Origin of the sequence: Acinetobacter sp. CWB-G5, from assembly GCF_019209785.1 — a bacterium.
In the GTDB taxonomy this organism is placed as follows: domain Bacteria; phylum Pseudomonadota; class Gammaproteobacteria; order Pseudomonadales; family Moraxellaceae; genus Acinetobacter; species Acinetobacter johnsonii.
In genome coordinates this window covers 115,344-229,643 of sequence record NZ_JAHUTF010000001.1, presented here as the reverse complement: position 1 = coordinate 229,643, position 114,300 = coordinate 115,344, and the positions used below count along the sequence as shown (strand labels likewise).

General features: G+C 37.8%; 128 protein-coding genes and 6 pseudogenes (2 of these 134 running past the window's edge). 88 read left to right on the top strand and 46 right to left on the bottom strand.

Translation table 11 applies throughout. The annotated features are described in order from the left end of the window. The 4 genes in view from KVY11_RS01160 to KVY11_RS01145 are tightly spaced (at most 54 nt apart) and all read left to right on the top strand, a layout consistent with a single transcriptional unit that may run on beyond the window. Positions 1-249: the end of a LamG domain-containing protein gene (locus tag KVY11_RS01160; RefSeq protein ID WP_218287805.1), read on the top strand. 648 nt of this gene lie to the left of the window's left edge; only the last 249 of its 897 coding nucleotides appear in the window; its start codon lies off the left edge, out of view; it ends in the stop codon at positions 247-249. A gap of 54 nt (positions 250-303) precedes the next feature. Then, positions 304-585, top strand: a complete 282-nt coding sequence (locus KVY11_RS01155) for a holin (RefSeq protein ID WP_058869409.1) — start codon at positions 304-306, stop codon at positions 583-585. Beyond that, positions 575-1,081 (top strand): glycoside hydrolase family protein, encoded by a 507-nt coding sequence (locus KVY11_RS01150; protein WP_218287802.1) that lies wholly within the window; start codon positions 575-577, stop codon positions 1,079-1,081. The genes KVY11_RS01155 and KVY11_RS01150 overlap by 11 nt, the downstream gene beginning before the upstream one ends. Beyond that, on the top strand, positions 1,082-1,498 hold the full coding sequence (locus KVY11_RS01145) for a hypothetical protein (RefSeq protein ID WP_218287801.1): 417 nt from the start codon (positions 1,082-1,084) through the stop codon (positions 1,496-1,498). 157 nt (positions 1,499-1,655) lie between these two features. On the opposite strand, the gene KVY11_RS01140 is transcribed toward KVY11_RS01145, so the two are convergent. The 4 genes from KVY11_RS01140 to KVY11_RS01125 all read right to left on the bottom strand — a co-directional run bounded on the left by KVY11_RS01140 (position 1,656) and on the right by KVY11_RS01125 (position 4,741). Next, positions 1,656-2,033, bottom strand: a complete 378-nt coding sequence (locus KVY11_RS01140) for a hypothetical protein (protein ID WP_218287799.1) — start codon at positions 2,031-2,033, stop codon at positions 1,656-1,658. 320 nt (positions 2,034-2,353) lie between these two features. Next, positions 2,354-4,126, bottom strand: a complete 1,773-nt coding sequence (locus tag KVY11_RS01135) for an AIPR family protein (RefSeq protein ID WP_218287798.1) — start codon at positions 4,124-4,126, stop codon at positions 2,354-2,356. 71 nt (positions 4,127-4,197) lie between these two features. Then, complete coding sequence (locus KVY11_RS01130) at positions 4,198-4,425, bottom strand: hypothetical protein (protein WP_218287796.1); 228 nt, start codon at positions 4,423-4,425, stop codon at positions 4,198-4,200. Positions 4,426-4,471: 46 nt separating this feature from the next. Beyond that, entirely contained in the window at positions 4,472-4,741 is a 270-nt protein-coding gene (locus tag KVY11_RS01125) for a hypothetical protein (protein ID WP_218287795.1), read from the bottom strand. A gap of 484 nt (positions 4,742-5,225) precedes the next feature. Between KVY11_RS01125 and KVY11_RS01120 the strand changes: the two genes are divergently transcribed. Together KVY11_RS01120 and KVY11_RS01115 are read left to right on the top strand one after the other, a co-directional pair. Further along, positions 5,226-5,720, top strand: a complete 495-nt coding sequence (locus KVY11_RS01120; RefSeq protein ID WP_218287794.1) for a hypothetical protein — start codon at positions 5,226-5,228, stop codon at positions 5,718-5,720. A 113-nt stretch (positions 5,721-5,833) separates the two neighbouring features. Beyond that, entirely contained in the window at positions 5,834-6,262 is a 429-nt protein-coding gene (locus KVY11_RS01115; RefSeq protein WP_218287792.1) for a hypothetical protein, read from the top strand. Between the two features lie 91 nt (positions 6,263-6,353). Here the strand turns inward: KVY11_RS01115 and KVY11_RS01110 are convergent, their stop codons facing one another. The 4 genes from KVY11_RS01110 to KVY11_RS01095 are packed head-to-tail and all read right to left on the bottom strand — an operon-like array spanning position 6,354 to position 8,267. Beyond that, positions 6,354-7,496: a tyrosine-type recombinase/integrase gene (locus KVY11_RS01110; RefSeq protein ID WP_218287791.1), complete on the bottom strand. Its 1,143-nt coding sequence runs from the start codon at positions 7,494-7,496 to the stop codon at positions 6,354-6,356. A 1-nt stretch (position 7,497) separates the two neighbouring features. After that, entirely contained in the window at positions 7,498-7,764 is a 267-nt protein-coding gene (locus tag KVY11_RS01105; protein WP_110974749.1) for a hypothetical protein, read from the bottom strand. Continuing rightward, the gene (locus KVY11_RS01100; RefSeq protein ID WP_218287789.1) at positions 7,754-8,077 is read right to left on the bottom strand and encodes a hypothetical protein; all 324 of its coding nucleotides are present in this window, start codon (positions 8,075-8,077) and stop codon (positions 7,754-7,756) included. The genes KVY11_RS01105 and KVY11_RS01100 overlap by 11 nt, the downstream gene beginning before the upstream one ends. Positions 8,078-8,081: 4 nt before the next feature. Continuing rightward, on the bottom strand, positions 8,082-8,267 hold the full coding sequence (locus KVY11_RS01095) for a hypothetical protein (protein WP_218287787.1): 186 nt from the start codon (positions 8,265-8,267) through the stop codon (positions 8,082-8,084). Positions 8,268-8,498: 231 nt separating this feature from the next. Here KVY11_RS01095 and KVY11_RS01090 point away from each other — a divergent pair, with 231 nt between their 5' ends. Next, complete coding sequence (locus KVY11_RS01090) at positions 8,499-9,206, top strand: hypothetical protein (protein ID WP_218287786.1); 708 nt, start codon at positions 8,499-8,501, stop codon at positions 9,204-9,206. A 31-nt stretch (positions 9,207-9,237) separates the two neighbouring features. On the opposite strand, the gene KVY11_RS01085 is transcribed toward KVY11_RS01090, so the two are convergent. The 3 genes from KVY11_RS01085 to KVY11_RS01075 form a co-directional block, all read right to left on the bottom strand. Further along, positions 9,238-10,221 carry a GTP pyrophosphokinase family protein gene (locus KVY11_RS01085; protein ID WP_218287784.1) on the bottom strand — a complete coding sequence of 328 codons (984 nt, stop codon included), beginning with the start codon at positions 10,219-10,221 and terminating at the stop codon, positions 9,238-9,240. Beyond that, complete coding sequence (locus KVY11_RS01080; RefSeq protein WP_218287782.1) at positions 10,218-11,315, bottom strand: nucleoid-associated protein; 1,098 nt, start codon at positions 11,313-11,315, stop codon at positions 10,218-10,220. Before KVY11_RS01080 ends, KVY11_RS01085 begins: the two co-directional genes overlap by 4 nt. A gap of 105 nt (positions 11,316-11,420) precedes the next feature. Further along, positions 11,421-12,086, bottom strand: coding sequence for a LexA family transcriptional regulator (locus tag KVY11_RS01075; RefSeq protein WP_218287780.1), 666 nt, complete (start codon positions 12,084-12,086; stop codon positions 11,421-11,423). A 134-nt stretch (positions 12,087-12,220) separates the two neighbouring features. Here KVY11_RS01075 and KVY11_RS01070 point away from each other — a divergent pair, with 134 nt between their 5' ends. From KVY11_RS01070 to KVY11_RS00915, 32 genes are all read left to right on the top strand, one after another. Then, positions 12,221-12,472: a hypothetical protein gene (locus KVY11_RS01070; RefSeq protein WP_218287778.1), complete on the top strand. Its 252-nt coding sequence runs from the start codon at positions 12,221-12,223 to the stop codon at positions 12,470-12,472. Positions 12,473-12,496: 24 nt separating this feature from the next. Further along, a complete protein-coding gene (locus KVY11_RS01065) occupies positions 12,497-12,946 on the top strand; it encodes a phage regulatory CII family protein (protein ID WP_087011036.1) in 450 nt (149 codons plus the stop codon). Between the two features lie 11 nt (positions 12,947-12,957). After that, positions 12,958-13,881 (top strand): helix-turn-helix domain-containing protein, encoded by a 924-nt coding sequence (locus tag KVY11_RS01060; RefSeq protein WP_218287777.1) that lies wholly within the window; start codon positions 12,958-12,960, stop codon positions 13,879-13,881. A gap of 160 nt (positions 13,882-14,041) precedes the next feature. Further along, positions 14,042-14,473 (top strand): hypothetical protein, encoded by a 432-nt coding sequence (locus tag KVY11_RS01055; RefSeq protein WP_218288198.1) that lies wholly within the window; start codon positions 14,042-14,044, stop codon positions 14,471-14,473. Positions 14,474-14,483: 10 nt separating this feature from the next. After that, complete coding sequence (locus KVY11_RS01050; protein WP_218287776.1) at positions 14,484-14,879, top strand: antiterminator Q family protein; 396 nt, start codon at positions 14,484-14,486, stop codon at positions 14,877-14,879. A gap of 7 nt (positions 14,880-14,886) precedes the next feature. Beyond that, positions 14,887-15,768: a DUF2971 domain-containing protein gene (locus KVY11_RS01045; RefSeq protein ID WP_218287774.1), complete on the top strand. Its 882-nt coding sequence runs from the start codon at positions 14,887-14,889 to the stop codon at positions 15,766-15,768. Between the two features lie 807 nt (positions 15,769-16,575). After that, on the top strand, positions 16,576-16,959 hold the full coding sequence (locus tag KVY11_RS01040) for a hypothetical protein (RefSeq protein ID WP_218287772.1): 384 nt from the start codon (positions 16,576-16,578) through the stop codon (positions 16,957-16,959). A 104-nt stretch (positions 16,960-17,063) separates the two neighbouring features. Next, positions 17,064-17,240 carry a hypothetical protein gene (locus KVY11_RS01035; protein WP_218287771.1) on the top strand — a complete coding sequence of 59 codons (177 nt, stop codon included), beginning with the start codon at positions 17,064-17,066 and terminating at the stop codon, positions 17,238-17,240. 2 nt (positions 17,241-17,242) lie between these two features. Continuing rightward, on the top strand, positions 17,243-17,533 hold the full coding sequence (locus KVY11_RS01030; protein ID WP_218287770.1) for an HNH endonuclease: 291 nt from the start codon (positions 17,243-17,245) through the stop codon (positions 17,531-17,533). Between the two features lie 112 nt (positions 17,534-17,645). Beyond that, a complete protein-coding gene (locus KVY11_RS01025) occupies positions 17,646-18,107 on the top strand; it encodes a terminase small subunit (RefSeq protein ID WP_218287769.1) in 462 nt (153 codons plus the stop codon). An 8-nt stretch (positions 18,108-18,115) separates the two neighbouring features. Then, complete coding sequence (locus tag KVY11_RS01020) at positions 18,116-19,786, top strand: terminase large subunit (protein ID WP_218287763.1); 1,671 nt, start codon at positions 18,116-18,118, stop codon at positions 19,784-19,786. Positions 19,787-19,823: 37 nt separating this feature from the next. Continuing rightward, positions 19,824-20,417, top strand: a complete 594-nt coding sequence (locus KVY11_RS01015) for an HK97 family phage prohead protease (RefSeq protein WP_218287761.1) — start codon at positions 19,824-19,826, stop codon at positions 20,415-20,417. Then, positions 20,414-21,748, top strand: a complete 1,335-nt coding sequence (locus KVY11_RS01010; RefSeq protein WP_218287759.1) for a phage major capsid protein — start codon at positions 20,414-20,416, stop codon at positions 21,746-21,748. Before KVY11_RS01015 ends, KVY11_RS01010 begins: the two co-directional genes overlap by 4 nt. Positions 21,749-21,835: 87 nt before the next feature. Continuing rightward, positions 21,836-22,126, top strand: coding sequence for a hypothetical protein (locus KVY11_RS01005; protein ID WP_218287757.1), 291 nt, complete (start codon positions 21,836-21,838; stop codon positions 22,124-22,126). Between the two features lie 11 nt (positions 22,127-22,137). Beyond that, positions 22,138-23,586, top strand: a complete 1,449-nt coding sequence (locus KVY11_RS01000) for a phage portal protein (RefSeq protein ID WP_218287755.1) — start codon at positions 22,138-22,140, stop codon at positions 23,584-23,586. Beyond that, entirely contained in the window at positions 23,583-23,873 is a 291-nt protein-coding gene (locus KVY11_RS00995) for a head-tail connector protein (RefSeq protein ID WP_218287754.1), read from the top strand. The genes KVY11_RS01000 and KVY11_RS00995 overlap by 4 nt, the downstream gene beginning before the upstream one ends. Positions 23,874-23,880: 7 nt before the next feature. After that, positions 23,881-24,219: a phage head closure protein gene (locus tag KVY11_RS00990; RefSeq protein ID WP_218287752.1), complete on the top strand. Its 339-nt coding sequence runs from the start codon at positions 23,881-23,883 to the stop codon at positions 24,217-24,219. Between the two features lie 10 nt (positions 24,220-24,229). After that, positions 24,230-24,748: an HK97-gp10 family putative phage morphogenesis protein gene (locus KVY11_RS00985; RefSeq protein ID WP_218287750.1), complete on the top strand. Its 519-nt coding sequence runs from the start codon at positions 24,230-24,232 to the stop codon at positions 24,746-24,748. Further along, positions 24,745-25,098 (top strand): DUF3168 domain-containing protein, encoded by a 354-nt coding sequence (locus KVY11_RS00980; RefSeq protein ID WP_218287749.1) that lies wholly within the window; start codon positions 24,745-24,747, stop codon positions 25,096-25,098. Before KVY11_RS00985 ends, KVY11_RS00980 begins: the two co-directional genes overlap by 4 nt. Positions 25,099-25,170: 72 nt before the next feature. Next, positions 25,171-25,653 carry a phage tail tube protein gene (locus tag KVY11_RS00975; protein ID WP_218287748.1) on the top strand — a complete coding sequence of 161 codons (483 nt, stop codon included), beginning with the start codon at positions 25,171-25,173 and terminating at the stop codon, positions 25,651-25,653. Further along, positions 25,653-26,147: a phage tail assembly chaperone family protein, TAC gene (locus KVY11_RS16685; RefSeq protein ID WP_218287747.1), complete on the top strand. Its 495-nt coding sequence runs from the start codon at positions 25,653-25,655 to the stop codon at positions 26,145-26,147. Before KVY11_RS00975 ends, KVY11_RS16685 begins: the two co-directional genes overlap by 1 nt. Positions 26,148-26,179: 32 nt before the next feature. After that, entirely contained in the window at positions 26,180-26,314 is a 135-nt protein-coding gene (locus KVY11_RS16680) for a hypothetical protein (protein ID WP_371315907.1), read from the top strand. 81 nt (positions 26,315-26,395) lie between these two features. Further along, positions 26,396-28,909: a hypothetical protein gene (locus KVY11_RS00960; protein ID WP_218287745.1), complete on the top strand. Its 2,514-nt coding sequence runs from the start codon at positions 26,396-26,398 to the stop codon at positions 28,907-28,909. Continuing rightward, complete coding sequence (locus KVY11_RS00955; protein WP_218287744.1) at positions 28,910-30,055, top strand: hypothetical protein; 1,146 nt, start codon at positions 28,910-28,912, stop codon at positions 30,053-30,055. Then, positions 30,052-31,110, top strand: coding sequence for a phage BR0599 family protein (locus KVY11_RS00950; RefSeq protein ID WP_218287739.1), 1,059 nt, complete (start codon positions 30,052-30,054; stop codon positions 31,108-31,110). Before KVY11_RS00955 ends, KVY11_RS00950 begins: the two co-directional genes overlap by 4 nt. Before the next feature lies 1 nt (position 31,111). Then, positions 31,112-31,330, top strand: coding sequence for a hypothetical protein (locus KVY11_RS00945; RefSeq protein ID WP_094148325.1), 219 nt, complete (start codon positions 31,112-31,114; stop codon positions 31,328-31,330). Beyond that, positions 31,327-31,548: a hypothetical protein gene (locus KVY11_RS00940; RefSeq protein WP_218287738.1), complete on the top strand. Its 222-nt coding sequence runs from the start codon at positions 31,327-31,329 to the stop codon at positions 31,546-31,548. Before KVY11_RS00945 ends, KVY11_RS00940 begins: the two co-directional genes overlap by 4 nt. After that, on the top strand, positions 31,514-34,294 hold the full coding sequence (locus KVY11_RS00935) for a hypothetical protein (RefSeq protein ID WP_218287736.1): 2,781 nt from the start codon (positions 31,514-31,516) through the stop codon (positions 34,292-34,294). Before KVY11_RS00940 ends, KVY11_RS00935 begins: the two co-directional genes overlap by 35 nt. 3 nt (positions 34,295-34,297) lie before the next feature. Beyond that, positions 34,298-35,203 carry a hypothetical protein gene (locus KVY11_RS00930; RefSeq protein ID WP_218287735.1) on the top strand — a complete coding sequence of 302 codons (906 nt, stop codon included), beginning with the start codon at positions 34,298-34,300 and terminating at the stop codon, positions 35,201-35,203. A 48-nt stretch (positions 35,204-35,251) separates the two neighbouring features. Next, the gene (locus KVY11_RS00925; RefSeq protein ID WP_218287734.1) at positions 35,252-35,623 is read left to right on the top strand and encodes a hypothetical protein; all 372 of its coding nucleotides are present in this window, start codon (positions 35,252-35,254) and stop codon (positions 35,621-35,623) included. Positions 35,624-35,634: 11 nt separating this feature from the next. Further along, entirely contained in the window at positions 35,635-36,213 is a 579-nt protein-coding gene (locus KVY11_RS00920; RefSeq protein ID WP_218287733.1) for a lysozyme, read from the top strand. A 221-nt stretch (positions 36,214-36,434) separates the two neighbouring features. After that, positions 36,435-36,680 carry a hypothetical protein gene (locus KVY11_RS00915; RefSeq protein ID WP_218287731.1) on the top strand — a complete coding sequence of 82 codons (246 nt, stop codon included), beginning with the start codon at positions 36,435-36,437 and terminating at the stop codon, positions 36,678-36,680. 147 nt (positions 36,681-36,827) lie between these two features. On the opposite strand, the gene KVY11_RS00910 is transcribed toward KVY11_RS00915, so the two are convergent. Further along, positions 36,828-37,229, bottom strand: coding sequence for a hypothetical protein (locus tag KVY11_RS00910; protein ID WP_218287730.1), 402 nt, complete (start codon positions 37,227-37,229; stop codon positions 36,828-36,830). 52 nt (positions 37,230-37,281) lie between these two features. Continuing rightward, positions 37,282-37,578, bottom strand: a complete 297-nt coding sequence (locus KVY11_RS00905; RefSeq protein WP_218287728.1) for a hypothetical protein — start codon at positions 37,576-37,578, stop codon at positions 37,282-37,284. A gap of 258 nt (positions 37,579-37,836) precedes the next feature. Between KVY11_RS00905 and KVY11_RS00900 the strand changes: the two genes are divergently transcribed. After that, positions 37,837-39,177, top strand: coding sequence for a hypothetical protein (locus KVY11_RS00900; RefSeq protein WP_218287726.1), 1,341 nt, complete (start codon positions 37,837-37,839; stop codon positions 39,175-39,177). 74 nt (positions 39,178-39,251) lie between these two features. Here KVY11_RS00900 and KVY11_RS00895 read toward each other — a convergent pair whose 3' ends face one another. From KVY11_RS00895 to KVY11_RS00880, 4 genes are all read right to left on the bottom strand, one after another. Further along, complete coding sequence (locus KVY11_RS00895) at positions 39,252-39,746, bottom strand: hypothetical protein (protein ID WP_218287725.1); 495 nt, start codon at positions 39,744-39,746, stop codon at positions 39,252-39,254. Between the two features lie 636 nt (positions 39,747-40,382). After that, positions 40,383-40,868 carry a hypothetical protein gene (locus KVY11_RS00890; RefSeq protein ID WP_218287724.1) on the bottom strand — a complete coding sequence of 162 codons (486 nt, stop codon included), beginning with the start codon at positions 40,866-40,868 and terminating at the stop codon, positions 40,383-40,385. After that, positions 40,837-41,484 (bottom strand): hypothetical protein, encoded by a 648-nt coding sequence (locus KVY11_RS00885; protein WP_218287723.1) that lies wholly within the window; start codon positions 41,482-41,484, stop codon positions 40,837-40,839. Before KVY11_RS00885 ends, KVY11_RS00890 begins: the two co-directional genes overlap by 32 nt. A gap of 140 nt (positions 41,485-41,624) precedes the next feature. Then, positions 41,625-41,846: an excalibur calcium-binding domain-containing protein gene (locus KVY11_RS00880; protein WP_067666639.1), complete on the bottom strand. Its 222-nt coding sequence runs from the start codon at positions 41,844-41,846 to the stop codon at positions 41,625-41,627. Between the two features lie 201 nt (positions 41,847-42,047). Here KVY11_RS00880 and KVY11_RS00875 point away from each other — a divergent pair, with 201 nt between their 5' ends. Further along, entirely contained in the window at positions 42,048-42,659 is a 612-nt protein-coding gene (locus KVY11_RS00875; RefSeq protein WP_218287721.1) for a hypothetical protein, read from the top strand. 17 nt (positions 42,660-42,676) lie between these two features. Continuing rightward, positions 42,677-43,780, top strand: coding sequence for an XRE family transcriptional regulator (locus tag KVY11_RS00870; RefSeq protein ID WP_218287720.1), 1,104 nt, complete (start codon positions 42,677-42,679; stop codon positions 43,778-43,780). Positions 43,781-43,790: 10 nt separating this feature from the next. Here the strand turns inward: KVY11_RS00870 and KVY11_RS00865 are convergent, their stop codons facing one another. Then, the gene (locus KVY11_RS00865) at positions 43,791-45,569 is read right to left on the bottom strand and encodes a DUF4209 domain-containing protein (protein WP_218287719.1); all 1,779 of its coding nucleotides are present in this window, start codon (positions 45,567-45,569) and stop codon (positions 43,791-43,793) included. Between the two features lie 97 nt (positions 45,570-45,666). Further along, complete coding sequence (locus tag KVY11_RS00860) at positions 45,667-46,149, bottom strand: Arc family DNA-binding protein (RefSeq protein ID WP_218287717.1); 483 nt, start codon at positions 46,147-46,149, stop codon at positions 45,667-45,669. A 180-nt stretch (positions 46,150-46,329) separates the two neighbouring features. Here KVY11_RS00860 and KVY11_RS00855 point away from each other — a divergent pair, with 180 nt between their 5' ends. From KVY11_RS00855 to KVY11_RS00845, 3 genes are all read left to right on the top strand, one after another. Beyond that, positions 46,330-47,142: a BRO family protein gene (locus KVY11_RS00855; protein WP_218287715.1), complete on the top strand. Its 813-nt coding sequence runs from the start codon at positions 46,330-46,332 to the stop codon at positions 47,140-47,142. Positions 47,143-47,645: 503 nt separating this feature from the next. Then, positions 47,646-48,662 (top strand): site-specific integrase, encoded by a 1,017-nt coding sequence (locus tag KVY11_RS00850; protein WP_218287714.1) that lies wholly within the window; start codon positions 47,646-47,648, stop codon positions 48,660-48,662. Positions 48,663-48,692: 30 nt separating this feature from the next. Then, positions 48,693-49,499, top strand: a complete 807-nt coding sequence (locus KVY11_RS00845) for a phospholipase D-like domain-containing protein (RefSeq protein WP_218287713.1) — start codon at positions 48,693-48,695, stop codon at positions 49,497-49,499. 22 nt (positions 49,500-49,521) lie between these two features. On the opposite strand, the gene KVY11_RS00840 is transcribed toward KVY11_RS00845, so the two are convergent. Both KVY11_RS00840 and KVY11_RS00835 read right to left on the bottom strand, forming a co-directional pair. Beyond that, entirely contained in the window at positions 49,522-49,818 is a 297-nt protein-coding gene (locus KVY11_RS00840; RefSeq protein ID WP_110974796.1) for a hypothetical protein, read from the bottom strand. A gap of 371 nt (positions 49,819-50,189) precedes the next feature. Next, positions 50,190-50,888, bottom strand: a complete 699-nt coding sequence (locus KVY11_RS00835) for a hypothetical protein (protein ID WP_218287712.1) — start codon at positions 50,886-50,888, stop codon at positions 50,190-50,192. 584 nt (positions 50,889-51,472) lie between these two features. On the opposite strand from KVY11_RS00835, the gene KVY11_RS00830 reads away from it, so the two are divergent. Further along, positions 51,473-52,423 carry a MobA/MobL family protein gene (locus KVY11_RS00830; RefSeq protein WP_218287710.1) on the top strand — a complete coding sequence of 317 codons (951 nt, stop codon included), beginning with the start codon at positions 51,473-51,475 and terminating at the stop codon, positions 52,421-52,423. A gap of 59 nt (positions 52,424-52,482) precedes the next feature. On the opposite strand, the gene KVY11_RS00825 is transcribed toward KVY11_RS00830, so the two are convergent. Beyond that, a complete protein-coding gene (locus tag KVY11_RS00825) occupies positions 52,483-53,328 on the bottom strand; it encodes a hypothetical protein (RefSeq protein WP_087014602.1) in 846 nt (281 codons plus the stop codon). Beyond that, positions 53,318-53,656 (bottom strand): hypothetical protein, encoded by a 339-nt coding sequence (locus KVY11_RS00820; RefSeq protein WP_010326922.1) that lies wholly within the window; start codon positions 53,654-53,656, stop codon positions 53,318-53,320. Before KVY11_RS00820 ends, KVY11_RS00825 begins: the two co-directional genes overlap by 11 nt. A gap of 1,114 nt (positions 53,657-54,770) precedes the next feature. On the opposite strand from KVY11_RS00820, the gene KVY11_RS00815 reads away from it, so the two are divergent. From KVY11_RS00815 to KVY11_RS00770, 10 genes are all read left to right on the top strand, one after another. Next, entirely contained in the window at positions 54,771-55,379 is a 609-nt protein-coding gene (locus KVY11_RS00815) for a hypothetical protein (RefSeq protein ID WP_151732045.1), read from the top strand. A gap of 27 nt (positions 55,380-55,406) precedes the next feature. Next, positions 55,407-56,780, top strand: coding sequence for a CAP domain-containing protein (locus KVY11_RS00810; RefSeq protein WP_218287708.1), 1,374 nt, complete (start codon positions 55,407-55,409; stop codon positions 56,778-56,780). Further along, complete coding sequence (locus KVY11_RS00805) at positions 56,770-57,516, top strand: hypothetical protein (protein WP_151732043.1); 747 nt, start codon at positions 56,770-56,772, stop codon at positions 57,514-57,516. Before KVY11_RS00810 ends, KVY11_RS00805 begins: the two co-directional genes overlap by 11 nt. A 33-nt stretch (positions 57,517-57,549) precedes the next feature. Continuing rightward, on the top strand, positions 57,550-57,933 hold the full coding sequence (locus KVY11_RS00800; protein WP_218287707.1) for a hypothetical protein: 384 nt from the start codon (positions 57,550-57,552) through the stop codon (positions 57,931-57,933). A 96-nt stretch (positions 57,934-58,029) separates the two neighbouring features. Further along, entirely contained in the window at positions 58,030-58,275 is a 246-nt protein-coding gene (locus tag KVY11_RS00795; protein WP_151732041.1) for a type II toxin-antitoxin system HicB family antitoxin, read from the top strand. 33 nt (positions 58,276-58,308) lie between these two features. Continuing rightward, positions 58,309-58,590 carry a hypothetical protein gene (locus KVY11_RS00790; protein WP_218287706.1) on the top strand — a complete coding sequence of 94 codons (282 nt, stop codon included), beginning with the start codon at positions 58,309-58,311 and terminating at the stop codon, positions 58,588-58,590. Between the two features lie 26 nt (positions 58,591-58,616). Further along, on the top strand, positions 58,617-59,192 hold the full coding sequence (locus KVY11_RS00785) for a DUF6088 family protein (protein WP_218287703.1): 576 nt from the start codon (positions 58,617-58,619) through the stop codon (positions 59,190-59,192). A 177-nt stretch (positions 59,193-59,369) separates the two neighbouring features. Continuing rightward, a complete protein-coding gene (locus tag KVY11_RS00780; protein WP_218287702.1) occupies positions 59,370-59,684 on the top strand; it encodes a type II toxin-antitoxin system Phd/YefM family antitoxin in 315 nt (104 codons plus the stop codon). A gap of 387 nt (positions 59,685-60,071) precedes the next feature. After that, positions 60,072-60,377 carry a hypothetical protein gene (locus KVY11_RS00775; protein ID WP_010326913.1) on the top strand — a complete coding sequence of 102 codons (306 nt, stop codon included), beginning with the start codon at positions 60,072-60,074 and terminating at the stop codon, positions 60,375-60,377. A 648-nt stretch (positions 60,378-61,025) separates the two neighbouring features. After that, positions 61,026-61,514 (top strand): pyridoxamine 5'-phosphate oxidase family protein, encoded by a 489-nt coding sequence (locus KVY11_RS00770; protein ID WP_218287700.1) that lies wholly within the window; start codon positions 61,026-61,028, stop codon positions 61,512-61,514. Between the two features lie 38 nt (positions 61,515-61,552). On the opposite strand, the gene KVY11_RS00765 is transcribed toward KVY11_RS00770, so the two are convergent. Next, positions 61,553-62,020: a BLUF domain-containing protein gene (locus KVY11_RS00765; RefSeq protein ID WP_218287699.1), complete on the bottom strand. Its 468-nt coding sequence runs from the start codon at positions 62,018-62,020 to the stop codon at positions 61,553-61,555. A gap of 39 nt (positions 62,021-62,059) precedes the next feature. Next, complete coding sequence (locus KVY11_RS00760; RefSeq protein WP_218287698.1) at positions 62,060-62,509, bottom strand: BLUF domain-containing protein; 450 nt, start codon at positions 62,507-62,509, stop codon at positions 62,060-62,062. Positions 62,510-63,550: 1,041 nt separating this feature from the next. Between KVY11_RS00760 and KVY11_RS00755 the strand changes: the two are divergent. The 5 genes and pseudogenes from KVY11_RS00755 to KVY11_RS00735 all read left to right on the top strand — a co-directional run bounded on the left by KVY11_RS00755 (position 63,551) and on the right by KVY11_RS00735 (position 68,534). Continuing rightward, a pseudogene (locus tag KVY11_RS00755) lies at positions 63,551-64,197 on the top strand (transposase). A 240-nt stretch (positions 64,198-64,437) separates the two neighbouring features. Further along, positions 64,438-65,199 carry a thermostable hemolysin gene (locus KVY11_RS00750; RefSeq protein ID WP_234303688.1) on the top strand — a complete coding sequence of 254 codons (762 nt, stop codon included), beginning with the start codon at positions 64,438-64,440 and terminating at the stop codon, positions 65,197-65,199. Continuing rightward, entirely contained in the window at positions 65,196-66,698 is a 1,503-nt protein-coding gene (locus tag KVY11_RS00745) for an AMP-binding protein (RefSeq protein WP_218287694.1), read from the top strand. Before KVY11_RS00750 ends, KVY11_RS00745 begins: the two co-directional genes overlap by 4 nt. A 96-nt stretch (positions 66,699-66,794) precedes the next feature. Further along, positions 66,795-67,673 carry a TauD/TfdA family dioxygenase gene (locus KVY11_RS00740; RefSeq protein ID WP_218287693.1) on the top strand — a complete coding sequence of 293 codons (879 nt, stop codon included), beginning with the start codon at positions 66,795-66,797 and terminating at the stop codon, positions 67,671-67,673. Positions 67,674-67,709: 36 nt separating this feature from the next. Further along, complete coding sequence (locus KVY11_RS00735) at positions 67,710-68,534, top strand: SDR family oxidoreductase (protein ID WP_218287692.1); 825 nt, start codon at positions 67,710-67,712, stop codon at positions 68,532-68,534. Between the two features lie 85 nt (positions 68,535-68,619). Here the strand turns inward: KVY11_RS00735 and KVY11_RS00730 are convergent, their stop codons facing one another. From KVY11_RS00730 to KVY11_RS00715, 4 genes are all read right to left on the bottom strand, one after another. After that, a complete protein-coding gene (locus KVY11_RS00730; RefSeq protein ID WP_218287691.1) occupies positions 68,620-68,877 on the bottom strand; it encodes a DNA-binding transcriptional regulator in 258 nt (85 codons plus the stop codon). Between the two features lie 143 nt (positions 68,878-69,020). After that, positions 69,021-70,025, bottom strand: coding sequence for a cytochrome d ubiquinol oxidase subunit II (gene cydB / locus KVY11_RS00725; RefSeq protein ID WP_218287683.1), 1,005 nt, complete (start codon positions 70,023-70,025; stop codon positions 69,021-69,023). Next, positions 70,022-71,455 (bottom strand): cytochrome ubiquinol oxidase subunit I, encoded by a 1,434-nt coding sequence (locus tag KVY11_RS00720; protein WP_218287681.1) that lies wholly within the window; start codon positions 71,453-71,455, stop codon positions 70,022-70,024. Before KVY11_RS00720 ends, cydB begins: the two co-directional genes overlap by 4 nt. Positions 71,456-71,607: 152 nt before the next feature. Then, a complete protein-coding gene (locus tag KVY11_RS00715; protein WP_058952317.1) occupies positions 71,608-72,075 on the bottom strand; it encodes a DUF2946 domain-containing protein in 468 nt (155 codons plus the stop codon). Between the two features lie 460 nt (positions 72,076-72,535). Here KVY11_RS00715 and KVY11_RS00710 point away from each other — a divergent pair, with 460 nt between their 5' ends. From KVY11_RS00710 to KVY11_RS00695, 4 genes are all read left to right on the top strand, one after another. Next, positions 72,536-72,919 carry a DUF2946 family protein gene (locus KVY11_RS00710; protein ID WP_058952316.1) on the top strand — a complete coding sequence of 128 codons (384 nt, stop codon included), beginning with the start codon at positions 72,536-72,538 and terminating at the stop codon, positions 72,917-72,919. A gap of 72 nt (positions 72,920-72,991) precedes the next feature. Next, complete coding sequence (locus KVY11_RS00705) at positions 72,992-75,274, top strand: TonB-dependent siderophore receptor (protein WP_218287680.1); 2,283 nt, start codon at positions 72,992-72,994, stop codon at positions 75,272-75,274. A gap of 50 nt (positions 75,275-75,324) precedes the next feature. Continuing rightward, positions 75,325-77,430: a TonB-dependent siderophore receptor gene (locus tag KVY11_RS00700; protein WP_218287678.1), complete on the top strand. Its 2,106-nt coding sequence runs from the start codon at positions 75,325-75,327 to the stop codon at positions 77,428-77,430. A gap of 70 nt (positions 77,431-77,500) precedes the next feature. Beyond that, on the top strand, positions 77,501-77,956 hold the full coding sequence (locus KVY11_RS00695; protein WP_218287676.1) for a copper resistance protein NlpE N-terminal domain-containing protein: 456 nt from the start codon (positions 77,501-77,503) through the stop codon (positions 77,954-77,956). A gap of 48 nt (positions 77,957-78,004) precedes the next feature. Here KVY11_RS00695 and KVY11_RS00690 read toward each other — a convergent pair whose 3' ends face one another. Together KVY11_RS00690 and KVY11_RS00685 are read right to left on the bottom strand one after the other, a co-directional pair. Then, complete coding sequence (locus KVY11_RS00690; RefSeq protein WP_218287674.1) at positions 78,005-79,342, bottom strand: PepSY domain-containing protein; 1,338 nt, start codon at positions 79,340-79,342, stop codon at positions 78,005-78,007. 304 nt (positions 79,343-79,646) lie between these two features. Next, a pseudogene (locus tag KVY11_RS00685) lies at positions 79,647-80,214 on the bottom strand (IS5 family transposase); the annotation flags it as partial. Between the two features lie 219 nt (positions 80,215-80,433). Between KVY11_RS00685 and KVY11_RS00680 the strand changes: the two are divergent. After that, positions 80,434-80,610 carry a hypothetical protein gene (locus tag KVY11_RS00680; protein ID WP_218287673.1) on the top strand — a complete coding sequence of 59 codons (177 nt, stop codon included), beginning with the start codon at positions 80,434-80,436 and terminating at the stop codon, positions 80,608-80,610. Between the two features lie 67 nt (positions 80,611-80,677). On the opposite strand, the gene KVY11_RS00675 is transcribed toward KVY11_RS00680, so the two are convergent. The 3 genes and pseudogenes from KVY11_RS00675 to KVY11_RS00665 form a co-directional block, all read right to left on the bottom strand. After that, a complete protein-coding gene (locus KVY11_RS00675; protein WP_218287671.1) occupies positions 80,678-82,756 on the bottom strand; it encodes a catalase in 2,079 nt (692 codons plus the stop codon). 290 nt (positions 82,757-83,046) lie between these two features. After that, positions 83,047-83,516 (bottom strand): annotated as a pseudogene (locus KVY11_RS00670) (DUF421 domain-containing protein); the annotation flags it as partial. Beyond that, positions 83,507-83,731: pseudogene (locus KVY11_RS00665) on the bottom strand (exodeoxyribonuclease VII large subunit); the annotation flags it as partial. The pseudogenes KVY11_RS00670 and KVY11_RS00665, both read right to left, overlap by 10 nt. 588 nt (positions 83,732-84,319) lie before the next feature. On the opposite strand from KVY11_RS00665, the gene KVY11_RS00660 reads away from it, so the two are divergent. The 3 genes from KVY11_RS00660 to KVY11_RS00650 all read left to right on the top strand — a co-directional run bounded on the left by KVY11_RS00660 (position 84,320) and on the right by KVY11_RS00650 (position 85,623). Continuing rightward, entirely contained in the window at positions 84,320-84,547 is a 228-nt protein-coding gene (locus KVY11_RS00660; RefSeq protein WP_087014564.1) for a hypothetical protein, read from the top strand. Positions 84,548-84,642: 95 nt separating this feature from the next. Beyond that, positions 84,643-84,912 carry a hypothetical protein gene (locus KVY11_RS00655; protein ID WP_087014563.1) on the top strand — a complete coding sequence of 90 codons (270 nt, stop codon included), beginning with the start codon at positions 84,643-84,645 and terminating at the stop codon, positions 84,910-84,912. Positions 84,913-85,413: 501 nt separating this feature from the next. Then, the gene (locus KVY11_RS00650; protein ID WP_087014561.1) at positions 85,414-85,623 is read left to right on the top strand and encodes an acyl-CoA thioesterase; all 210 of its coding nucleotides are present in this window, start codon (positions 85,414-85,416) and stop codon (positions 85,621-85,623) included. Positions 85,624-86,159: 536 nt separating this feature from the next. Here the strand turns inward: KVY11_RS00650 and KVY11_RS16675 are convergent. The 4 genes and pseudogenes from KVY11_RS16675 to KVY11_RS00635 form a co-directional block, all read right to left on the bottom strand. After that, positions 86,160-86,342: pseudogene (locus tag KVY11_RS16675) on the bottom strand (type II toxin-antitoxin system RelE/ParE family toxin); the annotation flags it as partial. Between the two features lie 13 nt (positions 86,343-86,355). Further along, a complete protein-coding gene (locus tag KVY11_RS00645) occupies positions 86,356-87,915 on the bottom strand; it encodes a DUF4394 domain-containing protein (protein WP_256350510.1) in 1,560 nt (519 codons plus the stop codon). A gap of 538 nt (positions 87,916-88,453) precedes the next feature. Beyond that, positions 88,454-89,385: pseudogene (locus KVY11_RS00640) on the bottom strand (IS5 family transposase). Positions 89,386-89,405: 20 nt separating this feature from the next. Beyond that, positions 89,406-90,050 (bottom strand): DoxX family protein, encoded by a 645-nt coding sequence (locus KVY11_RS00635; RefSeq protein ID WP_218287669.1) that lies wholly within the window; start codon positions 90,048-90,050, stop codon positions 89,406-89,408. A 158-nt stretch (positions 90,051-90,208) separates the two neighbouring features. Between KVY11_RS00635 and KVY11_RS00630 the strand changes: the two genes are divergently transcribed. The 6 genes from KVY11_RS00630 (at position 90,209) to KVY11_RS00605 (ending at position 93,397) form a co-directional block, all read left to right on the top strand. Further along, positions 90,209-90,517 carry a hypothetical protein gene (locus tag KVY11_RS00630; RefSeq protein WP_218287667.1) on the top strand — a complete coding sequence of 103 codons (309 nt, stop codon included), beginning with the start codon at positions 90,209-90,211 and terminating at the stop codon, positions 90,515-90,517. Between the two features lie 70 nt (positions 90,518-90,587). Beyond that, complete coding sequence (locus KVY11_RS00625; protein WP_218287665.1) at positions 90,588-91,448, top strand: DUF692 domain-containing protein; 861 nt, start codon at positions 90,588-90,590, stop codon at positions 91,446-91,448. Further along, positions 91,399-92,157 carry a DUF2063 domain-containing protein gene (locus tag KVY11_RS00620; RefSeq protein WP_218287663.1) on the top strand — a complete coding sequence of 253 codons (759 nt, stop codon included), beginning with the start codon at positions 91,399-91,401 and terminating at the stop codon, positions 92,155-92,157. Before KVY11_RS00625 ends, KVY11_RS00620 begins: the two co-directional genes overlap by 50 nt. Continuing rightward, entirely contained in the window at positions 92,154-92,774 is a 621-nt protein-coding gene (locus KVY11_RS00615; RefSeq protein WP_218287662.1) for an RNA polymerase factor sigma-70, read from the top strand. Before KVY11_RS00620 ends, KVY11_RS00615 begins: the two co-directional genes overlap by 4 nt. Next, on the top strand, positions 92,768-92,953 hold the full coding sequence (locus KVY11_RS00610; protein WP_218287661.1) for a zf-HC2 domain-containing protein: 186 nt from the start codon (positions 92,768-92,770) through the stop codon (positions 92,951-92,953). Before KVY11_RS00615 ends, KVY11_RS00610 begins: the two co-directional genes overlap by 7 nt. Positions 92,954-93,169: 216 nt before the next feature. Further along, positions 93,170-93,397, top strand: coding sequence for a hypothetical protein (locus tag KVY11_RS00605; RefSeq protein WP_004981635.1), 228 nt, complete (start codon positions 93,170-93,172; stop codon positions 93,395-93,397). Between the two features lie 766 nt (positions 93,398-94,163). On the opposite strand, the gene KVY11_RS00600 is transcribed toward KVY11_RS00605, so the two are convergent. After that, positions 94,164-96,734 carry an EAL domain-containing protein gene (locus KVY11_RS00600; protein WP_218287660.1) on the bottom strand — a complete coding sequence of 857 codons (2,571 nt, stop codon included), beginning with the start codon at positions 96,732-96,734 and terminating at the stop codon, positions 94,164-94,166. A gap of 246 nt (positions 96,735-96,980) precedes the next feature. On the opposite strand from KVY11_RS00600, the gene KVY11_RS00595 reads away from it, so the two are divergent. Beyond that, a complete protein-coding gene (locus KVY11_RS00595) occupies positions 96,981-97,928 on the top strand; it encodes a sensor domain-containing diguanylate cyclase (RefSeq protein ID WP_218287658.1) in 948 nt (315 codons plus the stop codon). Positions 97,929-97,983: 55 nt separating this feature from the next. Here KVY11_RS00595 and KVY11_RS00590 read toward each other — a convergent pair whose 3' ends face one another. Further along, positions 97,984-99,360 (bottom strand): heavy metal sensor histidine kinase, encoded by a 1,377-nt coding sequence (locus KVY11_RS00590; RefSeq protein ID WP_218287657.1) that lies wholly within the window; start codon positions 99,358-99,360, stop codon positions 97,984-97,986. Continuing rightward, complete coding sequence (locus KVY11_RS00585; protein WP_218288195.1) at positions 99,360-100,031, bottom strand: heavy metal response regulator transcription factor; 672 nt, start codon at positions 100,029-100,031, stop codon at positions 99,360-99,362. The genes KVY11_RS00590 and KVY11_RS00585 overlap by 1 nt, the downstream gene beginning before the upstream one ends. Positions 100,032-100,136: 105 nt before the next feature. Between KVY11_RS00585 and KVY11_RS00580 the strand changes: the two genes are divergently transcribed. From KVY11_RS00580 to KVY11_RS00570, 3 genes are all read left to right on the top strand, one after another. Then, the gene (locus tag KVY11_RS00580; protein WP_218287656.1) at positions 100,137-100,625 is read left to right on the top strand and encodes a heme-binding protein; all 489 of its coding nucleotides are present in this window, start codon (positions 100,137-100,139) and stop codon (positions 100,623-100,625) included. Between the two features lie 10 nt (positions 100,626-100,635). After that, positions 100,636-101,037, top strand: coding sequence for a hydroxyisourate hydrolase (gene uraH, locus KVY11_RS00575; RefSeq protein WP_004981585.1), 402 nt, complete (start codon positions 100,636-100,638; stop codon positions 101,035-101,037). Between the two features lie 179 nt (positions 101,038-101,216). After that, positions 101,217-101,471 carry a TIGR03643 family protein gene (locus KVY11_RS00570; RefSeq protein ID WP_058952279.1) on the top strand — a complete coding sequence of 85 codons (255 nt, stop codon included), beginning with the start codon at positions 101,217-101,219 and terminating at the stop codon, positions 101,469-101,471. Between the two features lie 14 nt (positions 101,472-101,485). Here KVY11_RS00570 and KVY11_RS00565 read toward each other — a convergent pair whose 3' ends face one another. Both KVY11_RS00565 and KVY11_RS00560 read right to left on the bottom strand, forming a co-directional pair. After that, the gene (locus KVY11_RS00565; RefSeq protein WP_080632296.1) at positions 101,486-101,620 is read right to left on the bottom strand and encodes a DUF2256 domain-containing protein; all 135 of its coding nucleotides are present in this window, start codon (positions 101,618-101,620) and stop codon (positions 101,486-101,488) included. Between the two features lie 3 nt (positions 101,621-101,623). After that, positions 101,624-103,147: a cryptochrome/photolyase family protein gene (locus KVY11_RS00560; protein WP_218288194.1), complete on the bottom strand. Its 1,524-nt coding sequence runs from the start codon at positions 103,145-103,147 to the stop codon at positions 101,624-101,626. Positions 103,148-103,529: 382 nt separating this feature from the next. Here KVY11_RS00560 and nudC point away from each other — a divergent pair, with 382 nt between their 5' ends. From nudC to KVY11_RS00515, 9 genes are all read left to right on the top strand, one after another. After that, positions 103,530-104,303: an NAD(+) diphosphatase gene (gene nudC / locus KVY11_RS00555; RefSeq protein ID WP_218287655.1), complete on the top strand. Its 774-nt coding sequence runs from the start codon at positions 103,530-103,532 to the stop codon at positions 104,301-104,303. A gap of 169 nt (positions 104,304-104,472) precedes the next feature. Then, entirely contained in the window at positions 104,473-105,021 is a 549-nt protein-coding gene (locus tag KVY11_RS00550) for a lipocalin family protein (RefSeq protein ID WP_004981577.1), read from the top strand. Positions 105,022-105,155: 134 nt separating this feature from the next. Further along, positions 105,156-106,142 (top strand): acyl-CoA desaturase, encoded by a 987-nt coding sequence (locus KVY11_RS00545; RefSeq protein ID WP_168158503.1) that lies wholly within the window; start codon positions 105,156-105,158, stop codon positions 106,140-106,142. Continuing rightward, positions 106,139-107,422, top strand: coding sequence for an NAD(P)/FAD-dependent oxidoreductase (locus tag KVY11_RS00540; RefSeq protein WP_218287650.1), 1,284 nt, complete (start codon positions 106,139-106,141; stop codon positions 107,420-107,422). Before KVY11_RS00545 ends, KVY11_RS00540 begins: the two co-directional genes overlap by 4 nt. Before the next feature lie 9 nt (positions 107,423-107,431). Beyond that, complete coding sequence (locus tag KVY11_RS00535) at positions 107,432-108,220, top strand: DUF1365 domain-containing protein (protein WP_218287649.1); 789 nt, start codon at positions 107,432-107,434, stop codon at positions 108,218-108,220. Next, positions 108,217-109,422: a cyclopropane-fatty-acyl-phospholipid synthase family protein gene (locus tag KVY11_RS00530; protein ID WP_004981573.1), complete on the top strand. Its 1,206-nt coding sequence runs from the start codon at positions 108,217-108,219 to the stop codon at positions 109,420-109,422. The genes KVY11_RS00535 and KVY11_RS00530 overlap by 4 nt, the downstream gene beginning before the upstream one ends. A gap of 24 nt (positions 109,423-109,446) precedes the next feature. After that, positions 109,447-110,226: a DUF1295 domain-containing protein gene (locus KVY11_RS00525; protein WP_218287648.1), complete on the top strand. Its 780-nt coding sequence runs from the start codon at positions 109,447-109,449 to the stop codon at positions 110,224-110,226. A gap of 8 nt (positions 110,227-110,234) precedes the next feature. Next, complete coding sequence (locus tag KVY11_RS00520; RefSeq protein ID WP_218287646.1) at positions 110,235-111,284, top strand: cyclopropane-fatty-acyl-phospholipid synthase family protein; 1,050 nt, start codon at positions 110,235-110,237, stop codon at positions 111,282-111,284. Between the two features lie 35 nt (positions 111,285-111,319). Further along, the gene (locus KVY11_RS00515; RefSeq protein WP_218288193.1) at positions 111,320-112,642 is read left to right on the top strand and encodes a HAMP domain-containing sensor histidine kinase; all 1,323 of its coding nucleotides are present in this window, start codon (positions 111,320-111,322) and stop codon (positions 112,640-112,642) included. 17 nt (positions 112,643-112,659) lie between these two features. Here the strand turns inward: KVY11_RS00515 and KVY11_RS00510 are convergent, their stop codons facing one another. The 3 genes in view from KVY11_RS00510 to KVY11_RS00500 are tightly spaced (at most 11 nt apart) and all read right to left on the bottom strand, a layout consistent with a single transcriptional unit that may run on beyond the window. Continuing rightward, the gene (locus KVY11_RS00510; protein WP_004981566.1) at positions 112,660-113,346 is read right to left on the bottom strand and encodes a response regulator transcription factor; all 687 of its coding nucleotides are present in this window, start codon (positions 113,344-113,346) and stop codon (positions 112,660-112,662) included. 11 nt (positions 113,347-113,357) lie between these two features. Beyond that, on the bottom strand, positions 113,358-113,855 hold the full coding sequence (locus tag KVY11_RS00505; RefSeq protein WP_218287645.1) for a chalcone isomerase family protein: 498 nt from the start codon (positions 113,853-113,855) through the stop codon (positions 113,358-113,360). Further along, positions 113,831-114,300, bottom strand: the 3' portion of a protein-coding gene (locus KVY11_RS00500) for a nuclear transport factor 2 family protein (protein WP_218287644.1). Its footprint extends 103 nt past the window's final position; the window shows 470 of its 573 coding nt (coding positions 104-573); the start codon falls outside the window, past its right edge — the gene reads right to left on this strand; it ends in the stop codon at positions 113,831-113,833. The genes KVY11_RS00505 and KVY11_RS00500 overlap by 25 nt, the downstream gene beginning before the upstream one ends.

The window sequence follows — 114,300 nt, the reverse complement described above, 5'->3', positions numbered from 1 at the left end:
TGGCATCACTTAGCTGTGTCCAAAGACAGTAATAATATGATACGTGTTTTTGTTGATGGTGTTTCAATAGCTTCCGCGATGAGGGTCGAGCCTGTTTTCAATAGTACAAGAGAGGTCTGGCTCGGTGGGGCGAGGGACTTCCCATCTTTAGATTTGAATGGCTATATTGATGAGTTTAGGTATACGAAAGGGATAGGTCGTTATCAAGCAGAATTTATACCACCATCAATGCCTTTTTCAGACAAATAAATATCTTCATGGCACTTTAGGGTGCTTTTTTATTACCAAAAATTAGGGGGCGAAATGTCTGAAACAACAGGGCAAGCAATTGCTGAAGCGAGTGCTGCAGTTACATCAATTTCAACCAAAACAGCAGTAGGGGGATCAATTGCTGGCTTGTCGGGGAAGTTATTGGGTTTAGATCCAATCACAGCGATTGGCTTGCTGGTGGCGATTGCAGGCCTATTAGTGAGCTTTATGAGCTTCTTGATTAACTGGTACTACAAGCGTCAAGAAAACAAACGTGCCGAGCAACTACATCAAATTGCGCTGAGTAAAGCGAAGGGTGAATGCAATGTCGAATAAAACGAAATACTGGGCAATGGGATTAGCAGCTTCGGCTGCTTTTTTTTGGAATTTAGAAAGTAAAGAGGGAAATATGCCTGTTCCCTACAAAGATACTGGTGGCATTGTGACTCAAGGTATCGGATCAACAACCAAGCCTGATGGCACCAAGATTAAAATGACCGATCCTCCAATTTCACGTAAAACCGCATTGGAATGGGCAAAAGCACATGTGGCCAAAGATGAAATTCCATTTCGTAAATCTCTCCAGGGCGTGAAGCTGTCTCAAGTCGAGTATGACGTATATCTCGACTTCACCTATAACTTTGGTCAAGCCAATTGGAATCAGTCCTCCATGCTTCGCAATTTGAAAGCAGGGAAGTATAAGCAGGCTTGTGATGCATTACTCAAGTGGAAGTACGTGGCCAAACGTGATTGCTCGGTTCGATCCAACAACTGTTATGGGGTTTGGACACGTCAGGTTGAGCGTCACTCGAAATGCATGGGAGCGCAGTAGATGCAAACCTTTTTAGCAAAATTTTATGAAGCCGTCATATTTACTTTGGCGGCTTTTTTATTGGTGGTATTGATTGGCCTTGGTGTGCAGACGTTACGTGTAGGCCATTACAAAACCCAATTTGAAAATGCTGAACTGACATGCAATCAGCAAAAAGCAGATATTCATGCGGATTATAAAGACCAAGCGGATCTAGCTGCCCAGAGATATCAAGAAGCACTGGCCCAGCGGCAATCAACAATCAATCAATTGAGTTCAGACTATGAAACTGAAAAAGCCAAATACAAAGTTAAAGTTGAAACTGTCACAAAGTTTGTCGATAAAGTTGTTGAGCGCGACGTTTATCGTAATGTTTGCTCAGATGATGACGGCATGCAGTCCATTAACTCGCTTATCAAAAGTCGAAATACCAGCTAATTTGATGCAGCCATGTCCGCAGCTCAATGAAATTCAGGGTAACACTGGAAAGGACTGGATGATCTGGGGTGTGGATACGGTGGCAAAGCATAACGAATGTGCATTGCAAAATGATGCTTGGATTAAGATTGGAAAAGCCCTCAAGTGAGGGCTTTTTTTAATTTATTATGTTTAGTGAAGCACCATCTAGTATCCCTTTAGTTGAAAGGCAAATTTCCAATTCTTTGAATAGTCCAAAAAATTCCGAAATGGATATTTCACCTGTAACTTTTTTTACATCGATGGTTTCAAAATTTTCAACTTTTTCTTTTAAATTTGAATCATTATTTAAATAAACAATTACAGAAATAGATTCAATTTCAGTAGTTCTCAATTTATAGTTTGCTTGAAATGTGTATCCAACGATATGTTCTTTTTCAGCAATATTGAGTTTGGCTCTCATAGCGAATAATAATGTTGAGAGATCTGCATCATCGGCAGTAATAGTACCTTTATAATCACCATAATGTGTTCCAGCTTTAAATGTTTCTTGCATGATACGTACCATATTTAAAATAAAAATTTATAATCAATATATACTTTTAAAGCCAAGAACGACTAAAAGTTAGGTTATTTAAACACAACATTTGCACCTTTCCAAAATTTTCCGAATCGGCTTGCAAAAAAGTGATTGCAATACATTCAGTATGAAAAACTTAGGCATTATCAGCATTGGGTAAAGTTCTAATTGATTATGAAAAGAGTGTTTGAGGTAATATTGTTGTGCATCCTTTTTATAGGATGCACAACTTATTCAATTTCTATAAGACTCCATACTACTGTATTCGTCTAAAGTATTTGAATTACACAAGTTAATTAACCAAATAGTCCTTTTGTGTTTAGCACGAAATGTAGCCTAGAGATTAGCTCTTCTCTCATTTTTTGAGCTTTCGCAGCTTTGTTATTCCCACCATTTCCTAAGTATAAAGAAGATGTTATACCAATTGCATCTGGTAAATATTCATCAATTGATGACTCATTTAAAAGACGAATTGCTTGATTCGTTGGTCGTGTACTTTTGCAAGCTAAAGCTATACTTGCATATAAAACGTGAAATTTAATATCAGTACTCTGATTGCTTTCAAGATTCGGAATATTGCGAGTATGCTCTTCAACTTTTTTTCCAAAATAACTAATAAGATAATAAACCTCTAGAGGAGTATTTTCTGAATATAGTCTGTTGTAAGAATCATCATCATCTAAAAGTGTAGAAGGTCTAGCTCGTGCATAGTCTGGGCGTTGCATAAGTACAGATATTAAACATTGAGACATAAAAGATATACTTACTATCTCTTTAGGTTTTTTCCCTTCATTTTTATAAAAGTTTTTTCGTCGATCATAAAAAAGTCCCTTAGGCTTCAAGAATGACTCAATTTGCCGATGAATTGGATCTGTTGCTCTCAACGATGCTTTTGGAATTTGAGTTTGGCTATTTGTTGCCTTAATGATTTTGTCTCGAACTTCTTCACTTGTTGGAACAATAACCCTTATTAAGACATTTCTAGATTCTGCTTCTTTTCGATGAGGGTGATTTTTAAAGAAAAGATTTATTACAGAACTAGTCTGTAGACCATTTACAATTTCAGGGTTTTGAATAGATAGTAGTTTATTTGTCTTTTGGGTTACATTAGAACTAAGTATGGTAATACCATTATTTAACCACCAAAAATCTTCTCCACTATCATGTAGTAATGTATTTTCAATCTCTGAGTTCACATTATTTTTGCCTTGATAGTCTCGGACATTTGACTCAAATATGTGCTTAATTAACTTGTCGTCTGTATCAGTTATAAATTTGTATAATTCAACTATATTGGTTAAACCAATATAGGAGCTAGTATTGTTAGAAATACAGTTCTCGACCAGATTCAAATCAAAATCAGTGTCAGCTACTTTTTGATAAAGCTCTGTGAGCTTTTGGGCACCATAAAAGTTAAAATTAACTGTAGAATTTGCGATTTTAGTTTTGATAAGTGTTTTTAATTCCTCAGACTGAGCTCTTACATTGTCATGTACATCACTTCCTTTTGACGTGTAATAAATATTTATTTTTACGTTTCCTCTTCGAGAAACTAATGCAAGGTATATTTGCTGAAAAACATGAAATGAATTTAATACATCGGCTTTGTATCTATGAGAAAATTGACTAAAGTCTGCCTCAAAATCCAATAAGTTTGCTAAACTTGATTTTAGAGTTGTAATTGGTGTTTCAGCAAAAGAGTTAGTTAGTTTTGATTGTATAATAACAACTTCAATTTCAATATTTTTCTTATATTTTTCCTTTATATTCTTAACGGTTAATAAATTTTCATTTTCCGTATCTTCTAATTCACTTTCTTCTTCTTGAGTTATAAAGCATCTCCAATCAATCAAATCACCATTAATGAATAAGTAAAAGTTATCAATACCACCATCTAAAGAACCATCTACATTTCCAGAAGTGATTTCATCATAAGTTAACTCATTATTTTTTAGGATTTGCAAAGCAGAAAAGGTACCAAAAAAAGTGTTTGCATCGGTATCTATTCCCAATTCCGTGATTTGATCATCTAGAATTTGTTGAAGGATAACGTGAGCGTTTGTTGTCATTGAAAACTACTCTGAGTATATTTATAAAAAGTAATATACTTAAAAATAATTTAAATTCAATATTTTAATTTTTATCTATTGGCTACTTTTGCACCTTTCCAAAATTCACCACGTCGACGAATTAGAAATGAACTAGCAATACTTTCAGCATGAAACTCTTTTGCATCATCTTTGTTATCGACCCAAAACCATTCAGGTTGATAAACCTGTTGGACATCTGAAAAATCATCATATTCCAGTATTTCTTGTGTTGCATCTCGATAGGCAAGCCACTTGCCGTCTTTGGTTATATAAGCCATTTTTTGTTCACCTCAGCTTGATTAAAGAAGCTATCAATTAGCTTATTTAGTCATTTGTTGAACCAAAATTTTTGATGGAATTTGATTGGTAACTCCAGGATTCTAATTTTTCATGGTATTGGAGTGTAATTTGATGTGTGTTTTTACCATCTGTGCGCACGATTGGCTCAGCAGTAATATTATCGTTTTCATCTTTATAAAATTGGGTGTCGATAATTTCAACATACTTCCATTTTTCAAAAAAATCAGAAGTTTCTTTATTGAGATTATCTAATGCTGTTATCGAAAAATAATTTTTATAAATTTGATGTTTCATAATTTAAGTACTCCTATAAAAATTTCACTTCATGAAATTATCATAGGCATAAAAATAAAGTTTTACGACATTTTTTAACATTTGCGACAGAACTGCGTCTGTTTATTAATAAATATCTGATTTAAATTGGTATATGCTTCCTTTGACATCGTAGAGGTCTCCAGTTCGAGTCTGGATATACCTACCAAAATTCGTTGATATTTCAACTCATTAAAGCCCACTTCAAAAGTGGGCTTTTTGTTTTCGGGGAACTTTCGGGGTATTTTCGGGGAATGGCGTAATTCCCCAATGTGGAAAACTTGCCCATTTAAACTTAAAACCAATTATTAACGGTAGCTAAATCAATAACTACTTGGACAGCTATTCTTATTTCATCGGGACATTTTTTCTGTTTTCGGGTTAAATGAGACTAAACAAAGCCGTGTAACATTTAAGGTGTATTGTGTTAGTTTTAGAGAAAATAATGAATCATCTGGATTAATCAATGACATTAAAAAAATTATACGTAGAGCTTTATTATGGAGAATATTCTTACTCGGAAAGGATAAAAAAATTAATTGAATATGTTGAGAAAAATGAAAAAATTCCAATTGAGTTACTAGAGTTATATCCTAATTATGAATCGCTCTTACTAAATGTAATACAGACCAAAGATTCTGAATTTTCATCCAATTGTTTAGAAGCTGAAATATTGGCAGCGACATTCTTTCTAGGTGTTTTAGCTGACTATAAGAATGGTAATTTAAGCCCTCTTAAACTATGTAGAATTTTTAGTAATTTAGAGTGTGGGTTCCTTGATGCTCCAAGAGGACTTAAAAATAACTTAGCTTACTATCCAGAATGGATAGGTGGCCTCTATGATGCTTGTGACTGGTGCGATGAAACATGGACAATCGAAAATTCACCTCATTTAATTGATGCAATACAACATCAAACTAATGTTATCCATGAGTGGCTTTTGAAGCCCCATTTAGTATAATGGCGTTATACGAAATTTTAAAAAATATAGTAAAAATAGTTACTTACATCTATAATTTTTGACTTATTATAAGGTGTATTATGTTAATTTTAAAAATATAAAAGGTAATTAATATGGAAATTGATTTCAATGTTAAATCCGTTTCAGGTTTAATTGGATCTTTAAATATTCAAATTATTCCTAGTGATCTAAATAAAAATGGAAGTTGTCTAAATTCGATAGTAATTAATGAAGTTGCATTTTCGTTGGTTGAACACTTTTTTAATAGGAATAAGGTGGAATATTTTCATTGGGGAAATACCTATATTGGTTCTGAAATCATTGGAGATATTGTTAAAGATTTATACTATTTTCATAGTTTTATAGCTAAAAGTAATAAATCTGACAAAAAATTGAAACTTATCTTCAGAGAGGAAACAAAGTTTTTTGAGGAAAATTTTTTAATTTTTAAACCTAAAGTCTTAAATATGATCAGTGAAATAATTAATTTTTTAAAAGATAATGAAAATCAAAAAGATGGAATTACAGTTATTGGTATTTAAGAAGATTTTTGAGCCTATTTAACATACTGGCGATTATATGAAATCAAAAGCTGATGATCCATGTAATGAAAGCATCAGCTTATTGGCAAGACTAACGGTAGCTAATCCGCTCAGGTTTAGGTGCTTCGTGACCCTCTAAATAGTGATCCGTCATCTTCACAGTTGCGTGGCCAGCCAGTGCCTGCGCGTACTTCTTTCCATACTTCTGTGTGATGTTATAAATACCTAAGGCACGTAAGTCATGCAGCGATGGTCTTTGGTTTAGTTCTAAATGATCATACGCACCAGACAGGTCCCGATACTTTTTAAACTGCTTGGTAATGTGATCCTCTGTCACAGCAAAAGGATGCAGTTTCGCATTACGGATTTGTTCGTTAATGCGGTCTGGTCGAGTTGCAATGAGGTAGGGGCAGCGTAGTCGCATAGAATGCTCTATACACTGCAATACGACTTCTCGTAGCTCAGGATGCATATCCACTTCAATAAACACAGGCTTGTCGTAATTCAGCGATTTATGCTGCAGTACGGTCATGGTGTTGTCTTTGATGTTAATGCTTGAACGTTCCATCACCACCAGATCGGCACGCCGTTGAATAGAATGCAATGCCAGATCAATCGCCAGTTTTAACCAAGGCGGACAAACAGCTTTTACAATTTCCAGAGATTCGTTGGAATGTCGCGTTCTGACTTTTTCTGGCCGTATTGGCTTTAAGGTTTTCTCTGCAATATTTTCAGGTGCCCAGCCGTTGGCCACAAAGTATTTCCAAATGTCGATAAGCTGTGAACGGTGCTTTTCTGCCTGAAAGTCGGTCTGCTGTTTCAGGTATTCAGAAATCATAAGTAGGGTAATGTCGGTGCAATAGAACTGCCCCCACATATCCTGATATTTACCAATGTTCGCCGTGACATTGACCAAGGTATTTTTGGCAAGTTTCTTCTTGGGTAAGTGCAGCTTTTCATATTCATCCAATGCTTGGCCAAAGTTTGGAATATTACTTTGCTTATGTGCTTTTTCTACTGAAGATAGAATTTTAGACACAATGTCTGGGTTACGCTCAAGCACGGTGTTGAGTGCCTGAGCTGCCTTAATGGCTTCATTACGGTCTTTACCAAGTGACTTACGCTGTCCGTTTGGTAGGAGGTAGCGAAAGTACATAGTGCCATTGGGCTTTTTGTCGACTTCGACATGGGGAGGTAAGTCCAAGTTCCCCGACTTGCGACCTCGAGGAGCCATATTAAATCTCCGCTAAAATTCGGTCTGCAATGGAGTTTCCCGTTTTAGGTGGAGACTTTAGCTCGACCTTAGGCACTTCATCTGTATAGAACAACGGCGCACCCCAACTGGTACATTCGACATACCATTGTTTACCAATTTTTTTACCACTGAGCCAACCACGTTTTATATGGCTGACCAGTGTGTCACGGCATGGGCGGGATTCTTCGTCTTGCCAATAGCGTTCAGCAAATACGCTGAGCTTGAGGCGTTGGATATTAGCAGCCATTTGGAGTTTCCTCCGTTTCTATATTAATAAGATATTTACGAATAGATTCTAGAATTTGCCTTAACCACTTTTTTTCACGTGGGCTTTGAGTTCTTGAGAAGCTATTAACTAGATAACTAATGTTGGCATGCTTTGAAAGGAATAGTTCTACACGTTCTTCCCAATGACCACCCCAATAAGCAGTCCAAGCATGATCCCAACAGCGAAGAGTAACTTGTGATTTATGTTCACCATACCAAACAATGAAAAGATCAATTGGATCAACGCCATCTTGTGCTGGAACATGATGAATGCGAACTTCTTTAACTTCCATGCCTTTACCCTCCAACTGCCATTAAAATTGCAGTAATGACCAACCAGCATATGAAAGCGAGGCCAAGGAACAGGGCAAAGTCACGTATGTTCGCCCAAATGATAGAGCGAAGTGCAGGGCGTAGTTCGGCTGTAGTCGGGTGTTGAAAAAGGATATTCGTCGTTTGACTAGATATAGGCTTATGTTTCATACTCATCTCGCTTAAGTGCAAAGCCCTGATCCCGTCGAAAGTGTCAGGGCTTTTCAATTGTTGTAAGATTAATATTACCTAAAAGGTAATTTAATGCAAGATTTATTATCTTTGATTTATCTTTTTGGTGTTTTGTAAGTTGTCGAAAGAAATATTTTTATTAATAAAATTTTTTGTTGATTTAATATATAAAAAACAATACCTTATTATGGTTTTTAAAAAGGGAATCATATGTTTCCGAAATCAATTGTAATGCGATATAAAAAAGATATTTTGTTATTAGGCATTCTTATTTTTTTGCCTATTTACTTAGCCTATAGTGGACTCACTTTAAATATATTTAATTTTTCCATTATTTTTTCTCTATCAATTACATTGGTTTGTTATTACATAATTTTTTTTAAATATAACAAGATAATATATATTAAATTATTAGCTTTAATTTCTTCTATTCCATTGTATTTTATATATTTATTGTTTTTCTATTCTTTTGTATTTAATAAAAATTACACTTGGGTAGATTTGAATATTATTAATTTTAAGAAACCACTAATTTCTTGGGTGGAGAGCGAATTAAATGATTTACATAAAGAAAAAAATCGAAAGTTAGCAGATATACAAGAAGAGTCAGGAACACCTTTAATTGCTGAAAACTCAGAAAGTGAAATAGAATTCACAGAAAATTATGAAGATGAATATGAGTATCGAAATGAAGAAGAAGTTCAAGCCTATGAAGAATATGATTCATATGGTGATTATGAGTCAGAAAATCAATCTGGATACCATGTTGTAGACGGTTATACTAGAAGTGACGGAGTCGAAGTTGATAGCTATGTTAGAGGAGATCCTGATGGCGTTGAAGAAAATAATATTGAGTATATGCGCGATCATGGTGACCAAGATGGGCTAGAACAAGCTTATGCATCATTGTTTGATTAGTTTAGAGAGAGTATTTCCTGATTTTTCGAGTTTAGTCTATTCCGATACTGACACCAATATCACTTGCTAATGAATCAAGTTCTTCAAGCGGTAATGGCCAGTCTTTTAATAATGTATTCTTATTTTTTTTAAGCATCCAATATATAAATATGACAATACTCTGTCTATAAATAGAGTTTTTCGTATATTTTTCTTTAATTATTAATGATATATAGGGGTTTTTCTTAATGAATTTTTGAATGTCATCTATTAAGCTGTCATTAATATATGCTTCAAAAGCATCCCAAATTGACAAGGAAGATTTTTGATTATTTGGCTGTAAGTCTGTTAATGTTAAATATAGAGAATCTAACTGTTCAACTATTTTTAATTCCGTTAATGGACCGCTGTTTAATTGCTCCGTTACTTTACAAAAAAATTCATCTGTCGTTTCAATAAGAGCCATGCTCTTTGCGACGGTTCGATGTACTAGAGGCTCCGCTATTTTTTTGGACTTATAGATAGCATCATGTGTTAGCTCTGCATGTGCATGTTGTAGCAAAGTTCTGATTTGAACTTCACAAGGTGTCGAAGGGTGAATTTCGACTCCATCATATGTAAATACTTCTTTAGGACGTAAAATAAAGTGAACAGACTGATAAGTAAAGATAAGAGGGTCTTTTGCTTGTTCAGCTTTGAAATCCTTAGATAAATCAAAGTTCCAAAATGTATATTCTTGAATGATTTCTGAAATAAGATCAATATGAGAAGTTAGTAGTACTACAAAACGAATTCCTACTTTGTCCTCAATTTCTGCATATGGATCTACATATGGTTTATTGCGCCTAAAAGCTTTATCCAATAGAGAGTTTTCTTCTTTTAAGCGCGATTTAATAGGAATTTTTATAAAAGAATCTAAATCTTCTATTCCATGATCTTGAAGCTTATTCTTAATCGTATGGACGATGAAATTTCCCCATGCTTGATGCATAGGTTTTTCCAGATTCCATTTCTCTAAGAATATAAGCTCATTCATTCTTTAGGATTAATCCTATCTTTCACAATAATTTGTGTCCATTGCTGTGGAAGCCCTGTAGCTTCTTCTTTACCTTCATATGGACTAATTATAACATCACTTTTGAATATCTCTGGGGAGGCACTAATTTTAACGCTGTTATTAAATACAACCTTACGTGTTTGGAGTTTTGATTTGATGTATTCGATGTCTTTTGTAAAGGCGGTGGTAGGCAATCCCTTTTCTTCAAGAAATTCCATAAAACCATCTTGGATCTTGGGGTCATTAAAATAACTCAAAGCAAAGGTACTGGCATCTACACTTGCGGATTTATCAACTTTAAGATAAGTGGTTAGTGCATTAATCAAGTCTGTCTGCTCTTCGACCTCAAAATTTAAACTGGTAATGAATTCTTTAGTAGCTTCATAAAATTGTTTTGTCGTTCTTGCACTTGTTTGAGGGTATCCACATCCTGCAAAATCTGAAAAGAAATATTGTGCGGCTGCTTTACCATCAGATTGACTAATTTGGTTATCTGAAATCATTACCACCCATTTATTATTTAAATCATCACATGGTAATGTGTAGTTAGCTTTCTCAAAAAAAGCTATAGTTTTATACAGCTTAGAGGAAGGTGTTAATAGTAATTCTTCAATGAAGTCTAGTGAAATTTTCTTAGTTTTTTCATCAATTAATTTAGCATATCCATTATAAATTTCAGCTTTGATAACACCTAAAAACTTCTTGGCTGGAAATCCTTGTTTACCTGTGAAAACTACTACAATTCCACCAGTAATGTTTCTTGTTCTTTGAGCATCGGATAGTTTCTTTGCAATATCAAAAGAAGAAACTGCAAAAATATCATCTTCTTGATCAATCATTACATCAACCAAAGACGGTAAATCATTTTTGTCTTTCTTTACAATTTCCATTTCAACGGCTTTAGATCCTTCACCCAAAGCATCAGTAACTCTTTTGATAAATGAAGCAAGAGCTTTTTCTTCAAAGTCTGTGAATTCGTGACTTTGAGTTGGGGGAATAGGTTTACCTTCTTTATCTTTTTGATGAATCTGATGGATTATGATTCGATCAACAGATAAGTTTAATAGTTGCATTAAAATACTCCCTCAATATATAAAAATTATAAATAAATGAATGGTTATAGTTGGTTGTAGATTAACTTATTAGTAATGGAATACTTCGTTAGGTATTATTTATGCTTAAACATCTCTATACAGCCCAACAACTTTTCCAACCAATTTGCAGCCTTCGCGAAGATCCATGATCTTTCCAAGCCACTTTGGGTTTAGGGGTTCTAAATACATACCATTGCTTTCAACAATCAATTTCTTGAAAGTGGCTTCTGTTTCTCCATCGCAAGCAACGATAACTAAATCACCTGTTTTTAAATCACTTATTTGAAAATCAGGGTTCACATATATTTTGTCGCCAGGGCGGAAATCTGGGAGCATGGACTCACCAGATACTTCTAACCCGTAGCCATGTTTTCCACATTTAGGGTTTGGTGGTAACCACTCATCAAACTGTGTACCCGCAGGCACAGCCTCAACAGTAGTCCAAGCACCTGCCTGAACCCATGAAATGACAGGAACAAATTCACCTTTCATTGGAATTGGTTCAGAGACATTACCGTCAGTTATATTTGTTTGCTCATCATGGGGTATGTCTAACCAACCATGTGGTTTATCGAATGCCAATTCAATTTCACGAGCAACTTTATTGCCAATCCCTTTAATAGGATTCGTACCAGCAAATTGGCTAGCTTGAGATTGTCCTTTCCCAATTTTGTCAGCAAAACTGGACACGCCACCAACTTGATCAACAAGTAAGCGAGTGTTTTTGTATCTAATTGATTTGCTGTCCATATATTCCCTAAATTTTTTTGTGACATGTCACATTTGTCAATTGTAGTTTCATCACCAAAAAGGTAAACAAGAAAAAAGATTGTATTTGCATTACCTAAAAGGTAATATTTAGATTAATACGAGAGGATTAATCTATGAATTTCCGCGATTTCATACTGCAGCAAAGCCCAGAAGAATTAGAAAAATATGCAAAAGATGCAGGAACAACAGTTGGTTATATAAAAACTCATTTATTTTATGGGTATAAAGAACCTCGTAAGAATCTTCGCAAAGCCTTGTCTGAAGCGAGTAAGGGGAAAGTTTCGGAAGCGGAAGTGCATCAACATTTTGGTTTATATCCTGCATTGGTAGATAACAACCTAAATGGTAATAAAGCTCCCATCTAATAAACACGTTCAAAGGAAGCCGTTATGAACATATTAGATGCTGCTTATCACACGGTGCACGACTACAAAGGTGGAGCAAATGCACTCGCACCCCGTATGGGCATCAAAAGTCCCGCCGTGCTCAATAGCAAAGTCAATCCAAATACAGACACCCATCACTTGACGCTAGTTGAAGCATCCAAGCTGATGGCGCTAACCAACGACTACCGAATACTGCAAAGCCTCAATGCCCAACATGGCAAAGTCGCAATCAACCTGCCAGACATACCCGAATGCAGAGATACAGCACTCACAGACTTAGTGCTGAGCTTTGGGATGAAAGGCGGAAACGTCTACACGCTGTTTAAAGAAATGATGGCAGACGGACGCATCACACGCGGGGAAGCCATAGACATGTCTAAGGTCATTCACCGACTACACGAAATACTGGCCGAACTGGATGCACAGATACACCAGTGCGTAGACGACAAATAGAGGTAACCCATATGAGTTTAGATGCAACGATTTGGGCTTGGAGAGCGGAAGTAGATAGTTCTACACAACGCCTCATATTACTTTCACTGGCAGACCGCGCAGGGGAAGACCACAAATGCTACCCAAGCATTATGCGAATGGTCAAAGACACTAAGATGAACCGCAAAACCATCATCAAAGTTTTAGACGACCTAGAGAAAAAAGCCCTGATTAAATATACAGGGAAGATCGTTGGCAACGGCGTAAAAGTCTACCAACTGCTGGGTGTGGTCGGTCGGGAAGATCATCCAACCAGTACCAAAAAAGGGACTAGTGGTAAAAACGGTACTAGTTCCAATTTAGGTACAGGTTCCAATATTGGTACTAGTACCGAAAACGGAACAAGTACCAGTCCCAAAAACGGTACCGAGACCAGTACCGAAATTGGGACACAGAATCTCCCAAGGAATCTTCCAATAGAATCTAAAAATAAAAAAGACTGGCTTTGCTCAAAAAAACTTCGTGAAGAAATTACTTTGGCCGATGACAGTATCGAACCCGAAACCCTCATGACAGCGAAATGGGTGGAACGAGAAAAACGCGCCTTTGAGATTTACAACCAAGACAAAACCATTTGCGATGAACTTCTGAATTTCTACTTTGCCGATTGGCTGCTGCATGCATACCGAACAAAGTACTCCAAAGAAACCAAAACGGGATACGGCAAAACACCTGCAGCACAACCGAAGCAGCTTACTGAAAAACAGATCTCGACGTTTGCACAAAAACTTGCACATCACCCAGAGTTTGCGAGCAAGCAAAGCGCACCGGGTGATTCATACGAACAACTGGCATCACGCATTGCCATCAAACTCATGAACCCAGCCCAAGCGAAGAAATGGGAACCATACCTCAAGCAAGTGGGCTTCACTGGCAGTTTGCAGGGGGCAGCATGATTCCACACGGCGCAACACACATCGAAACCGATGGAACATTTTGGAAATGCATCAACGGACGTTGGTATTACTGGAAAGAACGTTTTGGATGGTGCGGATATATCGGTGGGGTAAACGCAATATTCATGAACAACAAAAACGAATTGGGGATGATGTACGCATGAAAATCATGATTGGAATTGATACAGGGGTGAAGACAGGTTTTGCCGTTGCAGCAGACCGTGGCAAGGGTGGAAAGCTAGAACAGGTCGAGAGTCTATCAATCACTCAAGCCATGAGCAAAGTGAAAGACTCAGTACAAACATGGGGTGCTCAAAACGTTTGTTTGTATATTGAAGATGCTCGACAACGAACTTGGTTCACTGGTGGCCGTGAAAAGGCACAGGGCGTTGGATCGGTCAAACGTGATGCCCAAATATGGGAAGACTGGTGTAAGGAACAAGGCTATCTGTACAAGATGATCCATCCCGCAGCCAATGCCACTAAAAAGAAAGCCACTGACTTTTTCCGTATGACAGGTTGGAAAGGCCGTACAAATGAACATGCACGCGATGCGGCCATGTTGGTGTTTCAACGAATTGCGAAGTTTTGAGGGAAATAGGATGAATGCAGTGACAGAAGTTAAGCCAACAATTCGTATGATGCAGAATGAACTTGAGCAGTGGGGGAAATGGGCGAGGAATTCACACTACAATCCGAGTGAGTTGAGTTATCAATCGCCGTCACTGGGGTTGATGCATTTAAAACAGGGGCAAAAGAGTGCAGGTGTGAAAGTGGTGTTGGATGATGATACATTAATTGCGATAGATCATCTGGTGACACAGTTGAAGTTTTCACGGCCTGATTTGTTTCAGTGGATTGAGTTTCACTATTTGAAGGGGATTCCAGTGTCTGTTTTGGCGAGTCAAACCAAGATTGCGCGCTATAAAATTGATGGGTATTTATTGGCGGCAGAAAGTTGGTTAGAGTGTCGGTTGGAAAGTATTCTAGAAAGATGAGGGAAAAGTGGGTATTCAGAAAAATATTGGTAATAGCTGTGTTTTATGGAGATATATGGATTTATCTAAGCTATTGGCCATTTTAGTGGATGAATCTATAGCTTTCCCAAGAATTGATAAGTTTGATGATCTCTATGAGGGGTATGCAAATAATTACTTGGAACTAGCCAAAAAAAGTTATATGAACAATCCATTTATGAAGAAGCATTCAGATGGGCATGTAGAAACTGGATTGATAAGAAATTTAATTAAGATTCTCAATGTTAATTCGTATGTAAGTTGTTGGCATATGAATGATTATGAGTCTGCGGCAATGTGGAAATTATATTGCAAATCTTCAGACTCAATGGTTATTAAGACAACAGTTGGAAAGCTTAAACTTGCGCTTACGCAACATATCAATGAACTAGATTATGGGGGAGTAATCTATGACTTTGAATATAAAGATGTTAGTAAATTAGATCATATAAATTTATCAGATCCTTTATTCACGAAACGGAACTCTTTTGAGCATGAAAAAGAGTTCAGAGTAATATTTCGGAACTACGAGTCTTTTAAGACAATGCGTTCAAGAATGGAAACGGATTATATGAAGTACATGAATTCAATGGATCATGGATATTTGTCAGATGATGTAATTAAAAGTCTTGAATCTGGATTGTATTATGATAGTGAGAATGGTAGAGAGTTAGGCGGAAATTTAATTATTGATGGTAAAAGTCAACTTGATCCTGTAGTTAATTTAAGCATCGATCCGTCATTACTTATTGAAGAAATAATTATTTCCCCTGATTCACCAGATTGGTTTGTTAATACAGTCAAATCAACCATAGACATGTTAGGTTATGATTTCCTTATTAGAAAATCGGATTTAAATACATTAAATTGACTTGTATACAGTAACATGGCATATTTATGTTATAAGTGACCGAAGTGTAGTGAATACGCTTGGTTGATTTAAAAGCTCATCATCTGATGGGCTTTTTTAATGCCTGAATACACAAAATGCAAGGTTACGGACTGAAAATAAAAGGCTTTTAATCATTGTTGCTGATGCGATACAAAAGATAGAGTAAGCTAATGATATAGCTGAAGAATATCAGAATATGTTTGGTGATTTATTTGAAATTATAAAGAACCAATATGATTCAGAATTTACGGTTGAATATATTCTAAAGATATTAATTTAACTATTGGTATGCTTAGAAATAAACAATGTGGGATTTTAAATTTTGTATTAATCTAAACTTACATAGTGTTACCAATAGTTACAAGACAATTCACATAAATCCGACTAGAATGCTCGGTATTAGCTTCTCCATGAATAGTTAATATCAGTTTTCTGCCTGCACCTTCCCCAAGGTGCAGGTTTTTTTTCCCTAAATATTCGATGCACATGGATATTAACTGAGAGTGATATTGAATGTTTCAATTATTGAAATGCTTATTCGGACTACATGGCGTAGTGGAAATTCATCATTGTAAAGATGGTGAGTTAGAGGTTTGCCGAAATTGCCTTAAAGTAAAAGATATTAAGTAAATAGATGAATGTCTTATGACAAATGAAACCCCGCTCAATATGTATTATTGGCGGGTTTTTTTAATGCTGTAAATAAGATTTATTATCATTCAGTGTGTCAATAGTTCAAAAACTGTCTTATAATTTCAGCGCTTTATAATTATTAAAAGTGAAACTATGAAATTAGATAATTACATCCAACATATTGTTGGTTCATTCTTGTGTATTGTTATATTGGTGGCATCTATTCGATTTACTCTTTGGGAGTACACACCAGAACCATATTATCTTGTGGGTGCAATTTTTGGCATTCTAGTGATGTTTCTTGGATTTGTAGGGATAGGATATTTAAATGCTAAGCATGCCCCAGATAATAAGTTTAAACAAAGTAGTTATGTGCATCTAACTTTGGTTCTTTCTATGTTTGTAACGGATTTACTGTTTGGAGAATCTGAAGCCTATATCGTAATTATTCGAAATGCATGCTATCTGATAGCTTTGCAAATTGGCGCTTATGTTTTTGTAAAAAGACAATCTAGAAACTTACACTTTTTGAAATGAAGTACTTCGACAGCCATTAATTTGGATTTTATGACCACCTTCGGGTGGTTTTTTAATGTCATGTAAATCAAGTTAGCAACGTCGACATAAACTAAAGGCAACGTATGAGCAGTCAAAAGAACCCATCATCAAAGCAATTGCTCACCTTACTCACTGAGGTAGTAAAGCAGAACAATCAGTTGATCAGTCAGCTGCAAGTACAAACGAACCTGAATAACGAATTGTTGTTAATGCTAGAGGAGCAGGAAGAGTCAGACAGTCCTAGATATATGGATGATTAACCATGCCAAAGCTACAACGATTGCAGAGCAGGTTAGATGCCCTCACACCTAAGCAACCTAAACCACCAAAGAATTGGGGATCAGGCCGTGGTGGTAGACCATGGCGCAGACTCAAAGCAAAGATCCATCTACGGGATAACTGGACATGCCAGCACTGTCGCCGTGTTACTACACAATTAGAACTGGACCATATTGTTAACGTTGCACAGGGTGGCACCGATGATGAATCGAACCTGCAATCGTTGTGCCCGCCGTGTCATAAAGACAAAACCATAAAAGAGAGCAGACTGTGAATGAAAGTGTAGGGGGGAGGTCATCACTTCCATACCTTTTTGCCTCGGACACCACCCCCCATCGCACGTATAAAAAAATTTTCATTTTCAGAAAAATGTTAAAGGAGGGCATATGGCTTTAACAGCAAAAAAGAAGGCATTTGCCCAAGCTAAGTTTGACGGTGCAAATAACAAAGAAGCCGCTATTTTCGCGGGTTGTAGCCCTGAAACAGCCTCACAAGCTGGCTCTAGAATGGCGAAAGATTCTGATGTGATTGCTCAGCTTGAGCGACTTAAAAATGTTAAAGATGTTAACAGTGATGTTAAACCCAATCCAAAGCCAATAGTCACAAAAAATGATATCGACAATGTTAGCAGTCAATCGGATCCGCTTAAATTTTTAGAAGAAATCTGGACAGATCCAGTTGAAGACATGAAATTAAGAATGGATGCGGCAAAAGCAGCTCTACCTTATTTCCATGGAAAAGTGGCAGATAAAGGCAAAAAACAATCTCAAGAAGAGCAAGCACATGCTGCAGCAAAAGGCACTGGTAGGTTTGCTACTCGGGCTGCACGTAAAGCAAATTATAGTTAGGTAATAAAATGACAGAGCTCAGTTGGAGTACCAGTTGCCCCGATTGGGAAGAAAAGATCGTCAAAGGAAAATCATTAATTCCTTGTGAGCCTTTATTCCCTCATGAGGCTGAAATGGCTTTAGAGGTATTCAAAAGTTTAATTGTAACGGATGTGATTGGCCAACCAACCATGGGTGAAATCACTCGTCCATGGGTTTTTGAGTTCGTTGCTTCGATTTTTGGTGCATATAGTGAAGATGACAGTCGGCGGTTAATACGTGAGTTTTTCCTTTTGATTCCAAAGAAAAACTCAAAATCTACGCTTGCTGCATTCATTATGCTAACTGCATTAATTATGAATGATCGTGGTTCAGCTGAGCTCATTATTTTGGCTCCAACCAAAGAAGTAGCGGATAACTCCTTCAATCCTATTCGTGATGCGATTAAGGCAGATGATGAGTTAAGTGAATTACTAAATATTTCAGAGCATACTAAGACAATTACCCATCGATCTACGAACGCCACCCTGAAGGTGGTTGCAGCAGAGTCGAATACAGTAGGTGGTAAAAAAGCGTCATGGATTTTAATTGATGAGCTTCACTTATTTCAAAAGAATGCTGGTGCTGCGAGTATGTTTCGTGAGGCTACAGGTGGCTTAGCTTCACGACCTGAAGGTTGTGTAATTTACCTGACAACACAAGCAAATGAACAACCATGTGGTGTATTCAAGCAGAAACTAGATTACGCACGAGATGTTCGGGATGGCATAAAGGAAAACAACAAGTTTTTACCTTTGATTTATGAGTTTCCAAAACAGTGGATTGAGGATGGGGAGCATCTTAAAAAAAAGAATTTTCATATTCCTAATCCAAACTATGGAACTTCTGTAGATCCCGTACAGCTTGAAGATGACTTTGATCAATCTCGCGATGGAGAGGAAACAGACTTCCGAGATTTTCTAGCCAAACGCTTAAATGTAGAAATTGGCATAAATTTACGGGCAAACCGTTGGGCGGGTGCTGAGTATTGGTTAGAGCAGTCTAAAGAAATCAAGCTTGAACAATTAATAGAGCAATCAGAAGTTATTACTTTAGGTATTGATGGTGGTGGACTTGATGATTTGTTGGGCTTTTCGGCTCTTGGCCGTTTGAAAGCAGATCCGCGTATTTGGTGGCTTTGGAATCATGCATGGGCAAATAAAGTTGCCTTAGAACGCCGAAAAGAAAACATTCCTAAATACCAAGACTTTGAGGATGAGGGAAGTTTAACAATTGTTGAAAAAGTGGGTGAAGATATTGATGACTTAGCCTTAATTGCAAAGCAGGTTTATGACAGCGGTAAGCTCAACAAAATTGGGCTGGATCCGTTAGGGCTCGGTGGTCTTTTAGATGGTCTTCTTGATGTTGGAATCCCACAAGAAAGTATGTTCGCAGTTCCTCAAGGTCATAAGTTAATGGGTTACATCATGACAACCGAGCGGAAACTTGCAGAAGGCAATCTTTACCATGCTGGGCAAGACCTGATGACTTGGTGCGCTGGAAATGCTCGGGTCGTGATGGTCGGCAATGGTATGCGGATTACAAAGCAAGATTCGGGAATTGGGAAAATTGATCCGTTAATTGCCACTTTTAACGCCGTGGCATTGATGAGTTTGAATCCTGAACCTACAAATAAAGATTACGAAATACATTTCATATAACCGCCTTAATTGGCGGTTTTTACATTTTGGAGGGGCTATGTCTGCTCTACATAAGTCATTCGGCTCTTTTGAGATTAAAAGCGTCGATGAGGAAAAGCGAACATTTACTGGTACAGCAAGCACACCGAATCAAGATCGATCGAAAGACATCATGGTGCCAAAGGGTGCGAAGTTCAAATTACCTATGCCATTGCTATTTCATCACGATATGCGAAGCCCGATTGGTCATGTAACCAGCGCGAAAGTAACAAACAAGGGTATTGAAGTAGAAATCCATATTCCTGAAATCAAGGAGGGAGGGAAGCTGAAAGATCGCGTAGATGAAGCATACCAATCTCTGAAGTACGACCTTGTAAAAGGATTATCTGTTGGCTTTCTGCCGAACTGGGATACCGCCGAGATGATTAAAGGCGGCGGTATTAAGTTTGAAGATTGGGAATGGTATGAGCTTTCACTTGTCACGATTCCAGATAACCGTGATAGCGGAACAGATTTTAAAAAAGCATTTGAGGAGCACAAAGCCGCGTTGGGCAAAAAACCTCAGACCGTTACAGATGGCGTTTCATCTGAGCAAAAACACGTTGTTGTCAAATTAAATAGCCCAACAAAGGGTGGAGTGAAATTGGTATGAACAAATATTTAAAACAGTTGCTTGATGCTTTAGCTGCAAAAAATTTAGAGCTTCAAGGGTATATTACCAAGTCATTAGATGGTGGCTCTACACCAGATGATGAAACTGAAGCAGCAATTCAAACCGTTGAAGCAGAAATTGCAGCGATCGAAAAGAATATTGAACGTGTAAAAAAACAAATCGAAGCAGCAAGACATGCAAAAGAAACAGGAACACCGGTTGCTGGTGATAATGAAGCGGAAGCAGAAGCATCTGCTAAAGGTGATCCTGAACCAGATAAAAAGAAAACAGTGGTCACAACTGAATCTAATTTGCCAAAGGGTATTGGTTTTACTCAATTTGTTCGTGCAAAAATGTTGGCATGCCATGTTCAAAAGCAAGGTAGTCCATTGACGGTAGTGGATGCAGCTAAGCAACTTGGTTATGGACAAGACACTGTTCAATACATTGAAAAAGCTGTACTTGGAACTACGACTGATGCTGGCTTTGCAGCACCATTAGTTCAGCAAGATACATATAAAGGTGATTTTTTAGAGTTGCTTCGTAACGCAACCATTTTTGACAAGTTGCAAGGTTATCGAGCGGTTCCCTTTAATATTAAAATTAATGGTCAGGCTACTGGTGGGACAGCTTCATGGGTTGGTGAAGGAGCTAAAAAACCTTTAACTAATCCAACGTTTGATAGCGTGGAAATTAAGGAGCATAAGCTTGCGGCTATTACGGTGTATACCCAAGAGTTGCTGCGTCGTTCTGATCCAGCAGTTGATCAGTTAGTATTAAATGATTTGATTGCAGCATCTAAAACGCTTATTGATGAAACATTCCTTGGCACCCAAGCACAAACAGATATTATTCCAGCAGGTATCCTTAATGGTGTTGCTGCAGTTCCAGCAACTGGTGAAACCGCAGAAGCAATTGAAGCCGACTTATTGAAGTTGATTGAAAAGTTTGTTGAGGCGAATTTAAGTACAGATGGTGCATACTTCTTAATGAGCGAAACACGTGCAATGCGTATCGCCTTGCTTCGTGATGCATTAGGCAACACCTACTTTAATGGGATGAGCTTTGCTGGTGGTGCGCGCTCTCTTCTTGGTATTCCTGTTATCACATCCCAAGCAGTTATTGAACGTATTGAGCTGGTGAAAATGAGCGAAATTTTAGTTGCTCAGGATGGTGGTGTGGATGTCGCCTACAGTGACCAAGCAACTCTTATTGATGGTGCGACAACACATAACTTATGGCAAGAAAACAAATTTGCTATTCGTGTAGAAAAGTTCATCACTTGGGCTAAACGTCGTGCAATTGCAGCGGCATACATTCAATACACCTAATAGTTTTGAAAATTTGAAAAAACAGCTCCTTTATTGGGGCTGTTTTTATATCTAAGCATCAAAGTTGTTTAGCTATGAGAACAGTCTATGAAAATTAAATATTTAAGAAAGGCACCGCAAGGAATGCCTGGTGATGTTGCTGAAGTTCCGAATCTACAAGCCCATATCTTAATTAAGTTGAAGTTTGCAGAGCCTTTAGATGGCGAACCTTCGATTGAGTTCTTGAAGAACTTAAATGGAACCCTAGTTGTTGATGATTTTGGCAGTTTGGTTGAGTTGCCTCTGACGGCTGAGCGCCTATTAGAAAATGCTCAACAAGCGGTTCAAGAAGAAGAGCCAGTCAAAGCCAAACGAAAACGTGTAAGTAAAGCAAAATAAGGCGGTAAATAATGGGCATTTTTGGCAATTTATTTAAGAAAAAATCGCTTCAAGGTGTTCATTCAGGCGGTGGATGGCACTCGATGTTTGTCCATGAGCCTTATTCGGGCGCATGGCAAAAAAATGATGAATTAACCCGTGAGGATGTTACTGCTCATCATGCTGTATTTGCTTGTGTATCCCTGATTTCTCAAGATATTGGCAAAATGCCGATTCAATTGAAGCGCCGTGAAAAAGGTGTTTTGGTTAGTGCAGATATACCAAGCAAATTCCGTGTTTTAAAAAAGCCTAACCGGTTTCAAATTTGGCAGCAATTTAGCGAACACTGGACAACATCATTATTGCTACGTGGCAATACCTATGTGCTGAAGCGCAGAGATATTTTTGGTGAAGTGACAGAGCTTGTTGTACTGAATCCTGATCTTTGTATACCGTTGATTGATGACAACGGGAATGTCTTTTACCAATTGGGCTATGACAGACTTACACAGACAGATTCGGTAGTAATACCAGCATCCGAAATCATTCATGACCGTATTAACTGTTTTTATCATCCACTTGTGGGACTAACCCCAATCATGGCGTGCTCATTGGCTGCGGGACAGGGTATTGAGATTCAGAAAAACTCTCGTAACCTTTTTCGAAATAACAGTCGTCCTTCAGGTGTTTTGACTACACCAGGATCTATCACTAATGAGAAGGCTGCGGAACTTCGTAAGCAGTGGAATGCAAATTATTCAGGTGCAAATCTTGGGGGTACTGCAGTACTTGGTGATGGGGTGACTTTCCAAACCATTACAGTAAGTGCGGCAGATTCTCAACTCATTGAGCAGTTAAAAATGACAGCTGAGATTATTTGCTCAGTTTTCCACGTGCCATTGTTTAAGGTTGGTTTAGGTCCTACACCCACAGGTAAAATTTCAGACCAAAATGAAATTTACTATTCAGACTGTTTACAAAGCCCGATAGAAGCACGTGAAAACTTACTTGATGACGGATTAGGTCTTAAAGACGTTGGTTTGGAAGCATTTCTAGATATTAATGTGCTTATCCGTATGGATTCAACATCACAAATGGCACGCTTAAAAGAAGGTGTGGGTGCTGCAATCCTAACGCCTAATGAGGCACGTGTGGAGGTTGGGTTATTGCCGATTGTTGGTGGTGATACGGTTTACATGCAACAGCAAAACTTTTCACTGGAAGCACTTTCGAAGCGTGATCAGCGGGAGGATCCTTTTAATACAAGTTCAACCTCTAAGACTGACCAGAAACCACCTGATTTACCTGAAAATAGCAGTGAGAAGTCGCTGTATAAGGGGGTCTTTAAGTCTGAGAAGCGATATGAAAAAGGCTGTTTTGTTACTCATAAAGGATCTTTGTGGCACTGTGAAAAAGGTCATTCAGGTGAGTTTGACCATGAAAACTTCAAGCTAGCTCAGAAAAAATGGGGAGAAACATGAGTATCGTTGATTTAGAGGAAGTAAAACACCACTTACGGTACGACGATGACAGTAATGACATCTCCTTAAATGGATACATTGCTGCAGCTGAGTCTGTCATTAAGAATTACATCACAGACACTTTCGAAGCTGATTATCCCGCTGCTATTAAACAGGCTGCTTTACTGTTAATTGGCTATTGGGACCAATTCCGAAATGCTGAGGGTGAGGCACCTGTAAATGGTAACTTCCTACCTATGCCAGTGCAGTCTTTACTTTATCCATATCGTAATCCGACAGTTATATAGGTGATGTATGGGACAACGAGCAAGTGAACTCTGCCACCGCATCCGCATTGAAAAGTTAACTTCACCGCGTGATGACGATGGCAACATCCAAGATCCTTTATGGACCACACATGTAAATCTTTGGGCGAAGGTCTCATGGCTTTCAGTCAAAGACACGTTGGTTGCTCAGGCCAATAATTCTGAAATTGTCGCACGTTGCAAAATTCGTAAGCGATCCGATATCGATACAACCATGCGTGTTGTATACGATGGAAAAATTTATAGCATCACGGGTGAGCCATTGCCTGATGCTGAAAATGGTAAAGTCTACTGCACTTTGATGCTCAGTCATGGTGTAGAGAAATAAGGAAGCGCTTATGTCTGTCGAATTTAAGATTGAGGGTATGGATGAACTTTCAAAAAAACTCCAAACTTTGACAGATGGCAAAGCTGTTAACCGCCGTGCTCGCTCCGCTGCACGTAAAGCTATGCAACTAGTGCTCTTTGCTGCCAAGGTTGGAGCTTCACGTATTGATGATCCTGATACGCGGGAAAGCATTCAAGAAAATCTTGTGATTCGTAATGGTAAAAGTCGAGATATAAATACTGTCCGAATGAAAGTTGGTGTGCTTGGTGGCGCAAAAAACTATGCCAACACTAAGGACAATGTTCGTAAGGGGCGCGCAGGTAAGCAATACACCACTGACGGAAGTAGTAAGAACCCAGGTGGAGATACTTTTTACTGGCGCTTTATTGAGTTTGGTACATCATCATCACCACCAGTTCCATTTTTAAGACCAGCATTAGCTCAAAACGTTAATGTAGTAACAGCTGAATTTAACAAGGCGTTTATGAAGTCGATTGAATCCGCAATCCAAAAGGGAAAAATCGAATGAAGCAATTACCTATCTACCGAATCTTGAATGCTGATGCTCAAGTATTTGGAATGTTGGGTGAACACATTTATGAAGATGTGGCACCTGAAAAGACACCTACGCCGTATTTGGTTTGGTCTGACTTATCGGGCACCCCAAATACCTCACTGGATAACATCACTAATCAAGATAATGTTTTGTATCAGGTGATGGTCTATAGCCCAAACCAAAAGACAGCTTCAGATATTCGAACAGCTGTATGTAATGTGCTTCAAGAACACAGCATGATCGAACAACGTATCGGATACTATGAGACAAATACAAAGCTCTTTGCTCGTGGGTTCTCAGGTAGTTGGTGGCTTGATCGTTAATACACAGTGTAATTTTTACTGAGCACCTTTAGAGGTGTTTTTTTATGCCTAAAATTTGAGGAGAAGTAACTCATGGCAACAAAAAAAGGTGTTTTATCTAATGGGACCGCCGTATGGATTGTCCACGGTGCTGTGCCCACATTAACAAAGATGGGTTGTATTAAAGCATTGGCATTAGGAGACGACAGTGCAGCTGAAATTAATACAACATGCTTAGAAGAAACAAGCACTGCGACTACAGAATATGGGCTGGTTACTCCTGGCGAAGGTTCAGTGCAAATCGATACTGACCCTAAAAATCAATCGCATATGACATTACTGCAACTTGCAGCGAATAAAGAAAAAGTTGAAGTGTATGTTGGCTGGTCTGATGGAATTGCAGAACCAACATTAACAGGCAGCGATATTGAGCTGCCAGAAACACGTACATGGTCTAGCTTTGAAGCTATTTTACGGAAAGGTTCTCCAGTGTTTGCACTAGATGCTATGGTAAATCACACCATTCCAATGAAACGCCAATCAGAAGTGATTGATCAGTTTAAGGTGAATCCATAATGGCTAAACTAACCTTAAATGCTGCAAAGGTTGCTGTTGGAACTGGTGCTTTCACCGAAAAGACAATTAAGTTTCGTGATTCGAAAGGGGCAGAATTTGAAGGTGAAATTCTTGTAAAGCGCCTGTCGCATGATGAAACAATTACTGCTGTTGATGCATGGGATTTGGATGATCGAAAGACAGCTACAATAGATCAAATTACCAAGGCCATTATTTTTAAAGCAATTTACACTTCGGCAGATGAGCCATTTTTCCCAACGGTTCAAAACACAGGTGAAGTTTCATCTGAAATTGTGGATGTGATGTATCGCGTAGCCGATGAGGTTAATGATTTTTCGGGAAAGGAGTGGATCTGGAAGAAGAAGAGTTCTGGTGTGAACTCGTCCTCAACGGAATTGGTGGAAGGACCATTGAAAAAGCAAAAAAAGCGATCAGTCCGCGCGAGTTTGCAATCTGGAAAGCGTACAGAGAAAAAAGAGGATCACTCTTCATAGGGCGAAGAATTGAGCAGGGCTTCGGTAATTTAATGGCCCATCACACAATGTTTAAAGTGAAAGATCCTGAATCAGTCTCTGCTCTGACCTATATGCCACATGAAGATGCTCCCGTGACAACTTTTGAAGAAGAACGTTTGAAAGCGATTAAGAGAAAATCTGGTTAGATACATTCAGTACGTTTCAAACTATTAGTTAATTATAGCCACCTATGCAGAGGAGGCTTTTTTTATGCCTTGAGGTTTTATATGAGTGCCAAGCTTGGAACATTAACGCTAGATCTAGTCACCAAAATTGGCAACTTTGTAGGACCAATTAAGGAAAGTGAAAAACAAGTCAAGACTAGCTTTGCCAGTATGCAAAAGGACGTGCTTGCGTATGGAGCTATAGCAGTATCTGGTGCGACGGCAGCAGGTGCTGCCGTATTTGCTATGGCCAAAACCTATGCAGATGCAGCGCAAGAGCTAAAAACATTTGCAGCTATTTCTAATGCGACAACGCAAGAATTTCAGGCAATGTCTGCTGCGGCTCAATCGGTAGATATTAATCCAGATAAATTGGCAGACCAATTAAAAGACTTTAATGAAAAGCTCGGAGAGTTTATTACCATCGGTTCGGGTGGTGCCGTTGACTTCTTTGAACAAATCGCTATTCAAACGGAAGGTAGTGCTGAGGGTGCGCGAAAACTTGCACTTGAGATGCAGAACTTATCAGGCCCACAAGCACTGCAGCTTTATGTCGATAAGCTTGAGGAGGCAGGCGTTTCACAACAGCAAATGTCTTTCTATCTGGAATCCATGGCTTCAGATACCACTAACCTGATTCCATTACTTAAAAATGGTGGGGAAGGGTTTAAGTTCTGGGCAGATGCTGCGGAGCGTTATGGCTTAATCATGGATGAATCTGCGATCCAAAAAGCGTCTGAATTTAAAGTTCAGTTAAAGCTTTTAGATATGCAGGTACAAGGGGCAAAAAATCAGTTCATCCAAGGGTTGATGCCAGCACTTGTATCTGTTGGTGATGCTATGTCTGATGCGACAACTGAGACGGATTTAATGTCTGATGCAGGTGAGACTTTAGGAGGCGTCTTTAAGGGCGTGGCGGCAACAGGTATGGGGGTTTATGCAGTTATAAAGCTACTCTCTAATGCAATTGCGGGCCTTTCATTCGATGCACTTAATGCTAAAAAAAATGTGGATTTAGCTGCTGAAGGTGGTACTTGGGCGGATAAATTACCTGGTCTTAGGCTCGCAAAAACCTTAATCACTGGCGCAACAGTAGCAAGAGCTCCAAATAGTGGTATCTCTATGGCAGCAGCGGACAATGCTAAAGTTATGGGTGATATAGGCACTTCAATTACAACTTTATTCACCAATACTGTGAATGAAGCCACAGCTGCAATGGCGAAAAACCAAAGTGGCCAAGCTGGTGTGATTAAAGGTTCAGATGAGTGGATTAAAAAACAAAACCAAGCTGCTAATGCAACAAATGCTGCAACTAAGGCCTTAAAAGAACAGCAAGCACAGGCGCGAGATTCCATTGCATATGAGTATTTGGATGATTTCGCAAAGTTTGCCGAAGACTATAAACGTCAGGTGACGGAAATAGGTAAAGCAAACTTTGGTGCTGAAGAGGCTTCATATATTGCTAAAGCCAAAAGCCGTTATGAATTTGCTGAAGAAATGTACCTTCGTCAGATTACTGAGGAAATTAATACCTTTAAGTGGTCTGAAGAGGAAAAGCTTAAATATGCGTTTGAAACACAGCGCATTATGATTAGTGAATCGGGCAAATATAATAACGAACTTAAAGAGTTAAAGCTGAAAGCACTAGATGAACAACATGCGATTGAGTTAAGAAAGACTCAGTGGCATGCGTTTGAGATGCGCCAAACCTTAGAAGATTCAATCACAGGTCTTTCTGGTGGTGCTGATGATATTTTTGCGAAATCAACCATGACACCGCGAGAGTATTCTCAATGGGCTTTGGAAAGTGATCGTTCAAAAGCACAAGTTTCATTAAACAACCAACGTGTTGGTGTTGAACGAGACATTATGACGAGTGATGCTTACTCGACAGATGGTGAACGTTATGACGCTTTGCTGAAAGCACATCAAGAATACCGCGATGGGTTGTATGCAATTGATCTTCAGTATGATCAAAGTGTTAAAGATTTAGCTCAAAACCAATTTGAATCTCAAATGGGTATTTGGCAGGATTTACTGACAAGAACGGGTACGATCTTTAGCCAAGTTGCTGAAATGGTGAAAAACACAGCGGGTGAATCTAGTGCAGCTTATAAAGCAATGTTCTTGGTGAATCAGGGTATTTCCATTGCTCAAGCACTGATTAATACAGAAGTTGCTGCAACTAAAGCAATGGCTGAAGGTGGGTTTATCGCTGGTATTCCCATGTCTACAGCTATTCGTGCACTAGGGTATGCTTCAGTAGGTTTAATCGCAGGTCAAACGATTGCAGGTATGGCCCATGATGGTATTGATAACATTCCAAAAGAAGGTACATGGTTGTTAGATGGTGGTGAGCGTGTTTTGAATCCACAGCAAAACAAAGATTTGACTAACTATTTAGCAAGTCAGCCGCAGCAAAGCTCTTCATCTGGTACACAAGGACTTACCATCATTAATCAAATTGAACAGGATGATTTGGTAGGCAAGTATATGCAGGGTCCAGCTGGTCGTCAGATCGTCCTTAATCAAATTAAAGCAAACCCGTCAGAGTTTAAGCGTGCAATGGGAGTGTAAATGAAAATCCAAACTACACTTTTTGGTGAATTGGTTTTACTAGACCAGTGCACGCTTGTGGGATCGTCTGAAAGTCTAGGTTTTCAAACTTACGTCAACAGTTCACATAATGGCACTGAGAAACGAAAAGCTTTACGTGAAACCGCATCTCAAGTTTTGAATATTGATTATGTGATGGCTTGTCAGGCTTTGGCGCAGAACTTCAATATGTTGTGGGGTGGTTTACGTAAACTGTGGGCCATTCCTGTTGATGTAGAGTGTCAGCGAATTGGTAGCGTGGACGGTGATTTTATTGAATGTGTAACTTCAATTTATGATTTCCGAAACGATTCCCTGGCATTGCTTAAGCATAAAGATGGTCTAGCTGTCGTTGAAATCAAAGAGGTACTAGCCAATGGTTTTAAACTCTATGAACCGATCACCTTGCAGAGCTTCACAATACGCCCACTTCGAGTGGGCTTTATTTTGGGTGATGTATCGGCACCCATCAATGCAGTTTACGGCCAACCGAGCCTTCAGTTTCAGGTGATGGATGCACCGTATCTTCAAGCACCACTACCCGCACAGTTTCTTGGACATGACATTTACTTCAAGCATTTATTGCTGGAAGGTAATGCGTTAAATGTCACCGTACTTCAGCACCAGACTGTGGTGGATTTTGGTTTAGGGCCGATTGATCAGCATAGCAACTGGCTACATGCCCGTTACGGCAAACCGATGCGATCAGTGATGAAAGGTCAGCAAGCCTTGTTTGAATATCGACAGTTTCTATTTCGCCGACTGGGCCAATATCGCGCATTTTGGTTGCCAACATTTGAGCGCAATTTCTATGTCAAAAGTACAGGTGCGATTTCAACTGTGATTGACGTTGAGTTGAACCAGTACCAGGAATATGCCTCGAATCGAAAGCATATCGCCATTCAAGACAAGTCAGGCAATTGGACTGCACATAGCATTTCAAATGCAGTGCAAACCAGTAACACACTGAGACTCACCATTACACCGGCACTCAATAAAGCTGCTGTGGATATTCGAATGATTAGCTATTTAGGTCTTCATCGGCTCAATAACGATTCAGTGGATATTCAATATAAAGGTGCAGGCATCACTGAGTCTTCAGTCGCCATTTTGGAAATTGAGCCATGATGAAATTTTTTACTCGATTGCTCGGTAATGGGCAATCAACCATTGCCAAGCGAGAGCTCTATCTCTTCCAAACGGGCAATGTACAACGTGCCTATACCAATGGAGATGCCTTTATTGAGCATGCGGGTGTGGTGTATGAGCCGCATGTGATTAAACGTGGTTCGCATAAGTCTGGACGAGACTTAGAAAAACAAACCATGGAGATAGAGTTTTCATTGCTTTCGGCATTCGCCCAGAATCTTTCCCGTTCTGAACTCGAAGAAATCACCACGGTTCAAATGTTCAGTTATGAAGGGATTGAGTTTAGACAGTTTTGGTCGGGGCGCTTGACCAAAGTCAAACCGCATGATGAAGGCATTAAACTTCAATTTGAAACGGAATACACCAAGGTGGGGCGTAATGCGGTGACTCGAAAGATTCAAGCCACATGCCCTTATCGATTGTTCGATCAGGATTGTCGTTTGGCCAAGGCAAATTATGCGGTGAAGACCACTATTAAAAGCGTGGATAAACTGAACATGGAGCTACGCGGCCTAGAAGCCTATGCAGATAATTACTTTCTGATTGGCATGATTGAAGATCCAAGCGGGGTATTGATTACCATTGATACCAGCAAAGGCAATCACCTTGTTTTAAAACGTCGCTTTGATTCGTTTGCAAACATTGCACTTAGCGATGCTGAATACACGACATTGATGGATGATATTGCCTTAAAAACTCAAGCACTGGCAGATGCTCAAGCTGCATTGATGCTTAAACAAACGGCCTATGATCAAGCGCTTGAGACATTAAATAATGCGGTACCAGAAGATCCAAATTATCAGGACTTGGTTGATGCACTTGCTTTGGCTGAAACCGAAAAAAATGCAGCAGCTGATGCAATTTCGATTGCTGAAGCTGAACTTCGCTCCGCTGAAGAGGCGGTCCCTTATGTGACGCTTTATCCTGGGTGCTTAAAAACACCGGATGCATGTAAGGCCTATGCCAATCTGCCAAATTATGGCGGTTTTCCTTTTGTTCCGGGTGATAACCCGCTAGTCCGACAGGTGGTGTGATATGTGGCCTCAGATTATTTTTGCTGTTGTGACCATGATTGTATCGGTCGCAGTGTCTTTGATGATGATCAAAAATCAGAAGACACGGACAGTGGCGGGTGAGGTTGAAGCACCCAGCGTTGAATATGGGACACCAATCAAGGTAGTGCTCGGTTCACGCGATGTCGCGCCAACCTATACCTATTTTGGCGATCAAAAGGCGGTGGCTCTGAAAAAATGAAAATTTACATTCGACATATTCGGGCTGCTAAGTATTGCAGAAAAGAGGGCGTTAAGCCCTTTTTTGATGCCCACCATTGGGACTGGTCAGATTTCTTGGCCAATGGAATTGATGCCCAAAAACTGATTGATACACAAGATGCCATGGCTTTGAAAGTCGTTGAGATTGCACAGGAAGAACACAATGAGCGGTGGAAAAAAACAGACATACGCACATAAATACTATGCAGGTTGGCAAGCCGTTCTTGCCCATGCTGGGTGCTTTCTTCGTCGAATTTGGGTAGAAGATAAAGAAGCCTGGTATGGCGGCATGGGCAATGGCTCCAGCCGTATTGCGCAGCAAAATTTATTTGGTGGTACAGATGTGGGCGGTGGTGGCGGGCTAACGGGTAATTTTAATTATTATTCGGGTTCGCAAAACCAAATGCCAGATCCCTATTTAGAACAAAAGCTAGGCGTCGGTAATGTACCAGCTTCTCGCGGTGTTTGTTCATTTGTGTGGAAGCAAGGATACATTGGCACATCCAATTATATGAAGGATTGGAAGTACCGTCTTTCATATGTGAATGGAATCAAGCCGACCTTTATTGATGGGGTGACCAACATTGTGATCGCAATGGACAGTTCAATGTCTATGACACCTGAAGTGTTTAAGATTTTCACTTCAGGCGTTGCGCGCTTGATGTACCTGATTGCAGATTTGGTCGCTGTGTATGATGGTTCAACAGTCAATATTCGATTGATGTTCTTTGATAACGGATTACATGTTAAAGACTATCTCAACTTTCAAGAAACAGATGCACCCGATGCCGTGACATGGATTGAAGCGAAAACCCAAGTATCAGGCATTTCTATTTCGAGCATGATTAGCAATGCAGAGAGCTTTTTAAACATACATCAAACTGAGAACAGTCGGCGCATCTTTGTGCCAATGCATGATGGCCGTGATGTCACACCAGAAGTGATTGCACAGTTTCAGGCCATGTTTGATGACACAGCTGTGCACCAAACTCATACGGTATCCCGTGCTGACTTTGACTTCATCACTTTGAATAATTTGTTGATGCAAGCCGACAACACGCCTGAAGATAATGTGGATTTAGGCGCTTATGTACCTTGGGCGATTACCGATGATGCTGAAACGGTCTTCAATCTTGAATCATGGTTTGGGGTACGTTCAGGTGAGCCTGATATGAATCCAGCAGACATGCTGTGGACCTGTATCACCAACACAGCGTGGGGGATGGGTCAGCCAGAAGAGATGCTGGATAAAGACAGCTTTTTAAATGCATGGGCGGTGCTCAATCAAGAAGACATGTATATGTCGATTGTGTTTGATGATGAGGGCGAGATTGAGAAAATCATCGACTTGATCTGTGAGCACATTGATGCAGTGTGTACTGTAGACAGTCGCACCAATAAATGGGTGCTGACTCTGATTCGTGATGACTATATTGCAGATGACCTACTGATCCTAGATGAATCGAATGTCGGGAAGATTTCAGATTATGAAATCCGTACTGCAGCAGAGCAAATCAATCAGATCACCGTGACCTATTGGGAGAAAGAAACAGGCAAAGATGCCACGGTGACAGCACAAGATCCTGCACGTATTGCCCAAAATGGCTTGGTGAATAAGTCAGTGACTTATGATGGTTTTACCAATGCCAAGACTGCTTACACAGCTGCTGAGCGTGATTTAAAAGCACTTTCCAGTCCTTTAAAAATTGTGACTTTAAACAATGTCGATCCTGATACGGCATTACAGTTGAAAGAGGGTAATGCCTTTCAGTGGAATTGGGACGCACATGGTGTGGATGGGGCGGTGATGCGCGTCAATTCAATTGACTATGGGGATGACCACAACTTTGGGGCCACTATCGAAGCTATTGAAGATGTGTTTAGTACCCCGATGAACTCTGTAGTGCCTTATGTACCACCGTATGAGAATCCGGCCAATCAAGCGCCGCTTGATAATCCTCATGTCCGTGTACTTGAGCTTCAATACTATGATGCGACTCAATTCTCATCCGAATCGGAAGTGAATGCAGATCTTGCAGATGAGCCTACGCTGTCACGTGTTGCTGTGGTGGCTCCACGTGGCCAACAAAATGCCATGTCGGCTGAGATCTATGTGAATTCAGGTTCAGGCTATGCTTCAAAGGCAACTTTGGATTATTGCCCAAGTGCAGAATTAGCACAGGCTATTGGCAAAATGGAATCTACATTCGCTATTCGCAAAGTCGAGGATTTAGAAGAAATTAAGCTGGGTAAATGGATTTTGGTCAATGATGAGCATATGGCGGTGATCGCCATCAGTGAAACTGAAATTACAGTCAAACGTGGGGTGAACTATACCGTTCCGCAGGATCATGCAGCAGGTTCTATGATCTTATTCTGTGATGACTACATTGCACTGGATGAGACGGATTACTTTGCGGGTGAATCGCTCAATGTGAAGTCACTCACCAAGACGGGATCGGCACAGCTTGCGCTTGGATCAGCAACGGCACATGCAATCGAAATGGTGGGATTAGCTAACCAGCCTTATCCACCTGCGAATGTGAAAATCAATGGTGAGTATTGGCCAGATTTAGTGCGGGGCAATATCAATTTGTCTTGGGCTCACAGGAATCGATTGCAGCAAACTGGCGGTGATTTTATAGGGTGGTTTGAAGCTGGGGTGGTTTTGGAGTTGGGTGTTACATACCAAATCAACTTGTATAACGTCAATAATGAAGTACTGGTTTCAAAAACAACAGCATCAAATTCTATCGTCATCGATCAAGAAGAGTTTACTGCTTTAAATGTACGTCTAGAGATTGTTGCGCTACGCGATGGATTCCAATGTGTTCAGAAATTTGAGCATAGTTTTGTAGTTGAATCCGCATTAAATCAATTGAAGTTTACTGATAATTACGTACGCCCAGTTGGAAATAACGTGATTTTGAAATTTAAGGATTGAAAAATGGCAATTAAATTCATTAATGGTTTTGAGTTATATGATGGCTCCCCGTTAAAGATGATAAATCAATTTAATACGGAAACAGGGCTGAATAGTTTAAGAAAGCCAGTTACTGGTTATAACTTTGCGCACAATAAAGATTCAGCGGTTATTCAAGTATTATCGACAAACAGTTGGGCCGCCATGATGCTTAAAAAAACCAATGGTGTGGCGGTAGAGCTTGCTATGCGTATACGCTACATTTCTAGAGATGTGGTTTCTATGGGATGGTCTACTTCACTGTTATTTTCAAACACCGACCAACCATCAAATAGTGTCAATTTACAAATTAATTTGCCGGAATCAGGAAGCTCTTCAATAACATTCAGTCTCACTAAAGTGATTGCTAATGTTGTAACCACATTAGCCTCATCATCAATAACGGCAACAGAAGTAGTCACATCGACAACAGATTTTTTGTTGAGATTAAGAAAAGAGGGGAATGTTTTCAAGGCAAAAGCTTGGCTAGATGGGACATCAGAGCCTTCAACTTGGTTGCAGTCAACAGTTACTGAGGCTGCTGGTTTTAATAATGGGGGTATTTTATTGGCTGGTGGGGCGCAGCACGTCATTATCAAAAGTATTGCAATTGCAGATGCGGGTGAAACAGCACCATTAAGTATTATTGGCGGAAATAGAAATGTGGCGGGGCCCTTAAAAAAACCAGATGACACAATCGCTTCAGGATATTTAGTCCGTTTATATCATAAGGATTCTGGAGTCATGCTCGGAGAGCAGTTTACTGATGCTAATGGGCTATATTCTTTTAGTATTCCTGTATTAGAGTCCGAACTTGTTCAGATGATCGGTGTAGATAATATCGGTGAAGTCTGGAAACCACCGATTCATGAAACATATCCAATTTTATAACGCACCCAACTAGGGTGCTTTTTTATTGCCAAAAATTAGGAGTGGTCTATGAATGACCCATTAAGCATCAAGGGCCTACCATGGCTTTTCAAAATTATTGCAGCAGTGGTTGGGGCAATCTTTGCCCTTACATTAAGTGGTGATATCGACACTGAAGGACGAATCAAAATCACTTTGGGTGTGATCATGAAATTCACCTTTAGTGTTGCAATTAGTTTGTATGGTGGTTCAGCATTCATTGAATACTATGGTTGGAATGTCTATTCGCATATGACGCAGGGTTTTGTGATGCTAATCTTTGCGATTTTTGGAATGTTGTTAATTGGCATCTGGTATCAAGCAATCCAGCTATTACGTGGTAAAACCATTGGTGAGTTAATTTTCGAAATTCGTTCAGCTTTTAAAGCAATGTTTAAGTGAGTAAGTGAAAAATGAAACAGATATTTGATTTTTTAAGAAAGATCAGTGGAGGGACGCTTACTCAAAAACAAGTTGATGCTGCTAATCGATTGATTGCCACAGCTACAGATGTATCAGTGGCTGATATGTTGGGTATTGCGATCGACCAGATGACCGTTAGTCCTTTTGGTGTGGATCTCATCTGTAGTTTCGAGGGTAAGCGACTTACTGCCTATGACGATGGGGTGGGAGTGTGGACGATTGGTTTCGGTACCACAGTTTATCCGAACGGCATTAAAGTCAAGAAAGGTGATACCTGCACGGAAGCACAAGCTAAGAAATACATGGCGCATGATTTAAAGAAGTTTGAAGCTGCTGTGAATAAGGCTGTCACGGTTCTGCTTAATCAAAATCAGTTTGATACCCTAGTTTCACTTGCCTACAACATTGGGACTAGTGCTTTTAGTCAATCAACTTTAGTTAAAAAGCTGAATGCCAATGATATTCGTGGTGCAGCAGATCAGTTTGATGTATGGGTGAATGCAGGCGGTAAACGTATGCAAGGGCTTGTGAATCGTCGAAGTAAAGAAAAACAACTTTTCTTAAAATGAAGATAGCTCTTACTTTATTATTGCAGTGCATCTTGTTATCAGGTTGCACAGCACATTCGATTTCAACAAATGTTCATGTCTCTGTTTGTGTTCAGTGTGTGAATTAAGAAAGCCCTTGGCTGTAGGTACTTTCTTAAAAACTCTAATATAGAATGTAACTTTTACAAACCGACGTTATTAGATAAGCTACTTATGTATGAATAATTTAAAGCTAAGTGAATATGAGTATTTATAAAAATTTTTGCGTAGATTATTTTAGTGATACTAAATATGAAAAGATCACCATAGAAATTTCATATAAAGATCAGGTGCTTTGTCAGTTCAATAAAGATAAGGGTGATGACAACATTGAAATTGAATTTTTTCATGAATTTAGGGAATTACCTAAAGAAGTAGCGTTGAAATTTCCCTTGGATGAGTTTATTAGTCTGCTGAATGAACAAAAGCAGGCATTAATTTCTGCTTGATTCATAAATAAAGTGCTATACGAAATTTTTGAGATCAGATGTGTTCTCGCGTTTTAGTTTTTTTAGATACATTTTTCTAGAAGTAGAGCGCCGTGAGACACTCTACTTTTTTAGCTTAACTATAAAATGATTAATACTTATAACGAGTTATAAAAAGCCATTTTCTTGAACTAATTCTATAAATTCATCAACATTACTGTTGGGTATGTTTTTATACCAACCTATAATATTTGAAATATATGGTTTGATTTGGTCTTTGGTTAAAATGGTTTGTAGCTCGCCTCTATCCAAATCACCATGTTCATCAGGACCGATAAAAAATAGATAGCCATCAAACTTGTCTTTTATTCCATGATCTTGATCAGAATAAATATCCCATTTTTCTATTCCCCAATCTACATCACCGCCAATAGCCTCATTTTTAATAAATCTTTTAAAATCATCTATATGTATAGATTTTTCACTAAGCATATGAATTAGGCAATTTATTACTATAGAATTTTTATCCTCACTTAAATCATGTTTTGAGAATGGATCGTAGAGACTCATATAATTTCCTTTTAAATTATTTGTATTGGGTATAGAGGGAAGAGTTCATAAATTATTTACTGTGATTTTTCAAAAAATCATTACTTATCATCAGTGCCAGATGTCTGGTCTTTTGAGAATATTGTTTTTTATTCTTAGCAATATTTTCGATCAAATAAAAAATATCTTGATCTAGATACTCAGGTCGCTTCTGAAGCCAATTTAGAGCTAATTCAGGCCAATAGTTGGATACGCTTTCAGAAAGTGCAAAGAGTAATACTTTTTTCATATCATTTAATGTGTAAGTGTATTCTTTTAATCTATTTTCATCCATTTCTAATAGTAATAATCCGTCTCTTAAATCGTTCATTGCTAGCGCTCTACTTTACTGCTGTACATCCCTCTAAGTGAGAGCTTTCGTACAAGCATTTTATTTTAAATGGGTAACATGGGTGTTATGTTTTACTATAATTGAGATAAAAATAATCGTGTAAATACTCAAGTGGCTTATAAGCATAAAACAAAGTTTAAAAAACTTATGAAAAGATTCCAAATACTTACGAAAATAGGCAAAATACAGTGCTCTTAAAATTTAAAAAATTAGCTTTATTTTCAAACAAGGATTCATATGCTTCATAATAAAAGAAAATTATTACCCTTAGCTCTTTTATCTATTTTGTTAGCCGCATGTGGTGGTGGAGAAAGTAGTTCAACGACATTAGATACTTCCACACCAGAAAAACCTATTGTAGATACTTCCGTACTAAAACCAGACTTAGCACACGGCTATTTTGAAATTGAAAGTTCTGGTATTGCAAACAACTCAACCATTAAGTTTTCACCATTCCATACAAATAGTGTGATTGAGGCATCCGCTACTAACAATAATATGTGGGATTTAGAGGTTCTTACACCAAGCAATGAACTGTCTGCACATATTAATAATTTGGCCGGTCTTTATCTTAATCCTAAAGGCGATAAAGTTGGGGTTTTTAGCTATTCAGAGAATGATAAAGGATATTTGAAGGTTCAATGTCGAAACATATGTAGTGATACATTCACTTATAAATTTGAAAAGCAAAGTGATGGTAAAACTTATTTTGTTATAAGTGCGAATGGTTCTATATCGGGACGTTTAAATAATACTGATTTTGCATCAACTGCTAAAATTAAAGGCACTGTCAAGTTTGAAGTAGATTCTGCTTGGCCAGTATGGGATACCAAACGTTTTAATGAAAATCAGGCTCAATCAGACTTAGTCGTTAATGGGAAGCCAGCAAAAATACAAAGATTTATGGACTGGAATACTAGTTCTGTTTTAACTTTTACGACTGATAAAGCATACTATTTTAATTTTGATAATCCTATGAATCTTGATCACAACAGATTTATCTTAACAGAGGGAGATTATTTTAGTAATGAGCAGACTAAAGAAGTGTACATATACAAAGGATACTTTAACCGAGATTTTACCTTAAACACAGATTATGAAAATGGTCTAACCACTTTTAAATTCATCAATACTGCATTTACTAACCCTATTGAATACGTTGCCTCTCCAGATTTGAACGTATCGGGAGGCTTTGTGAAAAAAATTCCTTATGGTCAGGTTATTGCAGGAGATGAAACTTTTAAAATTGATGAGACAGTAGCAGCAGTTGTATATGCAGAAAATGAAAGTAAATATTTTCGCTTTATGAGTCGGAACAATCAGTCTGATCTCCAGTTCACAGTGAAATACGATACCATTACCAAAAAGGTAAATGTAGCGTATCAAAGACCTAAGAAAGGGCAGTTAAATGTGAATATTTACTTGAAATGGAATTGTAAATTGACGAATGATCATTGTACTGGTGTAACAGTTAATGAGGCGGATGGAACAATCGAATTTAACAATGCGCAGCTTGATGATGGTCGTATAATAAATGGCAAGTTTGGTCATTTAGGCGTAAATGACCTTGTAAGTTGATAAGTTATTAACTTTTATTTTTTTTAATTTTAAAGCCTAGACTCTGGTCTAGGCTTTTTTTCGTATAACAGCCATTATGCTAAATGGGGTTTCAAAAGCCACTCATAGATGACATTAATTTGATGCTGTATAGCATCTATTAAATGAGGTGAATTTTCGATTGTCCATGTTTCATCGCACCAGTCACAAGCATCATAGAGGTCACCTATCCATTCCAGATAGTACGCTATGTTATTTTTAAGTCCTCTTGGAGCATCAAGGAACCCACTTTCTAAATTATTAAAAATTGTACATAGTTTAAGAGGGCTTAAATTACCATTTTTATAGTCAACCAAAACATCCAAAAAGAACTTAGCTGCCAATATTTCAGCTTCTAAACAATTAAATGAAAATTCAGAATCTTTTGTCTGTATTACATTTAGTAATAGCGGTTCATAATTAGGATATATCTCTAGTAATTCAACAGGAATACTTTCATTATTCTCAACATATTCAATTAATTTTTTTATCGTTTCTGAGTGAGAATATTCTCCATAATAAAGTTCTATGTATAACGCTTTTAATGTCATTGATTAATCCAAATGATTCTTTATTTTCTCTAAAACCAACATAATACACCTTATACGAAATACTTGGAATTTTCTTATAAGCATCAATATTTAATATGAAACCATGGTAGGGTTCAGCGCACTATCATGGTTTCTTTGTCATTAATTCACGTTCCTTGCGCGAAACTTAATCAAATTGACTAAAACAAAACTGCAGCGCTTATGAGTAAAACTAAACCAATAATTGTTAGGTAGCTAGCCAGTTTATTTAATTTTTCGCCTTCTGTTTTCTTACGGAAAAGTTTTGATAGCGGATAATTCTTAACGGGTAACTGACACCATGGATACCAAAAGCATAGAAAGCCCAAAGTTCTCAGGATGCCTTGTAAACTAACAGATTCATATAAAGCTATCATGCTAATTCCAACGCAGAACAACCCTAAAAGAAATCCAAACCAAGACTTGATGAGGCGGGTGTCGTTAAAGTTTGTTGATAAATCGGTCATATTATATTTTATAAAGTGTTATTAAGAATCATTATTAATAATATCAGATTAGCTATGTTTTTAAAAAATAATTATTATCTAGATGGTTCAGGATTTTGCATAAGTAGAGCGCCGTGAGGCGCTCTACTTGTTTAGTTTCAGATTAAAATTACTAGTCTTTATTGCATTTAGCATCTTTACCTAGAGCACGGATTTTATCTTGCTCTAAACGTTTATTTAATACATTTTGATTTGCATTGTCCGTTAATAGACTACCTCGAATTGTATAGAGGGTAAGCTTCGATGTATTTGAATCAATAGGCGTAATGGTTGTCTTAAAGATATAAGTCCCATACGGTGGTCTGCCGTAAAAGGTCCCGATGCTGTTTTCACGATCCAAATTAGCATCAATTTTTAAGGAATCATTCAAAGTTCGGTATTCCATACACTTGACGTATGCTTGCTTTAAATTTGCATACGATTGTACATAATCCAAAGGAACTTCTATTGAACCACCACCATTAATTGATTTCGTTACTAATTCAGCGTCTGAAGTGGGTAGCATCATACGGACGCAACCTTGTAATGCTAAAACAGAAACCAACAGCCCCAAAGTACTTCCAAACTTAATAAACTGATACACGTTTGAAATTCCCATGCTCAATACCTTGAATGATTCGTTTTTTAACTATAATTGATTCAGGTTCATTAGGCTTGAACTTTGAATCGACTTCATATTCAGCAATGAAAACCTGTGCTTTGCCATTAGGGATTCTGTCTACCCCAATTACATAGTCTTTATTTGCTTCTAAAGTTACATTCTTAATCTCTGTGAAATAGCTGTGACTTCCAACACCACTTACAAAAACAAGGTCATGTTGTCCGACCGGTAATTTTAACTTTGATTGAGAATAATCAAATCTTGTCATGGTCGTTGAAGGGCTGAGCATAGAGTTTTCAATAAACTTTACACGTTTTTGATCAAAGTTGTAGAGGGTATAAGGGTATGCACTTAGTGAACCAGATCCTTGAAAAAATTCGTATGGAATGGTTTTTATAGTTGCATATTGTTCAGCAGAGCTGACAAGTTGATTGGTATATGCTTCTCGCTTTTCTTCAATTGATGCTTTTGGCGATACGTTTAAATAACGTACTTCATCAGGTATGTGTAATGGCAACATAGATACAGATTTTTTATTATCTGCAGTTGTAACAACCTGGCATCCAGAAAGGAAGCCAAAAAGTCCTATAAGTAAAAGTGGTTTTATTTGCATTATCATGAATCCAAAATTAGTCATATTTTTTGGTGTGAATAATTTACTTAAAATATATGACCACTTAAATACATTAGATTACATTTAAATCTAATAGGTTAAATTGCGAGCGATATAAGCGGTTGTATTTTTAAAACCATCTATTTTTTCTTCTTAGGACATTTCTTACCATTTCCACCCGGTAAGCAATCACATGCTTGACCATCGCCGTCGCGGTCTAAACTTTTCCAGCCTGTTTGTCCTGATTTTTTGCGTTGTTCATACCATTTCTGTGCTTGCTGTTGAGTAGAAAAGTCAGCGCATTTTTTTGCATAAACTTGAATGGAAGTGAACCCCAAAACTAAAATAAGTAAAAATTTCATAAATTATTTTAAAGTCATAACATTAGCCGAAGTCTAACAACTCTCAGCGTACTTGCTCAATGAATCTAGTTAGAAAGTCTAATAAAAGTGAATTTGGTTGACAGATATTAAATATAGCAATAAATTTTGGTTGACAGATGTTGGAATTAGCAATAAATTGATTTTAACCCAACATTTCACTATTTATTGCGGATATTTTTTATGGAATGGCGTCATCCTTCTTCATTCGAACCACAGCTCACCGATGAGGTTATAGGCTTCATTGCTCAGCATATGTTAGATATTTATAAAGATATTCTTGATGTGCTTAGTACAGAAGATGATTCAAACTATGGCCGTGGTACTAGTATTTTTGACCGTACTCGCAATCGTTTGTTAACTTTAATCATGAAACAACAGTGCCCAGTAGATGTTCACTTGGTCAATGGTTCTTTAAAATTTATTTTCCAAATTGGTCATGCAACTATTCGGTTTTTAAAAGATGATTTTGAGAATCCGAAGAAAAAGAAATACTTCATGCAACAACTGCAAAGTTTGAGCTTATTTCCACTTGATGACCTACAACCCCACTATTGGCGTTTTATGCTTAATGAGCCAAAAACATTTGATGATGAGCCTTTGGTTGTATTCGCTGGTTATAATTTAGCAAATGAAGTAGTTGCATACTGGGATTCTAGTAGCATTGCCGGTACGAATTATATTCACCTAGATGAGCCTGAAACACCAACTTCTGTGGAATTGGGTTCTCCATTGGTTGAAGATCCAGATATGGATAGTGAAGATGACGACGATTCCGAAGCTGTAAACAACTAATTGTAAGATGACTAGCCATGACAACACAGTTTAATGGCTTGGAACTAAAACTTCTTAGACAATTTTATGAATTATCTTTAGAAGACTTAGGTAGCAAGCTGGACTCTGACTATACACGTCAATATCTTCATAAAGTTGAAACTGGGCAGACTCTACCCAACGATCAATTTATTGACAAAGTGGCGCATTATTTTAATGTGCCACAGTCTTTTTTTATGCAACTAAAACCTGTGCTACAGGAAGATCAAATCCATTTTAGAAGTAACCGTACCGCGAAAGTTTCTTTTAAGCAGATCGTTATCGCTAGAGGCGAATATATAAAGCGATTAACTGAATATTTGGATTTAAAACTCAGATTGCCTAAATATGATATTCATACTTCGGATGATGGGCCAATAGCACAGAATCCAGTAATTGAGCTTATAGCTGAGCAGTGCCGTGAAAAATGGGGTTTAGGTTTAGGGCCAATTAGTAATATGGTTCGGCTTTGCGAAACTCACGGCATTATCGTGACAACATTTTCTTCTATATCTAAAGAAGTAGATGCCTTATCTTTAGCTACAAAACGTCCAATTTTTGTGCGTAATGAAGCAAAAGAAAGTATATGTCGCCAGCGTTTTGACTTGGCTCATGAACTTGGTCACCTTGTACTTCATGATGGTATCGTCACTGGAGATCGACTAACAGAATCACAAGCCAACCACTTTGCTTCTGCTTTACTAATTCCTCAAGTAATGATGCGTACGCATTTTCCGACTTGGTACAAAAATGGCCGTTTTAACTGGTCTAAGTTGAGTGAATTTAAACAGACTTGGAAGGTAAGTAAGGCTGCAATTTTGTACCGAGCTAAGCAATTGGGTTTATTAACTCAAGAGCAATACACAAGTGGTGTGATTTACCTAAAAAAAACAGGTGAGGGCATTACTGAAAAAGAAGATCATTTGATCCCTAAGGAGAAGCCTGAGCTCCTTCAAGCCTGCTTTGCTATGCTCGCAAAAAAGAAAATTTTTGCAGAGGACATAGCTCTAGCTTTGGATGTGAATGTGGGTTTTCTTGAAAATTTGGTTGGAATGGAAATTCCAAGAAAACCAAGAATTTTAAGAGTATTGGAAAGCGCCTAAAGGCGCTTTTTTAAATTTTATTGAGGGAAATAATTCTCAAGACTAATAGCCATGCATAAAAAGTATCAATACGATTAATTGAATTATCATTTAATAGGCCATGTGCGACATTGTTTCTTAAATTAAAACCAATATTTTCAGTAAAAAGAGCCTTAATCTCAAATATTGTATTTTCGTCAAACAATTGGCTTACCTCAGGCTTTTGCATTAATGAACTTAAACTTATTTCATTTTGAACAGATGTTTCCTTGTCATATACGATTGTTGAAACTCCCAAGGTTTTAAGCTGCACTCTAACTAAATTTTCTAATTGTGGTGCAAGAATATGTATTGCTTCACAAAATTTAAAGTTAAATCCATAACCTATTCCTAGTTTAAATAACTCTTTGCGATCTTCAGGTACAAGTGCTGAATTATCTATTAAATCAGAGATGAAATTTTCATTAATTTCATTTTTGAATTTATTTATTATAAAATTAAATGCAGGAAAAATGCTTGAGAAAACATGATAAGTAAAAAGTTGATTAAACCAGAAAAATTTCCTATAAGTTAGATAATTTTTTATCAAGTCTTCGTTATCTAATGTTTCAGGTCTTTGTGGGCTATTGTGTATTATTCTCCCATCTGCTGAATATGCTGTTTCATGAGTAAATAAATGTGCGAAAAATGAAGGTTCTTTTAAGTCTTTTTCGGAAAAACTTTTTAAAGTGGAAAAGAAAAAAGTATTTTTTTGAAATAAGAAGAGTTGGTTCAAGGAGTCTATCAAATTTAATTTTTTTATTCTATTTATACTTAAGTTAACTTCTTCCGTAATATCTATTTTTTCTCCTTGATTTTTATTTATCATATTAATTACATCCTTACCAGCAAGTAAGATTTTCTTATTAAGAATGTTTATTGTATTATCAAAATCTAATAAAGAACGTTGCTTTTTTGATATTTTACATTCAAGAATTCTTTTTAAATCTATAAGATAAGTATGCTCTTTAGCAGTAGGTTGAGTTTCTTCTATAATTTTTTTTATTCCATTGAGTAAAGTCATCGCGCCTTTATCACTGTATCCTGTTTTCATATAGATATCATAACATCTGATAAATATATATTTTTTGTCATACATTGGATTTAGAGATTCGCTACCTTGTATGAATTTTAGAATAATTTCCTCGCAATCATTTTTCTTAAAATAGTCAAAATCATTTAACAACATGGCCATTGTTATAAGTATTTGGAATTCTTCGAAGTCATTACATTCTATGATTGTTTGGTATATTTTTTTTGAAATATTTTCAAAAACTTTATTGTTTTTTGTTTGTTTTGCCAGAGTTAAAGCACGTCTAAAAAATGATGGTGTATCTGTCATAGCCCAAGAACTAATAGTTAAAGGTATCGCAGAATAACTTTCTAATGCTAATTGACTATTTTCATATTTTTTTTCTCTGTTTGTTATAAATTTTAAGTCATATAGTCTAGCTCTCAATGCAGGTGAATTAATTGAGGAAATTAATTCATTACTTAGGTTAAATATTCCATTAAAATAATCATCTATATTTTCACCTGTCTTTTGGTGCGTTACGGATCCATCTTTAACTATAGGTTTTTTAACCAAATAAGGTTCACTCTTTTTCTCTGCATCTAGACTTATGGTTTGAATGATTGTTTTTATTGCTTTTAAATCATCATGTATATTATTTTTATACTCTAGGTTACCTATTTCCCACTGTATATCATCTAAAAGTGCAAATTTAACATCGGTTTCAATGATTTTGTTGAGTTGCTCGATATGTTTCATAATTTCCCCTTATGTAATAATTAATAAAATTTAATCTCAAAAACTCTCACTCTTAGGAGTAGAGTCTTAGGTAATATCTACAAAAAGTAAGCGTGACTTACTCTTCATTATTTTTTTTATGTAAATTTTGCATATATTCATCAGTGATATGATCTTCAACTCTTAACCAACCGAGACTACCTTCACCATTGTCGACAACATCAATATGATTATCACCTTGGTAAACAACAACTTCCTTATTAAAAAACTTTAATGAATTCCAAAAAGAAGAACCACTTAACACTTCAAGTGAAAGATGAATGTCATCTCGAAGTTGGCTAAGGTTTTGCGTGTAATCTAGGCTAAGGTTATTTAAAAGCTTGCCATAAACAACACGTTTTTTACCATTTTTTAAATGAAATATCTTAACTTCAGAACGTGGGGAGGCTGAACTTTCATTTCTTAAAAAACTTTCTTCCAACCTAGCAACAATATCCGCATTCATAGAGCGGTTGTGTTCTTTTGCTGATTCAACGATCTTATCTTTAAGATCTTGAGTCATACGCATTTTGTATTCAACATCTGCTAGATTTTTACCCATATCTATTTCGCTTGCAAAAATTCAATTTATTAAATTTATAATAATATCCCTAGTAGGGATTGACAAGAGGTTGTTATAAGAATAAATTTAAAAAATATCCCTAGCAGGGATATAAAAACGCCCCGAATAATCTTGGCGGATCACGGGGCGAGTTACCAATCATTTTCGAGAATAATTGATATGAACAGTCTATCATTTAATACAATACAATTTCATCCAATTCAGCGTAACGATAATCAAATTTGGATTACATCATCGGAACTTGCTCGAGCTTTAGGATATGCACGCGAAGATTCAGTCTCACGTATTTATGATCGTAGGTCTGATGAATTTACTTCCGATATGACAACGACCGTCAAATTGACGGTCGTTAGATCTACAGGTTCAGTTGAAATGGATAATCGTCTTTTTTCTTTACGCGGTTGTCATCTCATCACATTCTTTGCCCGAACCGCAGTAGCCAAAGAATTCCGCAAATGGGTACTCGACGTACTGGAAAAAGAAGTCCTGCAACAGCAAATCGACACTCGAGTAAAAATCAACGCAGAGCAACAAGCCATACTTAAAGAAATCGTCGACCGACGTTGTGAGGGCAGTACAAAGAAACGCACCGAACTCTGGGCCAGACATAACAAGCACTTTCGTATTCCACGTTATAGCGAACTTTTGGCCATGCATTTTCAAGACGCTGTGGACTACCTAGAAACCATGCAGATCAAAGCAAAAGGGGATATTCATATAGATGAAAACCAATCTATAGAAATGCTCTGTGGTCACGCTCGGCTGTTTCAAGCATGGTGGAATACCCATAGCCCAACATTGGCCAAGCTAAATCCGCAACTGGTTTATATGTTGCATGATAATATGTTCTCTATGAGCTATGCCATATCGGATCTATGCAAAAAGTACAATGTAGAACTGCCAGCTTATGACTATCAACATATGTTTGAGCTAAAGACCTTTCCGCACCAAAGATACAATTTATTGAAGTGAAAATGACCGCCTGAAAGGGCGGTTTTTTATGTCTAATGCTCGAAGACAGCAGGCCAACTTTTAAGACAAAATACCAATGAGCAATTTAAGGCAAAAGCCCAAAAAAGCTGTAGAGAAATGATGCTCTAAGTTATTGATTTTATTGGGTCTAGTTTGGTAAGAAAGTGACTAAAATACGCTCAAAAATAAGCAATGAAATTGTTATATTTTAAAGGCTTATGTCGGGTTTTGACTTCATCTTGACATCGTAGAGGTCTCCAGTTCGAGTCTGGATATACCTACCAAGATATATATTGAGTAAAATCAATATTTTAAGGGGAGTATTGAAACGATATTTCCCTGTTTTTATTGTCAAATAGGTCAGCTTTGGGGAATCAAAATACCCAAAATTTGCATTAAAAACTGCTTTATATTTCGCTTTCGGGCGCCATTTTGAGATGGTCGTATGTATCTCAAGATGGATGGCGCCCGTTTTCGGCACCAAATATTGAGAGTTTATTAATATGCAAAAACCTGTCAAACGCGGCAACGCCTGGCGCATCCAAGTCAAATACAAGCATCTTCGTGATGCCGCAACTAAAGATACCTCACAAGAATGTATTCAATGGGCGCACAAGCGACTCATGGAATTACAGCTTGAGTATGAGAAGCAGCTCAAAAATTTAGATAAACCCCAGTACACCGTAAAGCAGCTATTTAATATCTATTACGAAAAAATTGGTCAGTTTACTAAAAGCAAAGTCTACATCAAAAATCACATCAAATATTTAGAACGGTATTACGGCAAACTGACCGAATACTCTATTTATGATCTCACTCCAAAGCTAATTACTGAAAATAGAGAAAGACGACTGCAGTATGTGAAAGCAGGGACGATTCATAAAGAAATGAGCCTTGGATCTTCTGTTTTCACATTTGCTGTACGTGAACTATTTTTACTACCTTCAAATCCATTCAATTTGGTTAAGAAGCCAATTAAACCACCTGCAAGAAAGAACCGTATAAGCCAAGATCAAATCGAAAAGGTATTGGTGGGTTTAGATAACTATGAAGAAGGTATGGTGCCGAAAACACCAGCACATTATGTAGCTTGGAGTTTCTTATTTGCACTTGAAACTGCTATGCGTAAAGGTGAGATATTAGGGATTGAAAGCCAACATGTCTTTCCTGATTATGTTCACTTGCCCGATACGAAGAATGGTATCTCACGTGATGTCCCGTTAACGACAAAGGCAAGAGCGCTATTGGATCTACTGCCTAAGCGCGAAGGGTTACTGGTCAAACACAACTCCAATTCGTTTAGATTGCTTTGGCAGCGTAATTTAAAGCGTGTCGGACTTGCTGGAGCATTTACGTTCCATGATTCACGTCATGAAGCCATTACACGCTTTGTGAATAAACAAAAATTGCCTGTTGAGATATTAGCTAAGTTGACTGGGCATAAAACCATTGGGGTTCTTGTGAACACATACTACAACCCAACGGCTTCTGAGATAGCAAAAATGCTAAATGCTGCTTAAGATATGCCCCATTGAATGGGGCTTTTTATTATGCAAATTTCTGATTTATCATTAAATGAATTAACAACAGTAATTTTGCGTGAATTTTCTTCAGAGAGGAGATCGGGCCCTGATATTGTAAAACTATTTAATTATTTAGGCTTCAGTGATGATTATTGGGAGTTGAATAAAAAAGGGGAATTTGGTAGTAGAAGGGACTTTACAAATAAAAAGCTTGCTGAGATAAATGGAACTTTTAAATTAATTTCCTTGATCGAGATTTTGGTTGATGATCGCCAAACACAAAATCCTGATGAGATTGCATGTGAACTCAATAAAATATTGAAACATGATGGTTTATTGCTTTATAAAAATGAGAATGAAATCTATAAAATTGGTGGAAAATCTATTCAAGAGGATTTACAGCTCAAGCCTGTTTTTGAAAAAATAGAGAAAGAAATAATAGAACATATCAAAACTAGTAAGTATTCCGTATGGGTTGCGGTAGCATGGATTACTTCTAAGCCGATAGCTGAGGCACTTTATAGGCAACATCAAAAAGGGGGTAACATAAGAATTATAGTGAATGATGATAGTTTGACTGAAAGCAAGGGAATACGCTTTGAAAAATCTGAGATCGAATACTATAAAGTCTCACCTAAAAATGGCAATTTCAATAATTTAATGCATCATAAATTTTGTGTTATTGATTTCAAAAAAGTTATTACGGGTTCTTTTAATTGGACTGTGAAAGCATCATTTAATAATGAAAATATAACTGTGATTGAACAAAAAGATCAAGCTGAGAAATATGCGGACGAATTTATAAAGCTCATCAAAGATTTACCAAGAAGATAGAGAGCACTAAGCCCCCATTTTTTTAATTTTTACGCCGTGCTCCACGTTTAGAAGCCATCACGTTGAAATTTTCTAAGATGGGCATTACCTCTCTGGGATCATATAGATGCTTGTTATCGTCACCTTTATTAAAAGCACCAATCTTTTCAATAATGGTTTTACGAGAAAGGTTAAAACGCTGCGCTAGCCATGCTGCAGTTACTCGATTCGGGAATTCCTCTGCTTTAAGTTCAAGAACCTTACCAACATTTGGAATAGTGTCATGTAGGAAGACTTGCGGCGGATGTTCTGCTTCAACAATAACAATATATTTATTCATACCCATTTTATTATCCTGTGAAACTGGTGTTCTTATGAAATGATCACAGAGGGTCAGCTATATGATCACTTCACAAGAACACCAGAATAAAAACTTAAGATGCACATTATCAAAATATTTTAAAAAAAGATGAGAAAAGTTTAAAAAAACAAAAAAAAAGTTTATTTTTTAATTTATTATATCAGTAAAATAATCTTAAGTTTGTTTAGGTGGATATTCATTAAATTAGAAATGGTTTTTTGTAAAGTGATTTATTAGAAAATATTATTATAAAATAAGAGAATTGAATTTTTAGAAACGCACACTGCTAAGCCGACCTAAAAAGGTCGGCTATTAACGCATGCTGCTCTTTCTGTTAGTTTTTTAATTATTTACTCATCGTAAATTTTAAATGGGTTGTTTAAGTTGAGTAAAATTGAATTCTTTTTGTTGTTAAATTCTCTTCCAGTTTCTGAAATATTAAATTCATTTATCTCTTCAGTGTTAAATGATTTTCTATCAAAATAATCATGCATTAAATAGAGTTTCATGATCTCAAATAATATTTCGATTGGATCATCATCATTATTATTTAATTTAAGAAGCGACAATAATGTCCCACCAATAAAAAATTTTTGATGATTATCCCTATTTCTCTTTTTAATATTTTGTTGCTTTTCTAAAGCATCATCCGTGGCTAAGATGTTTTGATGGATTTTTATTTTTATATTGTCAGGTAGTTTTGACATATAATTGTCTAACATTTTTTCAGCTAAAAAATAATGTTCAAGCACTGGTGGAACAACTTCTTTGATATAGCTGTAATCTAAAATATCCCGTTCTATTTTTGTAATATGATGATCATCTTTTTCTAAGATAAGCGTAAGTATTTCATTGTATTTGATTCTTCTATTTATATATTGATAGGTTTTCTTGAGCAAATATTTTTCTTTATCACTAAGTTCTCCTAATTTTTTTTGTTCGATTAATTGAATGAGATCATAATGTGAACTTTCGAACGCAGGGTTATTCATTGCAAAATATTCGATTGAATAAATGTGATCTTGTGTTGTTAATGCTGTACGACTCATCGTGATATTTTCTCACTAAAAAAATAAAAAATGTATATCACATGTCAATTTTAAAACTTGAGAAAAGTTTAAATATTCAAAAAAAGTTCTACTTTTTTTCTGCTCTCTGTTAGTCCTGCTAGTTTGGCTGTTAGTTTTACTGTTAGTGGTGAGGGATAAAAATCATTTTTTGCGAATGCAAAAAAAAGATTTTTATCTCGTCTCCGTGTTCATTAAAATTTTCTGAAAGAAAATTTTAATGAACACTACTACTCGTCCTGCGGAGCACTTTTATTTTTTTAAGTTATTGTATTTAAATGATATTATTTATTGAATATTGGGAAAAGCACTTGAGATGATTAAAAATCACACAAACGTCTGTTACACGTTAAAAATTGGGGTTGTTACATGTTTTTTTGCTTAAATTTTGTTCGGTGTTACACGTTAAAACTGGGGGTGTTACACGTTAAAAGTACATACATTTATGATGCTGATATATTTTATATAAAAAAAATCGCATTATTTTTCATTTTCTGCATCAAACGAATAAAATTTTTGAATAATTTTATATGCTCCATTTTCTTTATTTGAAATTGGATTTGTATATGTATTATTTTGATTTACGTCATAATGTCAAAGAACTAAAAATTCAGCATAAAAATTTGCGTAGAGACAAATTTAGACATTCTTCAGAACTCGGTTATCACTACATTACGCGAACATTATATTTTTCAACGCATAAACAAGATATTGAAGAGCTTGAATATACAGCATCAGCCAATATGCCAATCTGGGCAGCTGATAGCCCCGAAGTATTTTGGAATGCAGCAGATCAATATGAAAGTATCAATGGGCGAACATCTACACATATTACCGTGGCTTTACCCAAAGAACTTGATTGTATGCAACGTATTGAATTGTCGAATCAACTTATATATGAATTCTGCGGTCAATATCAGATGCCATATAGTTTTGCAATTCATAATCATGTTTCAACCCTCGATGGGCGTTATGAACAACCGCATTTGCATTTATTATATTCTGAACGAAGTATTTATGATGGCATTGAACGAACACCAGAACTGTATTTTCAAAGACATTGTCCAAAAAATCCTGAGAGAGGCGGTGCCAAGAAACTAACAGCAGATGTAATTGGGCTCGGTCGTCATCAAATTAATCATTATCGAAAAATAACAGAAAATGTCATAAATAAATTTTTAAAAGAATATGCACCAGTTAAAGAAGTGGAGATCTACGGAATTAAGTTGCAAGTCGAAAATAAGGTCTCATGTTTATCGAATGAAGATTATAACAAAAAAAATGGGACAAATTTAAAAGATGTTCCGCAAATACCTCGACATTATTTGCATAGTAAAGATCCGGATATTCAAGAAAAAATTAAAATGGTTAGACAAATAGTTAAAGAGATTCGAGAAGCGAACTTATATGAATTACATCAAGCTGAGTATCAGCTTGAATTGTCCAGAAGAAATCAGTATCAATATGAAAATAATGATATTGCTCAGAAGCCTAAATCTAATGATTTCGACTTCTAATTTATTTTGATTGTCTGGCTGAGTCATAAGTAAGTTCAATCTGAATAAGTTGAACTTGCTCACTTGATTAAATAGCTGTCGATTTGTAATTGCTCAAGTGGATGCCATTGATATCGCTCCTGACCACAAAAGGATTGTTTGATGTAGGCAATATGTCGAATCACGTGTTTCTGCTGTTTGAGTAAATTTTGGATGCGCTGATCTGCATAATGAATATCAACGCGCTGCTGCAAGAGCGCTTGATAAAAATGACGATAATCCGTATTCATATTTTGGAGTATTTCACTTGTAGCGATCGGGGAGAGTGGCTGAATCAATCCTTGTGCCGTCGTATGTTCTGAGATTACAAGGTTTGGCTGTGCGGAGCATTTCTCTGATTTTAAGGACTGCTCGTGTGTAATCGCCTGATCTTTGAGAGTGTGAAACGCCTGTTGAATTGACAGCGTTAGCGTATCAGCTTGGGTGTCTTCAGCAGGATGTACACTGCTTATGGACTTTGAATCTGTTGTCTTTGCCGTTTGAGTAGACGATTGCGGTTGAGCTTGAGTTTCAGTATTCGGCTGGATCAATTGTTTTAACTTTCGATAGTTAATTGAATAAAAATTGGTTTGGAGCCATTTATTTTTTGAGAGCTTTTTAATCACTAAAATCTCCGCTTGTTTTAATTTAGCGACGATCCGTTTAATGGTGGAGACACTATAGATCCCGAGGGTTTGTTGCCATTGTTCATAACTATGGAACCAATACTTTTTTCCTTTGTGGACTTGAGCATCACTTTTTTCTAAGCAGTAATGCAGCTTTTGTAAAAAAGTCGCGGCTGCGACGCCATACGCTTTTGCAAGCGTAGGCGAAGCAATTAAAGGGTAGTCAGAGGGAGCCAGCAGAATATGCTGATTATGCTTCATAACGTGCTCCCAAAAGACGCTCAGCACGTTCAATCAGGTTTTGACGTTGATGGGTGCGGAATGCCCAGAGCGATGGGGTATGATTATTTTGATTGAGTTTTGCGACTTCAGCGATTTGTTCATCATTCATCTGGCGCATACATTGACGAATAATTTGGTGCGCATGTTCAAGCTCGGTCAACAAGGAGTCTGCAGTATCGAGTGCTTGATAAAGATGGGTTAGACTTTGACGCTGGGGATTTGAAATGCTTTTGCCAAGTTCAACAATCAGTTGAGAGGCTTGTTTTTTAGATGTGCAAGTGTATGCACCATGAAAAGTAGCGTTCATAGCAGTAGTCCTAGATAAGTTTTAAATACTTACCAGCATCACTTTCCTACGGTGATGGTGGCAGTTTAACAGGAGTAGGAAATACTGAATCTAGGATCAGCCAACCTTACGGTTGTCCTGCCAAACTGCCATAGCGACTGCTAAAACAGTAGGCAAAAAAATAGCCGCGAGTGCGACATTAATTTGCACCTAGATTGTATCAGGTTTCCTACGCCTGAACACAGATTTTGCTGTGTCCTATAAGCTTATCTGCGTATCCCGTGAGCTGTCAACGCTGTATTTGATTATTTTTACAAAACGCAACATTTCATTAATTCATTGATTAAGCTTTAGTTATTGGGGAAGTCTGACGGCTGGGTTTACCTATGATGAACAGGAGTATGTCGTTTGATACGGCAGGGCTTTTCTTCAGATCTACTTAAAAAAAGTGAATGTTTGGAGAAGATCTATTCAATCATTTTATTCATTTATTTTATTACAGAAGAGCAGTTCATTTTAGACCGATCCATAGCATCAAAATCAGCCCATCGATGGTTTTAATTTGAGCTTATGGGTGAAATCAACAACTTAACTGAATTTATTCAAGCCGATCATGTGAATTTTATCGTATCGCGAAATTGACTAAAGCGCTGGATAAATCTAATATGAGCTCGCTGGCCTACATTGCCAGTCGGTTTTAGCAGACCGATTCATCTAGCACATAAGGTTTATATTTTTGGATATAAACTGAATGTGGGAATCTTCACGTCCCCCTTTTTTTCTATGGTAGGACGGAAGGGGGACACTTTCGGGTGTGCTGATTCCTAGATGATCAGTCTGCTAACCCCTTTTCGTTCTGCCACCATTATTTAGCAGTAATTTGGTAGAACTTCTATTACATCTAGGAGCTTCTCATGCTGTATCCATCTATTCTTTATTGTGCCTCCGCACCTGTTCAACCTTGTTGTGTCCTTCAACAGGGCATACAGCACTGATTTTAATTTTTAAGCTGTATTAATAAAACATTTTTACACGAACAATCTCTAAGGTGGATGGCTCAATCACGCCTATAAAAAATACTTATTTTTATATCCCCTTGTGATTGTCAATTGCATTGAACATGCGGGGAACAATGATGTCTGAATTCACTCAACCAAAAATCATTTCAATCGAAAATCGCCCACAAAAATCCAAGGTCTTTGTAAAGTGCATCGTGGTGCCGATCGTCATTTTTTTAATTATTGCTAAAGTCTTTTCCTTTGGCTGGTTTGGCTACCTATTCTTTGGCATCTGGCTGTTATGGTTTGTGATCACCTATTACTTCTATACATATGGCAATACCTACTTTGCAGGTATGACGGAGCAACTGACCCGTCAAGGTGAACAGTTTAATTATCACAATCGTGGGGTCTGGATTAACAGTCAGCATAAAACCATCATCCTGTTTGATGAACCCGAACAGCGTTTAGTGAAATACCCATTTGATTATATTACTTCGGTCGGTCACTTCAACTTAGTTGAAGACAAAGTGTCTTATACAAGCACAATTACTAGCAATCCGATGACGGGAACGCATATCCGCTATCACGAACATCGCAGCCCAGTCAAAAGAGAATACCAAGTCAATATTGGAACACGCGATCAATTCAAACCGCATTACCGCCTCAAAGTGTTGTTTCCTTGGCGTAGCCCCAAAATGGCCAGTGAAATCCGCCAACTACTATCAGCTGATCATTACCAATAATAACCAAGAATAAGAGAGGGTAATAAAATGATGAAACATTCAAAATCGGGGATGCAATCCATTAGAACCAGCACCTTAATGCTGGCCATCAGTATGGCGATGGCCGGATGTAGCGGTGGTGGTGGCGGTTCAAGTTCTAGTGGAAGTGCTAGTGGAGCAGAGGACTCAAATAATGGCGGTACTTCACCTCAGCCTGTCACGTGTTCTGAAACGCAATATCTCCAAGAAGGGATCTGTAAAAACAAGACAGCACAAAGCTTTGAACCTTTACAGCTCCAGCGCTTTCTCAAAGGTCAGGCCTATCAGTTAAACCTGAAGACGGATCAAGATCTGACCCTCAGTTTTAGCAGTGAGAGTCCCAATATTTGTGACTTCGAACTAGGCGAGCTCAAAGCCCTTGGTGTGGGCAAATGTACTTTAACACTGACACAGGCAGGAATATCACAGCTTCTGCCTGTGAATAGCACAATGATGGTGGATGTCATTGAGGCGCAAGCAGAGGAGCATAAAGATCTGAATGCCTGTCATGCAGGAAGACCCAGTGAGGCGGAGCGTCAGCTGTTTATCAATACATTGAATGAGATTCGTGCCTTACATAATCTGCCGAAAGTTCGCTATGACCAGGCTTATGAAGACCAAATGATGCAAGCCTCTATGTTACTGGCGGTGAATGAAAAGACCTCACATTATCCAGATGGAACATGGCGTTGTTTTAGTGATATTGGCTATCAAGGGGCTTCAACATCGAACTTGAACTTTGTTCAAGCCTATCAACCTTTAGCCAGCTACGGTGCTGATACCCATGTGATCAATTGGTTGATTGAAAAAAACTCGGCCAGCATTGGACATCGACGTCATATCTTGAGTCCCTTCCTGACTAAAACCGCCTATGGTGAAGTCTCCAATACCGAGGCTAAAAGCGTAGCGACCATCTTAGGGGCTGCCATGAAGGTGGTCTATCCCTATGCATCACAAACCCTAGGCACTACGATGCCGAAAGGGGGGATTGCCTATCCGTATCATGTGTATCCGAAGAAATTCTTTGCAAAAACTGAACCTTTATCCTTGTCGATTTTAGTCAATACTCAAAATGCCTATGCCAACAATACGGTGGATTTTTCACAGGCGAAGCTCATAGTGACTAGACGAGACAATCAGCACATCCAAACGATCAGCAACATCCAGTATGACAATATCAGCTATGGTTTAGTGGCCAATAACCTGCAATTTCATTTTAACGCAATGCAATACAACGTGATCTATGACGTTCAGGTGCAAAACGTATTGGTGGATGGAAAAGCTGAGGATTATGCCTACTGGTTTAAAGTCGATGATCAGTCTGATGAACAGCACTTATCAGGAGAAAAACGCTCAGCAGGAGAATCCTCCAATGGCATTTAAGCTGAGACCATTTTTACTTGCTAATGCTTCACTGTTGGTTTTACAGACTGCAGTGGCACAGCCAGTGACTTTAGAGCAAGGCTTAAACTGTTTGGATTGGGCCAAGCAAGAACAGTCGTTTAGCAATCAATTGGCCACAGGAGAATGGACGCATACCGCAGCCTCTAAGCGAACAACGCTGCAACAACAATTTAAGCAGCAATACACCCAGCAAAAATCAAGCGTGGTAGATGATCCAGACGATGAAAACTACTGTGAGGATTGTCCTGAAATAGAAGTCTATTTGCCCAAAGATAAACGCAATCCGATTCAACGCATCGAGGCTTTGATGCAGGTCAGTGTAGCTGGGGCAAGTACCTCGATTTATCGCAATGATGACATGGCCCAAACCAAAGAAAAAATTGAAGCGGGTTTAAAGATTCAGTTCAGTCACTATAGCGGGCAGCAATTTAAACGCTTTAAACAGCAGTGGGATCAAGCCTCAGCACATGACAATGAGAAACGTACTAAGACCCATCAGGTCTTTCAACAGTATCCGCATTTAAAGGTGTTTAACGGGGAGGTCTTTCAAAATGGAAAGCGTTACAGCCCTAAACAGATTTACATCTATACCCAGCACTATAAACGGGATGTTTCTGATCTGACCGACATGATTGCCTATATCAGTCTGTATGACCATCCAATAGATCCATCACAGCACATATTACAGTGTGGCTTTATTGACAATATGTTTTAAACCGCTTCAACTGAATAAATAAAGAGTAGCATCATGAAAAAAATATTTTTAGCGGGCTTATGTCTCAGCCTTTCAACCTTAGCCTGTGCGGGCGCCAAAGAAAGCCTGATCGGAAAACGTTTGGTGATGGACCTCCCTGAGGTTCAATGTGCCGGCTTGTCCTTCTCCAAAAATGGCAAAGATGCGGCGATGTATGCAGAACTGGGGCAGTGTCAGGATCCCCTACATCTTAGGGTCAGATGGTTGGATGACAAGACCTTTATCTTAATTGAAAAAGTACGCCTCAATGAGACCTCTCCACCCCGTAGCTTTTTATATAAAGTCAAAAGCGTCAATCAGGATTATGTACAGCTGACAGAGATCTGGACAGGGTGGGGAGACTCAAAAGACGATACGCTGGGTTATTATTTTAGATAACCAGATTGCAATAGTGATCAAGACGAGCCCTTGCTGAGGCAGGGGCCTTTAAAACAAGAAATGAATGATTCAATCAGTATTTATAGGAATTCGATCATGTTATGTCGTCCAGTATTTTATCCAGCAAAATTTGAACAAGAAGGGCAAGCGTACAACGTCTCTTTTCGGGATATTCCCGAGGCAATCACTTGTGGTGATGACTGGGACGATGCCTTACAAATGGCCAAAGATGCGCTGTTCACCAGTGTGGACTTTTATCGTGAAGAGGGTCGGACTTTACCTTCACCCAGTGAATGCCAAGAGGGTGAGATCCTGATTGCTTTGGATCTGGCACTGACATAAATCTCACAAGCATCAAAAAGTGAGGAGACCAATGTGAAAAGCAAAGAACACAAAGATTTAGAACAAGATAAAGACCTAGAACAACTCGCAGATATTTTATGTGATGTTTGTATGGAATCCACGAAACTGAACCATGCTGTCCTGTCTACCAATTGGGGTAAGGAATCCAAACATGATGGAGAACAGTATCAACTGTATTTATGTGAGGCATGTTTTTTCGCTACTGTCGCAACGTTAAAAAGAGAGCATCGGGTGAAGCAGATGTTTAATGAGGATTTTAACGAAGCTGAATTGGAACGATTTGGTCGGAAATAAAGATATCACGATGATGGATTGCGCCTATGGATGACAATATTAAAAGACTTTTAGTAGAAGCTGAATTGAAAAACTTAGCAGCGGGTTCCGTGTTTTCTATTCAAGAGTTTAGTGTTGCTCTTTCTAAGAAGCAGCTTTTAAGCTTTTTATCTCCCTATCTGGATCAAGGGGAGGTCAGTCAGGTTATCCCTAATATTTACTATAAAGTTAAATTCTCAAATCTTTTTAATCCGCCGAGAGCATTGCCGCCTGATATCTTTGAAGTATTGGCTGCGATGACCCGATTAACAGGCGAGATATTTCAATATGATGGTGGCTATTGTGCCAATCGTTTAGGGCTAAGTACTCAAGTCCCGCTATATCATGTCTTGCATACAAATGGCCGTTCAAGACGATTCAAACTGGCGGGTGTAGATGTGGTGCTGAATCACACAGATGATCAACGACTGCTTCAATACCCTTTGCAAAAGGTCGGTATGGCGATCTCAGCGCTGTATTATTTAGGACCAAATGTTGTGGATGATAAGATCATCAAAGCGATCAAAGATCAGTTGTCACTTGAGGAGTATGAAAAGTTACTTTCAGCGGATTTGCCGAAATAGCCTATTCCTGTGTAAGCCTACGAACTATTCCTATTTGCACCCTACCTGTCATTCTTGTTCCAAGTAGCCGATCAAGAATTAAATTACATAGTTAAATTGATATTGCATGCTTGAAATATGGTCAAATTATAGGGCAAATATGATGCAATTCTTACCATATAGTATGAGGTCTTAGATATGAAGGGATTAACTTTTATTGATGGTGCGACTGTTTCTACGACGGATGTTCGCAAATCTTGGAGTAAAATTGTTCAAGTTGTCAAAGATAGCCATAAACCTGTTTTTGTTTGCACGAACAATACGCCCGAAGCTGTTGTTCTAAGCTTTGAAGAATTTCAAAACATGCAGGAAATCGTTGAAGCTGCTCGACGTGAACAGCTAGGACAACAGATGGTTTGTGATCTGTTGGATATTGCTCAGTTAACAGATCAGCCGATCAGACCTATGCTTTTGAACAAAAAAGGTGTGTTTGAAGAAGCAGAAGGGCAATAAGCAGGGCTGTTGGTGATATTTATGGGATTTTCGTAAGATTCGATTCAGATGCCCTTGAAGGGAAAGAGTGTCATACAATTGAAATTGTTAAAACTAATTTAACAGTTGTACTTTTATGGTCTATTCTTGGACTGCCACCTGCATTAGGCTTTACATCTCTTGCTTCAGGATTTAATACTAAGAATGTTTTGAATTCCTCCTATTTTTCCTGAGTCCAATAAACAAGACCACATATTGTATACATTGATTTTAGTTATACTACCTTGCAGTAGCTTATTTCATACTACTTGGTGATATTTTTAAATACTAATTTTAAATTCACAGGTTTAAAGACGATGTACTATTTCGCAGAGGATCCCTTCTAGATAATGTTACCTAGGAGGAACAATGAAAAAACTAAAACATCAATACAAGCAATCAATACAAAGTACTCGACACGATTATCTTTGGAAGGTTTACCCTAATGTCAGAAGTGCTATATTTAAGAAATTTAGTACTCAGCAAGAGCGTAGCTTTTATTTTTTGCATCGTATTGAATACAAAAGCTATTCGCTTAAAATTCGTGTAGCACGTGGTACAGGCTTACCTCAAGTTTGGGATGATTTTCCGACTTGCGTTTATAAAGTTGCTAAAAGTTGGAAACATAATTCTAAGAGAGCACATCAGTACTACAAAGAACATGAACAAAAATAAAAATCGGAGCTATTGATCTGACTCTCCAACACTTGTAGGGTCATCAGGCTATTACGGGATTATGCATGTCAGACATCTGTGTTTTAAAGATTGATAGATGAGCACTAATTGGTAAAAAGCCCCTTAAAGGGGCTTTTTTTGAAATTAATCAAGATCATATTTAATATTAAAATAAAATAATTAGCCATTTTTTACAAAAATATGCAAGTTTAAAATTTTAATTAAATTAAAATTAACATGTCGAGCATTTTAATATCTTAAAGGTAAATATGGGTACATATGAAATTACTCTTCAAGATGAGAACTTTAATTTACATAATCTTATGAAAGTTAAAGACTCTATTTATGATCCTGTTAAAAGAATAGAAACAGAACAGTGGTTGTGGATTTACTCCGAAACATCTGTTTTTTTCTATATCGAACTTTGGTCTGAGTTAGATCACGCTCAACTCAATCAAATACTCTTAGTTAAAAATAGGAAATTTAAAGTTATCGATATAAAAAATAACAAAATTCGATATTCTTAGTTTTTTTTACATTATTTAAATTTTAATCGCATTTAACAACAATAATTTAACAGAAGAAAACTATTTAATATTTTTTATTGATCCATAGTAATAATTCAGTTTTTTTATAGGAATTATAAAAGTGGAATACTTAACAAAAGATCATGTAGAGATTAATAAAATAGTTAAAGATATTCGTTTTGTGATGGTGACTTTCACAACTGAAGAAGGGCACTTACACTCAGTTCCTATGACCACACAAAATACTGATTTTAATGGGATTGTCTGGTTTATCGGTTCAAAAAAATCTGAACTGGTTAAAAATATTCAAAATCATCCTCAGGTCAACCTTGGCTACAGCAATATCTCGAATAATGACTATCTATCCGTGAATGGTATAGCTGAAGCCGTTAATGATCCTCAAGTTCTAGATCAGCTATGGTCATCTGCTTATGAAGCGTTCTTCGAACAAGGTAAAGCAGACCCTGATATTCAATTGATTCGAGTAATTTGTAATGGTGCTCAGTATTGGAAAGGGGCAGGTAAGCTTGTAACTCTATTCAAATTAGCAAAAGCATCCATATCAGGTGAAACTGAGCAGCTCGGTACAAGCCATACGATTAAGCTTTAAAATATAAATAAAAAAGACGAACCTTAGTTCGTCTTTTTTTATAAGTAAGAAGTAACACCCCTTTGATTCAAACCCACCTTACGACGAATGCGGGTTTGTTTCTCACTGGCAAGCTCATTTAATAAAATAATTAAATTGTCTTCATTTAGAGCAGAAGGAGTAAATACTTCTAGTCCCAAATTATTGAAAAATAATTCAATTTTAGAACCCTTTTGAACGTATTTCATTGACCAGTTTTTAAAGATAGCTTGATCGATATCAACAACTTCAAACTCAATAATATTGTAATGTCTCAGGTCTAATTTAATTCTATCAAATAATTCTAGAACTATCGCCTTATCACCCTCAAGACATTGAAAAAAATGGTTATTGGCGTAATAAAGCACACCAAATATTGTATTTTTTTCATTGAAGTCGCGAGCCACGCTTAGGATACTGTTTAAGTCTTCAATAAGATCAGTAGATGATTCATTTCGGGTACTCGCATAGCACAGTCGAATTTTCATAAACTACCCCTAACGTAATTTAGATTACGAGTAAGGGCCCTATTCATCTGCTTCAAAGTGATAAGGTTCTACCTCATACTCTCCAGCTAAAAGCTCGATGAAGGGAGGAATAGTTTCACTAGATAAAAGATATGGGTTGAATTCATCTAGATGATTTTCTATGAAAAAATCTCCTAATCTTTTATTGATCGGTGCAAATTTCATAGTCCAATTCTTGAACAAACCGACATCAACTTTTTCATAAAAGAGAATTTCACAGTTTTGGTGCCGAGGATCTTTTAAAATTTTATTGTAAAAAAGATCATCAACTTTAGTACTGCGCCCCTCTAGACATTGAACAAAGTAGCCATGCCCATAGTACAAGGCACCAGTAATATGATTACGTGAGTTAAAATCTACAGCAGAATTAATGATTTGCATTAAATCATTTTTTAGCCCTGGATGAGTGCTTGTAGACTTACTCGCATATAAAACTCTTACAAATTCCATTAGTTGGTTTCCGCATATAGTGATTAGATAATCTGTGGTGCAAACCATTAATTTTATTAAGGAATTTAATCCCATTCATAAAATGAAGAGTATTGAACTATTACGATACAGAGTTATATAGTTCTATGCGAATATTTTTGAAAATTAACGAAAAATCTTTAAATGTAAAGTTTTTTTACTCCTGTTTTAGCGAATTGTTAAAGAATGAAGTGTGTTTTACCATATGTTAAATTTAAATTAATGATATTAAATAAGAAAGTATAATAAATAGGAAATCTTACTGGTTGAATTGTATACAATTGTAAGCTATTTCTCACAACCATGTAGGCTATGGATTATAGTGTCATATTTCAGAATATCTATACTGCCTACATACACAGCAGTGTTCATTATTAATAAAACTGAATATAAATTTAAGAGTTAATCTGCGAACTCTTAATTGAAAAATAATTAGTTATAAGATTAATGAGCATATTAGGATGTTGTGTTGGGGTAGACTTCTCCCTCCTTAGTGGGATTACTAAGGAGGGAGATAGTTTTAGTTAATTACTTATTAGACGAGGAAATGTAATGTTATTCATAAAAAATACTTTTGTTATAATTTCTTCCATATTTGTGATTTCTTTATTAATCGTAATATTTAATAAATTTGGAATGAATAAAAACTTCAATTTAATTTTCTCAGCACTTCTATATGGTTTGTTTGCCACACTTTATTTTAAGACCTATATCTTAAGCTTAGTTAGTATAGGTGCTTTTTATAGTTCTCTTTTTGTCTTTACTAATTCATTTGAAGTCATAGGGATGTTGTTATTATCATGCAGCGTTCTAATTATTGTTAAAATGATAATGCCAAAACTTAAAAATGAAAATATTGAGCATATGTTTCTTAAAGAAACACAAAATAGTTAGATATTAATATCAATACAAAAGCCACTTTTATGTGGCTTCTTATTTTTCAAATTTAATCTAATTTTTATTCTAAACGGCTTTGTTGCACCAACCTATCGATAAATCCTTATCCCGTAATATAATCTGTAAATGAATAATCCTACACCTAAAATTTATCGTACAACCAATTGGTCATCCTACAAGCGCGCTCTGATAAATGGAGGAAATATCTCAATTTGATTTGACCCCAAAACTCAATGGTTTGCTAAACCCAAAGTCAAAATGGTCGAAATTGGACAACTCCGGATTATTCAACCATTTGCAGAAGACAAAAGCATATTGATATTCAAATTTGCTATAAAAAGAGTTGTAACGGATTGCATCTACTCGTCGATTCCACGGGCTTGAAGTTTTTAGGTGAAGGTGAATGGAAACGTAAGAAACATCAACCTGAATATCGTCGCCAATGGCGTAAACTGCATATCGGTATAGATGCTAAAACCCTGCAATTACGAGCAGTTCAGCTTGCAACGAATAATGTCAGTACTTCGCAAGAGCGAAATGAATTACTTCGAACAGTTAAACGTTTCGGCAGGCCACTATGGAAAAAATGGTCAGGCTATTATCGCCGAAGTTTGGTCGAAACCAAGATGCATTGCGTCAAATTATTGGGGGATAAACTCAGTGCGAGAAACTTTCAAAACCAAGTCAATGAAATGCATGCACGTGTGGCAGTATTAAATAAATTTACGGAGTTAGGTCGACCTCTCACCGAGTTATCACTTGAATTTGAGTAGAACAGGGTAAATTTAACTTTTAAATCTTTATGCAACAAAGCCGATTAATGATAATAATTTTTAATTATATTCCTATTTTATTTATGATAGTCATATTAATAAAATGTATAATTTTAACTATTTGTTATTTAAAGGTATTTTTTTATAAATTTATGTTATTTACAAATAAAATTAAATGGATTAAGGATTTTTTAAGGTTCAAAACTTATTTTTTATTTAATCTATTTATGGGAGATGATTATGACTATATTCATCTTTGAGCAACAGCCTTTAACTAAATTAAATGATTATGACTATCATTCATTATGTCAGAAAAATACGCAACACTTAAAAAATGCGCAGACGCTAAATCTGCCAAATTTATATAATATTTCGTCATTTCAAAAGAAAACACAGCTAAGTGTTCATGAGGCTGGGGTAGTAGATTACTTTGAACGAAAAGAGATCGAAGAATACATTAGCTTAAAATATAGAGAAAAACATAATGCAACCTTAACGCATTTTTCTTCAACCTTGTTCCTAGGTACATCTGAGGATCAGATGCAGGTTGCTATTGGCATAGAACATCTCAAGACACATAAAGCTTTTTTAGAACAATATTTAGAACAGCCAATTGAACGAAGTTTGCAAAATATAACTCAACAACATGTATCGAGATCAAAGATTGTTGAGATCGGAAATCTGGCATCAGAAAATATGGAATACGCTAAAATGATTGTAGCTTTCCTTGTTTTCTATTTAAGCTTGGATGGTGCTGAGTGGGCTGTTTGTACTGGCACCATAGCGGTGAGGTATGTGTTGCAGCAAATGGGCTTGCATTTCCATGTTTTGGAAAAAGCTAATCCAGATGTGCTCGGTGAGGCGAAAAAGCAATGGGGAAATTATTATGAACAAAAACCATTGGTGCTTGCGATCAATGTAGCCGAATCCCTATCTGTGACGCAAAAAAATTATGACTTTAATGTTGGAAAAATAATAAAAACAGGTGGGTTCTTGCTATGAAAACACTTTTTGACACAATCCATCACCATGCAGTGTGCACTCCAAATTTGGAAGCCATCATTACAGATTCAACTATAGTTACGTATAAAGAGCTAGATGACGTTGTAGATCAACTCTACCAAGAGCTTTTAACACTAAATAGTCAAAAACTTGCCATTTGGGGGATGAATAGTATTGATTGGATTTATATCGATTTGGCAGCGAAAAAAGCACAAATTACAGTCATTCCAATCCCATTATTCTTTAGTCCCAATCAAATTTTGCATCTCATTCAGGATAGCGCTGTTGATACCATTTTTATTGGATCTAACAAGATTGAAGCACTTGAAGTTGAAATGATGGAGTTTGACTGGCTTGAGACATTGTATGCTCAAAAACGGATTCATCACGATTTACAGGCGAAAAATGCTTCAGGCCGGTTTGTCAGTTTGAAAGTGGAACCTTCTGCGCAATTTGATCATGCAGTACCATCTAAAATCACGTATACCTCAGGTAGTACAGGCACTCCGAAAGGAGTTTGCTTGGGTGAGGATACTATTCAATCTATTACTGAGTCATTGAGCCATGCTTTAGCTTCAAGCCACTTAGGGCGCCACCTGTGTCTAATTCCATTTGCAACATTATTGGAAAACATTGCAGGAATTTACGTAGCATTCAATATGGGGCGTTCAGTTGTGGTTGGTAATGTTAGCACGTTCGGCTTAGTCTCAAACAATGAGTTTAAGGTAGATAGATTTGCTCATGCGGTGCAGAGCTACCAAATTGAAAGTGTGATTTTACTGCCGCAGATGTTAAAGGCAATGGTGGAGTACATTCATCAATTTGGAGCTACGGTTTTTAAAAGTCTTAAGTTTATTGCTGTAGGTGGTGGCAAGGTTTCATCGGATTTGCTGATGCAGTCAGAACAATTACACCTACCTGTATATGAGGGATATGGACTTTCAGAATGTGCTTCCGTCGTTAGTCTTAATCTGCCGAATGCTAGAAAAATTGGTAGCGTAGGAAAACCATTGCCTCATGTGAAAGTCAAAATTTCTGATCAGGGTGAGGTCGTGGTTCGAGGCAATGCTATGCAGGGGTATTTAAACGATGCCTCTATAGATCCATTGATTCATACAGGGGATGCAGGCTTTTTTGATGATGAGGGCTTTCTATTTATTACTGGTCGAATCAAACAAATTATTGTCAGTAGTTTTGGTCGAAATATTTCACCAGAGTGGGTGGAGTCAAATGGCTCAACGGAACCTGAAATCAATCAAATCGCTATCTTTGGAGAAGCACAACCTTATCTGTCTGCAGTTATTTACGCCAAAGAAGACGTCAGTGACAGTATGTTGGAACATGCCATTCATAAAGCGAACACTCGCATGCCTGATTATGCGCAGATTAAGCAATGGTGTAGATCGAAAGAGCCTTTCTCGTTAAGTAATCAGATGCTTACAGACAACGGAAAACTTCGACGAAATGAAATCCAGAAACAGTTTAAACGCTATTTGTGATGGTTTTTCCCAATCCATAGATAGAGATTTGTGAATCGAAGAATAATCGATTCTGACGAACATGAAATACCACTTCAATATTAGTGAGTAGAGAAAATGAGTATAAAACAAAAAATTTTTGAGCTAGATCATAGCCATAGAAATCATCATACAAACCATGCAGTGATCAAAAATACTTTACGTGAACAAGGTTGGATACTTTTAAGAGGAGAGCATTATGATGTTCAGCGTTTCAGCCACTTGATGTCCAAATTGTGCAAAAAACTAACTTATGATCCTGCACGTGAAAATATCACTAAACAATCACAGAAAGTAGATGCCGGCACACAAGCTGTTGGCTTGCATATTGAAAATGGAACGACACCCTTACCACCAGATATTATTGCTTTTTTTAGCCAAACAAGTGCTACTTTGGGATCACAAACAACAGTTTGTGATGGGCATGCTGTGTGGAAAAGCTTGTCAGATCGTTTAAAACAACAGTTTGCTGCTCCGATGACAATTAGTCGATATCTACCGAAACAGATTTGGCAGAAATATGTAGCGAGTGCCTTCAATATTGAGAATGCGGAAACAGTCACATGGGAGGACTTGAACAAGTTTATTAAAGCAATACCTGGACAAGCTATTAGTCTAGCGAATGAAGGTGGAGTGGAATATCACTTGCAAATGCCTATGATTCGTCAAGATAACTTAAAAGGTGTCCCAGCATTTGCTAATACATTATTGGGGCCATCATATAACTATGAAAAGCCCAAGTTCAGTTTTGCAGATGGTCAAGCTATCAGTGAAAATCTGATTTCAGAACTTTCAGAACTTTGTGAGCAACATACACAGGAAATTAACTGGCAAGATGGCGATGTTGTCATTATCGACAATAAACGTTTTATGCATGGTCGACGTGAGATTTTAGTGCCGTTAGAACTCCGAAAATTATACATCAGTATGGGGCTAGGCCTGAATGATGCATTTTAATCTTCATTGATTCAGCAATTTACAGTGAGAATATCTATGTCAAATTTAACAGCGGTAATTGTCGGAGCAACGGGCGGTATTGGTAAGGCGATCGTCGAAAATCTGTGTGTCCATAATGTGAATGTTATTTTAGTTGCGCGTAATATTGAAGCCTTACAGGATATGCACAATCGACTGAAGGATCAATTTCCTCAAATAAAATTAAGTAGTCTTTGCTGTGATTTGAGTGATGCTACAAGTCGACAGAAATTCATCCAAACTTTGGCGCAGCAAAATGTGACAATTAATTACTATATTAATAATGCTGGAATTAATGATTTTTCATTATTTAGCCAACAGTCCGCTGAAGCGATCGAACAAATGATGATGGTTAATGTGGTTTACCCACTAGAAATGATTCAGAAAATAATCCCGTTAATGTCAAAGCAGGAGCCTAGTCAGATTATCAATATGGGTTCAACCTTTGGCAGTATTGGTTATCCGGGTTATGTGAGTTATTGTGCAAGCAAGTTTGCTTTACGTGGCGCCACAGAAGCTTTAGCGCGAGAATATTCAAACTCAGCAATTCTGTTTAAATATTTTTCTCCGCGGGCAACGGATACAGCAATGAATAGTCCTGTTGTCGTAGAAATGAATGCTAAACTGGGTGTGAAAATGGATAATCCTGAGTTTGTTGCAGAAGAGCTTTATCAATTTTTACAAAACGATAAGCTTTACTATCAAGTTGGATATCCTGAAAAAATATTTGTGAAAGTGAATCAAATTTTACCTACAGTGGTATCCAAAGCTATTAATAAAAATATAGATATAATAAAGAACTATGCAGATTTAAATGATCCAGAAATAACTAGATTTTTATGAGATTTAAATCATGTACATTAATAGTTATGAAAAATAAATAATAAACCTATTAGAAAAAGACCATGCTAAAGCATGGTCTTTTTATTCAGTTAAGATTATCCAATACAAATTGTGGTGACTTAATAAACAATTTGATTAAAGCCTGTGCCGAGCTTGAAGGATGCCGAACACCTCTTTCCCAACTTTCTAGGGTTCTTGGAGATATGCCAAGTTTAGATGCTAACTGTTGTTGAGAGATATTCATTTTTTTACGTGCCTTAATGATTTCCTGAGCTAATGTTAAATTAACGATATATGGGAAATCATGATTAAAATTCACATGGTGCTGTTGAAGTAGATGCATAAATACCCTCTTCTTTCTAAGGACCTAATAAGCAAGTTGAAGTAAGAATCTAAAGCTCATAGCAATGACCAATAAACTTAAGAAACCGACTAGCCATAACAAGATGAACCATTGAAATTTAGATAATTTCATTAGAAATTCCTTTAATGATAACCTTCATCCCCAACACGAACTTTATCTCTGAATACCCAGTATGAAAGGGCGGTATAGACCAGTATGATTGGAATCAAGATCAGTGCCCCAATCAGTGCGAAAAGCTGGCTATTGGCAGGTGCAGCAGCATCCCAAATGGTAATTGAGGGCGGTATAATGTAAGGAAAAATACTGATACAGAATCCTGAGTACGCCAGAAATACGAGTCCTAAGGTATATAAAAAGGGCATAGCTTCATTTTGTTTAATACATGAGCGCACCGCTAAAACGGTACAAACTAGAACAAGTAAAGGGACTGGGCTAAAATAAATCAATTGAGTGGGATTAAACCAGCGCTCAGCAATTTGTGGATGTGCAATTGGCGTATAGATGCTGACAGCAATAAAAATAACCAATAAGCCAATCAAAAGCTTGGGCATTAATTTATACATATGCTTTTGTAGTACCTCATCAGTCTTCATGATGAGCCAACCACATCCCAATGCTGCATAAACGACTACAACTCCCAAACCTGTAAATAATGAAAAAGGTGTTAACCAGTCAAAGCCACCACCAGCGTAACGATTATCAACAATATCAATACCCTGAATATAAGCGCCTAAGATTACCCCTTGTAAGAAACTGGCAACAATAGAGCCCCAAATAAATGCATTATCCCAAATGTACTTTGTTCGATTGGCTTTGAAACGAAACTCAAAAGCCACGCCTCTAAAAATCAAAGCTATTACCATCAAAATGATAGGTAAATATAGGGCTGACAGAACCGCTGAATAGACAATAGGGAAAGCCGCAAAAAGACCAGCACCACCTAAAACCATCCATGTCTCATTACCATCCCAAACGGGGGCAACGGTGTTCATCATGACATCACGTTCCTGCTGATTTTTAATAAAGGGGAATAAAATCCCGATACCTAAATCAAAGCCATCAAGTACAACGTAAATAAAAACACCAACTGCAATAATGACAATCCAGATTAAAGATAAATCAATCATGAAGATGCTCCTTGATCCTGATCATCAATTTTTTCATCAATGGCACTCAGAGGTCGCATTGGTGTTTTGAAATGGCCAACGCCTCCAATTTCTTCTGGTGCGTTATGTAAAAACTCAGGTCCTTTATGCATGAGTTTGAGCATGTAATAAATGCCCACACCAAAGACAATGAAATACACGATCACAAAAATAATCAGAGTTAATCCAACTTGTTCCGCCGAAACAGGAGAAAGGGCATCTTTAGTCCTCATAACGCCATAGATAATCCATGGCTGACGTCCTACTTCTGTGGTGAACCAACCTGCGAGTAAGGCGATGAAGCCAGAAGGGCCCATCAGGATTGCAAAGCGATGAAACCACTTACTCTCATAGAGGCTGCCTTTTTTTCTGAGCCATAGGGCAGTGACTGCAAGGAAGAGCATAAGCATACCCAGCCCAACCATGATACGGAAACTCCAAAATACTATTGTTGAATTTGGGCGATCTTCAGGCGCAAAGTCTTTTAATCCTTTCACCGTCCCATTCATGGAGTGGGTCAGAATTAGGCTTCCTAAATGTGGAATTGCAATCGCATATTCCGTGCGTTCTTCTTGCATATCAGGAATACCAAATAAATATAAGGGCATCCCATGATCATGGTTCGTTTCCCAATGGCCTTCCATAGCAGCAAGTTTGGCTGGTTGATGTTTTAGGGTATTTAAACCATGGGCATCACCTATAAAAATTTGGAGGGGAGCTAAAATGAGGATTAACCAAAGTGCCATAGAAAATGATGTTTTGACTAATGCATCTCTACGGCCTTTGAGTAAGTGCCAAGCAGCAGTAGCAGCAACAAGTAGAGCTGCCACTAAAAAGGCTGCAAGTGCCATATGGAATAAGCGATAGATAAAGGACGGGTTAAAAACAATAGCAAACCAATCTTGAGGTACTACAATTCCATTTTCAATGGTGAAGCCTTGAGGTGTCTGCATCCAACTGTTTGAAGACAAAATCCAGAACATTGAAATACATGTACCGATGGCGACCATCAATGTGGCAAAAAAGTGTGCTTTTTTGCCGACTCGACCCCATCCAAAAAGCATGATGCCTAAAAATCCAGCCTCTAAGAAGAAAGCACTTAGAACTTCGTAGCTCAGTAATGGGCCTGTTATTCCTCCTGCAAATCGAGAAAACTCACTCCAGTTTGTACCAAACTGATAGCTCATCACGACACCAGAAACGACACCCATGCCGAATGATAATGCAAATACTTTCACCCAGAATTTGAATAAATCATGATAAATAGACTCGTTTGTTCTAAGCCATCGCCATTCCAAAACAGCAAGAAAACTTGCCAGTCCAATAGAAATCGCAGGGAAAATAATATGAAATGACACCGTGAATGCAAACTGAATACGTGCTAACTCAAGTGCCGTAAAGCCTAAGGTCATAGCAACTCTCCACATCCGAAGCGTGCTCTAGATTGCATAAGCTCTGATATGAGTGTGCCTACACAGATACGTGCATTTTTTAAAAGTAAAAACATAGCGATTAGTCTCTTCAACTAATTAAATTTTAAAACAATAAGGAATTGCCAATAAATTTAGACAGCAAAAGAGACAGGAGGTGCTCGACCTTGAGGGATCAGAAATAATTGTTTTAAAAGAAAAAAGATATGAAAGAAAGCTTCTTTAAAAGCTAATAACCGAACTTGAATTCTCACGACTACTTCTTTAACACCCATGTCTGGTAGTGGAACGACATGTGCGTAAACTACACAGTACTGACATTGATGATTTGCATCGTGATGATGGCTAGATGAAGTTTTTTGTTCAAGATTTGCATGATTAAGCTTTTCAATATCATGATTAGCTAAACCCAACTCTTGATGAGAGTGATTATGCGTAGAATGATGTGAGCTATGCTCATGGTGAGAAGTATCTAATTGAAGTGCATGGACAATAGTTTCACAGACAGGAGAAATTTGATATTTCTCTGGAAGTAAAGGCTGTAGAAAAACAGCAATCTGTAACAAGATTGCAGAGAGTGCTAGCAATCTTCCTAAAACCATGATCACTTAGATGGTCTCAATTATCCAAGTAAGGAAAATGGATTGTAGCAGAATATATATTTATTAAAAGTACATTGTATTAAATTGAAAGTCTTATATTTTTATTTAATTTTGTCTACTTAAAGTATTTTAAAAATAGATTATTTTAATTTAAGTAGTTGATTTTAATCTGAATTGTTTCAGATTAAAATCATGCATGATTAATTTTGCTTTTAAAAAATAATGATTAAAATTTATAAAGTAAAGTAGATGAGAGTATTTTCCCTACATTGTAGGGGTATTTATTACACATTCGATTATTATCTAAATCTTTGTGCTTTAAGATTTTCGATTTTTTTAAATTGAATTATTTCATCAGTTTTACTCATTAGATATCTTAAAATAATAATGGTATTGTAAATTATGATTTTACAATTTATCTATTGAATTGAGAGCTGCATTTGTCCTTGCGATAGCTGCGATGTTGTTGCAAATAACCGTTTTTATGCAACCTTTACTACCAGAGAAATTTCAATTCTCACTGGTATGCGTAACTATTTCCGATTTAAAAGCTCAGATACAAAATCAAGAACTACAGCATCAGCATGTATCACACCATCACGATGTTGATGCTATTAAATTAGAAACCGCAAAAACCGCACATCATCATCAGTTAGATCATCAATGTATGTTCTGTACTGCATATGGTCATTTGGTCGCAAATTTAGAGATTGATCTAAACCCTATTTTAGATCGTATTCAAATTCGTTTAATGTCGTTTCAGAAAGCGTTTAAACATGTCTATTTTGTACTCCAGCGGCTTTTTTTAACTCCTCAGGGGCGTGCACCTCCTTTATTTGCTTAGATTCCAACCTCTTATGTAAATGGAACATGGATGAAGTGTTCCAATGGAAACTTATGCTTAAAAGGAATTGAAATGCCTCAATTCAAATTGAACCCTTATTTAAAAGGGAATCATTCTATTGTTTCGCCTCAAGTAACAGGGCTTAAACACAATCACGCCTTAATTGATTTAGCACAGCGTTCTGTTGTTGCCCTATCAATTTATGGGCTTGGTTTACAACTAAGCTATGCTGAAGATAACTCAGCGCAATCTATGCAATTGCCTGTTTTAGTGATTGAAGCTCAAAAACAAAGTACGGCTGACCCACTCCAACTGAAACAAGTCAACTCAACGGGCAGTCGCTTAGGGTTAACAGCTCAAGAAACCCCTGCAACAGTTCAAACCATTACTCAAGAAGACTTACAAGAAAAAGGCTTAAGAACGGTTAAAGAGGCATTTGGCAATGTGACAGGTGCGACTGTAGGTAATGTGCCGGGTAACCCCGCTGTGCTTACGATGCGTGGTTTTTCTGGTAATGCCAACACGGTATTGCAGGATGGCGTTCGTGTGGGGGCTTCTACCTTCGTAACAAGGGATTTAGATGTTTGGAAGTATGAAAAGATTGAGGTTTTAAAAGGACCCTCATCTGTACTTTTTGGTGAAGGTGCTTTAGGCGGTGCAGTGAATTTAGTCACCCGAAAACCTAATTTAGAAAAGAAAACTGTGGAAGGGCTGCTTAACTACGGTAGTTTTAATACAGTAAGAGTCGCTATAGGTGGGAATCTACCAATAAATGATGAATTGGCTATTCGCTCTGATGTGAGTTATCTCAAATCAGATAGTTTGTATGATATTGATGATCAAGAAACGACTAAATTCGGTGCGGCAGTGAGTCTGCTGTATAAGCCGAATGATGATTTATCAATGCTGTTTTCAGCAAATTTTGATCATGACAAAGAAACTTCAAGCTATAACGGCTCACCGTTAGTTTCAGCTTCGACAGCTAAAAATCCTAGTCACATCGTAGATAATCCTTATGGTCTAGTCGTGGATAAGACAACAAGGCATAAAAATTATAATCCAGACGGTGGTGAGTTAAGTGCTGACACAACGACTCTCTCTTGGTCGACGGATTATCGCCTTTCACCATCATGGACGTTCAATAATATTGCAACGTATTACCATGCAGATCGAAAATTCTATCTATCCCCAGAACAAAATTTTGACAGCCAAACGGGGCTATTCAAACGGACAGTACAGCGTTGGAGCCATGATCATGATGTATGGAGTAATCGCTTTAGTTTCGGTCATGATCAATTGATTGCAGGGACGTATCGTAATCGACTGAGCATAGGCTCTGAATATAGCTATACCGATTTTAGTAGTCCCAGACCTGGTGGCAACCTCAGCGCTGTAGATCCATATCATCCAAATGTTGGAGAGATGCCTACCAGTGATTGGGCGGGATGGACGAGTTACAATAAATTTTCAACTCAAATTAAGAATTGGTCTGTTTTTGCAGAGGATGCTTTTAACATAACGCCAGATTGGCTTGTTGTCGGTGGGGCACGCTATGAACGTCTTGATGTAGAGCGAACAATTGATAACATCCTAACCGATAGTCAGCAGCAATTTAATCCTACTTTTAACCCATTCTCTTGGCGTATAGGCAGTGTTTATAATCTAACTCCAGATACCCAGCTATACGGTCAATATAGTACAGCGGTTACCCCCGTTTCTTCTTTACTTGTGATCTCGACAGCGAATGGAAGTTTCGATCTATCAAAATGGAAATCGGCTGAACTTGGTTTTAAGTCGAGTGTATTAGACGGCAAGCTGGACATGATTGGTTCAGTTTACTGGATTGAATTAAATCATATTTTAACTCGTGATCCGAACAATATTAATTTAACTGTTCAGGGAGGACAGCAGGTCTCTAAAGGCGCTGAATTTACAGCATCTGCTGCGATTACACCGCAGTTAAAAGCGAGCTTAGGTTTGGCTTGGGTTGATGCAGAATACAAGAAATTAATAGAAGCGGGCGGTGCGAATCGTTCAGGCAATCAGCCGATTAATGTTCCCGAAAAAGTTGCCAATGCCTCATTAAGTTACCAGTTTAGTACTTTACCAATTACTGTGAGTGGATTTGCAAAATATGCGAGTGGTTTCTACACAGATACAGCGAATACATACTTTGTAGATGGTCATACCACGTACGATGCTTCCTTAGCATATGACCTAAAAAATATGACTTTTACACTATGGGGCCGAAACCTGACCGATGAATTTTATGGTGAGTATTCAGGCTACTCCGCGAAGCAAATTTATATTGGTGCACCAAGAAGTGTCGAACTCGGCGTCACATTTAAATTTTAAGCACCAGATTTCATAACCCTATATCAGCATATACACATTCAGAGTCACTTATGTCTAAATTTTTATTTCATCCACTGACGTGGAGTATTTTACTTGTTCAACTTTCAACCCACGCTGTGTCGGCCGAAAATGAATCTGCTTCAAATCAAATTGTAGCTCAACTGCCGAGTATCACGATTACTGCAGAAAAACAGGATGAAAGACATAGTTCTTCACAAGCGATTACGCAGTTCAATCATGACCTGTTAGAAGTACCGTTTACTAAATCACATGTATCAGCACAAGATATCCAAAATCATAATGTTCAGCGTATCAGTGATGCGCTTTCGTTTGTAAATGGTGTGGTTTATCAAGACAGTTATGGCGGAGGTTTTTGGGACAATTACTCATTTCGCGGATTTAGTACCGATCCGAATATGGGTACGATTTACATGCGTAATGGTTTGAGCTCTGTGAGTGGTATCCATACCGCACGAGATATGGTGAACATTCAAGCGATTGATTTCTTGAAAGGCCCCATGGCCGCGATGTATGGGCAAGGTGCGGTAGGCGGGATTATGAATATCACCACTAAGCAACCTGAATGGGAGAAAAAAAGTGATTTAAGTCTGAGCGGAAGTACGCTTGAAGAATATCGAGCTGCCTTAGATACCACGGGTGCGATTAATCAGGATTTGGCTTATCGCCTTGGACTAGCCTATGATAATAATCAAAGCTTCCGTGATCATGTTGATAATCAGCATTATTACATTGCACCACAATTAGCATGGAAAATTTCTGAGCAAACCCAGTTGAATCTTGATACTGAGTTCTCAGAGTCTAAAGGCGTTTTTGATCGTGGCGTACCGATGGTCAATGGGAAACTTCCAGTCAATAAGAGAACCTTTTTAGGTGAGCCAAGCGATGGTGATATTGAGATTAAAGATCAAATGTATCAACTACGTTTAAACCATGAATTTAATGATGATTGGAACAATACAACGGCAATCACTTATAGTCATGGTGAGCGTGCAGGTACATCAACCGAAATTTCGTCCATTGCATCAGATGGAAGAACGGCAAATCGCTTCCGCCGCTCCCGTCAATTTGAGACAGACACCACAAACTTTCAATCTATCTTAAGAGGTAAGTTTGATACTGGGGTAATCAGACATGAACTGGTTACAAATGTCGAAGCAGGTCATTATACGATTGATCAACTGCAACGTCGTAGTGCTGTTGGGGCTTCGAGTCAGATTGATATTTATAATCCCGTGTACGGTCAAAATATTTTGCCATTAACCCGAATCACTAAAGATACAAAAGAAACTCAAGATATGTTTGGGTTTAACATTCAAGATCAAATTTTCTTGAATGATCAATGGAATGTACTGGTAGGCGGTCGTTTTAATCGTTTAGAACAACAAATTGATGATCATCGAACTGGAAAGACATCAAAGCAAGCTTTCACACCATTTACACCACGTGCAGGGATAAATTATCAGCCCACTGAGCAGTTGTCTTTTTACAGTAACTGGGGGAAGGCATTTGAACTGAACACAGGGTTGAATAAGGACAATGAACTGTATGAACCAGAGAAAACAGAAAGTTGGGAAGTGGGTGGTAAATATAAGTTTTTACCGCAAAGTTGGTTTGGTCTAACGTATTTTGATATGGAAAAACAACATCTGCTCACTGAAGGCATTACTGATAGCTATGTAGATAGCGGGAGAGTACAAAGCCGTGGTGTTGAGTTAGAACTACAACATCAATTCACTGACAAGCTACGTGTTAATGCTAACTATACTTTTACAGATGCTGAAATTGTAGAAAGTGAAGTTGAGGATAAGGGCGCAAGGCTTAAAAATATTCCTAAACATACGGCAAACTTAAGTGCTGACTATCAATTTGACCTTGCAGGACATGATGCTGGCTTGGTTGGCAATATTAATTACTACGGTAAACGCAGTGCAAATTATATTGATAATGGAACCAGTCTTCCTGATTTTACTATCGTTAATATTGGGGGCTATGTACAGCTACGACCAGACCTGCGCGCGCAACTGAATATTGATAATCTTTTTGATCAAGATTACTACGTCGCAAGCTATACCAACTATTGGGTGCAGGTGGGTGAACCGCTCAAAGCAACACTTAGTCTAAATTGGAAATTCTAGTCTGTGGAGTCAGGAGGGACAGTGTCACAAGATGCGACTGCTCCTTCATAGTTGCTAAGAGATATCATTTATGAAAAATACATTATTATGTTCTTTTGTTTTTGCTAGTTTGTGCCTCGGATGTAGTCAATCTGAACCTGACCCTAAATCGAGAGAAGCTTCGACCAAATCCATAAAAGTTATTGATCCTGAATTACAGAAATGGGTAGGCCAATATAAAGGAATTTTACCTTGTGCAGCATGTACTTCTTTCTGTGAAGGGTGCGAAGGTATGACTGTCGATTTGGATGTTGAGGAAAACCAGACATTCAAATTGGTTAGAACCAGTAATAGTGGACACAATAAACCTGAAATACACGAAGGAAAATTCATATTCGTTGATAACGGAAAAATTAAAATTCAGCTTGATGGTGTATCTGAGCGGAATACAGTTTTATGGCAGCAGGGCTCTGTGGAAGTTCTTGATGCCAAGACTGGTCTACCTTACGAAGCCTATTTAGATTTTGAATTAACGAAGAAAACTTAATGAATAGCTCCTACCTTTTATATAAAAGGTAGGAGCTTAAACAGTCAGTTAAGCTTTTTTCTCTTTAATGCTACTAATAAAGATAGCGACTAATGCTACGACTAGACTTAAACCAAATAAAGGCAGTAGTAGCCCAAGAATAATCAATATAGTTCCTAGAGTAAGTCGTTGAAGCGTTTTTGCACTTTTCCACGTACTCAAGAACAAATTTGAAAACTGTATTGTAGTCTGTTTGAGACTTGTTCTTTTGTACCAAGCTAAATATGCATAAAAAATCATTGCACATAGTGCCAATGAGTAAATAACGAGTATCAACTGGTTTATCCAACCAAATAAAATTCCAATGTGGGCATCAACACCCCAGCGTGTCAATTTAGCTATTAATGGATAGTCATCAAAATAAAGCTGATCAATTACGCTGTGATTTGAAATATCAATTGCAATGCTATCTGCTTGAGTAGGCCAACTGCGTTGAATTTCAGAAATACTCCATACTTGATCTTTTTCTAAAGGTGGTTTTATTTGTACTTGAGAAGCATCTATTCCATGCTTTCTAGCGAGATCTAAAGCTATGTCGAAATCACCAGAAGTGACTTGTACGGAAGCATGATTATGTAACATCGAATGATCTTCATGGTGCATAACCTTTTTTGATGTAGGTTCGGCTTTGATAGATGTTGATAGAACAGGTGTTTGCCAACTTAGCGCGTGGCGAAATATTCGAATATTTTCACCAGCATATTCAGACCACGTTAAGCCAGTCACTGCAACAAAGAGGAATAGTGGGAAAAAGACTAGGCCGATAGTGCTATGTTTTTGAATATATTTATTATACTTGATTTGGTTTTTCTTGGATGCTTTTCGGCGTTTATACCATTGGTAAAAGCCAGTAAATATCAAGACAGCTAACCAACTTGCTGCGAGTTCGCTATAAAATCGCCCCCAGCTTCCTAACAATAAATCTCGATGTAAGTGATCAAGCTTAGTTCTAAACGGAAGTAAACCACTTGTGCCATATACAGCTAACTGACCTTTTACTTCAAGTGTATATGGGTCAATGAAGATGGCTTCATTTTGCAACCCTAATTCAGGATCTGAAAAGATAATCCTTGTCGTCTGATTTACTGCTGGTGAAGGACGTACTTCAGTTATTTGTGATGTAGGGGGTAATATCTGTTTAGCTTTTTCAATTTGCAGGCTAAGAAGTTGTTCTTTTGAATTACTTTGCTTGATGTATAGAACATCTTTATAAATACTTTTTTCAATTTGTGGGGTAGCAGCATAAAAAAAACCAGTTAGGGCAGCTATAAAGATAAACGGAGCAATAAAAACACCAGCATACAGGTGTAGTAAACGGAAAAGTGTTGGCCAGAAGCTAAAGTTCAAATTTTTTCCTTAGAGCAGTTGTGCATCATCTATTTCAATAATCTTACTTGATATAGATTCATTTTAAAATTCACTCAACTGTTGGTCGAGTTGGTTGTTGTGCATGGAAATTTATGTATGGTGGAAAAAGAATGTGAATGATATATTTTCTTAAGAATTAATAACTATTTTTTTTATTATTTGGTATAAATAATTCAATTCAATTCAATTCAATTCAATTCAATTCAATTCAATTCAATTCAATAATTACAACAATTAAAAATTTTCTAAAAGAAAGGCATATTTTTTGTATGTATAACTATTCATCAATACGTTCATCAGATGGGATTTGATGGATCAGATCACCCAAGACTTGTGAATCATTGACATTATTCGTTGTAAGCTGAACAGCCCTCATTTGCAGGGTTTGAGCATCTATACCAATATGCAGATTACGCCATTGCCGACGATATTCAGGTTGGTGTTTCTTGCGTTTCCATTCACCTTCACCAAAAATTAAGGCCAGTTGAGTCTACTAATAGATATAGTCCTTCATGATTTTTTTGATAGCTGATTGCAATATCAATATGTTTTTGCCGTCTTTAGAGGGTGGAGTAATCTGGTGCTGTCCAACTTAACCCACTAAGCTTAATAAGGCTTTGTATAAAGCCTGTGACCATATTTAAAAAAAGTCGGAATAGAGATTTGATCATTAAACAGCACTGAATTGCTATATCAGAATAGGTTTGATTTCGACCTTGTTTGCCTTGTGCTTGTGCATGCCACTTAGTATTCAGATCAAACCAAATTGTCAAATTGCCACGATTGATCAAAGCGCAATTGTAGGATGACCAATTGGTTGTACGATAAATTTTAGGTGTAGGCTTATTCATTTATAAATTATATTGCTGAATAAGACTTTATCGGTAGGTTTGTGCAACAAAGCCACCTATAACTATCAGGTGTGATCAATGCATAATAGTTTAGGGAAATTGTAATGAATTTAAGGTGCTAATTATTTTACAGGGTAGTATTGCGTAACATATCTATTATTGATAGATAGAGCCTGATGTCATATCTATTATTATAGTATTTCACGTGATGGAACCGACATGATTAATAAGCAAAATCCAGAATCAAAACCTCAAAAAGAATCAAAACCTCAAAAAGAATCAAAACCTCAAAAAGAATCAAACGATGACAAGGGTGATCAGAAAACCTATCAGAATCCAGATCCTCAGAAAAAACCAAATGAAGAGCCTGAGAATCCACTTAAAGAGCAAAAGTAGATCAAAAAGCCCTCGTCGAGCGCTTTTTGAAATCAAATACTTACACTACTTTTAATCTCAAATAAATTCATGCTGGAATAGCTGCGACAACTTTTTCTCTATCCCACAAACGGTGATTTTGAATAGCTTGTTTGAATTGATCTTGGATCTCTTTAAAATTTTGAGTAGAGAATAGAGCTGCATCCTTAGTGAGCTGAAACTCATCTATTAAAGCGCATTTATCACCCAGGAAAACAATAGGCTTGAGATGTTTATATGTCTCTAATACATAATGTTTAGAAACTCCATCAGCCTTAAATATTTCTAAATTATTCCCATCAATCACGATTACGGCATCATAAGTCACTGAAGGCTCGCCATTTTGTCTTCCATCTACTGGTATTTCATTGTCATCACTAGATTTAACAGGGGCTGCGTTCGGTGCTAAAGTTTCCACAATAGCTTTTTCTGCTTCAGCCCATATTTTAATATCATCTATTGATGACGCATTTACACCGTTATGAACGAGCAAGGCAATTTTTCGCTGTTTAATATCAGATGCAGGAAAAGATGAGGTACTTAATCTTTTCGAAGATGCAATTACGGGTTGGTGCAGACTATCTTGCTGTTTAGGGGGAGTTTTAATACCTAACTCTTTCGCAACATATTCAGCTAAGTCCAAGTCAATATTAGCTAAGACAGCGTAAACTACACGTCTGCGGATATCTTCCGATTTAACCTTAGATAATTCAAAAGAATATGCATCCTTAATATGCTGTTGTTCATGTTTTTCCAAACTATGGTAGTGCATTGTGGCTTGCGAGAAATGATCAGCGAAACTTTCTGGTCGAACTCTTAGTTTGCTGCCTTGTACTTCTTCAGGATGTGTCTTGAAGGCACCACTGTCATTAGGTGATTCTCTTGGCCAATTTTCATCAACAGAATTAGGTTCATAATTTGCCTTTCCTTTATAAACTTCGTGATTAGCATAACCACCTCGTCTATTCGTATGAAAAGGACAAACGGGTTTGTTAATTGGAATTTGATTAAAATTTACCGTACCTAGTCTGTGTAAGTGAGTATCCGTATAGCTAAATAGCCGTCCTTGTAAAAGGGGGTCATTACTAAAATCTATACCTGAGACAATATTTGCAGGACTAAAAGCAACTTGTTCTGTCTCTGCGAAAAAATCATCTGTATTTTTGTTTAAAACAAATTTACCTAGTGGAGTGACTGGTACAAGTTCTTCTGGGATTAATTTTGTAGCATCTAAGACATCAAAGTCCCATTGTTTTGCATCTTCTTCAGAGAAAATTTGTGCGCCTAATTCCCATTCCGGGTAATTGCCACGCTCAATAGCATCCCACAGATCACGTCTGTGAAAATCGGGATCTTTGCCATTAATTTTTAGGGCTTCATCCCAGACGACTTGAGCTACCCCTTGCTTTGGAGTCCAATGGAATTTCACTAAGAATGCTTCATTATTCTTATTAATCAATCTAAATGTATGAACACCAAAACCTTGTATAGAGCGTAGATTTCTTGGAATTGCTCTATCTGACATTATCCAAGTAGTCATATGTGATGCTTCGGTGTTTAAAGAAATAAAATCCCAGAAAGTATCATGGGCAGATTGACCAGTTGGAACTTCATTGGCATCTTCTGGTTTTACTGCATGAACAAAGTCCGGAAATTTAATAGCATCCTGAATGAAGAAGACAGGGATATTATTCCCCACCAAATCATAATTTCCTTCTTCAGTATAAAATTTTATAGAAAAACCTCGTACATCTCGAACGACATCAGCCGAACCTCGCCCACCTTGAACTGTAGAAATACGGACAAAGATAGGGGTTTGATTATTTGTGTCCGTTAGGAACTTGGCTTTAGTCCATTTTTCATTACCGGTATAAGCTTGAAAGTAACCATGAGCACCGACCCCTCGAGCATGTACAACACGTTCTGGAATACGCTCACGATCAAAATGAATAAGTTTATCCCTTAGAAGAAAGTCCTCGAGAAGAGTAGGGCCTTTCTCATTAATTTTTAGACTATTTTGATTATCAGCTACGGGAACACCTAAAGAAGTGGTAAGAGTTTTACCTATAGGATCCACGTATGCTTCCTCAGAAAGCTGGTCGATTTTTGGTGTATTTGGTTCTTTCATATCACATTCTCTTATACATTTGCTTTATAACGTTTTATGAAAATAAGTATTTATTTTCACGTAAGTTAATGGCTTATTTGTTGACGGATATTTTGTGCTTATACAATTTAATAGGTTATCTACAATCGAATATGAGTTACTTGCCAGAAAACTCTTTTTTGGATCAAAGATACCCATATAAACTTTAAGTATTTACTCTTTGAGTAAGGTAAAGAAATGTGTATTTTTTGTTCGCTTAAACTACTCATTTTAAATAATATTGAATTAATATAAGTCAAAACAAAAGCTTATTAATTTTGATATTCCTCGCAATACAAACAGGATTTAGCCCATTTTGTATTTTGACAGCGTGGGCATTTTTCATTTAAATGATTTAAATGTTGGGTTTGACCACACAACATACAAGAATAAAAGTGATCGATATTATGATGATCTGCAATTTTGTATTCATCGGGAAACAAAGGAAGGCCCCATTTTATATTTTCTTTAGAATATGGGATCACGCTTAGGCAGCCATCAGTCTCAAGCAGTGCCATTTTAACTTGTCCAAGATGCTCTATTTTCTTTTGACGCATTTCAGCAAAGAACTCATCGTATGAATACTTTTCTTGCTTAATATCCTCAACAATCAGTAAACCATTTTTGACGATGTATATTGGTCGACCTTCCAAAACGGTCTCAAAAGCATCGGATTTCATCATTAAGTAAGTTGTTAATTGGTATAAAGTCATAATTACTGCAAAACAATAACAGCATGAATGTCTGAACTGTAAATTTACAGATGGTTCCTTTACAAGTTGTTATAACTTTATCGGTGTTTTCATCCTTTTCAGCTAACTCAAGATAGTAATGTCCGCCCTTAATATTTAGACTACGGATCTCAGCTTTAGCCCATACAGGTTCATTGAAAGTAATTTGAATTACTTCCTGTACTGTGGATAGATAATCACTGAGAGAAAATGGAGGTTCAGGCATTAGGTCAATTATTTTAAGTGCTTAGGTTAATAGTATTAAAGCAATGCTAGAAGTGCAAATTGAGAATATGCTGACTTGATCTTGATCTTGATCTTGATCTTGATCTTGATCAGGGCATAAGGCATATTTCTGCTATAATGGACTAAGTTATAGTAATTCACTTAATTACCTTAAAAAGCTCATCATTTGATGGGCTTTTTTTGTTGTTTGATAATTTGGAATAAAATGTGAATGAGATCTCAATATAAACCAAGTATATTAGTTGGTATTAAGTTCTCCATGATAGTTAATATCAGTTTATACCTGCACCTTCCCCAAGTTGCAGGTTTTTTTTGCTTCATTTTTTATTCGATTAATGATTTAATTATTTTGTTGTAAATAAAAACAACGATTCCTTGTATCAGCGCACATGACCAAGGGGAAAAGCCTTACAGAGATGTAGGGCTTTTTTAATGGTAGCTTAACTTAAATCGTATTGGTGTAAATTTTAATATTTATCATATACTTAGTAGATATGGTTCGTTCAGATAATTGCGCTTTTTTGTTTGTGATATAGTTTAATCATTGCTTACAACAAGAAGAATAGAAATGAATATCTGTATCGGTGGTGATTTAGATGGCAGGGTAATAGTGCTTGATAAACCCTCTTTTAATGCTAAAGAAGTAAACAAGACAAAATCAACAAACTACATTAAGCAAATGTATGTCATAGATGGTGACGTCTACTATTTTTGGCGTGATGCTGAGCTTAAATTGTGGGAAGTTACTCAACGAATAGAGATATTACTGGCAAAGGCTAAGCGAAAATCTATTTAAATATCCCTGAGAGTAATTTTTTTATTGTCTTTATCCGTACAAGAAATTAGTTTAAATTAAACCAATTGTTAAAATAATTATGAGAACTGAAAACAATGAATAGAAAATTTGAACTACATGTGATTAGCCAGATCTATGACTTTTTAGTTGAGAGAGAGGGTTTTACCTCACTAAACCTTGATCGGAAGGTTACGGAGTTTTTTCGAGAAGTACATGTAGGGCAAGAAGAAGATTTTACAATTCTTGAATCAAATAAAATCTCAGGAAACTTTGGTGAAGTTTCCTACATCAATTTATTGAATGTTCCGCATTTCAACGATAAAGATAAATTTCTGAGATGGGCCCATAAAGCTTTAAATCTATAAGTTGTAATAATTCAGTGTAATCTGAGAGGAATTGTTTCATTATTTAATAAATTCAATTACATAAATAATAATGTGGTTACATTATGAACAGTAATTCATCAGAAGGCGGTTAGATAGATACAAATCAGAGTGATATGTTTGAATCAAAAGTTCTACATGGATGGAATTAAAGATGAAATTATTAACTTTGGTGAGCATAGGTGCGGTAGCAAGTTTCTGTTTATTGTCAAAGCGTCACACTACTGAAAATTCATTTCATTCAAACTTCGATAAAGTTGTTCGAAATGCTGTCTTACAGGGATTCATATAAATATAGATGCCTAAGATATATAGCTTTTAAGTAGTTAAAGGAGGAATAAGATGATCAGATTATTAATGTGTATATTTGGCCTTCATGGTGCTAGAGAGATTGATTACACCAATGACCAAAAAGAAATTTGTGTATGCCGAGAGTGCTTGAAGAAAGTCAAGAGTCCTCATGATTAGGTATAATTTCTTTTTATGAAAAGACAGTCTAAAAAATCTGAGCATATAACCTCAAATTGGACAACCGAGCAAGATAGTTTCTTAATTGAAAATAGTGTTATGGGGATTGAGAAGCTTATCAATCATCTGCCTTTTACTGAAGATGAAATTATTAAGCGTAAAGAGGTACTAGGTCTCACTAGAAGACATAGACAGATGCGTAAATTTTTAAGCAATCCATCTTAAGAGAGTTCTAAGCATCTATTTTTTTAAAACGGATCAGACATAAAAAAACCGTTCGATATCTATTATTCTCGGAGGTTTTTTCTCTTTTATGAGATGTTGTTATACAACTTTAGATACTTAATTAACGTCACAGTTACTTTTATAAAATCTCTTACAAGTCAATCCCTGAATAGCCGCTGATTTTGGAATTATCCCTATTTAATTATTGGGGATTCTAGAAAGCACGTCTGGTGTTATCCCCCTCTCAGACTGGACGAATCGTGTAGCGGATAACTTAAAATATGCTGCTCAGGATAAGTAACCACATGTTGCTGTGCATTCTACTTTCGGACTGCACAGCGCATTCGATTTCGACAAAGATGCACATGTCACTGTTTGTGTGCAGTGTGTTAATTGAGAAAACCCTCTGAGTGAGGGCTGTTTCGAGTGAGCTCTATTATGTTCAATTGACAATAATTTGATGGAAAATTTAAATATTGGGAATTACGCATAAGAGATTTATATTAAATAAAATCAAGTAGATTTGGGAAAGTTTGTAAGAAAATAATAACCCTTTGCCCTTGCTTGCAATAATAAATCCTATAACTTGGTCCAAAAAAGAAACTTAATTCAGAGATACCTTCACTGACTGGTTCAGTATCTCCAAAGTTTCCATTTGCAACCATATCAATTCGGACCTATATGCGTCTTTTTGACTGTTGGTCTTTTAACTTGGTAAGGGCACTATTTAAACTATTTGAAAAGTATCGCTAAATCAATCAAGGCGGGCGTGGTGTTTGAACCAATCATTGAGCTCATAACACTAGGCGTACCACTGACAGAAATTGCGGGACGTGCACGTGGAGTTGTTAGTGTTGTATCGCTATTTAGATCTATACGGTATAGGACAGAAGCACCATTATTGTTGTTTATTGCTGCTAGAGCCAATCCATTATCACCACCAGCAATATCAAAACCATCATTCAAGCCTAAGTTCACGCCAAGACTACCTAATCTCACCAATGTTCCATCATTGGGTGGAACTTGCTTCGTCAGTAACTGATTGGTATGATCTAGATTAAATAATTCGGTGCTAAGTGCTGAAATAGGTGTTTGAAAACTGTTGGTATATGCCGCAGCGCTAATCACGGCATTGGTGATCCCATTGATTTTGCCATCTTGAATGGTTTCACCTGTATCGACATTGATTCGCAGATTTTGCCCCGAATTACTGATGACTCTTAAACGGTCAGCCGTTGGATTGAAGTCAACAGCAAACTCTGTGCCGTCTAGAGCACTAAAGTTACTACCTGTACCTGCTTTAAGCGCAGTCACAAGTGTTGCAGCGCCAGAATTTGGATTAATAGTATACAGGTTTGCTTGGTCAGTTAAACCATATAGCGTATTGGTTTTATCGGTAGCAGTACGTAATCTAAAATCAATACCTACGAATTTTTCATTGACCAATACGCCTGTGATTTTTTGTTCAGTCGTATCATTTGGACGATTGATTTCAAATCGAATTAAAGCATTATTGTTAGTCAGCCCGATTCCTTTTGAGGTGGTATCTTCTGCTCGATTAAGTGCAACCCCACGAATGGAGGTTTGACGATATTCGCTAGGCAAGTCGCTCGTCTCAAAAATAGCGTTACTGGTCGTTCCTACATGAGCAAGATTAACTCTAAATAATTTATATGCACCTGAGACTTGTAATGCGGCAAAACCAATATTATTCATTGGGTCTATATCAAAACCACCGTTATTCGATACATCCTGACCTAAGGGTGCAGAGATACCTAATGTTCCGGCATTTGCATTTTGCAGATAAATGCGATCTGTCGCAGAATCGATACTGTATAATTTTGTACTTGCCGTTCCAGCAAAAGCATTAGTATAAGCTGCGGCGCTGACTTCAGTTGTAGCATCACCAACCCGACTGATTTCTCCGTCGGTGATAGTGAGACCTGTATCAACATTGACTCTTAGGTTTTGACCATCTTGACCAATAATTCTTAGACGATCCGCAGCAGGGTTGAAATTCACGCTAAGCGCATCGGGATTGGCAGTAATTTTACTAAAAGCTGTATTACCATCGGTCGTATCTGCTGGATCAGCTGTTATCTTAATGACGAATTTTGCCACGCCAGAGCTTGGATTTAACGTGTAAATATTACCCAACAAACCTACTGCATATAACTTTCCATCACTTGGACGATGGTCCATTCCAACCAGTTGATCCCCAGAAACTAAACCTGAAATTTTAATATTTGAAATCAGTGAACCAGGTTTGTCATGATTGAGTGAACTAATCATACCGTTACTGGTCAGTACCAAGAGATTACCGGTAGCATTTGTTGGAGAAATAGGCTCAGATGAATTTGAATCATTACATCCAACTAATCCGATGCCACCGAGTGCGGTGAAAGTACAGATGAGTGTTTAGAGTTCCATGTATAATTTTCCTTAATTATTGATATTTGATTTCGAAGAACTTTTGATTACACGGTTAAATTTGTAAAACAACTTAGCTTTGCTGAGAAACAGGTCGAGGTATATTTAGACTTGAAAAGGATCATTTTCTATTGTTAAGCGTGTAGAATGCATAGAAATGAAGATATTTAAGTTCAATGTTTGTCGCATGTTAATTAACCATATGTCTTTATTGTTTTTTAGTAAATATATGTTTTATGGATATTATTTTGTATTGTTATATCTATTTGGTAATGCTTCACAGATTGTTCACATCAAGTACGAGACTAAATGCAAAATTAAACTGCATTTCAACATCTAGATCTGAATGGCTTTGTTGCATAAAGATTTTAAAGATAGAGCTTTCCTTAGTCGCTCAAATTTAAGTGACAACTTGGGTATGAGGTCGGCCTATTTCTGTAAATTTATTTAAGACCGCTACACGAGCATGAATTTCATTCACCTGACTAGGAAAGCTTCTTGCCATTAATTTATCGCCTAATAATTTGATGCAGTGCATCTTGGTTTCAACCAAACTGCGTCGATGATAGCCTGACCATTTTTTCCATAGTGTCCTGCCTAAAGTTTAACAATACGAAGTAATTCATTTCGCTCTAGCGAATGAACTTTTGTATCCTTCCAAGGCTTCGCATTTTTTCTTGACGGAATCACCGCATGCGCTTGTCGATCTGCAATAACCTGACGGCATTGTTTTGTGTCATAAGCCCCATCTATATAGACTGAATCAATCTGTTCATCTAGTGGAATTTGATCAAGTAAATTACCAAGTACTTGTGAATCACTGACATTATTCGTCATGAGCTGAACTGCCCGTATTTGCAGCGTTTTAGCATCTATACCAATATGCAGTTTACGCGATTGCCGACGGTATTCAGGTTGATGTTTCTTGCGTTTCCATTCACCTTCACCTAAAAACTTCAGGCCAGTTGAATCTACATGTAGATGTAGTTCACCATGACTTTGCCGATAGCTTATCGCAATATCAATTTGCTTTTGTCTTCTGCAGAGTGTGGAATAATCTGGTGCCGTCCAACTTAAACCACAGAGTTGAATAAGGCTTTGCACAAAGCCCGTGACCAGACGTAAAGAAAGTCGAAATAGAGATTTGATCATCAAACAGCATTGAATTGCTCTATCTGAGTAGGTTTGATTTCGTCCTTGTTTACCTTGAAATTGAGCATACCATTGAGTCTGAGGATCAAACCAAATCGAAATATTTCCACGATTAATTAAAGCTTTATTGTAGGTGGGCCAGTTGGTTGTACGATAGATTTTAGGTATAGACTTATTCATCTCAGAATTATATTGCTGAATCAGAGCTTACGAACAGCTTTGTGCAACAAAGCCCTTTTGATATTTAAAAATATACGCTTCATCCAGTAATCAAAACTTAGGTAGCGCCCACCACCGAGTACCAATAAAGCTAACAGCATGACTAAGTAAGTTACTGCAAACTCAATACCATTATTTAAGATGACAAATGATCCACTTGAAGTTAACCAGTCATAATTTCCATACGTCTCTAATATCTGACGAGCCTTTTCTAACTTTTCAGATGAAGCAATCACCTGAGCACTAGCAAATGGCGCATTAGGATCAGCAATTGCTTGCCATCCATTCGGTAAATGTACCGTAACGATAGCAACTAACATGGTGATAATGAGTGGAATACTGATGAATCGAGTTAATAAACCTACTGCTAAGAGAATAGCCCCCATAATTTCAGTCGAAGTTGCGAGTGCCGCCAGCAGTGTAGGAAATGGTAGACCTAAACCCCAATCAGTATTACCGAACCATTCGACTGTATCTTGAAAATGGGTAAATTTATTTGTACCCGCCATCCAGAATATCGGAACTAAATAAAGTCTTAGTGCAAGTGCTGCAATACCATCACCATGTTTTATGACACTACAAAATTTTTCGTATTTTTCTGATAAAAGATAGATAAAGTTGTTCATGATAAATTCACACCCAATGCGATTGAATAGTCATTAGTCGGGTGATAACGGTATTTCTTACATAATTTTTAATTTGGACTGTAATAAATGTCAGTTTAAGTCGTCTAACAACATGTACCTAAGTACAAACTGAGAAATTATCTTAAAGGAATAGAAAAATGAACAAACTAAACTCAATCACATCAGTCGCAGCATTATTAGCTTTATCTGTAGTTGGTGTAACTCAAGTATCCGCAGCAACAACTACTCATGCGACAGAAACACATGCAAGTAAAGCGGCTGATGGCAAATGTGGTGAAGCTAAGTGTGGTGCAAATAAAATGCATAAACACGAAAAGACCACTGAAGCAAAATGTGGCGCTGATAAAAAAGCAGCAGATGGCAAATGTGGTGCAACCAATAAAGCAGCAGATGCGAAATGTGGTGCTGATAAAAAAGTTGCTGATGGCAAGTGTGGTGCTAAATAGTCAATCAGTTAGAAGATGATGTCGCTATGGATCACATAGTCGACATCATTTCCAAAATTGGAGTATCGCTATGGTTGATTTAGCTGGTGTAGGACTTGGAATAAGAAGAGATTTTATAGATGAATTTCTTAGTGCTGAAAAAGCTCCGGACTTTATAGAGATTGCACCTGAAAATTGGATGGGTTTTGGTGGTCGACATGCAAAACTATTAGCTCGATGCGTAGAAAAAGCACCTTTAATATGTCATGGACTATCTTTATCGATTGGAGGACCTCATCCGCTCAATATTGAATTTATTCAACAGATTAAAAGTTTCTTAGCAGATTATCATGCCCCGATTTATTCTGAACATTTAAGCTATACCCATGATAGGGGCTACTTATACGACTTGATGCCGATTCCAATGACAGAGGCTGCGGTCAAATATGTGGCTGAACGTATTTTACGTGTCCAAGATATTTTAGGAAAAAGGTTGGTGGTTGAAAATGTCTCAACCTATTTAATGCCAAATGCTGAGATGAGTGAAGCCGATTTTGTTTCTGAAGTACTTCAGCAAGCTGACTGTGAATTACTACTTGATGTGAATAATGTCTATGTAAACAGTATAAATCATGGCAGTGATGGCTACGCTTTTATTCGAGCAATGCCAAAAGAGCGGATTCGTTATATACATATTGCTGGACATGAACAAGTTGAACAAGATCTATTGATTGATACGCATGGCGCAGAAGTGTGTGATTCTGTTTGGCAATTATTGCAACACACTTATCAAGTCTGTGGCGTAAAGCCAACCTTACTTGAGCGTGATTTTAATATTCCATCATGGCAAGTATTACAAGATGAAATGACTAGAATTACAATAATGCAGCAGGAGGGTGGTAATGAAAACAGAGCAATTATCTTTCCAAGCGACGCAGCAGCAGTTTTGTAACTGGATTCGTTCTCCTCAATCTGAATTGCCGAAAATACTTCCTGCGGAAAGAATGCAGATTTATCGAGATTTACTTTTTAATAATGTTTGTTCTTTTATTAACTTGGTTTACCCAGTAACTCGAGCAATCTTGCCTGAGTTAAAGTGGCAAAAGCTATTAAATGAATTCTTTCAAAAAGCGCAATGCGATTCACCGTTTTATAATGATATTTCCCTACAATTTAGAGAGTATCTTACAGACTGTCAGCATCCTATTTTAAAAGAATATCCTTGGTTAGCTGAGCTCTTACAGTATGAGTGGCTTGAACTCTATTTAGATACCATTGAAATTGCAAAAAAAAAGGTGACTTTGCAGGATAAATGGCAATTAAAAACCCAAGTCTGGGTGCTCGTTTATCAATATCCAGTCTATCAATGGTCGTCACGTATGAGCATTTCTGAAATTGAGCATATGCCGAGTGTCATCATGGTATGGCGAAATGATCAAGATTATATCTGCATAGAAACCTTATCTGCTTTATTTGCAGTGGTCATTGAACAACTCAATCAACAAGAGTTAGTTGAACAAGACATTAAAAATTTAATAAAAGCGACATTCCCTGATTTTTCTAACACCCAGATCCAAATACAGGTCTATGAGTTAAAAGTGTTATTAACTCGATTGAAATTGTTAGATGCTCCCAATAACAATGATGAGGAAAAGGGATGAGCGCAGAGCCAGCAAATAGAGATGAGGGAATATTACAACAACTGCAAAGCCCAGCCTTTTTAATCGACCTAAGACAACAAATGTTGAAGTTTGCCATTTTACAATTGTCCTCATTTCAACTTGCTGAAGATGCTGTTCAAGAAGCATTAGCCAGTGCATACCAACATATTGATTCTTTTACTGGGCGGGCAGCTTTTAAAACATGGGTGTTTGCTATTTTAAAAAACAAAATTATTGATTTAATTCGACAAAAATCTCGTTTGATGACGATGAGTGAGTTGTTTAATGATGAGGAAAGCGAATTAAGTACAGATGCGTTATTTGATGCGTTCGGACATTGGCATAAATATGAAGCACCTCAAGCTTGGCCTAGTCCAGAAGAGATGTTGGAGCAACAAGATTTTTGGATCATTTTTAATGCCTGTTTGAATCACTTACCAGCCAAATATGCACAAGTTTTTATGCTTAGAGAAATGATTGAACTGAGTTCAGATGAAATTTGTGAAAAGCTCGGAATTACTGTTACTAACTTAAATGTACTTATGTATAGAAGTCGAACAAGATTACGTGAATGCTTAGAAAATAAATGGTTATTGAAGGAGGATTGCTCATGCTAACGTGTCGCCAAGCCACCCAATTATTATCTGAAAGATTAGACAGGCCACTTCTGTTTCTAGAACAGACTAATTTACAAATTCATTTATTGGCATGCCGTTCATGTCGTCGTTATGGAAAGCAAGTCAAAACACTTAGTCAGCTTTCCAAAGAGTTTAAAAATTTTGATGAAGGTAAGTAGATCGTGTCTGCTGTTTCCAAATACAAAGTCCTCAGGCTAAGTTGATTTGAGTAATGTAAAAGAACTATTAATTCGAGTTTGAGAATTTGTACGTGAATGCTTATGCTTGTTTTATAAAATCTATTTTTTTTTAAAGGAAAATATTTTATATCAGTTTCTTTATTTGTGATCATTTTGTACATTTATTAGTCGAATTTGCGTTGTGAAGAGAGCGGTATGTATAACTTTTCTGTAAGTGATTTAGACCAAATAATTGAAAATACACTGAAAGAAAATAAAAAGATCAGTAAAGTATTGATGGGATATAAGCTATTTCATGAGTTAATGAATGATCCTAAGTTTCATGCAGAAGTGACCAATTCAGCGTTAAGTGCGACGAAAAGAAAATATAAGCGTTTAAAAATCAAAATTACTACGGATGAATACCAGCTTCACTTTGAGTAAAATCATCTACTTGAATAAACAATTTTGAAGTCTAAGTGCAATATTAAAATTAAGTGTACCCACTTTTCTACTGTGAAAAAATTCGATAAGATAATAATCCATTATTTTTTTTTGCTCTATATGCGCTCCCGAATACGTAAGTTCTTACATTCCTTTTATTCAACACCAAATTCAAAAGTTCTTGAGATGAAATATAACTTAAGTAGTTATAGTGATTTGGACTTACTCAAAAAAATTCAAAAATCTAGCTGCCAAAATCTTAGAGCAGCCATTTGCAGCATCCTTTATGAGCGTGGTTATACACCTGCTGAAATCACGTTATTAACCAACGAATAGCTTTAATGTAAAAGCCCCCATAAATCTAGGAGGGTTTTTTACTTTGATCACTTGATAGTGATTATGACTGTTTTAATATGATTGGCTTCTAGCTCTGTGAATTCAATACTGGAGTACTGAACCCAATTGGTGGGTTGGGTGTTAGTTTAGGATTAAATAATGGTTTTTATACCGTTGGTGGTAACAATGGTTATGCTTTTTGCTTCTATCGCCAGTCTAACAGCAGGACCTTCGTTTTTATATCGAATTGATATCAGTACATAATTAGCGATAATCGTGCAAACCTGCTATTAGCATCGATGGAACACCGAATGTAATAGCATCTACTATAGGAACTGAACCGCTTATAGATATTGCTTTATTACTTAATAAGTTTTAGTTTTGAAGTAACATTATTTGTAGATTTTAACTTTTAGCTAAAATCTACAATTTAACATTCTTCTAGTGAGTAGTATTTAAAAATTAGGTTATTCAGTTCAACTGGCTTCGTGTAAAAATATCCTTGCAAGAGATCACAATTTTGATAATGAAGTATTTTTGCTTGTTCTAGTGTTTCTACTCCTTCTGCAACAACCTCAAGATTAAGCTGATGAGCTAAATGAATTATAGATTGAACTATAGATGCATCTTGAGAATTATTTGTCAAATTATCTATAAACTCACGATCTAATTTAATTTGATTAATTGGTAATCGACGTAAATATCTAAGACTTGAATAACCTGTTCCAAAATCATCAATTGAAACTTTTACTCCTAGCTCACGAACTGACTTCAATATCTCAATTGCTCTATCTGCACCATTAATAATCACGCCTTCTGTAATTTCAATTTTAAGAAGATTAGCTGGTAGTTTACTTTTAATCAGTACACTTTCCAAGCAACTAAGGAAATTACTGCGACCGAATTGTAGGGGAGAAATATTGACAGAGACCGAAATTGTAGCGTTATTTTTTCCATTTATATGGGAAATATCAAAACACGCTTGTTCAAGAACCCACTGACCAATTGCGACAATTTGACCAGTTCTTTCGGCTAATGGAATGAAAGTATCAGGAAAAATAAAGCCTTTTTGAGGATGATGCCAGCGAATCAGTGCTTCTACACTGTGAACTTTTCCTGTTCGTGGATCCACCAAAGGTTGATAAAATAATCTAAATTGTTTTTCCTTTAGTGCAGTCATAAGTTCTAATCGCAAAAGAGCATAATCTTTCTCTGGGAAAAATTTGTTTGGATCTCTTTTATATAAATACCACGTGTTTCTTCCTTGTTTTTTTGCTTCTTTCAGGGCATTCATGGATTCATATAACAGCTCTGAAGCATATCGAGTATTAGAGTTTCTTACGGCAATTCCAATGCTAGCTGTTAAATGTAGAGTTTTATTTTCAATCTGAAAGTTTTGAGAAATAAGGTCAAGTATACTTTCTGCCAAAGTAACTAATTGGTTATGATTTTTAGAATTTTTTACTAATAAAATAAACTTATCTTCAATATATCGACCCAGTAAACCATCTTTTTTTAATAAGTCCTGTAAACGTGAGCCGATATCTCTAATTATTTTATCACCGATCAAATAGCCTAGACTTTCATTCATAGATCTAAAATCATCAAGATCAATGTAAAATAATGCCAGACTAGCTGGAGATTGATTTTGTTGTTCAAATTCTTTTTCTAAAAATTTATCAAATGTTCTCTGATTTGGCAAACCAGTGATTGAGTCACGGGTATGTTGATATTTAATATAACTTCTGTTCTTTTCATCCTCAGTTATATCTTCAATATTACCTAAGAAGTGAGTACAAATATTATTTTGATCGAATACAGGCCCAAACATTAAACGACACCAAAACCAAGTTCCATTTCTACGGTACTTTTTTAATTTCACTGTTGTTTCTTTTAGTTCTTTTATTCCTGTTTTGATCTTTTCTACCTGAATTAAATCAGTTTCAGGTCCTGACAAGAAGTTATAACTTTTGCCTAAAATATCTTCTGGGCTATATCCAGTTATAGATGTAAATGAGGGGTTAACAAAAACTATTTCTAAATTATCAGAGATGTCAGTTATGAAGATTCCATTTGGACTCGCATCTACCCCGCGCTTTAATAAGCGCAGGCTTTCTTCATTTTTTAAACGTGTAGAAATATCACGTGCGATGGCAAATACACCAGTGATTTTTTGATTTTGAATAATGGGTAAATTTGTAAGATCAAGCCAAATGAGTTTGCCAGAAGAATGATATGCAGGAATTTTATAATGTTTAGCAATACCTTTTAATGCATCTTTAAATGCTAAGTTAATAAGTTTATGATATCTAGTTGGTATAAAAGTCCAAAAATGTTTTCCTAATATCTGTTTTTCTGAGAATCCAAGAATTTTATTACAAGTAATATTTGAATTTAAAATATAACCATTAAGGTCAATTTCAATAATTAAATCAGGATGATGCGTATAAAAAGAGCTATATTTTTCATTAATAGCTAGTCTCTGTTTGTATTCATTTTCTCTTTCAATTGCTAACGCAATTAATGATACCGCTTGATTTATAAGTTCAAAGTGCTCTGATCTGGGCGTCTTCTCTTCACGATAGTAGGTGCCAAAAGTTCCATATAAGATACCTTTAGCACTTATAATAGGCACAGACCAACAACTAATAATATTTTCTTCTCTAACAAACTCTAAATAGTTTTTCCAATTTGGATCAAGTATCAAATTACGACTAATAATAGTTTTTCTAGAAAAAGCAGCTGTACCACAAGATCCATTCTTATCCTTAACTTTTAAAGGACTGATTGAACGACAATATTTAGAAGAAAAGTGATGTTCCCCATTTACAAGTGTTAATGTTTGCTCCACTTCTGAATAAAGCATAATTGTGACTAATGCATCTGTAATATTTGATTCAAGCCAAGAACATATCGAGTTAAGTATAAGTTGAAGATCTGTACTTTTATCAATAGAATTTAAAACATACTCAATATTTAGCTTTCTAAGATCACTCTTCACTTTTCAGACCCTCCTTGGCTTCAATACATTTTATGCGAAATAAAATTAATTTTTTATTTAATTTAAGTATCAATAGTCTATATTGAAAAACATTGAAAAGTAAAAACAACTTTATGAAAAATATGTTTTTTTTGTGTATATTGATTTAGCTGCTTTTATATATTTTTTAATTTTGATATAAGAATGTATGTTTAGGATCAAAATTTTCACCGAGAGATGGCTAATATACAACCAAGGACTACTTTAATGAATAAACAAAAGTTTAAAAATTTTGAAGATGCAGGAAGAGAAATTTTAAATTTTTTACATCAGAGGTTTGGATTTGACTTATGTATGATTACTCGGGTAGAAGGTGATGATTGGATAGTATTGCAAACAGAAGACCATGGATACCATATTAAACCAGGTCAAGTTTTCAAATGGGCTGATTCATTTTGTTGCCATATGGTTAAAGGAAATGGTCCAAAAATTGCTCCTGCCTCAGAAAAAATTGAACTATATGCAAGTGCACCAATTAATAATCAGGTAAGTATTAAATCTTATATTGGCCAACCTATAACCAATGAGGATGGTAGCTTATTTGGAACATTATGTGCTATTCATCCTCAAACAAAATCTGAAAATATAAGTCAAGATATAGCTATAATAGAATTATTAGGAGATTTACTTAGTAGAATACTTCAAGCTGAATTACGTCAATTTAAGCATATTAATGAGTTTAAAAGTTTAAGAAAAAAAGTATTTAAAGATGATTTGACTGGTTTATACAATAGAAGAGCTTGGGAAGAATTCTTAGAAAAGGAAGAAGAGCGATGTAAACGGTATGGTCATCCAGCAGCAATTTTTTTTATTGATATAAATGATTTAAAAAAAGTTAATGATAGTTTGGGGCATTCGGCTGGCGATCATTTAATACAGTGTGTTGCAAATGTGCTTGTGAATACTGTGCGCAGTAATGATATTGTTGCTAGATTAGGTGGAGATGAATTTGTAATATTAAGTATGGAAAACAACTCAGTAGGGGCTGAAATTCTTTTAAAAAGAATTCTAGATGCTTTTTGTGAGGTTGATATTAGTATAGCTATTGGTTTTTCAATGAGAGTTCCAAATAAAGGTTTACTATTTGCAGCAGAACAAGCTGATAAAAAAATGTATATGCATAAGAAAAAATTAAAGTCTAAATTAATTTTTTAATATAACGTAAATATTTAATGTACTGATGTCGTAATACATACATTTAAATTTAAGACTATTTAGGAAAACACAATTCAAAGCATATACCTTTTGCGCTATTGACTGCCTGATACATTCCCTGATGAAGCGTTAAAATGGATGCAACAATCGATAGGCCTAAACCACCCGTTTGATGAGGACTTTGTCTGCTGGAATTGCACTGATAAAAACGCTCAAAGAGATGAGGCAAATGCTCAGGGGCAACTTCCAAACCACTGGTGATTACAGATAATGTAATCATCTGCATATTATTAATGATCTTTCGGTGGCTAAGTACATAAATAGTTCGGTGATTGCCGCCGTGAACGAGCGCATTTGATATCAGATTATACAACGCTTGTTGTAACAGTTCAGGATCTGCCGATAACTCAGTCGCTTCAAGACTTAAAACAAAATTGCAGAGTTGTTCTTCGGCTTGATACTCGAAAATACTGAATATATCTTCTATAAATGATTGAAGTTGAATCTTCTGTTTGTTTAAGCAAACTTTGTGCGCATCTGCGCGTGCTAGAAATAACATGCTGTCAATCATTCGTTTTAAACGCTGATAGTCCTCTAAGTTGGAAATCAAGAGTTCCTGATACTGTGCGGGACTACGTTCACTCATGAGTAAAATTTCGGTTTGCCCGATTAAATTATTCAAAGGTGTTCTGAATTCATGAGCAATGTCTTCGGAAAAACGATTCAGTTGGCTATATCCTAGTTCAATACGGCCAAGCATGGCGTTAATATCGGAGGCTAGTTGTTCGATCTCTTGAGGAGGATGATTCAGATTAAGTCTCTGTTCAAGTTTGTGAATACTAATAGCATGAGTTTGTTTGCGTAGTGTTCTTAATGCGTTCAATCCGAAACGGCTGGCAATCGCGCAAAGTATGAAAATGGCTAGAATGCCGCTAAACACATAGATAAAAAGACGTTTTTTAAAAGGCGAGATAATCGCTAAACGTTCCGACCACTGCTTGCCTGCAATTAATAGATAGGGTTGTCGATTAATTTGAATAGTTTTCCATGCAATACGGGTGGGATAAGCATAAGCTGATAAATCACGGAATTGAATCTGAGGCTGGTGGATAAATTCAGGCAGTGGAATGCCAAGAGGATTAATGTTGATCAGAGCCTGATTCCCTTTAAGCAATACAAATAGATTGTCCTGATTGCCGAGCATATTTTGATACAGCTTCGGCTGCGCGATAATCTGCTCAATATTGCGACTGTCCTGCAATAAAATTTCCAGACGTTCAATACGTTCAATCAAAGCCCGATCTTGCTGTGCAATTAGAATCTGGTTGATGCCAAAATAAGTCATCAACGCCACAGTACACAGAACCATCGCAGCACAAGTGGTAGCCAGTAGTGTTAATCGTAGTTCTAGCGAACGAATGGGGTTAAACATTATTTGTCTACCGAAATTTTATAGCCCAAACCGCGAACAGTATGAATTAACTTTATATCATGTCCCTCATCAATTTTACTGCGTAAACGCCGCACAGCCACATCAATAAAATTAGTATCGGTATCAAAATTGATCTGCCAGACTTCAGACGCTATTTGCCTGCGCGTAATAATTTCATTCGGATGGCGAAGTAAAAAGCGCAAAAGATTGAATTCTTTTTTACTGAGTTCTATAGGCTGTTGGTTACGCCAGACTTTATGATGGATTAAATCCAATTTTAAATTTGCAATTTCTAATTGATTTTCCTCTACATACTGCTGACGTCTAAGTAGACTTTTAATTCGGGCCAGTAATTCAATATAAGAAAAAGGCTTGGCTAGATAATCATCGGCACCTAGTTCCAAACCTTTGACCCGATCAATCACTTGGTCTTTTGCGGTAAGAAAAATTACTGGAATCTTAGAAAATTGTCGCAATACTTTCAGGACTGCCCAGCCATCTATATCGGGCAACATCACATCTAATATGACCAGACTATATGCATGCATTTTTAACTTTTCCAAGCCTTCTAGCCCTGAATGGACACATTCCGCCTCATAGCCAGATTCATTTAACCCTTTAACCAGATATGAGGCGATTTTAACTTCATCTTCGATAATTAGAATACACATTTTGTTCAGGCTCATTTTGAAGATGACAACTTTGTAATGTGATTGTCATCATCTAAATCATTCAGATTGTATAAGATTTTTAAAACTTAATTCAGGGCAATCATGATGAACAAACTCAAAGGGCTTATTGCAACAGTAATGCTGATGAGTAGCAGTACTTTTGCACAATCCGTTCAATTGAATCAAGTTTATTCACTTGATTCTCAGACAGCACAAACTCTTATTGATGCTGCTATGACCGTATGTCAAAAAATACAGCACAATATTGCCGTGGTGGTGGTCGATCGGGGAGGGAATACCTTGATGTCAAAGAGACATGAAACTGTCGGGCCACATAATTTGGGCGCAGCCGAAAAGAAAGCCTATACCGCTTTATCCACCAAAATGGCGACCATGTTGTTAAGTCAAAATGCCCATGAAAATAAGGATGCAAAAAATTTAACCACTTTATCAAATTTACTATTGTTAGGTGGCGGCGTACCTGTGCGTTATGAGAGTCAAGTGGTCGGCGCCATTGGCGTTGCCGGAGCAGGGGGCGCAAAAAATGACCATTACTGCGCTGAAACAGCTGTTAAGTCTATTTTCAATCCTTAAGGAATCCATCATGTTTAAAAAATTATTGCCACTCTCAACACTATTGTTGACCTCAATGACTTTTGCACAAACTAACCCCTTAAGTGTGCATGTGTTGAATCTAGAAAATGGTCTGCCTTCCGCTCAAGTCGAGGTGGTACTCGAAAAAAGTACCGGGAATAAATGGGTGAAATTAAATCAGCAATATACTGGCCCTAATGGCCGTATTACTGGATTGTTTCCTGAAAATCAGAAGCTTGAAGCTGGTATTTATAAAGTTACCTTTAAAACCGAGGACTGGTTTAAAAAAAATAAGCAAGATACCTTCTTTCCTGAAGTTCCTGTAATTTTTAAGGTAGATGGAAGTGTCAGCCATTATCATATTCCTCTACTTCTAAGTCCTTATGGATATTCGACTTATAGAGGCAACTAAGATTTAAAAGGGCTAGTCTAACTAGCCCTATTATTTGTGTTTAGTCCGTAAACTAGAGAAAATCACAAAAAATTCATGATCGTATTATTATGCTTTTAGTTGAATTAAAGTTGACTCAATTTATGTAAATGAGTTGATAGAACTTATTGAAGCTTCATAGTAATTAAAATGAGAATGGCATGAATCAATTTTCTGAAGAAGACTTATCCAGAATTATCGAAATGGCCTGGGAGGATCGAACCCCATTTGAAGCCATTCAATGTGAGTTTGGTTTGAACGAAGCGGCAGTGATCCGCTTGATGCGGCAAAATATGAAACCCAGTAGCTTTAAAATGTGGCGTGCACGTGTGACAGGCCGAAAAACCAAGCATCTGCAGCTGCGTTTACCTGATGTGATACGGGCCTATTGTTCACGCCAATACAAGCGTTTCTAAGTGTTTGATTTTGATTACCGTCTGGACTCACGTTTACATCGTTCAGAACAATATTGTACTTCCTCCCAGCAGCGGTACCATTTCTTGCGCCAAGTAAAAGGGCGCAAACAGTGGATACAGATTTTTTCAGGGAGATGCTGTTTTTTCATCGTTTATAACTCATTGATCTGGCTAAGAAGTTGCTGGGCATGGCTGATAATCTGATGCCGATCTTTAAGTTTATCTAGCTGTCGATAGATCATGCCCATACGTGGATGAGTACGAAATTTAGCCTCATTTCGGATCATAAAATACCAGTACAGGCTATTGAACGGACAGCTATCTAGCTCGGTGCGAGTTTTGACATTGTAGCTACAGTGCTTACAGTAATCGGACATCTTATGGATGTAATTGCCCGAGGCCGCATAGGGTTTGCTGGCCATCAAGCCGCTATCGGCATGCATCACCATACCCAGCGTGTTCGGTAGTTCTACCCATTCATAGGCATCGGCATAGACTGCCAGATACCACTCGCTGATCTGCTGCGGGTCTACACCAGTTAATAAGGCAAAATTTCCAGTCACCATCAAACGCTGGATATGATGTGCATAGGCATGCTGAAAAGTATTACGGAAACACTCAGCCATACAGTTCATCCGAGTACGGCCAGTCCAGTAAAATTGTGGCAATGGTGCTGAGTGCTGCAGTGCATTGCGGCTGGCATATTCTGGCATGTACAGCCAGTAAATTCCGCGAACATATTCGCGCCAGCCGAGAATTTGTCGGATAAAGCCTTCCACTGCATTCAGTGGTGCATGACCGGCATGGTATGCAGCTTCTGCCGCATCACAGACTTCTTTAGGTAGTAGCAGACCACAGTTCAGATAAGGTGAGAGCAGGCTGTGAAACAGCCTGTCTGAGTCTTGAACCATGGCATCTTGATAATCGCCAAAATGTGGCAAACTGTGGGTAATGAAATGCTCCAGTGCAAGCAGAGCATTGCTACGTGTGGTGCCCCAGCGGAAGTTGTCAAGGCTGCCAGAGTGACGGGAAAATTCACGTTCAACCAATTCAAGCACATCCAGATCAATCTGATCGTGTTCAAAGTGAAGTGGTGCAGGCAAAGGGGGATTGCCAGTCCAGGCCTTACGATTGGCGCTGTCATAGTTCCACTGTTCTCCAAACGGCTGCTGTCCTTGCATCAAGTAACCGGTCTGCTTGCGCATTTCCCGGTAAAAATATTCCATACGCAGTGTCTGGTAGCGGCTGGCCCAGTGCCGGAACTGCTCCGGACTACAGAAAAAACGTTCATCATTCAGGCATTGTACTGGCAATTGCAGCTGCTGGCTCCAATACTGTTCAATCTGCTGCTGTAAACGATATTCCCCGCAGTGAGTAATGACCAGTTCTGTGACTGGTAAGAGTTGCTGCTGTGACTCTACGAAATCCAGCAGGCTACGAATCGGACTATCAGATTTAAAAGCATGGTAACGTACACGCCAGCCTTCTGCTTTGAGTTCTTTGGCAAAATGACGCATGGCGCTAAAAATCAGGGCAATTTTCTGCGGATGATGGGCGACATAAGTGGCTTCCTCAACAACTTCGGCCATCAGGATCACATCCCTGATACGATCTAGCGCTTTGAGCGTAGCAAGCTGATGATGAAGCTGGTCACCCAGAATTAAACCGAAACGCATAGCCATTCCAGACCCTATAAAATATAGCGCAGTGTAAGTCAAGACAGTTCAATTTTTTGTGAAAATAAAGATCATTCTGCATGTTGAATCAATCCAACTCGACCAGATGGCCCGCTGACATCGCACAGAAATTATGAGTACTGCTATAACAAAATATTCATCCCTAAATGCTAAAGCCAGTTGATGAAACTCGCTTTACTTGATTTCTTAATACATGAGTAGTGTGAAAATTATGTGATTTTAATCAAAAAGATACAAATTATTATGGTTGTAATTCAAGTAGCTCACGCCTAGTATCTGGCTTGAAGTTACTCCATGTGAGCTTCCTTAGTTTTGTCCCATACACCCCTCTGTATGGGATTTTTTTAATCAGGGAATTGTCATGAGCATGCATTCAAAAGCGTATATTTTTAGACAGCAGCAATTACTAGTGGATGAGCATTTTCAGTTGCCGCAGGTAGAAAGACTGCAGCACGACCTAAACCTGTCGGAAAATTGCGAGATCATTGCTCGTGACCTGAAAGAAGACGAACCGGTGCCGGAAGGTTATCAGCTGGTTCCAATCCGGCAACTGGTGCAAGTCTGGAGCAGACCGCAGTTTGAACAGGCCAGCCGTGCGGTACAGTTACTGGAATGGCGCCGTAACCACCGCTTTTGTAGTAAATGCGGTCACGCCACCCAGCAGCATGTCAGCCAGTATGCCATGATCTGTCCATCCTGTGGCTATAACCAGTATCCGCGGGTGAATCCCTGTGTGATTACCATCATTACCCGAGGTACAGATGAAATTCTGCTGGCAAAAAATGCTCGCAACAAAACCCAGATGTACAGCCTGATTGCAGGCTTTGTTGAAGTTGGAGAAACTCTGGAAGAGGCAGTAAGCCGTGAAACGCTGGAAGAGGTGGGACTACAAATCAAAAATATTCAATATCTAGCCAGTCAGCCGTGGCCGTTTCCCAGCAATCTGATGATGGCCTTCAAGGCAGAATATCAGGGAGGGGAAATTCAGATTCAAGAAAATGAACTCAGCGATGCGCAATTTTTTAAATTTGATCAGTTACCCGAGATTCCGTTTAAGGGCAGTATAGCCTATACCATGATTCAGCATGTGATACATGGAACGCCTGTTGCAGATGACAACAAAAAATGGCTTTGAAAAAGTAATCTTGTTTGGGTCTCTCAAATAAACTGCAATAACGCATTAGGTAGTGAATATTCAGATGGCATTTCCTGATCTGGAGAAACTGAATCGCATCATTTGATCTTCACGCTTTGTTCACATCTAGCTGGGTTATCTTAATCCTGAGAACCAACAAGGCTAAAAAATGAAGATGCGATTTAAGTCTGCTTTTGCAGCGATAGCACTGTCTATCATCAGCTTAAATACAACGACTCAAGCAGAAACTGCTGCGCCTCAGGCAGTAGATCGGGTAGATATACAGAAGTATGCCGGTAAATGGTATGAAATTGCGCATTTACCGATGTATTTTCAGCGTAAATGTATAGCTAATATCACGGCACAATATAGCGTCAATGCCGATCAAACTATCGGGGTATTGAATAGCTGCCGAATTGCCAATGGCGAGATAATTAGCTCTGAAGGTGTTGCGTATTCGCAAAATCAGGGGAACAGCAAACTGAAGGTCAGCTTTTTACCTAAAGGTTTAAGATGGATACCCTTTACTAAAGGTCATTACTGGGTATTACGAGTAGACCCAGAATATAAAGTGGCACTCGTGGGTGGCCCAAGTAATAAATACCTATGGATTTTGTCACGTGAACCGCAACTAGATGAAGCAACTTATCAGTCATATATAGACACTGCGAAAGATTATGGCTATGACGTGACAAAACTTATCAAATTGCCTCATTAATCTGCTAATCTTTTGCCGAACTGATAAATCTCTCAACAGTTCGGTTTTTTTATTTACTTCACATAAAATTCATACCTGACTGATTACACTCATCAAATAGAATAAATACAATCGCTCGAAAGTAGGATGAGTCCATGTTGAAAACTCTGATGCGATGGATAGACAGCTGGTCCACACCCACAGCGCCCGAAACACTGACGGCTGAAAACAGCAAGATTCAGTGGCAGCGGATTTTACCCTTTATTCTGTTGCATCTGGCTTGTCTAGCAGTGTTCTGGGTGGGAGTGTCGTGGTTTGCAGTGGGCTTTATGCTGCTGTTCTACCTGATTCGTATGTTTTCCATTACGGCTTTTTTTCATCGCTATTTATCGCATAAAACCTTTCAGACCTCGCGTCCAGTGCAGTTCCTATTTGTATTACTAGGCACCATGAGTGCACAGCGTGGCCCCTTATGGTGGGCAGCCCATCATCGTTATCACCACCGCTATACAGATTCTTCACAAGACCCGCATTCATCTACTCACGGTTTTTGGTATAGCCATGTGGGTTGGTTTCTGAATGAATATAACTTTGCCACGCGTAAAGAAGTCATCAAAGACTGGCTGAAATATCCGGAATTAATCTGGCTAGATCGGTTTAGTCTAATTGTGGTGCTGTTGACCGCGGGTGGGATTTATGTGCTAGGAGAATGGCTGGCAATAGCTTGGCCGCAACTGGGGACTTCCGGCTTGCAATTACTAGTCTGGGGATTTGTGGTGTCCACCGTGTTGCTGATCCATGCGACCTTATGTATCAATTCACTGGCGCATCATTACGGTAGCCGTGATTTTGACACTGATGATCAAAGCCGCAACAATTTATTCTTGTCTATCATTACTTTGGGCGAAGGCTGGCACAACAATCACCATTATTATGCAGGCAGTACCCGACAGGGCTTTTACTGGTGGCAGATTGATGTGACCTATTACCTCCTAAAAATTATGTCTTGGCTTGGGATAGTCTGGGGTTTAAAGCCAATTCCAGCGCGGGTCTATGACGTCAGTAAAATTGCACAAGCTCGAAAACAGAGAAAAGTAGCCAAAACAGGCGCTCCTACTATTCATTCGAAGGAATCACCATGAAAATTGCGATTATTGGTTCAGGTATTTCCGGTTTGTATGCGGCTTGGAAATTAGGTAAAGTGCATGACGTTACCGTCTTTGAAAAGAATAATTACTTTGGCGGCCATACCGATACCCATCAGTTGAATATAGATGGCGAACAGGTCGCGGTGGACAGTGGCTTTATTGTATTTAATGAGCATAACTATCCACTGTTCTGTGCAATGCTCAAAGAACTCGGGATTCAATCGCAAAGCAGTGACATGGGCTTTTCGGTCAACAATCAAGTCACTGGCTTGCAGTACAATCCTTCAAAAAAATTCTCGCTGTTGTTCCGACCGCAAAACTTCTTTAACGCTGATTTTCGCGTGATGTTGTCGGATCTGTTCCGTTTCTATGCGGCGAATAAAGATATTGATATTCAACAGGTCGATGCACAGCTCAGTATTGATGCATATCTCAATCGACATGACTATTCCGAAGCCTTTCGTCAGGAACATCTCTATCCGATGTGCGGGGCGCTATGGTCCTGTCCAGTAGAGCAAGCTGGACAGATTCCGTATAAATTTGTGGTGAGCTTTTTTCAGCACCATCGTATGTTGCAGCTGAAAGAGCGACCTTCGTGGCTTACGGTCAAGGGTGGATCAGCTCGTTATGTTCGTGCCATTCAGGCCCAATCAAATATGACTTTCCGCAAGACAGGTGTGCTTCATGTATCCCGTAGTGCCAATGATGTAGTGATTGAAACTGGACAGGGCAGTGAACGTTTTGACTGGGTCATTTTTGCCAGCCATGCTGATGATAGCTTGAATTTACTTACAGACCCGTCAGCGCAAGAGCGGGAAGTACTTGGCAAGTTTCGCTATCAGGATAACCATATGGTGGTGCATTCCGATACTCATATCATGCCCAAATCCAGACACCAATGGGCCAGCTGGCATGTACATGTGACACCTAGTCGTGCAACCGAATCAACTCCATTCCAGCATAGTGGTATGCATTATGGTTTCAGTTACTGGATGAACCAGTTGCAAAACCTGAATTGTAAAACCCAAATCTTTGCCACACTCAATCCTAACTTTAACCTCGATCCGAAAAAAATATGGGTAGAACGATATTACCGTCATCCAGTATTTGATGCTGCCGCGATTGAGGCACAACAACGTTGGGCTGAGGTTAATGGTCAGAACCGGACGTCATACTGTGGTGCCTACTGGGGCTGGGGCTTTCATGAAGATGGAGCGCGTAGTGCTTCATGGGTTGTAAATCAGTTGCTGCAACACACTGAGCAAGCGGCTTAGGAGTACAGAATGCAAATGTATCCACTGGCTATCGCTTCTACCGAAATTCGCCATCGTCGCTATTTGCCCAAATCACATGCTTTTGAGGTGAGGCTTAGCTATTTATGCTTTGATCCGGATCAACTGGCAAATTTTACCCAAAAATCTTGGTTCTGGTCTTCTAGTCGCTGGAATTTATTGACCTTGGATGAACGTGACTTTCTGAACATGGAATATGGCTCGATTCGGCAGAAAGTTGCACGGTTACTGATCAAGCACGAAAACTATCATTTACCACATGCTGCATCTATTCGTGTACTGGCTTTACCACGCACACTGGGTTTTCGTTTTAATTCTGTGGTGTTTTATTTGATCTTTGATACGACCGATCAACTGATTTTTATACTGAGTGAAATCACCAATACACCGTGGAATGAACGTCAGGTGTACATTCACGATTGTCGGCACAATGTAACTAAACATACGCCTTACCAGAGCCACCAGTTTGACTTTAAAAAGGCCTTTCATGTGTCACCATTCATGCCGATGTCACTGGATTATCGTTGGCGTTTTAGCTTTTCAGAACAGCAAAATGTGATTCACATGCAGCTGTTTGAACAAGAAATATTGCAATTTGATGCCACGATGAAATTTAAGCTACAAGCCATCACACTTCCTTCACAGCAACATCGATATGCTGTATTAAAAGTTCTTGAGCCCTTTAGGATGGTGAGCGGGATTTATCTACATGCTTTGCGCTTATGGAAAAAGAAAATTCCGTTTTATCGGCATCCTAAAAAAGAAAAAGGAAAGACATGACTATGAAAACACTGTTAATGGGAGAGCATACCGAACTGCCGATAGTCCTACGCCATATGCTGAAATTGCGTCATGGTCAGCTAATATTTAAAGGTATCTGGAATGGTCTGGTCGGGGAAAATTACAGTGACTTGCATGCAGTAATTCAAGTTCACGACCAACGCCTTATCGATTTGCTGTTCCGTAATGGTGTACTGGGGGCAGCAGAAGGCTTTATTCGTGGTTACTGGAGCAGTGAAGATCTGGTCAACGTAATTCGTATTCTAGCACGTAATCGTGATGTGCTTGATCGGATGAATCAAAATGTAGTGGCAAAAGCCAGCCAGTTGGTACTCAAGGCTTGGTATAAATCCCGCAAGAATTCGATTGATGGTAGTCGTCAGAATATTGCTGAGCATTATGACTTGAGCAATGATTTTTTTAAATTGTTCTTAGATTCCAGCATGATGTATTCCAGTGCGGTGTTTAAAGAACCCTGTATGAGCTTGGAACAAGCTTCAGATTATAAAAAAGAACTGATCTGCCAAAAACTTCAATTGCAACCGATGGACCATTTGGTTGAAATTGGCAGCGGCTGGGGAGGCTTTGCCATTTATGCGGCTCAGCATTATGGCTGTAAGGTGACCACCATTACCATTTCCAAAGCTCAGTACGATGAAGCACTCGCCCGAGTTGCTGAAGCAGGGCTGTCTCATCGGGTGTCTGTACAGCTTCAGGACTACCGTTTACTCGAGGGTAAATACGACAAATTGGTGTCCATTGAAATGATTGAAGCAGTTGGTGAGCAATATTTACCAACTTATTTCCGAAAATGCCGCGAGCTCCTCAAGCCGAATGGTCTAGCCCTGATACAGGCGATTACGATTGAAGATGCACGCTATGTTAAAGCTTTAAATACAGTGGATTACATTAAGCGTTATATTTTCCCTGGTAGTTTTATTCCATGTATCAGTGTGATGACGCAAACGGCTTCTGAGCAAAAACTTCGTCTCAAACATCTGGAAGATATTGGTCAAAGCTATGCACAAACCCTCAAGTGTTGGCGCCAGCGTTTTCTGGAGCAGCGTGATCAAGTACTGCAACTTGATTTTGATGAGCGTTTTATACGTATGTGGGATTTTTATCTGTGTTATTGCGAAGGTGGTTTTAGGGAAGGTGTGATCAGTGATGTTCATTTGCTGTTTGAAGCCAGTGCTTACTAAGCAGAAATAAAACAGGAGGGCGACATGCTGATAGATTTATTTTTGCTCAATGTCTTCATCATGCTCTGTAGCTGGGTGTTGGTGACCTATAACCGCAGAGCAGGGCTGGTCGATGTCGCTTGGAGTTTCAGTATTGTCCTTAATGTGATTATTGCCGCTTGGGCGATTGACAGTGCACCGATGTTGGTTCGGTTATTTCTGGGACTGGCGAGTGGGATCTGGTTTTCACGGCTGACTTGGCATCTGTTCCGGCGCTATTCCAATGAGACCCAAGAAGACACGCGTTATGCCAACATGCGCCGAGCGATGGGGGATTATCAGCATCTTGGTTTTCTGGTGTTTTTTATATTTCAGGCAGGTTTGGCTCTACTGTTTTCTTACCCAATGCTGAAGTTGTTAAGTATCTCGACCCAGCAATGGAATGACTGGACTTTGGTCACTGTGATTGTGGCGGGCATGATCATGCTATCTGCTTTGATAGGCGAAAGCACTGCCGATCAGCAACTTTACCGTTTTAAGCTAGATGCACAGAATCAAGGTAAAACCATGGATCAGGGCTTGTGGAAATACTCACGCCATCCGAATTATTTTTTTGAATGGCTGCATTGGTTTGCCTATCCAGTGCTCGGTCTGGCAGCAGGATGCTATGAATTATGGATTTATCCGCTGCTGATGTGGCTATTCCTGTACTACCTTACGGGTATTCCATTTAGTGAAAAACAGGCCCTCACCCACCGTGGTGACAACTATAAAGACTATCAACGACGAACTTCAATGTTTATTCCGTGGCCACCCAAAGAGTAGGTAAATACATGGACTTTATGATTCAAAAATCTTTAGAACTGATCGAAAATGGCAAGGTGCCAGACCCAGTGATTCGTGCTGGTATTAAAATCTTGAGCAAAAAACGTTTGGCACAAGAAGGTCGGTTTAATCCCGCATTGGCAGCGCAGCGCTATATGGATGTGCTGACCATGCTGAAAAGCAGCGAAATTGCCATTGAGACAGACAAAGCCAATGAGCAGCATTATGAACTGCCGACCGCATTTTTTCAGGCAGTACTCGGTAAGCGTTTGAAATATAGCGCGAGTCTATTTGAACATGCCGATATGACGCTAGACCAAGCCGAAGAAGCTGCCCTTGCATGCTATTGCCAGCGAGCACAACTGAAAGACGGGCAGGATATTTTGGAAATTGGCTGCGGTTGGGGTTCTTTAAGTCTATATATGGCCGAGCATTATCCAACGGCCCGTATTACAGTCGTGTCAAATTCTTCAACGCAGCGCGAGTATATTCAGGAACAAGCCCGTTTAAAAAAACTGGATAACCTTAATGTGATCACTTGTGATGTCAATGTGTTGCAACTTGAACCTGCGTCATTTGACCGTGTGGTATCGGTGGAGATGTTTGAGCATGTACGCAACTATCAAAAACTGTTTGAAAATATTAGTATTTGGCTCAAACCAGATGGCTTATTGTGGTGTCATATTTTCTGTCATCGTTTCTTGCATTATCCGTTTGAAGTCAAAAATGAGTTTGACTGGATGTCGCAATATTTCTTTAGTGGTGGTTTGATGCCAGCAGCCTCAACTTTCCTACATTTTCAGCAGCATTTACAGCTAGAACAGCACTGGCAATGGGCGGGCACGCAGTATGAACGTACCGCAAATGCTTGGCTAGAAAATATGGATGGTAAACAGGCCGAGCTAAAGCCCTTATTTGAAAAAACTTATGGCGCGGATGCCGCAATCTGGTGGCAGCGCTGGCGGATTTTCTTTATGGCCTGTGCCGAGCTATTTGGTTATGACCATGGACGCGAGTGGGTCATTGGCCACTTTCTGTTAAAGAAGAAAGCCGTATAATTGAACAGTGGGATTGGCCAGCGGGGAATGCATCAATGTTAAAGCTATTTAGGGACAAACGTGATCATCCTCTGGGTGAGGTGTTTAACCGCTACTACTGGCTGCAAATCGGATTCATTGCCTTGTCTGTGGTGATTGGGATTGGCTTCAGTGCCTGGGTGATTAAAGGTTCTTTGCTCAGAACGGCGCTAGAACAGGAAATGTCACACTACTGGCAGCGATTAGAACGTAATCCTGCCGCAGAATTGCCCGATACCAAAAACCTGTATGGTTACCGCTGGAATACTGTGTCTCCCTCCCAATTTAAGAATATGTCACTTGAGCAAGGGGTGAATCGGCATTTTGTCGATGGTAAGGAACGCATGACCGTTTATGGCGAAAAAGATGGGCAGCATGTCCTGTTAGTCTTTGGTGAAAGCAATGTCAATAAACTGGTCTGGCTGTTTGGTCTGGCACCACTGATGGTCAGCTTGTTTGTACTTTATAGTATGTTATGGTGGTGGAACCGTCGTGCCCGACGCTATTTTTCTCCCATTACCAGGCTTGCCAACGCACTGGAACATATTGATTGGGAAGATTATAAAAATCAGGCTTCACCGTTTCATGACATCCGGACTGATTCAAATCTGGAAGCGGAATATCTGAAGCAAGCGCTAGAAAAATATCATCAGGTATTAAGCGAGTTTATTCAGCGTGAACGTGAATTTACTGGTGATGTCAGTCATGAGCTTCGCACACCACTTACCATCTTAAAAGGCAATGTGCAGTTGTGTCAGGCACGCTATGGGGACAATAAATCATTTACTCGCTTGAACAACACCATTGAAGACATGCAACTATTAGTTGACACACTACTGGCTATCGCCCGCAATACCACCAATACTTTAACCGCTGAATCGACTATGCTTTCTGAATGTCTGGAAAATGTAGTTCAGGATCTGGATAGTGTTAGCCATAACAAAGGCATGCGGATAAATTTTCAAAAAGATCTAAACGAACAGCCACGTAAACTTTACCCGTCGATGACCAAAATGGTATTTGGCAATATTTTGAGGAATGCACTGAATTATTCACAAGGCACAGAAATTGATGTCATTTTGCAAAAAAATACAGTATTGATTGCAGATAATGGTGTCGGCATTCCTTTACCGAATAACTCAAAGGTGCAAGAACTGTCGGGGCAGCAATTGCAGTTAGAGATCAAAGGTCATGGCATTGGACTGCAATTGGTACAGAAGTTGTGCAAGCAGCTTAGCTGGCGAGTGGAATTGTTTGATCGGCAGTATTATCTCAATACCCATCAGGATGTTGATCTGGCGATGACGACTGGACTGATTGTCGTCGTGTATTTAAATTAAGGCTGGGCTTCTAGAACTTAAGCTTCTAAAGTGATCTTTAACCCTACACCAGATATGGTATGAATTAGTTTTTGCTCAAAAGGCTTATCGACCATTTTACGCAAATTATAAATATGACTACGCAGGGCATCGCTTTCAGGCTCTTGATCCCCCCAAAGCTCTATCATAATTTCCTGTTTAGTCAGAACTTTAGGCGAATGACGCATCAGTAGTTTGAGCAGTTTAAATTGAATGGGGGGCAGTTCAATAGTTTGTCCTCCACGAGTCAGTTGCTGTGTTGCAGGGTCCAGAATAAGATCATGAATTTGAAGACGGCTAGAGGAGACTTCACCCTGTGAACGCTTGATCAGAGCTTTGACTCGAACCACCAGCTCATTAAAGTCAAATGGCTTGACTAGATAATCATCCGTTCCTGAATTAAAACCTTTAAGTTTGTCATTCAGCGTATCACGTGCGGTGAGCATCAGCACAGGGAGGTCCATACCTTCTTTATTTCGTAGCCATTCACATAGTTCATAACCCGAACCATCAGGTAAGTTAATATCTAAAAGTAAAATATGATAGCGTTGCTGCTTGAGCAATTGGCGCGCAGCATTTAGGTTTCGAGCATGATCGACCACAAAACCATGCTCTTCTAGAAACTCGCATAAGGTAGATGCCAGTTCGTAATGATCTTCAACCATCAAAATAAAATGTTTAGACATAACTGTAGAGACTACTTTATTAATTGCTGTTTTAATTTAGCACTAAATGGCTGAGGACCTAGCCATATATTAAAATATTGCTGGGCTAATGGGTTCTGGAGTTGTCCCTGCAGTTTCTGGTTTAAGTATAGGCTTAATGTGTGTGTGGCATGGCTATATTTTAGTTGGTATAGATCTCCTGAGTTCACTGGACGATACAGATCGGTGATTGGATTGAAAACAGCCTGAATCTTTTGATCTTTGATATTACGTTGGAGTAGATGTGTGGCTGCACGTTTGAATGCCCATTCTGGAATATTCTGCGTATAGGTAAAATCCATCTGCATGTTTTGGCCTTGCCAAGGCTGATTACAGTTTTGCGCAAAGTAACTGGCCACACCGACCTGTTTTTGTCCCACCATTAGTGGGCCATTACCACATTTATTTAAGGTTTGTGCATGCGCCCAGGAACCGAAACTCCCGAACATCAGTACAGTGGTTATGGCTACTTTTTGAAAGGTAGTACCCATGAATAGGTTCCTCCTACATAAGGCAAAGAACGATACAGACCATTGGCCGGATCCCAGAAGTCTTGTTGGAAAATAATCTGATGGTTTTGGTTGACCTTTATTTCACTGATTCCAAATGAATCCATTGTTCGTGTTTTTCCGAACATTTTAAAATCATAAACCATATGCCAATGTACATAGGCAGAGTCTTGATGATATGAAGTATTTAATAGATTGACAGTTACATTACTCACTCGCTGGTTCATACCTTGAAAATGTTCAAGCAGTTTTTTACGCGATGAAAATTGCGACAGAGTATCATTAATAAAAAGTTGATCTGCATACAGTGCTCCAGCATTTTCAACAAATTTAGGTGTGCCCAACGTATTAAATGCCGAAGTGAAGCGGGTGCCAATGTCTAGTGCTTTTGCATCATCTAAGGGTATTCCCTGAATACTCGCTCTGG

Bases quoted from the DNA above. Each gene is read 5' to 3' on its own strand.
- KVY11_RS00920 (WP_218287733.1), top strand. From the start codon at position 35,635: ATGAAACAGATATTTGATTTTTTAAGAAAGATCAGTGGAGGGACGCTT.
- KVY11_RS01080 (WP_218287782.1), bottom strand. From the start codon at position 11,315: ATGCAACTATTAAACTTATCTGTTGATCGAATCATAATCCATCAGATT.
- KVY11_RS00805 (WP_151732043.1), top strand. From the start codon at position 56,770: ATGGCATTTAAGCTGAGACCATTTTTACTTGCTAATGCTTCACTGTTG.
- KVY11_RS01105 (WP_110974749.1), bottom strand. From the start codon at position 7,764: ATGGCTGCTAATATCCAACGCCTCAAGCTCAGCGTATTTGCTGAACGC.
- KVY11_RS00810 (WP_218287708.1), top strand. From the start codon at position 55,407: ATGATGAAACATTCAAAATCGGGGATGCAATCCATTAGAACCAGCACC.
- KVY11_RS00645 (WP_256350510.1), bottom strand. From the start codon at position 87,915: ATGATTAGTTCACTCAATCATGACAAACCTGGTTCACTGATTTCAAAT.
- KVY11_RS00900 (WP_218287726.1), top strand. From the start codon at position 37,837: ATGCTTCATAATAAAAGAAAATTATTACCCTTAGCTCTTTTATCTATT.
- KVY11_RS00680 (WP_218287673.1), top strand. From the start codon at position 80,434: ATGATTAATAAGCAAAATCCAGAATCAAAACCTCAAAAAGAATCAAAA.
- KVY11_RS01055 (WP_218288198.1), top strand. From the start codon at position 14,042: ATGAAAATCATGATTGGAATTGATACAGGGGTGAAGACAGGTTTTGCC.
- KVY11_RS00795 (WP_151732041.1), top strand. From the start codon at position 58,030: ATGTTATGTCGTCCAGTATTTTATCCAGCAAAATTTGAACAAGAAGGG.
- KVY11_RS00945 (WP_094148325.1), top strand. From the start codon at position 31,112: ATGTGGCCTCAGATTATTTTTGCTGTTGTGACCATGATTGTATCGGTC.
- KVY11_RS00765 (WP_218287699.1), bottom strand. From the start codon at position 62,020: ATGAAAATTCGACTGTGCTATGCGAGTACCCGAAATGAATCATCTACT.
- KVY11_RS00835 (WP_218287712.1), bottom strand. From the start codon at position 50,888: ATGAGTCGTACAGCATTAACAACACAAGATCACATTTATTCAATCGAA.
- KVY11_RS00830 (WP_218287710.1), top strand. From the start codon at position 51,473: ATGTATTATTTTGATTTACGTCATAATGTCAAAGAACTAAAAATTCAG.
- KVY11_RS00870 (WP_218287720.1), top strand. From the start codon at position 42,677: ATGACAACACAGTTTAATGGCTTGGAACTAAAACTTCTTAGACAATTT.
- KVY11_RS00710 (WP_058952316.1), top strand. From the start codon at position 72,536: ATGTTGTTGCAAATAACCGTTTTTATGCAACCTTTACTACCAGAGAAA.
- KVY11_RS01090 (WP_218287786.1), top strand. From the start codon at position 8,499: ATGTTTCCGAAATCAATTGTAATGCGATATAAAAAAGATATTTTGTTA.
- KVY11_RS00705 (WP_218287680.1), top strand. From the start codon at position 72,992: ATGCCTCAATTCAAATTGAACCCTTATTTAAAAGGGAATCATTCTATT.
- KVY11_RS01075 (WP_218287780.1), bottom strand. From the start codon at position 12,086: ATGGACAGCAAATCAATTAGATACAAAAACACTCGCTTACTTGTTGAT.
- KVY11_RS00940 (WP_218287738.1), top strand. From the start codon at position 31,327: ATGAAAATTTACATTCGACATATTCGGGCTGCTAAGTATTGCAGAAAA.
- KVY11_RS00760 (WP_218287698.1), bottom strand. From the start codon at position 62,509: ATGGAATTTGTAAGAGTTTTATATGCGAGTAAGTCTACAAGCACTCAT.
- KVY11_RS00610 (WP_218287661.1), top strand. From the start codon at position 92,768: ATGCTAACGTGTCGCCAAGCCACCCAATTATTATCTGAAAGATTAGAC.
- KVY11_RS00620 (WP_218287663.1), top strand. From the start codon at position 91,399: ATGAAAACAGAGCAATTATCTTTCCAAGCGACGCAGCAGCAGTTTTGT.
- KVY11_RS00845 (WP_218287713.1), top strand. From the start codon at position 48,693: ATGCAAATTTCTGATTTATCATTAAATGAATTAACAACAGTAATTTTG.
- KVY11_RS00580 (WP_218287656.1), top strand. From the start codon at position 100,137: ATGAACAAACTCAAAGGGCTTATTGCAACAGTAATGCTGATGAGTAGC.
- KVY11_RS00975 (WP_218287748.1), top strand. From the start codon at position 25,171: ATGGCAACAAAAAAAGGTGTTTTATCTAATGGGACCGCCGTATGGATT.
- KVY11_RS01155 (WP_058869409.1), top strand. From the start codon at position 304: ATGTCTGAAACAACAGGGCAAGCAATTGCTGAAGCGAGTGCTGCAGTT.
- KVY11_RS00955 (WP_218287744.1), top strand. From the start codon at position 28,910: ATGAAAATCCAAACTACACTTTTTGGTGAATTGGTTTTACTAGACCAG.
- KVY11_RS01085 (WP_218287784.1), bottom strand. From the start codon at position 10,221: ATGAATGAGCTTATATTCTTAGAGAAATGGAATCTGGAAAAACCTATG.
- KVY11_RS01115 (WP_218287792.1), top strand. From the start codon at position 5,834: ATGGAAATTGATTTCAATGTTAAATCCGTTTCAGGTTTAATTGGATCT.
- KVY11_RS01070 (WP_218287778.1), top strand. From the start codon at position 12,221: ATGAATTTCCGCGATTTCATACTGCAGCAAAGCCCAGAAGAATTAGAA.
- KVY11_RS00635 (WP_218287669.1), bottom strand. From the start codon at position 90,050: ATGAACAACTTTATCTATCTTTTATCAGAAAAATACGAAAAATTTTGT.
- KVY11_RS00615 (WP_218287662.1), top strand. From the start codon at position 92,154: ATGAGCGCAGAGCCAGCAAATAGAGATGAGGGAATATTACAACAACTG.
- KVY11_RS00960 (WP_218287745.1), top strand. From the start codon at position 26,396: ATGAGTGCCAAGCTTGGAACATTAACGCTAGATCTAGTCACCAAAATT.
- KVY11_RS00510 (WP_004981566.1), bottom strand. From the start codon at position 113,346: ATGTCTAAACATTTTATTTTGATGGTTGAAGATCATTACGAACTGGCA.
- KVY11_RS00875 (WP_218287721.1), top strand. From the start codon at position 42,048: ATGGAATGGCGTCATCCTTCTTCATTCGAACCACAGCTCACCGATGAG.
- KVY11_RS00520 (WP_218287646.1), top strand. From the start codon at position 110,235: ATGGACTTTATGATTCAAAAATCTTTAGAACTGATCGAAAATGGCAAG.
- KVY11_RS00650 (WP_087014561.1), top strand. From the start codon at position 85,414: ATGAAAAGACAGTCTAAAAAATCTGAGCATATAACCTCAAATTGGACA.
- KVY11_RS00565 (WP_080632296.1), bottom strand. From the start codon at position 101,620: ATGAAAAAACAGCATCTCCCTGAAAAAATCTGTATCCACTGTTTGCGC.
- KVY11_RS00775 (WP_010326913.1), top strand. From the start codon at position 60,072: ATGAAAAAACTAAAACATCAATACAAGCAATCAATACAAAGTACTCGA.
- cydB (WP_218287683.1), bottom strand. From the start codon at position 70,025: ATGATTGATTTATCTTTAATCTGGATTGTCATTATTGCAGTTGGTGTT.
- KVY11_RS00585 (WP_218288195.1), bottom strand. From the start codon at position 100,031: ATGTGTATTCTAATTATCGAAGATGAAGTTAAAATCGCCTCATATCTG.
- KVY11_RS00715 (WP_058952317.1), bottom strand. From the start codon at position 72,075: ATGGTTTTAGGAAGATTGCTAGCACTCTCTGCAATCTTGTTACAGATT.
- KVY11_RS00530 (WP_004981573.1), top strand. From the start codon at position 108,217: ATGACTATGAAAACACTGTTAATGGGAGAGCATACCGAACTGCCGATA.
- KVY11_RS00995 (WP_218287754.1), top strand. From the start codon at position 23,583: ATGAGTATCGTTGATTTAGAGGAAGTAAAACACCACTTACGGTACGAC.
- nudC (WP_218287655.1), top strand. From the start codon at position 103,530: ATGAGCATGCATTCAAAAGCGTATATTTTTAGACAGCAGCAATTACTA.
- KVY11_RS00905 (WP_218287728.1), bottom strand. From the start codon at position 37,578: ATGAACGATTTAAGAGACGGATTATTACTATTAGAAATGGATGAAAAT.
- KVY11_RS00930 (WP_218287735.1), top strand. From the start codon at position 34,298: ATGGCAATTAAATTCATTAATGGTTTTGAGTTATATGATGGCTCCCCG.
- KVY11_RS00925 (WP_218287734.1), top strand. From the start codon at position 35,252: ATGAATGACCCATTAAGCATCAAGGGCCTACCATGGCTTTTCAAAATT.
- KVY11_RS00525 (WP_218287648.1), top strand. From the start codon at position 109,447: ATGCTGATAGATTTATTTTTGCTCAATGTCTTCATCATGCTCTGTAGC.
- KVY11_RS01145 (WP_218287801.1), top strand. From the start codon at position 1,082: ATGCAAACCTTTTTAGCAAAATTTTATGAAGCCGTCATATTTACTTTG.
- KVY11_RS00855 (WP_218287715.1), top strand. From the start codon at position 46,330: ATGAACAGTCTATCATTTAATACAATACAATTTCATCCAATTCAGCGT.
- KVY11_RS00750 (WP_234303688.1), top strand. From the start codon at position 64,438: ATGACTATATTCATCTTTGAGCAACAGCCTTTAACTAAATTAAATGAT.
- KVY11_RS00860 (WP_218287717.1), bottom strand. From the start codon at position 46,149: ATGGGTAAAAATCTAGCAGATGTTGAATACAAAATGCGTATGACTCAA.
- KVY11_RS16680 (WP_371315907.1), top strand. From the start codon at position 26,180: ATGGCCCATCACACAATGTTTAAAGTGAAAGATCCTGAATCAGTCTCT.
- KVY11_RS00850 (WP_218287714.1), top strand. From the start codon at position 47,646: ATGCAAAAACCTGTCAAACGCGGCAACGCCTGGCGCATCCAAGTCAAA.
- KVY11_RS00910 (WP_218287730.1), bottom strand. From the start codon at position 37,229: ATGAGTCTCTACGATCCATTCTCAAAACATGATTTAAGTGAGGATAAA.
- uraH (WP_004981585.1), top strand. From the start codon at position 100,636: ATGTTTAAAAAATTATTGCCACTCTCAACACTATTGTTGACCTCAATG.
- KVY11_RS00950 (WP_218287739.1), top strand. From the start codon at position 30,052: ATGATGAAATTTTTTACTCGATTGCTCGGTAATGGGCAATCAACCATT.
- KVY11_RS01015 (WP_218287761.1), top strand. From the start codon at position 19,824: ATGTCTGCTCTACATAAGTCATTCGGCTCTTTTGAGATTAAAAGCGTC.
- KVY11_RS00980 (WP_218287749.1), top strand. From the start codon at position 24,745: ATGAAGCAATTACCTATCTACCGAATCTTGAATGCTGATGCTCAAGTA.
- KVY11_RS00695 (WP_218287676.1), top strand. From the start codon at position 77,501: ATGAAAAATACATTATTATGTTCTTTTGTTTTTGCTAGTTTGTGCCTC.
- KVY11_RS00785 (WP_218287703.1), top strand. From the start codon at position 58,617: ATGGATGACAATATTAAAAGACTTTTAGTAGAAGCTGAATTGAAAAAC.
- KVY11_RS00730 (WP_218287691.1), bottom strand. From the start codon at position 68,877: ATGCATCTACTTCAACAGCACCATGTGAATTTTAATCATGATTTCCCA.
- KVY11_RS01095 (WP_218287787.1), bottom strand. From the start codon at position 8,267: ATGAAACATAAGCCTATATCTAGTCAAACGACGAATATCCTTTTTCAA.
- KVY11_RS01050 (WP_218287776.1), top strand. From the start codon at position 14,484: ATGAATGCAGTGACAGAAGTTAAGCCAACAATTCGTATGATGCAGAAT.
- KVY11_RS00675 (WP_218287671.1), bottom strand. From the start codon at position 82,756: ATGAAAGAACCAAATACACCAAAAATCGACCAGCTTTCTGAGGAAGCA.
- KVY11_RS01130 (WP_218287796.1), bottom strand. From the start codon at position 4,425: ATGGCTTATATAACCAAAGACGGCAAGTGGCTTGCCTATCGAGATGCA.
- KVY11_RS00745 (WP_218287694.1), top strand. From the start codon at position 65,196: ATGAAAACACTTTTTGACACAATCCATCACCATGCAGTGTGCACTCCA.
- KVY11_RS00820 (WP_010326922.1), bottom strand. From the start codon at position 53,656: ATGAACGCTACTTTTCATGGTGCATACACTTGCACATCTAAAAAACAA.
- KVY11_RS01025 (WP_218287769.1), top strand. From the start codon at position 17,646: ATGGCTTTAACAGCAAAAAAGAAGGCATTTGCCCAAGCTAAGTTTGAC.
- KVY11_RS00720 (WP_218287681.1), bottom strand. From the start codon at position 71,455: ATGACCTTAGGCTTTACGGCACTTGAGTTAGCACGTATTCAGTTTGCA.
- KVY11_RS00990 (WP_218287752.1), top strand. From the start codon at position 23,881: ATGGGACAACGAGCAAGTGAACTCTGCCACCGCATCCGCATTGAAAAG.
- KVY11_RS01100 (WP_218287789.1), bottom strand. From the start codon at position 8,077: ATGGAAGTTAAAGAAGTTCGCATTCATCATGTTCCAGCACAAGATGGC.
- KVY11_RS00545 (WP_168158503.1), top strand. From the start codon at position 105,156: ATGTTGAAAACTCTGATGCGATGGATAGACAGCTGGTCCACACCCACA.
- KVY11_RS01005 (WP_218287757.1), top strand. From the start codon at position 21,836: ATGAAAATTAAATATTTAAGAAAGGCACCGCAAGGAATGCCTGGTGAT.
- KVY11_RS00590 (WP_218287657.1), bottom strand. From the start codon at position 99,360: ATGTTTAACCCCATTCGTTCGCTAGAACTACGATTAACACTACTGGCT.
- KVY11_RS01140 (WP_218287799.1), bottom strand. From the start codon at position 2,033: ATGCAAGAAACATTTAAAGCTGGAACACATTATGGTGATTATAAAGGT.
- KVY11_RS00700 (WP_218287678.1), top strand. From the start codon at position 75,325: ATGTCTAAATTTTTATTTCATCCACTGACGTGGAGTATTTTACTTGTT.
- KVY11_RS00595 (WP_218287658.1), top strand. From the start codon at position 96,981: ATGAATAAACAAAAGTTTAAAAATTTTGAAGATGCAGGAAGAGAAATT.
- KVY11_RS01010 (WP_218287759.1), top strand. From the start codon at position 20,414: ATGAACAAATATTTAAAACAGTTGCTTGATGCTTTAGCTGCAAAAAAT.
- KVY11_RS00985 (WP_218287750.1), top strand. From the start codon at position 24,230: ATGTCTGTCGAATTTAAGATTGAGGGTATGGATGAACTTTCAAAAAAA.
- KVY11_RS01000 (WP_218287755.1), top strand. From the start codon at position 22,138: ATGGGCATTTTTGGCAATTTATTTAAGAAAAAATCGCTTCAAGGTGTT.
- KVY11_RS00505 (WP_218287645.1), bottom strand. From the start codon at position 113,855: ATGGGTACTACCTTTCAAAAAGTAGCCATAACCACTGTACTGATGTTC.
- KVY11_RS00535 (WP_218287649.1), top strand. From the start codon at position 107,432: ATGCAAATGTATCCACTGGCTATCGCTTCTACCGAAATTCGCCATCGT.
- KVY11_RS01035 (WP_218287771.1), top strand. From the start codon at position 17,064: ATGAGCAGTCAAAAGAACCCATCATCAAAGCAATTGCTCACCTTACTC.
- KVY11_RS00560 (WP_218288194.1), bottom strand. From the start codon at position 103,147: ATGCGTTTCGGTTTAATTCTGGGTGACCAGCTTCATCATCAGCTTGCT.
- KVY11_RS00825 (WP_087014602.1), bottom strand. From the start codon at position 53,328: ATGAAGCATAATCAGCATATTCTGCTGGCTCCCTCTGACTACCCTTTA.
- KVY11_RS00895 (WP_218287725.1), bottom strand. From the start codon at position 39,746: ATGACATTAAAAGCGTTATACATAGAACTTTATTATGGAGAATATTCT.
- KVY11_RS00740 (WP_218287693.1), top strand. From the start codon at position 66,795: ATGAGTATAAAACAAAAAATTTTTGAGCTAGATCATAGCCATAGAAAT.
- KVY11_RS00840 (WP_110974796.1), bottom strand. From the start codon at position 49,818: ATGAATAAATATATTGTTATTGTTGAAGCAGAACATCCGCCGCAAGTC.
- KVY11_RS00515 (WP_218288193.1), top strand. From the start codon at position 111,320: ATGTTAAAGCTATTTAGGGACAAACGTGATCATCCTCTGGGTGAGGTG.
- KVY11_RS16685 (WP_218287747.1), top strand. From the start codon at position 25,653: ATGGCTAAACTAACCTTAAATGCTGCAAAGGTTGCTGTTGGAACTGGT.
- KVY11_RS00570 (WP_058952279.1), top strand. From the start codon at position 101,217: ATGAATCAATTTTCTGAAGAAGACTTATCCAGAATTATCGAAATGGCC.
- KVY11_RS01020 (WP_218287763.1), top strand. From the start codon at position 18,116: ATGACAGAGCTCAGTTGGAGTACCAGTTGCCCCGATTGGGAAGAAAAG.
- KVY11_RS00800 (WP_218287707.1), top strand. From the start codon at position 57,550: ATGAAAAAAATATTTTTAGCGGGCTTATGTCTCAGCCTTTCAACCTTA.
- KVY11_RS01125 (WP_218287795.1), bottom strand. From the start codon at position 4,741: ATGAAACATCAAATTTATAAAAATTATTTTTCGATAACAGCATTAGAT.
- KVY11_RS00915 (WP_218287731.1), top strand. From the start codon at position 36,435: ATGAGTATTTATAAAAATTTTTGCGTAGATTATTTTAGTGATACTAAA.
- KVY11_RS01060 (WP_218287777.1), top strand. From the start codon at position 12,958: ATGAGTTTAGATGCAACGATTTGGGCTTGGAGAGCGGAAGTAGATAGT.
- KVY11_RS00660 (WP_087014564.1), top strand. From the start codon at position 84,320: ATGAATATCTGTATCGGTGGTGATTTAGATGGCAGGGTAATAGTGCTT.
- KVY11_RS00550 (WP_004981577.1), top strand. From the start codon at position 104,473: ATGAAGATGCGATTTAAGTCTGCTTTTGCAGCGATAGCACTGTCTATC.
- KVY11_RS01120 (WP_218287794.1), top strand. From the start codon at position 5,226: ATGACATTAAAAAAATTATACGTAGAGCTTTATTATGGAGAATATTCT.
- KVY11_RS01135 (WP_218287798.1), bottom strand. From the start codon at position 4,126: ATGACAACAAACGCTCACGTTATCCTTCAACAAATTCTAGATGATCAA.
- KVY11_RS00780 (WP_218287702.1), top strand. From the start codon at position 59,370: ATGAAGGGATTAACTTTTATTGATGGTGCGACTGTTTCTACGACGGAT.
- KVY11_RS00885 (WP_218287723.1), bottom strand. From the start codon at position 41,484: ATGCAAATAAAACCACTTTTACTTATAGGACTTTTTGGCTTCCTTTCT.
- KVY11_RS00865 (WP_218287719.1), bottom strand. From the start codon at position 45,569: ATGAAACATATCGAGCAACTCAACAAAATCATTGAAACCGATGTTAAA.
- KVY11_RS00890 (WP_218287724.1), bottom strand. From the start codon at position 40,868: ATGGGAATTTCAAACGTGTATCAGTTTATTAAGTTTGGAAGTACTTTG.
- KVY11_RS00655 (WP_087014563.1), top strand. From the start codon at position 84,643: ATGAATAGAAAATTTGAACTACATGTGATTAGCCAGATCTATGACTTT.
- KVY11_RS01040 (WP_218287772.1), top strand. From the start codon at position 16,576: ATGAAATTAGATAATTACATCCAACATATTGTTGGTTCATTCTTGTGT.
- KVY11_RS00735 (WP_218287692.1), top strand. From the start codon at position 67,710: ATGTCAAATTTAACAGCGGTAATTGTCGGAGCAACGGGCGGTATTGGT.
- KVY11_RS01110 (WP_218287791.1), bottom strand. From the start codon at position 7,496: ATGGCTCCTCGAGGTCGCAAGTCGGGGAACTTGGACTTACCTCCCCAT.
- KVY11_RS00540 (WP_218287650.1), top strand. From the start codon at position 106,139: ATGAAAATTGCGATTATTGGTTCAGGTATTTCCGGTTTGTATGCGGCT.
- KVY11_RS00630 (WP_218287667.1), top strand. From the start codon at position 90,209: ATGAACAAACTAAACTCAATCACATCAGTCGCAGCATTATTAGCTTTA.
- KVY11_RS00815 (WP_151732045.1), top strand. From the start codon at position 54,771: ATGTCTGAATTCACTCAACCAAAAATCATTTCAATCGAAAATCGCCCA.
- KVY11_RS01150 (WP_218287802.1), top strand. From the start codon at position 575: ATGTCGAATAAAACGAAATACTGGGCAATGGGATTAGCAGCTTCGGCT.
- KVY11_RS00625 (WP_218287665.1), top strand. From the start codon at position 90,588: ATGGTTGATTTAGCTGGTGTAGGACTTGGAATAAGAAGAGATTTTATA.
- KVY11_RS00935 (WP_218287736.1), top strand. From the start codon at position 31,514: ATGAGCGGTGGAAAAAAACAGACATACGCACATAAATACTATGCAGGT.
- KVY11_RS01065 (WP_087011036.1), top strand. From the start codon at position 12,497: ATGAACATATTAGATGCTGCTTATCACACGGTGCACGACTACAAAGGT.
- KVY11_RS00605 (WP_004981635.1), top strand. From the start codon at position 93,170: ATGTATAACTTTTCTGTAAGTGATTTAGACCAAATAATTGAAAATACA.
- KVY11_RS01030 (WP_218287770.1), top strand. From the start codon at position 17,243: ATGCCAAAGCTACAACGATTGCAGAGCAGGTTAGATGCCCTCACACCT.
- KVY11_RS00880 (WP_067666639.1), bottom strand. From the start codon at position 41,846: ATGAAATTTTTACTTATTTTAGTTTTGGGGTTCACTTCCATTCAAGTT.